Origin of the sequence: Streptomyces sp. NPDC058145 (assembly GCF_042884245.1) — a bacterium.
Taxonomy (GTDB): domain Bacteria; phylum Actinomycetota; class Actinomycetes; order Streptomycetales; family Streptomycetaceae; genus Streptomyces.
On sequence record NZ_JBHVUH010000006.1, the window covers coordinates 1 to 115,343 of the forward strand.

The window sequence follows — 115,343 nt, forward strand, 5'->3', positions numbered from 1 at the left end:
ACGCCCGGTTACATTTCGAACCCGGAAGCTAAGCCTCACAGCGCCGATGGTACTGCAGGGGGGACCCTGTGGGAGAGTAGGACGCCGCCGAACAATCTTTGGGAAACCCCCGCATCGAAAGATGCGGGGGTTTTCTGCGTTCAGGACAGTATTGGGCCCCCGAGGGGACCGAGAATGCCTGTGGTTCAGAGTCGGCCGGCTGCCTTCAGGGCCAGGTAGGCGTCCGCCAGTGCCGGGGCCAGATCATCTGGCGTCTCGTCCACGACGGTCACGCCATGCCGGCGCAACTGCTCAGCCGTGCGCTGCCGTTCGGTCCCTGCCTGCGCCCCAGCAGCGGCCTCGTACACGGCCTCCGCATTCCCTCGGGCCTGCGCCATTCGCGCGATGTGAGGATCGGCGACAGCGGCCACCAGGACGGTGTGGCGTTGGGTGAGCTGTGGCAGCACGGGCAGCAGGCCCTGCTCCACGGGGGCGGTGTCGAGAGTCGTGAGCAGCACGATCAGAGAGCGGCGCGGGGCCGTACGCAGAGCCGTCGCCGTCAGACCGCGCGCGTCCGTTTCCACGAGTTCCGGTTCCAGCGTGGCCAACGCGTTGACCAGGGATGGCAGGACGTCACCGGCGGCGCGGCCCTGGACCCGGGCGCGGACCCGGCGGTCAAAGGCCAGTAGTTCAACACGGTCGCCGGCTCGGGAGGCGAGCGCCGCCAGGAGCAGCGCCGCGTCCATGGAGGCGTCCAGGCGCGGGGCGTCACCCACGCGCCCGGCCGACGTACGGCCGGTGTCGAGGACCAGGAGGATGTGACGGTCCCGCTCGGGTCGCCAGGTACGCACCGCGACCGTGGACTGCCGGGCGGTGGCACGCCAGTCGATTGAGCGGGTGTCGTCACCGGGGACGTACTCCCGCAGGCTGTCGAACTCGGTGCCCTCGCCGCGGGTCAGCACGCTCGTGCGGCCGTCGAGCTCGCGCAGTCGGGCGAGTTTGGACGGAAGGTGCTTGCGGCTGGTGAACGGGGGCAGGACTCGCACCGCCCAGGGCACCTGGTGCGTGCCCTGTCGGGAGAAGAGGCCGAGGGGTCCGTAGGAGCGGATCGTGACGCGGTCGGCCTGGCGGTCGCCGCGCCGTGTGGGACGCAGCCGGGTCGTCACGCGTCGGCGTTCGCCGGCCGGGACGGTGACGTGATGCCGTGAGCCCGCGACCTCGGTGCCGGGCTGCCAGCTACTGGGTGGCCATGCGTCCCGCAGATGTGCGCGCAGGGGGCGGCTGGTCGGGTTGGTGACGGTGAGGGTGACGTCGGCGGTCTCGCCCAGGCGTGTGGAGGTGTCGCCGGAGCGGGACAGGCCGAGGCGTCGTACGGGAGCCGCGAGGGCGAAGTCGCAGGCGCAGGCCAGCGCGAGGGAGCCGTTGACTGCGAGGATGCCCGTCCAGCCCGGCTCCAGGATGCCGATGGGAATCGAGCCGAGGGCCGCCAGGAGGGCGGCGCGTCCGGTGAGTGCCATCAGCGGGGGACCGGGGCGTGGGCCAGGATGGCGTTGATGACGGAGTCGGCGGTCACGCCTTCCATCTCGGCCTCGGGCCGGAGCTGGATCCGGTGGCGCAGGGTGGGCAGGGCGAGAGCCTTGACGTCGTCGGGGATGACGTAGTCACGGCCGGTCAGCCAGGCCCAGGCGCGTGAGGTGGCCAGGAGAGCGGTCGCGCCGCGCGGGGAGACGCCGAGGGTGAGGGAGGGCGACTCACGGGTGGCGCGGCAGATGTCCACCACGTAGGCGGTGATCTCGGGGGAGATGCTCGTCTTGGCGACCGCTGCGCGAGCCGCCTCCAGGTCGGCGGGGCCGGCGACCGGGCGTACGCCGGCGGCGCGCAGGTCGCGGGGGTTGAAGCCGGAGGCGTGGCGGGTCAGGACGTCGATCTCGTCCTGGCGGGAGGGCAGAGGGATGGTCAGCTTGAGGAGGAAGCGGTCCAGCTGGGCCTCGGGGAGGGGGTAGGTGCCCTCGTACTCCACCGGGTTCTGGGTCGCGGCGACGAGGAACGGCTCGGGGAGCGGGCGCGGTGTGCCGTCGACCGTCACCTGGCGTTCCTCCATGGCTTCCAGCAGGGAGGACTGGGTCTTGGGCGGGGTGCGGTTGATCTCGTCCGCGAGCAGCAGGTTCGTGAAGACCGGGCCGGGCTGGAAGGAGAACTCGGCGGTCCGCGTGTCGTAGACGAGGGAGCCGGTGATGTCGCTCGGCATCAGGTCAGGGGTGAACTGGACTCGCTTCGTGTCGAGTTCGAGGGCGGATGCGAGTGTGCGGACGAGCAACGTTTTGGCGACCCCAGGGACTCCTTCTAGGAGAACGTGTCCGCGGCAGAGGAGGGCGACGACGAGGCCGGTCACGGCGGGGTCCTGGCCGACCACGGCTTTGGCGATCTCGGCGCGCAGGGCTTCCAGGGAGGCTCGGGCCGCGTCCGGGTTCCGGGTGGTCCCGGCGTTGTCAGTGGTCGGGTCCATCATGAACGGCGAACCTCTCTTTCGAGGGCGTCGAGTTGGTCGGTGAGCGCGATGAGGGTCGCGTCGTCGCCGGGCGGCGGTCCGAAGAGGAGGGGGTGCAGGTTCTGCCCGTCGCCGTGGAGATGGGCGGACAGGGCGGGGAGCAGGGCTTCGGGCGCGTGTGCCTGGGCGGCGGGGACGCCGACGAGCGGGGCGAGACGCGCCCGGGTGGTGGTGCGAAGAGCCGCGGCCGCGCGATCGCGGGCGTTGGCATTGCGGTAGAGGCGGGCGCGGCCTTCGGCGGTCTCGGAGGCACGGATCGCGACAGGGAGTTCCTCGGGCACGAGCCGGCCGAACCGGCGTGCCCTCCAGAAGGCGGCGAGCACCGCGGCGATGAACAGCTGCAGGGTGCCCCAGAGCCAGCCGGACGGAAGCAGGTCGAGGAAGGTCTTCTGGTCGCCGGAGTCGGCGGTCGGGCCGTCGGAGAGCGAGGGGAGGTACCAGACCAGATGGGGACGGGAGCCGAGGAGCTGGAGGGCGAGCGAGGCGTTGCCCTGCTCGTCGAGGCGCTTGTTGTAGAGGATGTCGGGCGCACCGAGCACTACGGTGTCGCCGTCTCCGGAGGCCGCCGGGACGCGGAGCAGGGTGGCGAGGCGTTCGCTGGGGTAGCAGGAGTCGGCGTCGAGGTGGGTGGTGGTGTAGCGGATGCCGCCGGTGTCGGCGCTGCCCGCGCGCCGGGCTTCGGGAAGGGCGCAGCCGGGGGCGAGCGTCGAGCCCATGCTGGTGGCGGGGTCCGCGGTGACCCCGGGTACGAGGCGTTCGACGGACCAGCTTCCGGCCGCGACGAGGACGGTGCGTCCGCCGGAGGCCGCGGTGGCGGAGTGCAGTCTGGTCTGTTGCCGGTGGGTCAGCAGGTCGGGTACGGCGACCAGGAGCGTGGTGTTCGGTCCGGCCGCGGCGCGTGCCGCGCCGAGCGTGGTGACGACGCGCGTGGAGACGCCCCGGTCGGCGAGGAGTTCTGCGACGGCTCGGCTGCCGTAGGGGTCGGCCGAGCGCGGGTCGAGTGCGCCGTGCCGGGCCTGGGAGCGGACGGCGGCGATCGCCACGGCCGCGACCAGGAGGAGCACCACGGCGAGTGCGATGCCTCGCGAGCGGGTCCACAACTGGCGGGCGGTGGGCGATGCCGAGGTGGCCGGCAGCGTGGCCTCGGTGGTCATTCGGCGGCCCCCTGGCTGGTGCTGTGGGCCGTGCTGGTGGCGCTGTTCGCGAGGTCGGGCCGGCTGCGTTCCAGGTCGCGGTCGAGTTCGGCGATGCGCTGGTACGCCTGCTCGTCGGATCGGCGCCCGCCGTATGTGACGTCATCGAACTCCCGGGCGGCGGAACGCAGCCGGTCCGTGTGCGCGGGGAGGGTGCGGCCTGCCTCGGCGGCGGCTTCGTCGGCGGTGCGGCCGGGGCGCACGTCGAGCAGGGCCCGTTCCTCCAGGGAGCGGACGATGGCCCGCATGCGCTCCTGGACGGCGTGGTTCCAGTGGCCCTGGGCGGCATGGGCCTCGCTGGCCGCTCGGTGTTCGGCGGCGCTGCGGGGGCGGTCGTCGAACAGGGTGGCGGTGGAGACGGGCGGGCGGCGTGGGGTGCCCAGGCGCCACCACAGGGCGGCCAGGACGGCCACGACGGCCAGGACGACGACGAGAAGGCCGAGCGCGCCACCAGGCGTCGCGGACGCCGCGGTGTCCAGCAGATGGCCGACCCAATCCCAGAACGCGTTCAGGGCTCGCTGGATCAGGCCGGGGTCGTTCTCGTGGTACATCCGCTTCGACAGCTCGCGGCGCGCGGCTTCCCGCGCCGGGTCGCGCGGAATGGTGACCGGCGGTTCGTCGCCCGAGCCGCCGGCCGCCAAAACGCCGGTGCGGGCGGTGACGCCCAGCAGGCCGCGTACGGCCGATCCGGCGGGGCCCGGCAGGGCCGGGGCCGCCGTGAGAACTCCCCCCGTCAGGTTCACCGCATCAGCTCCCCGGTACGGGGCCGGGGGCGGGGGCGCCGGGGCCGTCTCCCTGGACACCGGCGGCGCGGGCCAGTTCGAGATCGAGGGCCTCGCGGCGGATGCGCTGGTCGATGTACAGCAGCACGGTGACGCCCGCGGTGATCGGCAGCGTGACCATGGCGCCGATCACCGAGCCGATGCCGCTGATGATCAGGAAGGTCCAGCCGGCGTTCTGGCCGCCGGTGGTGAAGAAGGTCGCCATGCCGCCGCCGCTGGCGGCACCGGCGATGAGCGCGAAGGGGATCACGACGAGCGACGAGACGATGTTGGCGATGACCCCGGCGAGCATCTGGATGCCCAGGACGCGCCACCAGGAGCCGCGGACCAGCTTCGCGGAGCGGCTCATCGACTTCACGATGCTCTGCCGCTCCAGCATCAGCGCGGGCGAGGCGAGGGAGAAGCGGACGGTCAGCCAGATCGCGACGACGAGGGCGGCCAGCATGCCGAGGACGAGCAGGGCGATACCGGCTGCCTCGTTCCCGCCGAGGGCGAGGACGAGGATGCCGGGCAGCGCGCCGCCGAACACCACGCCCACGGAGATGAGGCCGAGCAGGAGGAGCAGACCGAACAGCTTGGGCACCTGCGGGCGGGCGTCCCGCCAGGCCTCGCCGGTGCTGACCGGCTTGCCGAGGACGGCACGGCTGGTGACGGTCGTCAGCAGGGCGGTCGCGACGATGGAGCCGATGACGGAGATCACGGCCACGACGGAGGTACCGGCCATGAGCGTGCCGAGGGCCCGGAGTATCTCGCTTCCGGAGGCGCTCGGGTCGCTGAGGGAGTCGGTGGTCTCGCTGTCGTTCAGCAGGAAGCCCTGCAGCAGGATCAACCCGAGCTGGGTGACCACCGCGACCGTCAGCGAGATGCCGAGGACCGTGCGCCAGTGGGTGCGCATGGTGGAGACGGCGCCGTCGAGGATCTCGCCGACGCCGAGCGGGCGCAGCGGGATCACGCCGGGCTTGGCCGCGGGCGGGGGTCCGCCCCAGCCGCCGCCCCAGGCCCCGCCGTAGCCGCCGGGAGGGCCGCCGTAGGGGCCCCCTCCGGGGCCGCCGGGCCGACCGCCGCCCCAGCCCGTGCCGGGCGGCGGCGGGGCCTGGCCGGGGCTCGGGGCGCCCGTGGGCGCGGACCACTGGCCGGGTGGGGGCTGCTCGTTGGACCACTTCGCGCCTGGTGCCTGCGCGTCCGGGCCCGGCTGCTCGGCGGGGCCAGGGCGGTCGGCGGGCTCGGCGGGGCCGGACGCGCCGGGTTCCCGCCCGTCGGACGACGGGGCGGATCCGGGCGAGGCCCAGCCCGGAGTGTCAGTCATCGAAGCTCCTTCACGGTGCCCGTCCGCGGACGCGGCGGCAGGTTGGCAGACATCGTGCCATGGGGTGGTCATCGGATGACCGGCTGCGGTAGGCGCTGGACTCCTTCAATTGTCCGCCGGTTCCGGGGCAGACTGACCGCATGGCTGATCAGTACGCGCAATCCGGCGAGGACAAGCGGCCGGCCGAGATACCTGCGATCCGATGGGAGGAACCGCCCGAAGGCCCCGTGCTGGTCCTTCTCGACCAGACGAGGCTGCCGGCCGATGAAGTCGAGCTGGTGTGCACGGATGCGCCGGCGCTGGTGGAGGCGATCCGCTCGCTCGCCGTGCGCGGGGCCCCGCTGCTCGGGATCGCCGGGGCGTACGGCGTCGCGCTCGCCGCCGCGCGGGGCTTCGACGTCGAGGAGGCCGCGGCGGCGCTCGAGAGCGCCCGGCCCACCGCCGTGAACCTTTCCCTCGGGGTGCACAGGGCGGCGTCCGCTCATCGTACGGCGCTCGCCAGTACCGGTGACCCGACGGCGGCGGCGACGGCGGCACTGGCCGCGGCGCGAACCGTGCATCAGGAGGACGCCGAGGCCAGCGGGCGGATGGCGGTCCACGGGCTGGCGCTGCTGGACGAGCTGCTGCCGGGCGGCGGGCACCGCATCCTGACCCACTGCAACACCGGGTCACTGGTCTCGGGCGGGGAGGGGACGGCGTTCGCGGTGGCCCTCGCCGCGCACCGGGTCGGGCGGCTGCGCAGGCTGTGGGTGGACGAGACGCGTCCGCTGCTGCAGGGCGCGCGCCTGACGGCGTACGAGGCGGCGCGGCGCGGTATGGCGTACACCCTGCTCACCGACAACGCGGCCGGGTCGCTGTTCGCGGCGGGTGAGGTGGACGCGGTGCTGATCGGCGCGGACCGGATCGCGGCCGACGGATCGGTGGCGAACAAGGTGGGGAGCTATCCGCTCGCGGTGCTCGCCCGGTACCACCATGTGCCCTTCATCGTGGTGGCGCCGGTGACGACGGTGGATCCCGGCACTCCTGACGGGGCGTCCATCGAGGTCGAGCAGCGCCCAGGGTACGAGGTGACCGATGTCCTGGCCCCTCAGATGCCGGTGACGGGAGTCGGTGGCGGAATCGCGGTGGCGCCCCTGGGGACCCAGGCGTACAACCCGGCGTTCGACGTGACGCCGCCCGAGCTGGTGACGGCGATCGTCACCGAGGAGGGGGCGGTCTCACCCGTGACGGCCGAGGGGCTCGCGGAACTGTGCGCCCGGTCCCGTCAGGTGACGCCCGGCTGAGGGACGAGGCGACCGACGGTGGCGGCCTCTCCGCCCTGCGGCGAGGCGTGGGCGAGGCGGCCGTGACAGGCCCGGATTCGAAGTGGCCGGGCCGCGTCGCCGCCGGGTGAGTGGGCTCAGCAGTCCACGCCGTCGCGCAGGATCTGCCGGGCGACCCGACGTCGTGCGTCGGCACTCGTTCGCCCCATGGCCACTCCCAAAGGCCACCTGTGCATGACACGTCGAAGTGGATCACGCCGGGGCGTTCCGGCAAAGATTTCGAGCGTGAGAAGGCAAGGGAGGGCCCGGCAGCGGTGTGATCGGCAAGCCCCGCGGAGCCGGGGGCAGACAGTGACGGCTCCGTACGACTATCGTCACAGGCCAGTGAGCTGTCTCACCTGCGCCTCTGTCGTCGTTACGAGAATGGGATGATGTCGTTTATGAAGGGACGAGTCCTTGTCGTCGACGACGACACCGCACTGGCCGAGATGCTCGGCATTGTGCTGCGTGGTGAAGGTTTTGAGCCGTCTTTCGTAGCCGACGGCGACAAGGCGCTGGCCGCTTTCCGGGAGTCCAAGCCCGACCTGGTGCTGCTCGACCTGATGCTGCCCGGCCGGGACGGCATCGAGGTGTGCCGGCTGATCCGGGCCGAGTCCGGGGTGCCGATCGTGATGCTCACCGCCAAGAGCGACACCGTCGATGTCGTCGTGGGCCTGGAGTCGGGCGCCGACGACTACATCGTGAAGCCGTTCAAGCCGAAGGAACTGGTGGCCCGTATCCGGGCGCGGCTGCGGAGGTCGGAGGAACCGACGCCGGAGCAGCTCACCATCGGTGACCTGGTGATCGACGTGGCCGGGCACTCGGTGAAGCGGGACGGGCAGTCGATCGCGCTGACCCCGCTCGAGTTCGATCTGCTGGTCGCGCTCGCCCGCAAGCCGTGGCAGGTGTTCACCCGTGAGGTGCTGCTCGAGCAGGTGTGGGGCTACCGGCACGCCGCGGACACGCGGCTCGTCAACGTGCATGTCCAGCGGCTGCGCTCCAAGGTCGAGAAGGACCCGGAGCGGCCGGAGATCGTGGTGACCGTCCGTGGTGTCGGATACAAGGCCGGACCGAGCTGACATGTCCGGGGACAGTGCCGCTTCGGCCCCCGGCCGGTCCGGGGCCCGTCCGGAGCGGCCTGTCGGCCGCAGGACGGCGGGTTCGCGCTGGGGACGCCTCTTCGAGGGCGGGCTGCTGCAGGGCGGGGTCCAGGGCAGCCCCGTCCTCCGTCTGTTCATGCGCTGGGTGCGACGTCCGCTGCTGCCCGTCATGCGGCTGTGGCGGCGCAACATCCAGCTCAGGGTCGTCGCCACGACCCTGCTGATGTCGCTGGGCGTCGTCCTGCTGCTGGGCTTCGTCGTCATCGGGCAGGTGCGCAACGGTCTGCTGGACGCAAAGGTCAAGGCGTCGCAGAGCCAGGCCACCGGCGGCTTCGCCGTGGCCAAGCAGAAGTCCGACGAGGCCGTCGGCGGCACGGGCACGGCCCCGGTGTCCGGTGACGACACCGCCGACGGACGGCAGTCGCAGAACGTCATCCAGTGGATGAGCGACCTCGTCGAGTCACTGTCCAGCGGCGGCGCCGGCGCGTTCGACGTCGTGACGCTGCCCGTGGGTGACGACAGCGGGGGCGGGCGCAGCCCGCGCGGCTCCGGGAACGTCAACCCGTCCTCCAGCGTGCCCGCCGACCTGCGCGACCGCGTCAACAGCAGTACGACGGCCGCCCAGAGCTACACCCGGATCGTCTACTCCAACGCCAAGGAGTCCCAGCCGGCGCTGGTCATCGGCAAGCAGGTCAACGATCCCAACGGCCACCCCTACGAGCTGTACTACCTCTTCCCGCTCACGCAGGAGGAGAAGTCCCTGAGCCTGGTCAAGGGCACGCTCGCGACCGCGGGACTCTTCGTCGTCGTACTCCTCGGGGCGATCGCCTGGCTGGTGGTGCGGCAGGTGGTCACGCCGGTGCGGATGGCGGCCGGGATCGCGGAACGGCTGTCCGCCGGGCGGCTGCAGGAGCGGATGAAGGTCACCGGCGAGGACGACATCGCCCGCCTGGGCGAGGCCTTCAACAAGATGGCGCAGAACCTGCAGATGAAGATCCAGCAGATGGAGGACCTGTCGCGGATGCAGCGGCGGTTCGTCTCCGACGTCTCGCACGAGCTGCGCACACCGCTGACCACCGTGCGGATGGCCGCCGACGTCATCCACGAGGCGCGGGAGGACTTCGATCCGGTGACCGCCCGGTCGGCCGAGCTGCTCGCCGACCAGCTCGACCGGTTCGAGTCGCTGCTCGCGGACCTGCTGGAGATCAGCCGCTTCGACGCGGGCGCGGCGGCGCTTGAGGCCGAGCCGATAGACCTGCGGGTCGTGGTGCGCCGGGTGGTCGGCGGGGCCGAGCCGCTCGCCGAGCGCAAGGGCACCCGCATCCGCGTGCTCGGCGACCAGCAGCCCGTCGTCGCCGAGGCCGACGCCCGGCGGGTGGAGCGCGTCCTGCGCAACCTCGTGGTCAACGCCGTCGAGCACGGCGAGGGCAAGGACGTCGTCGTCAGGCTCGCCGCCGCGGGCGGCGCGGTCGCCGTCGCGGTGCGCGACTACGGCGTGGGCCTCAAGCCGGGTGAGGCGACCCGGGTCTTCAGCCGTTTCTGGCGGGCCGACCCGGCACGCGCGCGTACCACCGGCGGTTCCGGCCTCGGCCTGTCGATCGCCCTGGAGGACGCCCGTCTGCACGGCGGCTGGCTGCAGGCCTGGGGCGAGCCGGGCGGCGGCTCCCAGTTCCGGCTGACCCTGCCGCGGACCGCGGACGAACCCCTGCGGGGCTCGCCGATACCGCTGGAGCCGAAGGACTCGCGGCGCAACCGCGGACTCGACGACGCGGGCCTGTCCCGCGGGAGCGAGGAGAAGCGGGCGACCGTTCCGGTGCAGCCGGGCGGCGGCCAGGTACCGCCGCTGCCCGCGCGTGCCTCGCGTCTTGCCACGGTGACGCCCGCCGTCGACCCGAGCGCGCTGCCCGGCAACGGCAACGGCGCGCGTGTGGTGCCCCGGCCGGCCGGCGGCGCACGGCGTCCCGAGGACAGGCGTGGCCCGCAGCAGGCGGCCGACACAGACGCGGGCCGTCCGGAACAGGCCGGACCCGAGGACGCGACCGAGCCAGGGGAGGCATTTCGTGGGCGATGACCGCGAGGGGGGCGCCCGGCACCGGCCGGGACGCGCGGTGGCCTACGCAGTCTGCGGGGCCGTTCTGCTGTCCGGATGCGCGTCGATGCCAGACAGCGGGGATCTGCGGGACGTCGAGTCCACGCCGCGGCAGGACACCGGCGTGCGCGTGTTCGCCATGCCGCCCGCCGAGGACGCCGAGCCCAGCGAGATCATGCAGGGCTTTCTCGAGGCGCTGACCAGCGACGATCCGGAGTACGACACCGCACGCAAGTATCTGACGGCCGACGCCGCGCGCACCTGGCGGCCGGAGCGGTCGGCCACGGTCCTGGCGAACGGGCCGAGCGTCGTGCCCGACCACCAGCCGGCCGGCCGGGAGGCGGCCGACACGCTCACCTACGTCCTCGCGGGCACCCGGGTCGCCACCGTCGACGCACAGCAGGCCTACGCGCCTGCCGACGGGTCCTACCGCAACCGGGTGCACCTCGCCAAGGACGCGAAGAGCGGGCAGTGGCGCATCGACTCGCTGCCCCAGGGCGTCGTCATGGGCAAGACGGACTTCCAGCGCAACTACACGTCGGTCAGCAAGTACTACTTCGCCTCCACCACGACGGTCAGGACGACCGGGCAGCCGGTCGCGGTCGCCGACCCGGTGTTCGTCCGGAGCAAGGTGGACCCGATGACCCAGATGGTCCGGTCCCTGCTGGCCGGGCCCACCAGCTGGCTCGGGCCGGTGGTCAGGTCCAGCTTCCCGACCGGTACGGCCCTGCGGAAGGGCGTGTCGGGGCTCGCGCCGGACGACCAGAACAGGTTGACGGTGCCGCTGAACGCCAAGGTCTCCCGGATCGGGTCCGCCCGGTGCACGGAGATGGCGACCCAGTTGCTCTTCACACTGCGGAACCTGACGCCGACGCTCGAGTCGGTCGAACTGCAGGGGCCCGACGGGCATCGGCTGTGCGACCTGGCCGAGGAGGAGGCCGAGTCGGCCGCCTGGCACGCCTCGACACAGCGCCCCGACAACCTGTACTTCCTCGACGGCAAGCACCGGCTGGTGCGGCTGCCGACCGGGAGCACCGGGACCGGCGGCGTCCCGGTGCCGGGCCCGCTGGGACAGGGTGAGCGGCAGATGCGGTCGGTGGCCGTCTCGCGGGACGAGCACACCGTCGCGGGGATCGGCGCCGACGGCAGGAACCTGTACGTGACCTCGCTGGAGCCGGACGGTTCGCTCGGGGACCCGGTGGTCAGCAGCCAGGGGGCGGGTGCGGACGATCGACTCACCACGCCGAGCTGGGACGCCGGCGGCGACCTGTGGGTGGCCGACCGCGACCCGCGCGATCCCAAGCTGTACGTCGTGGAGCAGGGCGTCGGAAAACCGGTCCGGGTCACCGTCCCCGAGCTGCCCGGACACATCAGGGAGGTGCGCGTGGCCGCCGACGGGGCGCGGGTCGCGCTGGTCGTGGAGAAGGACGGCAAGCAGTCGCTGCTCATCGGCCGGATCGCGCGCGACGAGGACTCCGGGGAACGTCCCGCGGTCGTCGAACTGCGTTCCGCCGCGCCCGATCTGGAGCAGATCACCGCCATGTCCTGGGCGGGGGAAAGCCGGCTGGTCGCCGTCGGCCTGGAACAGGGCGGTGTGCACCAGATGCGGTACGTGCAGGTCGACGGCTCCGCTCTGGACGGTCCGGCGCCGGCCGCCCTGTCCGGCGTGATGGCGATCGCCGCGTCCGAGGACGAGCGGGTGCCGCTGGTGGCCTACTCGGAGGACGACGGGGTCGTGCGGCTGCCGTCGGGGGCGCAGTGGCAGAAGGTGGACAAGGACGGGACGGCACCGGTCTACCCGGGCTGACCCGGGCCGACCCGGCTTGTCCACAGGGCGTTGTCCACAGGGGTGGCAGACCGTCCCGGACCTCGGCACAGTGGTGCGCATGCGGGGGTGGTGGCGGGACCTCACCGACCTGGTGCTGCCGACCGAGTGCGCGGGCTGCGGGGCACCTCGTACGGCGCTGTGCGCGCGCTGCCGAACCGTTCTGCGGGCAACGCCGCCACGCCGGGTGCGGCCGCTGCCGGAGCCGCCCGGGCTGCCGGTGGTGCACGCGGCGGCCCCCTATGGGGGAGCGGTACGGGAGTTGCTCCTCGCCCACAAGGAGCGGGGCGCGCTCGCGCTCGCGGGAGTCCTGGGCGCCGCCCTGGCGGGAGCCGTGCGCGCGGGTCTCGGACCGGTCGGCCCCGGTGCCGGGCCGCCGGTACGACGTGGGCCGGCGACCGTGCTGCTCGTGCCCGTGCCCTCCGCCCGATGGGCGGTACGGGCACGCGGGCACGATCCGGTGCGGCGGATGGCGCTCGCGGCGGCCGGGGAGCTGCGGCGCACCGGGACACCGGCCCGGGTCGCCGCCGTGCTGCGGCAGCGGCGGGTGGTGGCGGACCAGGCGGGACTCGACGCGCGCCGGCGCCTGGAGAACCTCGCGGGCGCACTGGAGGTGACGGCGGGCGGGGCGCGGCTGCTGGCCGGAGGCCTGGTGGTGCTCGTCGACGACCTGATCACGACCGGAGCGAGCCTCACCGAGGCGGCGCGGGCCCTGCGGGAGGTGGCCGTAATCCACCGCGATGGCGCAACCGCTGTGTACGCGGCCGCAACCCGGGAAGGTAGGGAGGAACGACGGATCGAAGCACGACCGGAGAAGGAGCAGTGGGTGCATGGTGCACCGGAAAATGCGGCACGGAACGCCGTCGGAGAGACGCTCCGCGCAGCCGTGATCGCCGCTCCTCGGGATTCTTTCGGAATAAGCAGGAACTGACCGCGAAGTTGCATCGTTGCAGGTAGTAACGGGGTTAATTCACCTGAACGGAGGTACGCCGCAGTAGAGGGTGACGACATCCGTCCGGGCGAGATATGTTCGGTTGTGAGGAAAGGCGCAGGCCACACCCCTTCAATCGGAATGCCGTGCAGCGGGTTTTCCGCATTGACCCGCGCCGGTGGGGTGGAGATCTTGCCCATGGGGGAGGAGGAGGTGGAAGTCACCGAGTCCGAGGTTCCGGTGCTCACCGGGACCTGGTGCAAAAGGGAGTTGCTCCGCCGATGGAGCGGAGCGATCCGGGAACGGAGTTCTGCGTGGACATCGTCGTCAAGGGCCGCAAGACCGAGGTGCCCGAGCGGTTCCGCAAGCACGTGGCCGAGAAGCTGAAGCTGGAGAAGATCCAGAAGCTCGATGGCAAGGTGATCAGCCTCGACGTCGAGGTGTCCAAGGAGCCCAACCCTCGTCAGGCCGACCGCTGCGACCGAGTGGAGATCACCCTCCGCTCCCGCGGCCCGGTGATCCGGGCGGAGGCAGCGGCCAGTGACCCGTATGCGGCACTCGATCTGGCGGCGGAGAAACTGGACGCGAGGCTGCGCAAGCAGCACGACAAGCGGTTCTCGCGCCGTGGCGCACGCCGGATCCCGGCGGCCGAGGTCGCCGACCACGTCCCCGGCGCGGCGACGCTCAACGGCAACGGTATGCCCGTCCATGAGGAAGACACGGACGCAGTGCCGACGAAGAAGATCGGCTCGCTCGAGGTCAAGGGCGAAGGCCCCCTCGTCGTCCGCGAGAAGACCCACGTCGCCTCCCCGATGAGCCTCGACCAGGCTCTCTACGAGATGGAACTGGTCGGCCACGACTTCTACTTGTTCGTCGACTCCGAGACGAAGGAGCCGAGCGTCGTCTACCGGCGACACGCCTACGACTACGGCGTCATCCACCTCAGCACGGACCCGATGGTGGCTGAGGCGCAGCCGCCCGCGGCGGGCGGCACGCTGGGTGGCTGATCCACCCGGCCCAAGCTGAGCCGGTGCCCCTGGAAGCGCGTGTGCGCCCCCAGGGGCACCGGTGTGCGCCCACTTGACGCCCCGCTCGTCACCTCGGTGACGTCCGGGCATGGAATCATGGCCGCACCGGCCCAACCGGTGGGCCGCTGCCTTGGGTTGGCGATGGCACAGGACCACAGGCCACAGCCTTCAGGGGGAGGAACGATGGCGGACACCTTCGGACCGATGCGAGACGCGGACGCCCACGACGGTGTCATCGGAACGGACCAGGACACGGACGCTCCACGCAAGGAACCGATCAGAGTCCTGGTGGTGGACGACCACGCCCTCTTCCGCCGTGGCCTGGAGATCGTGCTCGCGGCCGAGGAGGACATCCAGGTCGTCGGTGAGGCGGGCGACGGCGCCGAGGCCGTGGACAAGGCCGCGGATCTGCTGCCCGACATCGTGCTGATGGACGTGCGGATGCCCAAGCGCGGCGGGATCGAGGCCTGCACCTCCATCAAGGAGGTCGCTCCCAGCGCGAAGATCATCATGCTGACGATCAGCGACGAGGAGGCCGACCTCTACGAAGCGATCAAGGCGGGCGCGACCGGATATCTCCTCAAGGAGATCTCGACGGACGAGGTGGCCACCGCCATCCGCGCGGTGGCCGACGGGCAGTCGCAGATCAGCCCGTCCATGGCCTCCAAACTCCTCACCGAGTTCAAGTCGATGATCCAGCGCACCGACGAACGCCGGCTGGTGCCGGCGCCGCGGCTGACCGATCGTGAGCTGGAGGTCCTCAAGCTCGTCGCCACCGGGATGAACAACCGCGACATCGCCAAGGAGCTGTTCATCTCCGAGAACACCGTGAAGAACCACGTGCGCAACATCCTGGAGAAGCTGCAGTTGCACTCCCGGATGGAAGCGGTGGTCTACGCGATGCGGGAGAAGATCCTCGAGATCCGCTAGGCGGCCTCAGCCGAGCAGATGGGCGAGCTCCCTGGTGAGGGGCTCGCGCAGCTCGGGTGCGTCCACGCGCTCCACCCGGACGTCCGTGCAGTCCACCCAGCTCGCCGCCTCGACCAGCGCCTGGGCCACCGCCGGGACCGCCTTCGCCCCGTCCAGGGTGACCTGCCGGGCCACCAGGGCGCGGCCCTCGCGGGCCGGGTCGACGCGGCCGACCAGCCGGCCGCCCGCCAGCACCGGCATCGCGAAGTAGCCGTGAATCCGCTTCTGCTTGGGGACGTAGGCCTCGAGGCGGTGGGTGAAGCCGAAGATCCGCTCCGTGCGCGCACGCTCCCAGACCAGCGAGTCGAACGGGGAGAGCAGAGTGGTGCGGTGCCGGCCGCGCGGCGGCGCGGCGAGAGCGACCGGATCCGCCCAGGCAGGCTTGGACCAGCCCGCCACCTCGACCGGCACCAGACCCGAGTCGGCGATCACCGCGTCGACCTGCTCGCCCCTGAGACGGTGGTAGTCGGCGATGTCCGCACGCGTGCCGACGCCCAGGGCCTCGCCGGCCAGCCGGACCAGACGGCGCACGCACTCGGTGTCGTCCAGCTCGTCGTGCAACAGCGCGTCCGGGATCGCCCGTTCGGCCAGGTCGTACACCCGCTTCCAGCCGCGGCGCTCGACGCACACCACCTCGCCGTACATCAGGGCGCGCTCCACCGCGACCTTGGTGCCGGACCAGTCCCACCAGTCGCTGGTCCTCTTCGCGCCGCCCAGCTCCGTGGCGGTGAGCGGGCCTTCCGTGCGCAGCTGCTTGACGACCTGGTCGTAGACACCGTCGGGCAACTGGTGGTTCCAGTGCGGGCGGTTGCGGTAGGCGCGCCGGCGGAACGCGAAGTGGGGCCACTCCTCGACCGGGAGGATGCACGCGGCGTGCGACCAGTACTCGAAGGCGTGCGGGGCGGCGGACGCGCCCGCCGCCGGTGTCTTCCAGTAGGCGGCCTCGACGGTTTTGCGGCCGACCGCGCCCAGGCGCGCGTACGGGATCAGCTCGTGCGAACGGGCGAGCACCGAGATGGTGTCGAGCTGGACCGCGCCGAGGTGGCGGAGCACCCCGCGGACACCGGCCCGCCGGTCGGGCGCGCCGAGGAAGCCCTGGGCCCGCAGAGCGATACGGCGGGCGTCGTCCGCGGTGAGGGTGGTGGTGGGGCGCGGAAGGGTCGTCATGGATCGGACGATAGGGGCCGGCACTGACAACGGGGCATGAGCTGCGGTTTCGCCGGAGAGCGGTCAGATACGCGCGGGCAGGTACGGGGCCGTCGACGGCAGGCCCAGGTCGGAGGGGAGCAGGGAGCCCACCCAGCAGTCGCGGCGCACACCCTTGTTGTCGACGCCCGAGCGCAGGATGCCCTCGACGGTGAAACCGGCGCGTTCGGCCACCGCGCGCGAGGCCACGTTGCCGACCTCCGCGCGCCACTCCAGGCGGTCGACGGACAGGGCGGTGAAGGCCCAGCGGGCGGCGGCGAGCGTGGCCTCGGTGACGTATCCGCGGCCGCGGTGCTCCCTGACGGCCCAGAAGCCGACCTCGCCGACGCCCAGCGCCCGCATCGTGATGCCGAGCATGCCCGTCAGCTCTCCTCCGGGGAGGAAGAGGCCGAGGGTGTACATCGAGTCGCAGGCCCAGCCGTCGGGCACCATCTGCCCGGTGAAATCCTCGGCGTGCTCACGCAGATAGGGCGAGGGGAACTGGGAGATCCAGCGCTGTGTGTCCGGATCCTGTGCCGCCCGGTACACCGCCTCGGTGTCGTCGGGACCGACAGTGCGCAGCAGGAGACGGTCGGTGGTGAGCGTGACGGGTTCCATCGGCCGATTCTGGGCGGACGGCACCCGCTACGCCAGGGTTTTAGCCGTGTGTGAGCGGGTGGTCACATTTCGCGCAATTCCGTGCCGTGGTGCGGCACTATCCGCAGTGGCCGGCCGTTGTCCATGGTGAAGCAGCCGTCGCGCCGCCAGGCCTCCCGGCGCAGCCGGGTCCTCGCATACGATGGCCGTTGCTCAGTACGTCACAAGGAAAACCGACCGTCCCAGGCCCGACCGGCAAGGAGACCAGCCCCCGTGTCCGTCCTCTCGAAGATCATGCGTGCAGGCGAAGGTAAGATCCTGCGCAAACTGCACCGCATCGCGGACCAGGTCAACTCCATCGAAGAGGACTTCGTCGACCTCTCCGACGCCGAGCTGCGTGGCCTCACCGAGGAGTACAAGCAGCGGTACGCCGATGGTGAGAGCCTGGACGACCTCCTCCCGGAGGCGTTCGCCACCGTCCGCGAGGCGGCCAAGCGCGTCCTCGGCCAGCGGCACTACGACGTGCAGCTGATGGGCGGCGCCGCGCTCCACCTCGGCTATGTGGCGGAGATGAAGACCGGTGAGGGCAAGACCCTCGTCGGCACGCTGCCCGCCTACCTGAACGCCCTGTCCGGTGACGGTGTCCACCTCATCACGGTCAACGACTACCTGGCCGAGCGCGACTCCGAGATGATGGGGCGCGTCCACAAGCTCCTCGGTCTCGAGGTCGGCTGCATCCTGGCCAACATGGCGCCGGCCCAGCGCCGTGAGCAGTACGCGTGCGACATCACCTACGGCACGAACAACGAGTTCGGCTTCGACTACCTGCGCGACAACATGGCGTGGTCCCAGGACGAGCTCGTCCAGCGCGGCCACAACTTCGCCATCGTCGACGAGGTCGACTCCATCCTCGTCGACGAGGCCCGTACGCCGCTGATCATCTCCGGCCCGGCCGACCAGGCCACCAAGTGGTACGGCGACTTCGCCAAGCTCGTCCTCCGCCTCAAGCGCGGCGAGGCCGGCAACCCGCTCAAGGGCATGGAGGAGACCGGCGACTACGACGTCGACGAGAAGAAGCGCACGGTCGCCATCCACGAGTCCGGTGTCAGCAAGGTCGAGGACTGGCTGGGCATCGACAACCTCTACGAGTCGGTGAACACCCCGCTCGTGGGCTACCTGAACAACGCCATCAAGGCCAAGGAACTCTTCAAGAAGGACAAGGACTACGTCGTCATCGACGGCGAGGTCATGATCGTCGACGAGCACACCGGCCGTATCCTCGCCGGCCGCCGCTACAACGAGGGCATGCACCAGGCGATCGAGGCGAAGGAAGGGGTGGACATCAAGGACGAGAACCAGACGCTCGCCACGATCACCCTGCAGAACTTCTTCCGCCTCTACAACAAGCTCTCCGGCATGACCGGCACGGCGATGACCGAGGCCGCCGAGTTCCACCAGATCTACAAGCTCGGCGTCGTCCCGATCCCGACCAACCGGCCGATGGTCCGCAAGGACCAGTCGGACCTGATCTACCGCACCGAGGTGGCCAAGTTCGAGGCGGTCGTCGACGACATCGCCGAAAAGCACGAGAAGGGCCAGCCGATCCTCGTCGGCACGACGTCCGTCGAGAAGTCGGAGTACCTGTCCCAGCAGCTCAGCAAGCGCGGCATCCAGCACGAGGTGCTCAACGCCAAGCACCACGAGCGTGAGGCGTCGATCGTCGCGCAGGCCGGCCGCAGGGGCGCCGTGACCGTGGCCACCAACATGGCCGGCCGTGGTACGGACATCAAGCTCGGCGGCAACCCCGAGGACCTCGCCGAGGCGGAGCTGCGGCAGCGCGGCCTCGACCCCGAGGAGCACATCGAGGAGTGGGCGCACGCCCTGCCCGCCGCCCTGCAGAAGGCCGAGCAGGCGGTCAAGGCCGAGAAGGACGAGGTCGAGGAGCTCGGCGGGCTGTACGTGCTGGGCACCGAGCGGCACGAGTCGCGCCGTATCGACAACCAGCTGCGCGGTCGTTCCGGCCGTCAGGGCGACCCCGGCGAGTCCCGCTTCTACCTCTCCCTCGGTGACGACCTGATGCGCCTGTTCAAGGCCCAGATGGTCGAGCGCGTGATGTCGATGGCCAACGTGCCGGACGACGTGCCGATCGAGAACAAGATGGTCACGCGCGCGATCGCGTCCGCGCAGTCGCAGGTCGAGCAGCAGAACTTCGAGACCCGTAAGAACGTCCTGAAGTACGACGAGGTGCTCAACCGGCAGCGCGAGGTCATCTACGGCGAGCGCCGCCGCGTCCTGGAGGGCGAGGACCTGCAGGAGCAGATCCAGCACTTCATGGACGACACGATCGACGCCTACATCGCCGCGGAGACCGCCGAGGGCTTCCCCGAGGACTGGGACCTGGACCGGCTGTGGGGGGCCTTCAAGCAGCTCTACCCGGTGAAGATCACCGTCGAGGAGCTGGAGGACGCGGCCGGTGACCGGGCCGGTCTGACCGCCGAGTTCATCTCCGAGTCCATCAAGGACGACATCCACGAGCAGTACGCGTCCCGTGAGACGCAGCTCGGCTCCGAGATCATGCGTGAGCTGGAGCGGCGGGTCGTGCTGTCGGTCCTGGACCGCAAGTGGCGTGAGCACCTCTACGAGATGGACTACCTCCAGGAGGGCATCGGCCTGCGCGCGATGGCGCAGAAGGACCCGCTGGTCGAGTACCAGCGCGAGGGCTTCGACATGTTCACCGCCATGATGGAGGGCATCAAGGAGGAGTCCGTCGGCTACCTGTTCAACCTGGAGGTCCAGGTCGAGCAGCAGGTCGAGGAGGTGCCGGTCGAGGAGGCCGAGCCGGTCGTCGAGGGTGTCCAGGACCATGTGCCGGCGCAGGCCGGCGCGCGTCCGGAGATCCGGGCCAAGGGGCTGGATGTTCCGCAGCGGCGGGATCTGCACTTCTCCGCGCCGACCGTGGACGGTGAGGGCGGCATCCTGGAGCGGGACCTCGAGGACGACGAGCCCGTTCGTTCCGAGTCCGACGGGCTGACGCGGGCGGAGCGGCGTCGGCAGGCCAAGGGTGGGCGGCGTCGCAAGAAGTAGCTCTGCGGGGCTTTCAGCTGGTGACTTGGGGCCAGGTTCCTTCGGGAGCCTGGCCCCTTGGTCTGTGTGTCTGCGTGCTCGGGGCTGGGCGGGGTCTCTGGGTGCCCGGTGTTGGGGCTGGGCGGAGGCTGTTTCGCTTGCCCGCGCTGGCGGGGTCTCTCGGCTTCGCTCGAGCGGGGGAACCCCCACCCGCCCACCCGCGCCGCCCTGAGGGCCCCACAGGCCCTTGAGGCACTGGGGGGAGGCACTCATGCCCGCGGCTGGGGCGGCGCGCATGCCGGCGGCTGCGTGGGCACGTCTGCCCGCGGCCAGGCGCAGGTGTGGGTCAGTCCTCGGGTGTGTGGCGGGGCCTGGGGCCGAGTTCTACCGCTGTGCAGCGCCAGCGGTGGTCCGGGCCCTGTTCCAGGCGGAAGGCCATGGCGCGCAGGTGGTTGCCGGCGGCGATGCGGGCGAAGACCTCGAGGGCGCCGGCGCGAGGGACGTAGTAGCCGATGTCGCGGACGACGGGGCGGGTGCCGCGGGTGCGCAGCGGTCCCCGTTCGGCCAGGCGGGCGAGCTCGTCGTAGGCGCGTCCCGCGGTGTGCCGGAGCATCCAGTGGACGGGCCGCTGGCCGCTCAGGACGGCCAGCAGGCGGTCGGCGAAGAGGTCGGTGGGGCGGGGCTGCGCCACGGCCGTCACGGGCGCCGTGGCGGCCCGGCCACGGACCGGGTTGCGGGGCGGCGCGCCGCCCGGGCGACGGCTGTCGTGGCGGGTCGGAGGGCGGTGGCGCGGGCGGGGCTGAGCGGTGCCGCGGCTCATGACCTTGTTCATGGGTGTCCCCGTTCTGCGGGCCCGGAGCGTACCGGGCGGTAACTCGCTGGTGGGGATCTTGTACGGGGGCGGGGGCCGGACCCGCAAGGAAGGTGGGGTGCGTGGCGAGGGGCCCCGCAAGTTCACTTATCCGAGTGGTGCGGCCCCCCGGAAGTCCCGTGAACAGGCGGTGCGACCGGGTGAGGTGCGAGGCGCCGGGTGGACGCCGCCGGGGGTGTGGGCGGGGACTCGAAAGGGGACGGGCGCACGTATCCTGAAGGCCCGTCGACGACCAGGAAAGTGCGGCCCGCCATGCGCGTCTACGTCCCCCTGACCCTCCCCGGTCTCGCCGAGGCGCACAAGACGGGTGAACTGGGGAGCGGCCCCCTCGTCGCGTACGGTGTCACGCCCGCGCTGCGCGAGTGGTGCGTCTCCGACGACATCGAGGAGCTGGAGTACGCGGCGCTCAGCCGGGCCGCGCTGGCCTCGCTGCGGCTGCTGGCGGACGACTCCGGTGCCGGGCGGCGCCGGGTCGTGGTCGCCGTCGACGTGGCCGACGGCGCCGTCACGGCGGACCCCGGGCTCGATCCTGCCGCGCTCGGCGAGGTGACGGTGACCGGCGCGGTGCCGCTGGCCAAGGCGGCCGCGGTGCACGTCGACGCCGGTGACGCGGAGGAGGACGTGGCGGCGGCCGCGGCGGCGCTGGAGGCGGCCGACGGCGGGGACGACGACGCGCAGTTCGTCGTGGACGGGGCCGAGGACCACGAGCTGCTCTGGTACGCCACCCAGGAGATTCCCAATCTGGTGGACCGGGCCTAGGCCCGCTGTCCGGGGCCGGCCCGCCTTGACTGTCAGTGGGTGCGGGTACGGTCTTTGACATGGGGATGCACGCAAGCGCGCACATCGTCTGGGACTGGAACGGAACCCTCTTCCACGACAATGACGCGATCATCGGGGCGACGAACGCGGCCTTCGCCGAGCTGGGGCTGGCGCCGATCACGCTGGAGCAGTACCGGGCGCTGTATTGCGTGCCGGTGCCGAAGTTCTACGAGCGGCTGCTCGGGCGGCTGCCCACGGACGCCGAGTGGGAGCTGATGGACGGCGTCTTCCACCGGTACTACTTGGAGCACCGGGTGCGGTGCGGCCTGACCGAGGGGGCTGCCGAGCTCCTCGCCGGCTGGCGGTCCGAGGGGAACAGCCAGTCCCTGCTGAGCATGTACGGCCACGAGGAGCTGGTACCGCTGGTGCGGGGCCTCGGGATCGAGGCGCACTTCCTGCGGGTGGACGGACGCACGGGGCCGTCCGGCGGCAGCAAGGCCGAGCACATGGTGCGTCATCTGGAGGCGCTGACCGGGGTGCGGGCCACGCGGACCGTGGTGATCGGTGACGCGGCGGACGACGCGGTGGCCGCGCGGCACGTGGGGGCGCGGGCCGTGCTGTACACCGGCGGGTCGCACAGCAGGGCCAGCCTGGAGGAAGTCGGAGTCCCGGTGGTGGACACGCTGGCCGAGGCGGTCGCGGAGGCGCAGCGAATAGCGGCGTGAGCGGAGCCGGGAGTGCCGGCGCGCCGCGCTACGGCCGGGCGGTCGTCACGTCACCGGGGCCTTGGCCCTCAGCACCCTGAGGAACTCCCGCATCCAGGTCGGGTGGTCCGGCCAGGCGCGGGCCGAGACCAGGGTGCCGTCGACCACCGTCTCGGTGTCCTCGAAGTGGGCTCCGGCGGCCTGCATGTCGAGTTCCAGGGCGGGATAGGCGGTGACCCTCCGGCCGCTGAGGCTGTCGACGGCGGCGGTGAGCAGCGGGCCGTGGCAGATCTGGGCGACCGGCTTGTCCGCGTCGAAGAAAGCCTTGAGGATCTTGCGCAGCTCGGGGTCGTTGCGCAGGTACTCGGGGGCGCGGCCGCCGGGGATGACGAGGGCCGCGTACTGACCGGGGTCGACCTCGGAGAAAGCGAGGTCGGCGGGCCAGGTGTAGCCGGGTTTCTCGGTGTAGGTGTCGTAGCCGGGCTCGAAGTCGTGGACGACGAAGCGGAGTGTCTTGCGGGTGGGGGCCGCGATGTGGACGTCGTAGCCTTCCTCGCGCAGGCGCTGGTACGGGTAGAGGACTTCCAGGGACTCCGCTGCGTCGCCGGTGATGATGAGGATCTTCGCGGGCATGTCGGCTCCTCCTGGGCGGGCACGGCCCCCCTGCACGGGGACGGGCGCTGTCCTGGCAAGGTGCCCGCACCCGGCGCGCTTACCAAGAGGGCCCGTCGCTTTCAGGGTGCGGCCCACCGCACCGTGACGCGACCCGGTCCCCGGCCCGGTGCCCGCCCGGCCCCGGGTCCGCACTCCGTCCCACCGCCGGATACGCCACCCGTCCCCACCCCACCCCTGTGCAGAACGTCAAACTTCACCCCCCGGTTTTGTACACATACGGCTCATGACGACTCCCGGGTGAGGAGCGATAGCCTTGTGGCGTGATCAGCGCGATAGTTCGCGGGGGCAATGCCGCCCCTGCCCTGCGCCCGGGTTGCACGGAGCATCTCCGTGACCGGGCGGCGGTCGCTGGTCTTCGCGGGCGGGCCGGGGGCGCCGAAGCCCCCGGGATGCCGAGGACGGCCCAAGAACCGGCGGCGCCGAGAGCGGCGTCACATCCGGCGGGCGTATCGAAAATGGCCGAATACCCCCCGCTCTTCTCACCTCGCGGCATAGCGTCGGATCGGACCGGACACCCCGGGCCGTGGCGTCGAGCCGGAGGGAAAGAGACCGTATTTCCTTCTACGTCACGCAACGGCGCGCGACAGGAGCCAGAGGACAATGCAGACCAAGCTGGACGAAGCCAAGGCCGAGCTGCTCGAACGGGCGGCCCGGGTAGCTGAGAACAGCCCGGTCGGGGGGCACCTACCGACCGGGACGACGGCGACGGGCGAGGGCACGGCCGGCACCCCCGACAGCGAAGCCGTGCACGCGTTCCTCCAGCGCTACTACCTGCACACCGCCCCGGAAGACCTCTCCGACCGCGACCCGGTCGACGTCTTCGGCGCCGCGGTCTCGCACTACCGGCTCGCCGAGAACCGGCCGCAGGGCACCGCCAACGTCCGGGTGCACACCCCGACCGTGGAGGAGAACGGCTGGACCTGCAGCCACACCGTCGTGGAGGTCGTCACCGACGACATGCCCTTCCTCGTCGACTCGGTCACCAACGAGCTGACCCGTCAGGGCCGCGGCATCCACGTCGTCATCCATCCGCAGTTCGTCGTCCGGCGCGACGTCACCGGCAAGCTGATCGACGTTCTGCCGACCCCGCCCACCGGCGACCTCCCGCACGACGCGCACATCGAGTCCTGGATCCACGTCGAGATCGACCGGGAGACCGACCGCGCTGACCTGAAGCAGATCACCGCCGATCTGCTGCGCGTCCTGTCCGACGCCCGGGAGGCCGTCGAGGACTGGGAGAAGATGCGCGACGCGGCCGGCCGGATCGCCGACGGACTGGAGAGCGAGCCGCTGCCGGGCGACCTGCCGGCCGCCGAGGCCGAAGAGGCCCGCGAGCTGCTGCGCTGGCTCTCCGCCGACCACTTCACCTTCCTCGGCTTCCGCGAGTACGAGCTGCGCGGCGACGACTGCCTGGCCGCCGTGCCCGGCACCGGTCTCGGCATACTGCGCGCGGACCCGCACCACTCCGAGGACGACCAGCACCCGGTCAGCCCCTCCTTCGAGCGGCTGCCCGCCGACGCCCGCGCCAAGGCCCGTGAGCACAAGCTGCTCGTGCTGACCAAGGCCAACAGCCGCTCCACCGTGCACCGGCCGTCGTACCTGGACTACATCGGCGTCAAGAAGTTCGACGCGGACGGCAACGTCGTCGGCGAGCGCCGCTTCCTCGGCCTGTTCTCCTCCGCCGCCTACACCGAGTCGGTCCGCCGGGTCCCGGTCATCCGGCGCAAGGTCGACGAGGTCCTGCAGCGGGCCGGCTTCTCCCCGGAGAGCCACGACGGCCGTGACCTGCTCCAGATCCTGGAGACCTACCCGCGCGACGAGCTGTTCCAGACCCCGGTCGCCGAGCTGCAGTCCATCGCGACGAGCGTCCTGTACCTGCAGGAGCGCCGCCGGCTGCGGCTGTACCTGCGGCAGGACGAGTACGGCCGCTACTACTCGGCGCTCGTCTACCTCCCGCGCGACCGGTACACCACCGGCGTCCGGCTGCGGATCATCGACATCCTGAAGGAGGAGCTCGGCGGCATCAGCGTCGACTTCACCGCCTGGAACACCGAGTCGATCCTGTCCCGGCTGCACTTCGTCGTCCGGGTCCCGGCGGGCACCGAGCTGCCCCAGCTCTCGGACGCGGACAAGGAGCGCATCGAGGCCCGACTGGTCGAGGCCGCCCGCTCCTGGGCCGACGCGTTCGCCGAGGCGCTCAACGCCGAGCTGGGCGAGGAGCGCGCCGCCGAGCTGCTGCGCCGCTACAACAACGCCTTCACCGAGGGCTACAAGGCGGACCACAGCCCGCGCGCGGCGGTCGCCGACCTGGTCCACCTGGAGCGGCTCAGCGAGGTGAAGGGCCACAACTTCTCCCTCAGCCTGTACGAGCCGGTCGGCGCCGCCCCCGACGAGCGCCGCTTCAAGATCTACCGCAAGGGCGCCTCGGTCTCCCTGTCCGCGGTCCTGCCGGTGCTCCAGCGGCTCGGGGTGGAGGTCGTGGACGAGCGGCCGTACGAGCTGCGCTGCGCGGACCGCACCACCGCCTGGATCTACGACTTCGGCCTGCGCATGCCCAAGTCGCCGGCCGGCACCGACCACTTCGGCGACGACGCCCGCGAGCGCGTCCAGGAGGCCTTCGCCGCCACCTGGACCGGCAAGGCGGAGAACGACGGTTTCAACGCCCTCGTGCTGAGCGCCGGGCTGACCTGGCGGCAGGCCATGGTGCTGCGCGCGTACGCGAAGTACCTGCGGCAGGCCGGTTCCACCTTCAGCCAGGACTACATGGAGGACACCCTCCGCGACAACGTCCACACCACCCGGCTGCTCGTCTCCCTGTTCGAGGCGAGGATGTCCCCGGACCGGCAGAAGGCCGGATCGGAGATCACCGACGCCCTGCTGGAGGAGCTGGACGCGGCCCTGGACCAGGTGGCGAGCCTCGACGAGGACCGCATCCTGCGTTCCTTCCTGACCGTCATCAAGGCCACCCTGCGCACGAACTTCTTCCAGGAGGCGCAGAGCGGCGAGCCGCACGGCTACGTCTCCATGAAGTTCGACCCGCAGGCCATCCCGGACCTGCCCGCGCCGCGCCCCGCGTACGAGATCTGGGTGTACTCGCCGCGGGTGGAGGGCGTGCACCTGCGCTTCGGCAAGGTCGCCCGAGGCGGCCTGCGCTGGTCCGACCGCCGTGAGGACTTCCGTACCGAGATCCTCGGCCTGGTCAAGGCGCAGATGGTGAAGAACACCGTCATCGTGCCGGTCGGCGCCAAGGGCGGCTTCGTCGCCAAGCAGCTCCCGGACCCGAGCGTGGACCGGGACGCGTGGCTGGCCGAGGGCATCGCCAGCTACAAGACGTTCATCTCGGCGCTGCTCGACATCACCGACAACATGGTGGCCGGCGAGGTCGTCCCGCCGCAGGACGTCGTACGGCACGACGGCGACGACACCTACCTGGTGGTCGCGGCCGACAAGGGCACGGCGACCTTCTCGGACATCGCCAACGAGGTCGCCGAGAAGTACCACTTCTGGCTCGGCGACGCCTTCGCCTCCGGCGGCTCGGCCGGTTACGACCACAAGGGCATGGGCATCACCGCGCGCGGCGCCTGGGAGTCGGTGAAGCGGCACTTCCGCGAGCTGGGCGTGGACACGCAGAGCGAGGACTTCACGGTCGTCGGCGTCGGCGACATGTCCGGTGACGTGTTCGGCAACGGCATGCTGCTCTCCGAGCACATCCGCCTGATCGCCGCCTTCGACCACCGGCACATCTTCATCGACCCGAACCCGGACACGGCCACCTCCTACGCCGAGCGCCGCCGTCTGTTCGAGCTGCCCCGCTCGAGCTGGGCCGACTACAACACCGAGCTGCTGTCGACGGGCGGCGGGATCTTCCCGCGCACCGCGAAGGCGATCCCGCTCAACGCGCACATCCGCCAGGCCCTGGGCATCGAGGAGAAGGTCTCCAAGATGACCCCGGCCGACCTGATGAAGGCGATCCTGCACAGCCCGGTGGACCTGCTGTGGAACGGCGGCATCGGCACGTACGTGAAGTCGTCGGCGGAGTCGAACGCCGACGTCGGCGACAAGGCCAACGACGCCATCCGTGTCGACGGCAGCGACCTGCGCGTGAAGGTCGTCGGCGAGGGCGGCAACCTGGGCCTCACCCAGCTCGGCCGCATCGAGTTCGCGCTGCACGGCGGCCGGATCAACACCGACGCGATCGACAACAGCGCCGGCGTGGACACCTCCGACCACGAGGTGAACATCAAGATCCTGACCAACGGGCTGGTCACGGACGGCGACATGACCGTCAAGCAGCGGAACAAGCTGCTCGCCGAGATGACCGACGAGGTCGGCGGCCTGGTGCTGCGCAACAACTACGCGCAGAACACGGCGATCGCCAACGCCCTCGCCCAGTCCAAGGACATGCTGCACGCGCAGCAGCGGTTCATCCGCCACATGGTCCGCGAGGGCCACCTCGACCGGGCGCTGGAGTTCCTGCCCACCGACCGTCAGATCCGCGAACGCCTCACCCAGGGCCAGGGCCTGACCGGCCCGGAGACGGCCGTGCTGCTGGCGTACACGAAGATCACGGTCGCCGAGGAGCTGCTGCACACCACGCTTCCGGACGATCCGTACCTGCGCACCCTGCTGCACGCCTACTTCCCGACGGCGCTGCGCGAGCGGTTCCCGGACGGCATCGACAGCCACCCGCTGCACCGCGAGATCACTACGACCGTGCTGGTCAACGACACGGTCAACACGGGCGGTACGACGTATCTGCACCGGCTGCGCGAGGAGACCGGGGCCTCGCTGGAGGAGATCGTCCGCGCCCAGACCGCGGCCCGCGCGATCTTCTGCTCGGCGCCCGTGTGGGACGCGGTGGAGGAGCTGGACAACAAGGTCGAGGCGGCCGTCCAGACCCGCATCCGGCTGCACTCGCGCCGCCTGGTCGAGCGCGGCACCCGCTGGCTGCTGAACAACCGGCCGCAGCCGCTGCAGCTCGCCGAGACGGTGGACTTCTTCGCCGAGCGGGTCGAGCAGGTCTGGCAGCAACTCCCGAAGCTGCTGCGCGGCGCGGACCAGGAGTGGTACCAGCACGTGTTCGACGAGCTGTCCGCCGCCGGTGTCCCGGACGAGCTGGCCACCCGCGTGGCCGGGTTCTCCTCCGCCTTCCCGGCGCTCGACATCGTCTCGGTGGCCGACCGCATGGGCAAGGAGCCGCTGGACGTCGCCGAGGTGTACTACGACCTCGGCGACCGGCTCGGCATCACCCAGCTCATGGACCGCATCATCGAGCTGCCGCGCAACGACCGCTGGCAGTCCATGGCCCGCGCGGCGATCCGCGAGGACCTGTACGCGGCCCACGCCGCGCTGACCGCCGACGTCCTCGCCGTCGGCAACGGCACCTCCACGCCGGAGCAGCGCTTCGACCTGTGGGACCAGAAGAACGCCGCGCTGCTCTCCCGCGCGCGCACCACCCTGGTGGAGATCCGCGGTTCCGACGAGTTCGACCTCGCCAACCTGTCGGTGGCGATGCGGACGATGCGGACGCTGCTGCGCTCGCACTCGTAGCCGCGGCGGTAGCCGTACGGCTGTAGAAGGCGCCCCGGGCCGGTCCAGGCCCGGGGCGTCTTCTTTCCTGCTTCCTTGGCCCAATATTCCGCTTTCGGGCGATCGGGGCATTTCCGATAGGGTCTGGGCTGTGACAGCGACCTCACCGAGAACCGCCCGGCAGCGGTCGCGCGGGATGCGCGCCGCGCCGCCCGGCGCCGCACGTGCCGGGCGGGCGCTGCCCTCGGTCGTCGCGGCGCTCGTGCTGGTCCTGATGCTCCTGGTGATCGTCCGTCTGCCCTGGGCGGGCGATCTCGGCATGCACGCGGCGACCGTGCAGCGGCTGCGGCACAGCCTGCTGCGCCCGGGGAACCCCCTGGTCGACGCCGACACGCCAAGCCCGTACTACTCGCCCTGGACGCTGCTGCTGGGCTGTCTCGCCCGGGTGACCGGTCTGTCGGTGTTCAACGTGCTGCGGGTCGGCGCGCTCGCCGGGCTGGGGCTGCTGGCCACCGGTGTCTGGCGCTACGTCCGCACCCTCAGCGGCCATCGCGCGGCGCCCGCCCTGGCGTTCCTGAGCCTGGTCTTCCTTTGGGGCCCGCTCCTGTTCAACTGGAGCGGTTTCCTCGGCCTCAACTCCCTCGCGTTGACGGTGTCGTACCCCAGCGCCCTCGCCCTCGGACTGTCCTTCCACTTCTGGGCGTGGCTCACCCGGGCGCTGCGCGCCGGGGCCGGCTGGGGCGGGTGGCTCGGTCTGGGCGCGCTCTGGGCGCTGATCCTGCTGTGCCACCAGTTCACCGGGGTCGTGGCATGCCTCGGGGCGCTGGCCACGGTGATCGCCGCACGGCCGGGCCGGCCCGAGCTGCCGCGGCTCGGCGCGGCGGCCGCCCTCGGCCTGGTGCTGCTGTGGGCGTGGCCGTACTACGACTTCTTCGCGCTGTTCTCCGCGGGCGCCGATCTCGAGGCGATCCACCGGTCGCTGTACGGGCATCTGGCCGGGCGGTTCGGGCTGGTCCTGCTCGGGGTGGCGGCCCTGGGGGCGCGCTGGCGGCGGGACCGCCGGGATCCCCTGGTGCTGTTCTTCCTGCTCGGCGCGCTGGTGTTCGTCGCGGGCGGGCTGACCGGGCACTACTCGTGGGGCCGAGCGCTGCCCGCCGCGCTGATCCCGGCCCAGCTCGCGGCCGCGCTGGAGGCCGTTTCGGCGGGGAGGCGGGCGGTGCGGACCGGGTGGGCGTGTGCGCTGGGCGCCGCGCTGCTGGTGGGGGCGTGGACGCAGGTGGGGACGCTCGGGTATGTGGCGGGCCGGGGCCCGCTGCCGGGCGCGGTCGCGGCGAAGTACCGGGCGCCGTGGGCCGGGTATCACTGGGTCACGCCGTGGGTGAGGTACGGGGACGTGGTGATGGCACGCACGATGGCCTCGCGGCAGATTCCGGCGTACGGGGCGTACACCGTGGCTCCTGGGTATCCGGATGTGTTTCTGCGGGACGCGGGGGCGCGGGAGGCCGCGGAGCGGCGGTATTTCGCGCCGGGGCCGGGGCCGGGGGCTTCGGTGCGGCGGGCTGTGTTGCGGGAGTACGGGGTGCGGTGGTTGGTCGGGGTCAGGGGGGACGCGGAGCCGTGGCTGCGGAGGGTGGCTGTGGGGCCTGGGGGACAGGTGTTGTACAAGGTGCTGCGCTGAGCGATGTGGTCCGGTGCGCGGTGCTTGTAGCTCGGCGGGGTGTTGTGCCTGCCCGCGCTTGCGGGGTGCCTCCCCCACTCTCGGCTTCGCTCAAGCGGGGGACCCCCACCGCCCAGCCGTGCCGCCTTGAGGGTCCTCCAGGCCCTTTGAGGCACTGAGGGAGGCGCGCGTGCCCGCGGCTACGACGGGCCCGCGTGCCCGCGGCTGCACGGGCACGCCTGCCGGCGGCTGCGTGGGAGCGGCGGCCGCTGCTGGATCGGCGCCGCCCCAGCGGTACGCATGCCCGCGGATGGGCGGGCCCGGGTGCCCGCAGCCAGGCGGCCCGGTGCCCACGCAGCCGCGGGCACCGGGGCCCGCGGCTGCGTGGGCGCGTCGGTTGCTGCTGACAGTTACCTCAGGACGCTGGCTGCCAGCCGGGCTGCGTTGCGTAGTTTGGGGTGGGAGAGTCTGCGGGTCAGGGGGCGGATCACGTGGGCCGTCAGGGACAGGGGGCGCCAGCGGATCTGCAGGCGGCCGGGGTTGCGGCCTTCGGGTTCGATGGTGAGTTCGTGGGCCGTGAGGCCGGAGCGGTGATCGACCCGGGCCCGCGCCGAGGGGAAGTCCAGGGGGGCCAGGAGCAGGCCCGAGTTGGCCAGTCCCTGTTGTGACAGGCGGAGCAGCGGGTGGCGTAGGCCGTCGAAGCCCTGTACAGGCAGCGGCGCCGCCGCCAGGTCCAGCCGGGCCCGGCCCTCGAAGACACCCGGTCGCACCGGGTCCAGCCGGAACGGGACCGTCAGGCGCCGCCGGCCGGGGCTCAGCACCAGGCTCGCGCGCTGCGGTCCCACCGGGAGCCGCAGGCCGGGGTCGAACGTGCGGATGGTGAGGTCGAGGCAGGCGCCGGGACCCTGGGTCAGCTCGGTGATCTCGTGGCGGAACTGGGCGCTGGTGAACGGCCGGGTGTCCAGCTCCAGGTCGGAGACGTCCAGTTCACGGCGGGCCCGGTCGGTCGTGGGGAGCGCGTCGCCCCAGTAGGTGGCGCCGGAGGCGTCGGCGGTGACGTGCCGCGGGGCCACGTTGTGGGCGAGGGCGCGCGCCGCCGGCCGGACGTCGGACAGGCGTCCGTCGCGCAGCAGCTCGAGCACCACCCGTTCCGGGCGGGGCAGGCGGACGAAGGCGCCGTCCGCGAGCGTGTCCAGATACGGGTTCATGATCTGCGCGAAGTCCTCCAGCCACGCGTCGTCCCGGTACGGCAGGTCGCCCGCGTACATCCGGAAGTCGTGCTTGAGGAACTTGTAGTCCTTGTCCTCCCGGAGCACCGCGTGCCCGCTCTCGACCAGGAAGTCGTCGATCAGGCGCTGGACGTGCACCCGGTCGCGGACGTTGGAGATCTTGTGCCGCTGGTTGGAGATGGACGCCGCCGCCTGCGCGGCGAACGGCTCGATGTACCAGACGTACACCGGGTCCGGGATGATCGTGAACGCCTTCGCCAGGCAGTAGGCCTGCGCCGAGAACAGCTGGTCCTCGTAGTGGATGCCCTCGGGGAAGCGGAGTTCGTGGCGGTCCAGGAACGCCCGGGAGTACATCTTGCTCGTCGACAGGTGCTCGAACAGCAGCCGCGGGTCGGCCTCGATGCCGTCCAGCGTGCGGCGTTCGGCGACCAGGTGCGGCATCCAGGTCGAGTGGCGCCCGTTGTCCACCCGTACCCGCCGCACCGCGCCCATGACGAAGTCCACCTCGCGCTCGCGGTGCGCGGCGAGCAGCGACTCGACGGCACGGGGCGGAAGTTCGTCGTCGCTGTCCAGGAACATCAGGTACGGCGCCCGGGCGATCTCGATGGCCCGGTTGCGCGGTGCGCTGCAACCCCCGCTGTTCTGCGGCAGGCGGAGGTAGCGGATGCGGTGGTCCCGCGCGGCCAGCTCCCGTGCCACGGCGGGCGTGTCGTCGGTGGAGTGGTCGTCGCTGATGACGATCTCGATGTTGGCGTGGGTCTGGGCGCGCAGGGAGGCGACCGCGCGGGGGAGCCGGGCCGCGTCGTTGAAGACGATGACGGTGACCGTGACGTCGGGGAGCGTCATGCGGTGGCCTCCTCGGGGGTCGGGGCGGGCGTGCGGCGCTCCAGCGGGATCACCGGGGGCAGCGCCTCCTCGGGTTCGCCGAGGAAGACCCGTCGTACGACCCGCTCGGCGGCGCGTCCGTCGTCGTACTCGCAGAACCGGCGCCGGAACGCGGCCCGCGCCTTCGCCGCGCTCTCGTCGCGCCAGGCGCCCGAGGTGAGGATCTCGGTCAGCTCCTCCTGGGTGCGGGCGACCTGGCCCGGGTGGTCGGCCATCAGGTCGAAGTAGACGCCCCGGGTGGTGCGGTACGTGTCCCAGTCGTCGGCGTGGATCACGATCGGCCGGTCCAGGTTGGCGTAGTCGAACATGATCGACGAGTAGTCCGTGACCAGTGCGTCGGCGGCCAGGCACAGTTCCTCGACCGGGTCGTAGGAGGAGACGTCGATGATCCGGCCGGACCGGCGCAGCCCGGTGAGCGGGGAGGCGGTGCCGCCGTAGAAGTAGTGGGCGCGGACCAGCAGGACCGTGTTGTCGCCGAGCCGGTCGGCCAGGGCGGCGAGGTCGAGCCGGGGGGTGAAGCCGGCCTCGTAGTCACGGTGGGTGGGAGCGTAGAGGACGGCGGTCGCGCCGGGGGCGATGCCGAGCCGCTCGCGGGCGGCGCGGACCTCGGCGGCGCCACTCGTGTAGAAGACGTCGTTGCGCGGATAGCCGTGGTCCAGGGAGGTGTAGCGGGCCGGGTACGCGCGCTCCCACATACGAGTGGAATGGCTGTTGGCGCTGACGCTGTAGTCCCACTTGTCGACGCGGGCCAGCAGGGCGGCGAAGTCCAGGCCCTTGGCGGCGGCCGGATGGTCCCGCTGGTCCAGGCCCATGCGCTTGAGCGGGGTGCCGTGGTGGGTCTGGAGGTGGATCGTCCCGGGGCGCTTGACGACCGCGTTGGGGAAGTTGACGTTGTTCGTCAGGTACTTGGCGGTGGCCAGCGTCTCCCAGTAGCGGCGGGTGCCGGGGATCACGTGGTCGGTGCCGGGCGGCAGCAGGGCCGCGTTCTCCTTGTTCACCACCCACACCCGGCGGATGTGCGGGGCGAGTTCGGCCAGCCGGGCGGCGATCGCGGCCGGGTTGCAGGCGACCCCGCGCTCCCAGTAGGCGGCGAACACGGCCAGTTCGGGGTCGACCGGGCGGCTCAGCGCCCTGCGGTACTGCTGGTCGCGGACCTTCGTGCCCAGTTGCCGCTTGCGGTCGCGTACCGCCTTCCGGGCCGCGCGCCGGGTGCGGTTGGCGGCCTGGAAGGCGCGGTACTTGGTGTACGCGCCGTCCTCGAGCAGCGTGTGCCGGACGCCCTCCAGGCCGGCCGGGCGGCGGTGGTCCTCGGGGCGCCAGCGGACCGCGGCCAGCGAGGCCCGGCGGAAGAACTCGCGGGCCACCGGGTCGGGCAGGTTCTCGCGGGCGAAGGTGCGCAGGAGGTCGCGGACCATCAGGTCGTACAGCACCGCGCGGGCCGCGCGGCGGCCCCTGGTGAGCGGGAGCAGGGACTCGTAGCGGTCGATGAGCGCGTACCGGTCCTCGGGGGCGACGGGCGGCAGGCTCTCGGGGCGCAGCCGGCGGTCGTCGTACGCCACCTGGTTGAGGCAGGCGACGCGGCCGGCGTGCAGCAGGGCCGCGTAGGCCGTGTACGGCTCGTCGTCGGTGGTGAGTGAACCCTCGTGTGCCCGCCAGAACCCGGCGCGCAGGGCGCGGGTGCCGAGCAGCGGGGCGAGGCGCAGCAGGTCGGCCGCGTCGTCCAGGGGCAGGTCGGCGCGGCCGACGGCGGCGAGGTGGCGGCCGCCGGGGGACGGGGCCGCCGCGGTGCTCCAGGTGGTGGTGACATGGTCGAAGAGGAGTACGTCGACCGTGTCGTCCAGCTCCGCGGCGCGCTCGGCGACCATCCGGGACGCCCCGGCGGGCAGACCGTCCTTGGCGTGCACGAAGTGCAGCCAGCGGCCGGACGCCCGGGCCGCCCCCGCCGCCCGGGCCGCCCCGTCACCGGTGCCCTCCGGCAACGGCACCACGATCGTCTCCGGGGCGTGCTCCTCGGCCGTCTCCAGGGCCCAGTCGCCGACCGCGGCGACGATCACCTCGATGTCCGGGAGCGGACGGGTCTCCAGCGCGGCCAGCAGCTCGGTCAGATGTCCCTGGGTGTTCGGCCCGTGGACGATGACGCTGAGGTGAGGCATCGCGAAGGCTCCTTGGGCTCGCCGTCTCTGGTGGGCACCTTTCATAACATACTGTCACCAGCAGTATGAAAAGGATAACCACGCCCGAGGTAAGGGCGTCCGTGGAGCGCGGGCCCACTGAGAGAACGAGACTCCGGGGGCTGGGTTTCGGCGTTACGGCGTGGCAGCGGGGGCCTTGGCCGCCGCCTTCCTGGCCGGCTTGTCGCTCTTGTCGCCGGTGAAGGCCTCGTACTCCTTCAGGACGTCCTCCGTGGCCCCGTCCATCCGCAGCTCACCGCGCTCCAGCCACAGCACCCGCTCGCAGGTGTCCCGGATCGACTTGTTGTTGTGGCTGACGAGGAAGACCGTGCCCGCGTGCTTGCGCAGCTCGCGGATGCGGGCCTCGGAGCGCTTCTGGAAGGAGCGGTCGCCGGTCGCCAGGGCCTCGTCGATCAGCAGGACGTCGTGGTCCTTGGCGGCGGCGATGGAGAAGCGCAGCCGGGCCGCCATGCCGGAGGAGTAGGTCCGCATCGGCAGGGTGATGAAGTCGCCCTTCTCGTTGATCCCGGAGAATTCGACGATCTCCTGGTAGCGCTGCTTGACCTCCTCCCGGGACATGCCCATGGCCAGTCCGCCGAGGTGGATGTTGCGCTCGCCGGTCAGGTCGTTCATCAGCGCCGCGTTGACGCCCAGGAGCGAGGGCTGGCCGTCGGTGTAGATGTGCCCGTTCTCCACGGGCAGCAGGCCGGCGACCGCCTTCAGCAGCGTCGACTTGCCGGAGCCGTTGGTGCCGATGAGGCCGATCGCCTCACCCTTGTAGGCGACGAACGACACCTTCTTGACCGCGTGCACCTTGCGCACGCCCGCCGCCTTCTCGGCCTGCTGGCGCCGCAGGATGCGGTTGAGGGCGGCGGTGGCGGTGCCGCGCCCGGCGCCGGTGCCGTTGACCCGGTAGACGATGTCGACCCGGTCGGCGACGACGGTGGGGATCTCGCTGGTGGTCCCGGTCTGCTCAGCCACGGCCGTAGGTCTCCTCAGCCTTCCAGAAGTAGATGAAGCCGCCGACCCCGGCGAGCAGGGCCCAGCCCGTCGCGACCGCCCACACGTGCGGGGGCAGGGTGTGGAAGCTGTCGATCAGCGCGAACCGCATCAGGTCGATGTAGACGGCGGCCGGGTTCAGCTCCAGCAGGAGCCTGACGATGTGCGGCAGGTGATCGTTCTTGTCGATCTTGTCGATGCTCCACATCACGCCGGACACGTACATCCAGGTCCGCAGCACGAACGGCATGAGCTGCGCGATGTCGGGGGTCTTCGCGCCCATCCGGGCCACGACCATCGACACGCCGGCGTTGAACGTGAACTGGAGCACCAGGGCCGGGATCGCCAGCACCCAGGAGGCGGCGACCGGAACGCCGAAGCAGAGCAGGATGACGACCAGGGCGGCCATCGAGAACAGCAGCTGCTGGAGCTGCTGCAGCGCGAAGGAGATCGGCAGCGCGGCGCGCGGGAAGTGCAGGGCGCGGACCAGGCCGAGGTTGCCGGCGATGGCCCGGGTGCCCGCCATGATCGAGCTCTGCGTGAACGTCCAGATGAACACGCCCGTGACCAGGAACGGCACGTAGTCGGGGACGTGCTGTTTGGTGCCGAGCAGCACGCCGAAGATGAAGTAGTAGACCGCCGCGTTCAGCAGCGGGGTCATGACCTGCCAGACCTGGCCGAGCTTCGCCTGGCTGTACTGGGCGGTGAGCTTGGCGGTGGCGAAGGCGGTGATGAAGTGGCGGCGTGCCCACAGCTGGCGGACGTACGCCGGCAGGGAGGGGCGGGCGCCGCTGACCGACAGGCCGTGCCGGGCGGCCAGCGCCGCGAGGTCGTCCTCGGCCGGGACCTGGGTCGGGGGCGGTGTGTGGAGGACCTGACTCACATCCGCTGCTTTCGCTCGGGGGAGGGGGGTGCGTCCGGCGGTCGCCGGGCCTGGGTGGTCCCCGTCCGCCATCCGGCGTTTCCTTACGCTTCTCTTCACGTTCTCTTACGTCGGGACGGGACCGTATCGTCGCAACGTGAGAGTAGAACCAACGAACGTCGGAACGCAACCGTTTCGTCGTAACGCCCTATGCTGGTCCGTATGACGACGAACGCCGACGAGACCGCGAAGCGTCCGCGCCGCCGGGCTCCCGCAGGGGCCGCCGTGCTCCGGGAGGACGTGACCGAGGCCATCCGGGCGGCCGTCTTCGAGGAGCTGGCGGCCGTCGGGTACGCCAGGATGTCCATCGAGGGGATCGCGCGGCGGGCGGGCGTCGGCAAGACGGCGGTGTACCGCCGGTGGCGTTCCAAGCTGCACCTGGTGCTGGACGTGGTCTCGGCGATGGCCGTGCTGGGACTCCCGGTCCCGGACACCGGCTCGCTGGAGGGCGACCTCCGCCTGCTCTACGGCGTCACGTCCCGCGCCCTGCGCCACCCCGTCGCCTCGCAGATCATCCCCGACCTCCAGGCGGAGGCGGCCCGCAGCCCCGAGATCGCCGAGGCGTTGCAGAAGGCGGTACGGGACGGCCAGGACTCGGTGGCCAGCAAGATCGTGGCCGCGGCGGAGCGGCGCGGAGAGGTGAGGTCCGGGGTGGACGCCGACCTCGCCCTGGACCTGATCTCCGGACCCCTCTACTGGCGTTCGGTGGTGATCCGTTCGCCCAAACTTCCGAAGCACTACCTGGACACCCTGGCCCGAGCCACCGCGGCGGCCCTCATCGCACTGTGACGGGGCCGCCGGGCGATGGAGAAGCCGGCCGGGCCCAGGAGCGTCCTAGGAGCGCGCCGCCTCCGGGTGCAGGTGCGTCCAGCCCTCCCAGGCCGAGGCGATCATGTCCTGGACGTCCCGCTTGGCCCGCCAGCCCAGTTCGGTGGCGACGCGGTCGGCGGAGCCCACCACGCGGGCCGGGTCGCCGGGGCGGCGGGCGGTGACGGTCGGGGGGCGGTCGTAGCCGGTGACCGCGTTGACCCGGTCGATCATCTCGCGGACCGACACGCCCTCCCCGCGGCCGATGTTGAGGGTCAGGTCGCGGCCCGGGTCGGAGCGCAGCGCGCGGGCGACCGTCACATGGGCCTCGGCGAGGTCGGCCACGTGGATGTAGTCGCGGACGCACGTGCCGTCGGGGGTCGGGTAGTCGTCGCCGAAGATCCGCGGGGGCACGCCCTCGGTGAGCTTCTCGAAGATCATGGGGACGAGATTGGAGACGCTCGCGTCGGCCAGTGCGGGGGTGGCCGCGCCCGCCACGTTGAAGTAGCGCAGGGACGCGGTCGCGAGTCCGGTCGCGCGGCCCGTCGCGCGGACCAGCCACTCACCGGCGAGCTTGGTCTCGCCGTAGGGGGAGAGCGGGACGCAGGGGGTCTCCTCCGTGACCAGGTCCACGTCCGGCATGCCGTACACCGCGGCGGACGAGGAGAACACGAAGGACGTGACCTCGGCCGCCACCGCCGCCTCCAGCAGGACGCGCAGGCCCTCCACGTTCTCCCGGTAGTACCGCAGCGGGTGCTCCACCGACTCGCCCACCTGCTTCTTCGCCGCCAGGTGGACGACGCCGGTGACCTCGTGCGCGGCGAGCGTACGTGCCACGGTCCCGGCGTCCAGGATCGAGCCCCGCACCAGGGGCACCTCGTCCGGCACGCGCTCGGTCACGCCGGTGGACAGGTCGTCGTAGACCACGGTCCGCTCGCCCGCCTCGGCCATCGCGCGGACGACGTGCGCCCCGATGTAACCGGCGCCGCCGGTGATCAGCCAGGTCATTGCGGCCGTCCCCTCGTCGTGGCGGGCCGGTGCGGCCCGCCGCTCTTGGTCCCGTACTGGTGCTGCGACCGGAAGGGTTCACCGGCTCGCGACGCCCGGCACGGCACCTCGCGCGTTGTCGCATCACCCGAGTACATCCGGTACGCGGGCGATGCTCCGCCTTGCGAGGCACCGCACCGGACCCCGCGAGCCTCCCGGCAGACCTTTCCGGCCACAGCACTAGTCAGTGAAGCAGGCGGCGCAGCCGGTTGCGGGCCACTGTCATGACTCCGTGTGCGCCGGTCGCCACGCGCAGCGCCAGAGCGCCGGAGTGGGTGGCGTACGGCTGGACCAGCAGCACGCCGTGCCGGGCGCTCGGGACGGCGCGCCGGCGCAGCCGGCCGGCGCCGGCGAGGGCGTGCGCGGTGAGGTCGCGGGCCGCGCCGTCCGCGAACCGCACGGTCAGACGCAGGTCCCAGGTGCCCGCCCCGAGCGCGGCCAGGTCGACGGGCACCTCGGCCGACCAGCTCTCCGCTCCCGCGGGCGCGAAGGCCGTCGTGACACGCTGGGCCGGGCGCCCGTCCTGCCGGGACCGCCACTCCACGTCCAGCTCCCGCGGCCCGGCCGCGGCCAGCCGTCCGTACAGCTCGTGCAGCCGCAGACGCAGCCGGGTGGCCCGCGCGCGCGGGCGCAGTTCCGCGTCCAGCGCGAGGGGAAGGACGCCGGTCGGCTGGGTGAGCAGGGGTGCGAGGGTGACCTGGGGCAACTCGGGGGACCAGACGGGCGTGCCGTCGGCGGTGCGGGCGTAGGGCGGGAGCAACCGGGCCGGCCGGGCGGCGAGTTCCCTGAGGCGGGGCAGGTCGCGCGGCTCGGGCGACTCCAGGACGACCCGGCCGAGCAGCCGTCCGGGGGCCGCCGGGTTCAGCTCCCAGTCGGAGGCGTCGTAGCGCGCGAGGTACTCGCGGGTGTGCGCCCACCACGCGCGCTGGTAGTGCGCGTCGCGCAACCCCAGCTCGCGCGCGTACATACGCAGCTCGTGGTCGAGGAACTTGGCCCGCGCGGCCCGCGCCAGCACCTTCTGCCCGGCGCTCAGCAGGATGTCGTACGCCAGCGCGCACGCCTCCGTGCGCGCCCGCCAGTTGCCGATGTCCTCGCGGTCCAGGGAGAGCGAGAGCCGTTCGGCCGACCGGCGCACGTGCCACACGTACACGCGGTCCGGTACGAGCGCGACGCGCGGCGCGGCGGCCAGCACGCGCGCGGTGAAGACGAAGTCCTCGTAGAGGAAGCGGCCTTCGGGGAAGCGGATGCCGTGCTCGCGCAGGAAGCCGGTCCGGTACAGCTTGTTGACGCACAGGGTGTCGTGGACGAGACGGGGGCGCTGGGAGGGGCGCGCGAGGACGGTGGGCGCCATGTAGAGCGCCGCCTGCCACGGCTGTTCGCGCCCCGAGGGCAGCTCCCGGCGTACGCACAGCCCGCCCGCGACCTCGGCGCGCGCCTCGGTGGCGTTCGTCAGCAGCGCGTCCACCGCGCCGGGCGGCAGTACGTCGTCGCTGTCGAGGAACATCACGTACGGCATCGTCACAGCGTCGATCCCGGTGTTGCGCGGGCTGCCGCAGCCGCCGCTGTTCACGCCCCGGCGTACCACCCGCAGCCGGGGCTCCGCGGCGGCCAGCCGGTCCAGCAGCTCGCCGCTGCCGTCCGTCGAGCGGTCGTCCACGGCGACCACCTCGCCGACGGCCGGCCCCTGGCCGAGCGCCGAGCGTACGGCGTCGGCGACGTGGGCGGCGTCGTTGTAGCCGATGACGACGACACCGACCTGGGGTGCCGGGTGCGGGTCTCGCGGGTCTGTACTCATGGGGTCCACGGGCCGGGAACGTAGGAAAGTCTGTATTACCCCGTTACAAGCCGCTCAGTGCTCGATCCCGGAGACGGCCGGAGTCCGGGCGGAGGCGCGGCGGAGGAGCGTGCTCTCCGGCCGGCGGCCGGGCCGAGCGCCACAGCCGGACGAAGGACAGCACGGCGGCCGCCGCCAGCAGCGCGTTGCGGGCCAGCATCAGCAGGCAGCCGGTCCAGGTGCCGCCCACCACTTCGCGGTAGAGCATCGGGTAGGCCAGCGAGCTGACCGCGCTCGCCGCGAGCAGCAGCACGGCCACCGGGCGCTGGCTGGTGTGCCGGGAGGTCAGGCACACGGCGGCCAGGCCCAGCAGCCAGATCAGGTACTGCGGGCTGATGACCCGGCTGGTGACGGTGAACAGCAGCACCGCGGCGAGCGCGGCGTCGTACGGCGTGGCCGGGCTCCAGTGCCGCGCCCGCAGCCGCCACAGCACCAGCAGCCCGAACGCGGCCGCCGTGAGGATGAGGGAGAACGTGGCCACGGCGTGCACATACGGGCCGACCAGCTCGATCGCGCCGTACTGGTAGCGGGTCCGGCCGGGCCAGCCGGCATGGCGCGCCAGGTTGAGCGCGGTGCCGCCGAGCGACTCGATCTGCACGCCCCGCCCGCCCTGCTCCCGCAGGAACGCCAGCGGATCGCTGAACGAGACGGCGAGAAGGGCGAGCCCCAGCCCACCGCCGGCCGCCGCCCAGCTCCACGCCCTGCGGGTCGCGTGTCCCCGGGGCGTGCCGAGCAGCACCAGCGCCGGCCACACCTTCACCAGCGCGCCCAGCGCCCCGAGGACACCGCCCGTGCGCGGGGAGCGCCCCGACGACAGCAGGGCGGCCACGGCGAGCGCGGTCACCTGCACGTCGTACCGGGCGAGCGGGATGTGCAGCAGCAGCGGCAGACCGCAGGTCCACAGGGCCGCGCCGAGCAGGCTCCCGCCGGGCCGCGGCCCGGCCCGGACCAGGGCGACCGCGATCAGCGCGTCCGCGGCCAGCGCCAGCGCCACGAAGGACTGGAAGTACGTCAGCCACGGCAGCACACCCGGTGCCAGCAGCACGACGCCCGCGCCCGGCGGGTACTGCCAGGTGCTGTCGTGGGCCGGGAAGGCGCCGTGCGACAGCACGCCGTACCAGTGGAAGTACAGGCGCCACACCTCGCGCGGCACCGCGCCCCCGCCCAGCAGGGGCGAACTGTCGTGCGTGAGCAGCCACGACATCAGTGCGCGGGTGACGAGCCAGACGGCGGTGAGAGCGAGGACCGGGCCGGGGGTGACACGGAGACGGTTCATCACGCGGGAGCCTAATCCGGGCGGATGGTGTATTCCCGCCGATACGCCGTCATTACCCGGCAAAGGTTGGCTAATAGCAAAAGATCGGGCTGTGGTGAACCTCGGGTCTCCTCTGAAACCGCAGCCGTACGGGGAAACGACAGCGGCAGCCGCCGGGCCGGCCGCCGCCCCGACGGGCGGGCCGGGCCGGATGCCGGCCCGCGTCCGGCGGGCCGCCGTCGTGTGCGTGCCCGCGCTGGTGATGCTCGCGCTCGGCTGCTGGGGGCTCGACCGGGGCGGGATGTGGCGGGACGAGGCCGTCACCTTCCAGGTGGCCCGCCGCACGGTGCCGCAGATCTGGCGGCTGCTGCACGACGTGGACGCGGTGCACGGCCTGTACTACCTCCTCATGCACGCCGTCCTGGCCGTCCACCCCGGCGAGGTCGTCCTCAGGCTGCCGTCCGTGTGCGCGGCGGCGGTGACCGCCGGCCTGGTCGCCGCGCTCGGCGCCCGGCTGGCGCGCCCGCGCGTCGGACTCTGGGCCGGGCTGCTGTACGCCGTCTCGCCGATGGCCGGTCACTACGCCCAGGAGGGCCGCTCGTACGCGCTGGTCGCGGCCGGCGCCACGGCGGCGACGCTGCTGTTCGTGCGGGCCCTGCGCGGCGGCTCCTGGTGGGCGTACGGCACGGTCGTCGCCCTCACCTGCTGGCTGCACGAGTTGGCGGTGCTGCTGCTGCCCGCGCACGCGCTGTCGCTTGCGCTGACCCGGGTGGGGCCGCGGGTGTGGCGGGGCTGGGGCTGTGCGGCGGCCGTGACCGGGCTCGGGCTGCTGCCGCTGGTGCTCGCGTCCCGGGCCCAGTCGGCGCAGGTGGCATGGCTGCGACCGCCGACGCGGGCGACGGCGCAGGGGCTGCTGCGCACGTTCCTCGGACCGACGGACGGCGTGTTCTGGGTGTGCCTGGGCCTGGCCCTGGTGGGACTCCTGGGGCTCGCCGGGCGGTGCGGGGAGCCGACGTGCGCGGGGGTCGCCGCGCCGCTGGCCGTGGTGCCGCCGGTCGCGTTGATGCTGGTGTCGCAGCTGTCGCCGCTCTACGTCGACCGGTATGTGCTCTACGCCCTGTCGGGGGCGCCGCTGCTGGTGGCGGCCGGGGCCGACCGGCTGCCGGCACTGCGCACGCGCGCCCCCCTCGCCGCCCTGGCCGGTGCCGTCGCCGTCCTCCTGGCCCTCACCCACCAGTTCCCCCTCCTTCGCGCCGACCGCGACCCGGCCCACCGCCCCGACGACCTCGCCGCCGTCGCCCGGGCCGCCGACCGGAAGCTGCGCCCGGGAGACCCCGTGCTGTTCCTGCCGGCGCGGACGCGGAACGCGGCCCTCACCTACCCCGCTGCCTTCCGCGGCGTACGTGACCTGGCGCTGGCGGAGTCGGCCGCCGAGTCCGGGACCCTCTACGGGCGGGAGGCGGGACCGCTGAGTCTGCGTCACCGGATGGCCCGGCTGGAGCGCGTCTGGGTGGTCGCCGACCGGGATCTGCTGGCCGGGCGGTGGACGCCGGGCAGCCTCGTCGAGCGGACGAAATCCGCCGTGCTGGCAGGGGAGTTCACACCGGCCGAGGAGTCCGTACAGGGTGAGGTGGCCGTGCGGCTCTACGTCCGCCGAGCCCTCCCCGGCCTCAGTGGTGCCCCGGAGCCTCCGTCAGCGCCGCCGCGTCCAGCGCGCTGGTGAGCCGGTCCAGACGCTCGCGCAACTCGCCGATCTCCGCCAGTTCGGAGCCCGTGGCCGCCGCGATGCGGCGCGGCACCTCGAGGGCCCGCTCGCGCAGTGCCGCACCCTGCCCGGTCAGCCGCACCTGCACCGAGCGCTCGTCGTGCGCGCTGCGCTCACGCGTGACCAGGCCGGCCGCCTCGAGCCGCTTGACCAGCGGGGACAGCGTCCCGGAGTCGAGCCGCAGATGCTCCCCGAGCTTCTTCACCGGCAGATCGCCGTGCTCCCACAGCACGAGCAGCACCAGGTACTGGGGGTAGGTGAGCCCGAGGTCCTTGAGGATCACGCGGTACACGCCGTTGAAGGCGCGGGACGCCGCGTGCAGGGAGAAGCAGATCTGACGGTCCAGCCGCAGCCACTCGGAGTCCGGGGCGGCTTCGGTGGCCGACGGGGTCGGCGGGGTCGGCGAGGCGCTCATGGCTCCAGGGTAGCTCTTTCAAGCCATTCAGTTGTGCACAATTTAATTGTGTGCTCTACTTATGCCCGTGAGGCGGCCCCGACCGGAGCCGCCGGGACGCAACCGACTTCCAGAGGGATGGTCTTCATGGACGCGCTCTACACCGCTGTCGCCACCGCCACCCACGGCCGCGACGGTCGTGCCGTCTCCTCCGACGGCAAGATCGACCTCAAGCTGGCCCCGCCGGTGGAGCTGGGCGGCGACGGCCAGGGCACCAACCCGGAGCAGCTCTTCGCCGCCGGTTACGCGGCCTGCTTCGGCAGCGCCCTCGGCCTCGTCGGCCGTCAGGCGAAGGTCGACGTCAGCGACGCCGCGGTGACCGCCGAGGTCGGCATCGGCAAGCAGGGCGAGGGCTTCGGCCTGAAGGTGACGCTGCGCGTGGAGCTGCCCGAGACCGTGGACGAGGCGACCGGCCGCAAGCTGGTCGAGACCGCCCACCAGGTCTGCCCCTACTCCAACGCCACCCGCGGCAACATCGAGGTCGACCTCGTCATCGAGTAGCCGAGCCCGTCACCGGCGACCGGCCTGCCTCGCCTCCGGGGCCGGCAGCTCGCCGCCGACCGCCTGGCCGGGGATCCGCACGGACCCCGGCCCGGCCGGCATGGACTCGCCGAGCAGCAGCGTCCGTACGACCCGCTCGGCGGCCCGCCCGTCGTCGAACTCGCAGAACCGGGCCCGGAAGTCCGTCCGCAGCCGCTCCGACTCCTCGTCCCGCCACGACCCGGACGTGAACAGCCGGACCAGCTCACGGTAGGAGCGGGACACATGGCCCGGCGCCTCCGCGGTGATGTCGAGATAGGCACCCCGGCTCGCGGTGTACGCGGCCCAGTCGTCGGCGTGCACCACGATCGGCCGGTCCAGGTTGGCGTAGTCGAACATCAGGGCCGAGTAGTCCGTGACCAGCACGTCCGAGGCGAGCATCACCTCCTCGACGTGCTGTTCGTCCGTCGCGTCGACCACGACCCCGCGCCGGGCCAGCTCGGTCAGGCCCATGCCGCGCGCCGGACCGGCCGCCAGCGTCGGGTGCAGCCGGACCACGAGGGTGCTGCCCGCGCCGAGGTCGGCCGCGAACCGGGCCAGATCGATCCGGTCCACGTGTCCGCCGCGCCGGTAGTCCCGGCGGGTCGGCGCGTACAGCACCACCGTGTGGTCCGCCGGGATGCCGTGCCGCAGCCGGAAACCGGCGCCCGCCCCGTCGGCCGCGCCGACCAGCACGTCGTTGCGCGGGCTGCCGGTGCGCACCGAGGCGAAGTGGCAGGGGTAGGCCCGCTCCCAGACCAGCTCCGAATGACGGTTGGCGACCAGGCTGTAGTCCCAGCGGTCGGCCCGGCGCAGCATCTGCGGCACGTCGAAGCCCAGCCGGGCGCCGGGCTTGTCCAGCAGGTCGGCGCCCATGTACTTCAGCGGGGTGCCCTGATGGGTGTGGATGTGCACACTGCCGGGCCGTTTGGCCAGCGCGCCGGGCCAGTTGACGTCGTTGACGAAGAACTTGGCCCGGGCGGTGATCTCCAGACAGCGCCGTGAGTCCACGAGCACGTGCTCGACGCCGTCCGGCAGCCGCTCGGCGGCCTCCTCGTCACGCACCACCCACACCCCGCGCAACTGCGGGGCGATCTCCAGCGCCTTGCGGTGGACGGCGGCCGGATCGCCCAGCACACCCCGGTGCGAGGACGCCGAATACACCACCAGGTGCTCGTCCAGCGGCCGGTGCGCGTGCAGCCGGGCCCAGCCGCGCCGGGCCCGGGCGCCGGCGGCCCGCCGGGCCGGCCCCGCCCGCCGCACGGCCTCGCGGCCGGCCCGCTCCGCCTGCCGCTTCAGCAGGTACCGCGCGTAGCCGCCCTCCAGGACGGCGACCTCACCGTCCACCAGGGCGCCCTCGGGCCGGTACCGGCGGAACATCTCCGCCGTGCGCCGGAAGAACTCGGCCCGGTCCGACGGCGGCAGCCGGTCCGGCTTGGCGAGGATGTCCAGACAGTGCTCGCCCATCTTGCGGTGCAGGTACGGCCGTCGGCCCGCGAGCTCCGGGCGCCCGTCCACGAAGGCGAAGACCCGCTCGTACTGCTCGTGGATGTCGAAGTGCTTGCGGCTGGTGGTGGACAGGATGTTGCCCTGCCGGCGCTGCCGGTAGTTCAGGCAGATCCGGTCCAGCGCGGCGATCCGCCGGGCGCTGAGCATGACCGGGAAGGTCCAGGGGGTGTCCTCGTAGTACCCGGGCGGGAACTCGAAGCCGTTCTCCTCGACGAAGTCGCGCCGGTAGACCTTGTTCCACACCACCATCAGCAGGTCGAGGATCTCCGGCCGGCCGGCGGCCGTGAAGGTCTCCACGCCGGCGTCGGCGAGCACGTGCGCCAGGGCGTTGCGCCGGGTGCCGCCCCACCAGTAGGTGCGCGCGTAGTCGAAGACCAGCACGTCCGGGTCGTCGGCCTCCGCCAGCCGGTCGGCCATGGCACGCAGCGCGCCCGGGGTGAGCGTGTCGTCGCTGTCCAGGAAGAACAGGTAGTCGCCGGTGGCGTGCGGCAGCCCGGCGTTGCGGGCCCGGCCGAGCCCCGCGTTCTCCGGCAGGTGCAGCACCTTCACCCGCGGGTCACGGGCCGCGTACTCGTCCAGGATCGCGCCGCAGCCGTCCGGGGAGCGGTCGTCCACCGCGATCAGCTCGAAGTCGCCGAAGGACTGCCGCAGCACCGAGTCCAGGCACTCGCGCAGGAAGCCCTGCACCTTGAAACAGGGGACGATGAGACTGAAACGGGGCACGGGTCAGCTCCTCACGAGGGTCGCGGCGGCGGGGGCGGGGACGCGCTCCGCGAGCGGGATCACCGGCGGGATCGCCTCCGGCGGCTCGCCGAGCAGCACCCGCCGTACGACGCGTTCGGCGGCCCGCCCGTCGTCGAACTGGCAGAACCGCTCCCGGAACGCGGCCCGCAGCGCCGTCGACTCCGGCCCCGCCCAGGAGCCGTCACGGAAGACCCGGGCCAGCTCGCCGGGGGTCTGGGCGACCGGCCCCGGTGGCTCGGCCGGCAGGTCGAAGTAGACGCCCCGCGTCTCCCGGTAGACCTCCCAGTCGTCGGCGTACACCACGATCGGCCGGTCCAGGTTGGCGTAGTCGAACATGATCGAGGAGTAGTCGGTGACCAGCGCGTCCGCCGCCAGGCACACGTCCTCGGAGGAGCGGTGCGCGGTGACGTCGATGACCCGGCCGGAGCCCGCCGGGCGCCCCAGGTCGTAGAAGTAGTGGGCGCGCAGCAGGACGACGACGTCTTCGCCGGCCGCCTCGCAGAACGCCTCCAGGTCCAGGCCGGGTTCGAAGCCGGTGTGGTGGTCGCGGTGGGTCGGCGCGTACAGCACGGCCGTCGCCCCCTCGGGCACGCCCAGCTCCCGGCGGACGCGGGCCACGTCGTCGGCGGTCGCGGTGCAGTAGACGTCGTTGCGCGGATAGCCGTATTCCAGGTGCTCGTACGAGCCGGGGAAGGCGCGCTCCCACATCTGCGTGGAGTGGCCGTTGGAGGACAGGTTGAAGTCCCAGCGGTCCACCCGGCCCAGCAGCTTCGCGAAGCTGCCCGACCGCGCCGCCACCACCGGGTACGTCGACTGGTCCACCCCCATCGTCTTCAGTGGGGTGCCGTGCTGGGTCTGCAGATGCACGCTGCCCGGCCGCTTCACCACGCCCTCGGCGAAGTTGGCGTTGTTGACCAGGTACGTGGCGCGGGCCAGCACCTCCCAGTAGCGGCGGGAGCCGATCACCGCGTAGTCGACGCCCTCCGGCATCGCATGGGCCTGGTCCGCCTCGACCAGGAACACCGAGCGGAGGTGCGGGGCGAGTTCCCGGGCCTTGGCGTGGATCGCGGCCGGGTTGCAGGCGTATCCCCGGCCCCAGTACGCGCAGAACACCGCGAGCCGGGGATCCAGGGGCCGGCGCAGGTCACGGGCGTAGCGCAGCCGGGTGCGCAGCATGTGCGGGTGCGGCAGCCGCTCGGCGGACCGGGACGCCACCCGGTTGGCGCCCCGCAGCGCCCGGAACGCGGTGTACGCGCCCGTCGCCAGCAGCCGGTGCTGCACCCCCAGGCTGCCGGGGGGCGCGTGATGGCCGGCCGGCCGGTGCGTCCGGTAGAGCCGACCGGCCCGGCTGAAGAACGCGCGGTGCGCGGAGGGCAGCCGCTCCGGGCGGGACGCCGTCCTCAGCACGTGCGCGAAGAGCTGGTCGAACAGGGCCCGCGCCCGCTCGGCGGACAGCCCCGCCACGGCCGCCCGGGTCAGCACCAGCTCCACCTGGTCCAGCAGGGTGTGCTGGTGCTGCCCGGGCAGATTGAGCCGGCTGCCCTGGCGGCGCGACCTGTGCCGTACGACGACCCGGCGCAGCACCGCGATCCGCTCGGCGGCGATGCCGGTCAGCCCGCCCCAGCCGAGGTCGGTGAAGTGGCCCTCGGGGAAGAGGAGTCCGTGCTCGGAGAGGAAGGTCCGGCGGTAGGCGGTGCCCCACACCGGCAGCCGCACGCCGGTCAGCTCCGCGAACCGGTCCGGAGCGAAGGCCCCCTTCGGTGCCTTCGCCAGCAGCGGCGCGGCCGGGTTGGCCGGCTCGCCCTCCCACCACGGGGTCCGCTCGTGCTCGGCGTACAGCACGTCGACGCCCGCGGTCTCGGTCAGCCGCGCGTCCAGGGCCGCCAGCGCACCCGGCAGCAGCAGGTCGTCGCCGTCGAGGAACAGCACGTACGCGCCGCCCGCCGCCCGCATCCCGGCGTTGCGCGCTCCGCTCAGACCGGCGGACGACGGCGAGTGGACCGGGGTCACCCGGGACTCCCGCTCGGCGTGCGCTGCGACCACCGCGGCGGCCGGGGAGTCCGGTGTGTCGCAGACCGGGATCAGCTCGAGGTCGCCGAAGGACTGACCGAGGACCGAGTCCAGCGCCTGGGACAGCCGTCCGGCGACCCCGTGGGACGGGACGATGATGCTGAAGCGGGGCATTCTGCTCTTTCCGTTGTCTTGCCGACGCGACGTGGCCGTCCGGCGGGACGCCAGGTGGACGGCCGGACCGGAGTGGGCCGCGTCGAACTGAGGGGCATGGGGACTCCCGGAAGGACCAACGCTGTTCAGCGACTCTCGGTGACGGTGTGCGGGCCGGAAGGTTGCGGCACGGTGGCGAGCGGGGAACGTGCGAGCGCCGCCGCGGCCGACGGCACCGGCCTGCGCTCGGCGAGCGGGACGAACGCCGGCAGCCTCTCCGTCTCGCCCCGTACGACCCGCCGTACGACCCGCTCGGCGGCGTGTCCGTCGTCGAACGGGCAGAACCGCTCCCGGAAGGCCGCCCGCAGCCGGCCGGAGCCGGCGTCGCGCCACCGGCCGGTGGCGAAGACGTCGATCAGCTCGTCCTCGCCGGTGGCGACCGCGCCCGGCGGGAAGGCGCGCAGGTCGAAGTAGACGCCGCGGGTCGCGGCGTAGGTGTCCCAGTCCCCGGTGTGCACGATGATCGGCCGGTCCAGGCACGCGTAGTCGAACATCAGGGACGCGTAGTCGGTGAGCAGCGCGTCCGAGGCCAGGCACAGGGACGCCACGTCCGGGTGCCCGGAGACGTCGATGATCCGGCCGTCCTCCCCGGGGGAGCCGCCCTGCGGGGCGGGGGAGCGGTCGAGGACGACGAAGCGCGGGCCGAGCCGGCGCTGGATCCGCTCCAGGTCGAGCAGCGGGCGCTGGGTGCGGCGGTGGTCGCGGTGCGCGGGCGCGTACAGGACGGCGACCGCGCCCTCCGGGACGCCCAGCGACTCGCGCAGCCGGGTCACGTCCGCCGAAGTGGCCCGCTGGAGGACGTCGTTGCGCGGTGAGCCGTACTCGAGCGTGGTGTAGCGGCCCGGGTGCACCCGCTCCCAGGTCAGGGTGGAGTGCCGGTTGCCGGACAGCACGTAGTCCCACTGGTCGACGGCCCGCAGCAGTTCCTCGAAGTCGGCGCCCCGGGCGGCCGCCGGACGCTCCTGCAGGTCCAGGCCCGTGTGCCCGAGCGGGGTGCCCTGCTCGGTCTGGACGAAGACCTGGCCCGGGCGCTTCCGCAGCCCGGCACCGAAGTGGCCGTCGTGCACCAGGTACTTGGAGCGGGCCAGCGCCGTCCAGCAGGCGGCCGTGCCCGGGCGGAGCTTGCGCGGACCCGGCGGAACCGCGTGCTGGTGTTCCGGGCGGACGAGCCAGGCGGTGCGGATGTGCGGGGTGTGCGTGCGGAACGCCTCCTCCAGCGCGCCCGGCCCGCCGCCGGGCCCCTCCTGGGCGGCGAACACCGCGCGGTCGGCGCGCAGCGGCAGGCGGAGCTGGATCCGGTAGTGCAGTTGCAGGGCCGCTGCCCTGAGGGCGCGGGTGAGCCTCCGCGCGTGCTTCAGCGAGCGACGCCGGAGGGCCGCGGCCATTCGCAGGGCGCGGAAGGTGCGGTGCAGGCCGAAGCGGACCAGGGTGTGTCGCGGCCGGGAGCGGGCCGGCACCGTGGCACCGGGGACGCGGTAGCGGCGGTAGTGGGCCCGGGCCCGGCGCAGGAACTCGGCGCGGCTGCCGCGTGGCAGCCGGTCCCGGCGGGTGAGGACCGTGACGTAGTGGTCGATCATCCGGCCGAACAACTCCGCGCGCCAGCGATCGAGTTCGGGATGCCGCTCGACGTAGGCGAACACCCGCTCGTACTGCTCGAAGACGTCGAAGTGCTTGCGGCTGGTGGTGCCCAGGATGTTGCCCTGCCGGCGCTGCCGGTAGTGCACGCACACCCGGTCCAGGGTGGCGATCGACTCCGCCGCCATCAGGGCCGGGAAGGTCCAGGGAGTGTCCTCGTAGTAGCCGGGCGGGAACGCGAAGCCCCGCTCCTCCACGAACTCCCGCCGGTACGCCTTGTTCCAGGCGACCATCAGCACCCGCAGCAGCCCCGGGCGGTCCTCCAGGCGGAACGGCGCCGGGCCCCGCTGGGTCAGGTGGGCGGCCACCTGGTTGCGGACCACCTCGCCGTTCCAGAAAGTGCGCGCGTAGTCGAAGACCAGGAGGTCCGGCTCGTCGGTCTCCTTGATCCGGTCGGCGATCGCGCGCAGCGCGTCCTGGGTGAGCGTGTCGTCGCTGTCCAGGAAGAGCAGGTAGTCGCCCGTCGCCCGGGCCATGCCCGTGTTGCGGGCGCGGCCCAGGCCCTGGTTCTCCTGGAGGTGCACCACCCTCACACGGGCGTCGCGGGCCGCGTACTCGTCGGCGATCGCGCCGCAGGCGTCCGGGGAGCAGTCGTCCACGACGATCAGTTCGAGATCGGGATACGACTGGGAGAGCACCGAGTCCAGACATTCGGACAGGTACGCCTGGACCTGGTACGCGGGGACAATCACAGTGAACCTGGGCACGGGACATCCATGGGTCGGTCGGCTCGGGCGTCTGGCCCGGGAACGGCCGATGGAGGGAATTGGTTACGGTTCGTACGGCGTTCGGGGGACACCACGAACGCGCCATCTACGCGCCGAGGGGCGGACCCCGGCGGGCCCGCCCCTCGAAGTCAACTCGCTCCGCGCCTACTTGACCGCGCCCGCCATCACTCCGGTCACGAACTGCCGCTGGAACGCGAAGAACACGGCCAGCGGGATCACCATCGAGATGAACGCACCGGGTGCCAGCACGTCGATGTTGTTGCCGAACTGCCGTACCTGCGTCTGCAGGGCGACCGTGATCGGCTGCGAGCCGGACTTGGTGAACACCAGCGCGACCAGCATGTCGTTCCACACCCACAGGAACTGGAAGATGCCGAGGCTCGCGATCGCGGGCCCGCCGAGCGGCATCACCACCCGTGTGAACAGCCGCAGTTCACCGGCGCCGTCCAGACGGGCCGCCTCGAGGAGCTCCCTGGGGATCTCCGCGAAGAAGTTGCGCAGCAGGAACACCGCGAACGGCAGGCCGAAGCCGACGTGGAACAGGATCACCCCGAGGATGGTCCCGAACAGGCCGATTTTGCCGAACAGTTCGGCGATCGGGATCAGCGCCACCTGCACCGGCACCACCAGCAGGCTGACCACGCCGAGGAACCACCAGTCCCGGCCCGGGAACTCCATCCACGCGAACGCGTAGCCCGCGAGCGAGCCGATCACCACGACCAGGATCGTCGCCGGGACCGTGATCAGCACGGTGTTCACCAGGGAGCTGGTGATGTCGCCGTTCTCCAGCAGCTTCTGGTAGCTGTCGAAGGTCAGCTGGGACGGCTTGGCGAACACCTGCCACCAGCCGCTCACGCTCATGTCCTCCGGCGCGCGCAGCGAGGAGATGAGCAGGCCGATGGTCGGCACCAGCCAGAACAGGCCCACGAGGAGGAGAAAGAATCGGACCAGCCCGCCGCTGAGCCGCCCGGTGATCCGCGCGGCCCAGGACTGCCGGGCCCGCACGGCCGTGTCGGTGGGTGTCACCTTCCCGATCCTTCCGGCAGTCGCCGTCATCGCCGCACCTCCCGCCGCAGCCGACGGATGTTGCTGTGTCTTCCCGGGGGGCGTCCCCCGGGCCCCCGGCCGTACCGAGGCGCACGCGTGCTCATCGCCGCACCTCCCGCCGCAGCCGACGGATGTTGAACAGCATCACCGGGATCACCAGCAGCAGCAGGAACACGGCGATCGCGCTGGCGATGCCCGGCTGGCCCTCCGCGAAGCCCTTGCGGTACAGCTCCAGGGCCAGCACATTGGCGTCGTCCTGGGAGGAGCCGGGGGCGATGATGTAGACGAGGTCGAAGACCTTCAGCACGTTGATCATCAGCGTGACCACGACCACCGCGAGGACCGGGGCGAGCAGCGGCACGGTGACCTTGCGGAACACCTGCCACTCGTTGGCGCCGTCCACGCGTGCCGCCTCCAGCAGCTCCCTGGGCACGCCCGCGAGCCCCGCCGCGATCAGCACCATCGCGAAGCCCGCCCACATCCACACGTACGACCCGATGACGGCCGGGGTGACCAGCGCCGGACCGAGCCAGTCGACGCCGTTGTACGGCTCCTTGAAGTTGCTCGCCGGCAGCCGGAGCAGCGCCCCGTCGGCCGACGCGGGCAGCGTGAAGGTGCCGTCTCCGGCGGCCTCGGCGGAGGCCACCACCTTGCCGTCCTTCACCGCCTCGATCCGCATCCCGGCGTAGCCCGGTTCGGACGGGTCGGGCGAGCCCAGCTTGCCGACGCCCTTGCCGCGCGTGAAGTCCTGCCAGGTGGTGCCGGTGACCTTCCCCGGCTCGGCCCCGGCGGCCACGGCCTTCTTCGCGCCGTCCGGCATCTGGTCCGGGGCCACCCCGACAAGCGGCAGTGTGACCGGCTGCCCGGCGTGCACGGGGGCCGAGGTGATGAACCCGCCCGCGTCCGCCTTCAGCGGCGAGTCACGGCCCGGATGCGCCTTCGGGAACGCCGACGACTGGGCGAAGGTGTCGTGGACCCCCACCCATACCGCGTTGGCGACGCCCTTGTCCGGGTCCTGGTCGTACACCAGCCGGAAGATGATCCCGGCCGCCAGCATCGAGATCGCCATCGGCATGAAGACGACCAGCTTGAACGCCGTGCCCCAGCGCACCCGTTCGGTCAGCACCGCGAAGATCAGGCCGAGCGCGGTGGAGACCGTGGGCGCGAACACCACCCAGATGATGTTGTTCTTCAGCGCCGTGCGGATGCCGTCGTCCGTGAACAGCGCCTTGTAGTTGTCGAGCCCGGCGAAGCCGTCGCCGGAGGCGTTGTAGAAGCTGCGGACGACCGAGTACCCGATCGGGTAGACCACGAGCGCGCCGAGCAGTACCAGGGCGGGCAGCAGGAACAGGGCTGCCACGGTCCGGCGGGTGCCGGTCACGCTCTTGCGGCTCTTGGGCGCGGCCGGGCCCGGTGGGGCCCCGGCCGCCGCTGCCGACGCCATGGCCGGATCAGCTCCCGTTCCCGTACGCGGCCGCCGCGTCCTTCTCGAGCTGTGCCTGGGTGCCGGCGACGTCCTTCGGGTTCTTCAGGAAGTCCTGCAGGTCCTTCCACTCGCCCTTGCCCGGGGTGCCGCCGAACGCCTGCGGGGCCTGGTCGGACATGTCGAAGCGGAAGTCGTCGCCGGAGGCGATCAGCGCCTTGGCGATGGTGCGCTGCACCTCGTTCGGGTACGCCGACTCCGCCACGTTCTTGTTCGGCGAGAGGTAGCCGCCGAGCTTGGCCTGGATGGTCGCCGCGTCCGGGGAGGCCAGGAAGGTGGCCAGGGCCTGGGCCGCCTTGGAGTCCTTCAGCACGACGGCCGCGTCACCGCCGGAGACCACCGGTGCGTCGGAACCCACGGCGGGGAACGGGAACACCTTCGCGTCCGTGCCCACCTTCGCCTTGGTGTCGCCGATGTTGACCTGAGCGAAGTCGCCCTCGTAGACCATGGCGGCCTTCGGCTGGTCGCCGCCGGTGAAGGTCTGGGTGACGGACGCCGGGAACTCGGTCTGCAGCGCGCCGTCCGCGCCGCCCGCCACATAGTCCTTCTTGCCCCAGACCTGGGCGAGCGTGGTGAGTGCCTGTTTCACCGACGGATCGGTCCACTTGATCTTGTGCTGGGCGAGCTGGTCGTACTTCTCCGGACCGGCCTGGGACAGGTAGACGTTCTCGAACCAGTCAGTCAGCGTCCAGCCGTCGGCGCCGCCGACCGAGAACGGGGTGACCCCGGAGTCGTACACCGCCTGCGCGGCGGTCAGCAGGTCCTGCCAGCTCTTGGGCTCCTTGGCGCCCGCGTTCTCGAAGGCCTTGGCGTTGTACCAGATCAGCGACTTGTTGGCGGCCTTGTAGTAGACGCCGTACTGCTTGCCGTCGACCTTGCCGATGTCCTGCCAGCCCTGTGAGTAGTTCTTCCGCAGCTCCTTCAGCGCGTCCGCGCCGAGCGGCTTCGCCCAGCCCTTCTGCACGGCCTGCTTGATCGCGCCCGGCTGCGGCAGCAGCGCCACGTCCGGCGGCTGACCGCCCGCGATCTTGGAGCCCAGGAAGTTGATGATCGGGTCCTGGGCGGGCACGAACGTCACCTTCGCGCCGGTGCGCTTCTCGAACTCCGCGAGGACCTTCTTGAAGTTCGCCTGTTCGGTGCCGGTCCAGACGGCGGCGACCTCCAGCTTCGCGCCGTTCAGCTTCGGCAGGTCGAGGGTGGAGCCGGTGGCCCCGCCGCTCGTGTCGCCGTCGCCCTTCTTGTCGCTGTCGCCGCCGGAGCAGGCGGTCAGCGCGAGGGCTCCCGCCAGCAGTGCGGCGAGCGTGGTGACGGCCCTGTGTGTCCGGATGGTGTCGCTGTTGCTGCGCATCACTTCCCCGTTCGTCGTTCTCCGTTGAACGTCAGAACTCTGTCCCGTCCGGTCCGGTCTACGCCGGGCCGGACGGAGGCGGCAAGAGCGCCTGCGCCGTCCAGCGGTCCATCGTGACCGGCTCGTGATCAGACGGGTATGCGTGGCGTTCCGGGGCGGGCCGTCAGAGCAGCGAAGGCACCTCCGCCGCGGCGACCTCGCGGGCCGCCCGCTGCACCGCGCTCGCCAGCAGGGCCAGGTCGGTCGGGCCGTTGCCCAGCTCCCGCACCGGCCGGCGGGTCGGCGGATCGCCCATGCGCTGCCACTCCAGCGGTACCACCGTGGGCCGCTGGGTCGCGGTGCGCGGGATACGGCCGGTGACCCGGCCGCCCTGGAAGCCGACCGCCCGTCCGTCCGGGTACGTCAGCCGGCCCCGCCCCGGCGCCGGTTCCCCGCCGGGCTCCTGGGTCCGCTCGGCCGGAGCGGCGCCCGTGCGCCCGGCGGACGGCGCGTCCAGCGCGATGCGCAGGGTGGCCCGCCTGGCCGGTTCCGTCTCCGCCGTACGGCCGCCCGTGCCGGCCGTGGCCACCAGGTGCACCCCGAGCCGCTCGCCCTCCCGGGCCACCGCCTCCAGCGCCCGCAGCACCGACCCGGCGGCGGGCCGGCCCGGCGAGCCGAGCGCGGGGGAGACCAGCGCGTCCAGGTCGTCGACGACCACCACGAGCCGGGGCAGCGGCGGCGCGGCCTCGGCGCGCTGCCGTGCGGCGGCGCCGGGCCGCAGCCGCAGCGTGGAACTGGGCGGCGCCTCTATGTCCCCCGTCGCGTCCGCCGCGCCGGCACCGGACCCGGCGGGGCGGCCGTTCGGGGTGCGCTGCGCGACGATCCGGCCCGGCATCTCACGCCCGGTGTGCCACTGGGCGAAGTCCGCCAGGCCCAGCAGCTCCGCGCGCCGCTTCAGCTCCGCGGTCAGCGACTGCGCGAACTCCCGCATGCGCACGGGGTCGTTGGCGATGAGATGGGTCGTCACATGGGGTATGTCCGTACAGACGCGCAGCCCTTCGCCGCGCCCCGCGCCGGTGCCGACGCCCTCCCGGCCGTCGATCAGCACCATGCCCAGCCGGTCGGGCCGCTCGGCGGCGGCGAGCGAGGCGGCCACCGTCCGCAGCAGCTCGGTACGGCCGCTGCCGGCCGGCCCCTCGATCAGCAGATGCGGCCCGTCGGCCACCAGGTCGACGGTGAGCGGTCCGTGCGGCCCGGCTCCCAGCACCGCCCTGGCCCGGCCGGCCGGGCACGCCGTGTCGTCGGCCGCGTCCGCCCAACGGGCCATCAGCGAGGCCGGGGTGGCCCGGGCCAGCCCCAGCTCGTCCAGCAGCCGCGCGGACGCCGGCAGCGGTACGGCCACGCGCGCGTGCGGCTCGGCGAGCGGGCCGTCCGGCCGCAGTGGCGCCAGCGCCCGCGCGAACCGCTCGGCCCAGGCGGGGGAGACGGCGTCGACGGTGGCGAGGGTGCCCGGGCCGACCGGGCCGGTGGGCGCGACCCGCATCAGATGGAGCGCGCCGGCGACGTCACCACCGAGCAGGGCGACGGCCCCGCAGTGCCGGAAGGTGGGCGTCGCCTCGCAGGCGGCCTCGTAGGTGCGGGTCACGGGCGAGGCGGGGGAGGCGGGCTCGGTCTCGGCGAGGCACACCACGTGGATCCCGGCCCGCGGCCCGGCCACGGCCAGCCGTGCCAGGGACTCCCGCAGGGCCGAGCCTCCCGGGTCCCCGTCCACGACGACGACCGTGTACGGCCCCGGGAAGCCGCCGGCCCCGGCCGGCCCGGCGCCGTCCCTGGCCCACGAGGGGCGGTGCGCGGCCGCCCGGGACTGGGCGTCAGCGGGACCGGAAGCGGTCAGCGGGGCCGGTCCGGCGTCGCGTGCCGCACCCGGTCCGGCATGGCTGCCCGCACGTGCGGTGAAAGAGGCCGCCGTGCCGAACGCCGTGCCGGTGGCGGAGGCCGGTCCGGCGGGGAAGTCCGGGTCCGCGTAGGCGTCGTGGGGCGCCGGGCCCGTCGCGGCGTCGCGGGCCGGGTCCGGGTGGGCGTCGTGGCCCGGGTCGCCGTGAGCGTCGTGCTGCCGCGGACCCGGTACGGAGGCGGTGGCGGTGCGCGCGGTGCCGCCGGTCCCGGGGGCGCCGTGCTCCGCCCCGGCCGGTGCCGGAGCCGTCCGGGGCCGGGCCGGCTGGGCCGTGCCCCGGCCCGTCGCCGCGTACTCCTCGACCCGGCGCAGCAGTTCCTCCGTGCGGGCCGCCGCCTGCTCGCGGTCGTGGGCGAGCAGCAGGCGGCAGTCCTGGCCGTGGCCGGGGCGGACGTGCGGCAGCCAGCCGAGCCAGGACCACTCGGCCGCGCGCTCCGCCACCGGGCGGGCGCGGTCCGCGCTGATCAGCACGATCTCCAGCAGGTCGGGGGAGTGCAGCGCGGCGAGCTGGGCCAGCACCGCGCGGGCCAGCCCGGACAGCCGGGGGCGCGGCCCTGCCAGGCCCAGCGCGCCCGCCTCGCGCAGCGCGGCGGTCACCGGCACGGCGGGCAGCACACCCGAGCCGTCCGGCGCGCCGCGGTCGGCCGTGCCGAGCCGCACGGTCAGCGCCTCCGGGTGCCCGGGCCCCCGCTCCCACAGCCGGGGCCCCGGACCCAGCGCGGTCAGCAGCAGCGCGGCCGGGTCCGGCCAGGTCTCGGGCCGCTGGGAGGCGCCGGTGTTCTCGGCTGCGGTCCCGCCGGGCACCGAGCCGTACTCCTCGGGCCCGGCGGCCGGCTGATCCCCGCGTCCGCCCGCCAGCCGGCGCGCCCACGCGCCGAGCCCACCGCGCCGCCGCACCCCCGGCGGGACGTCGGTGCCCCGCAGCGGCGTGCCCTTGCGGGTGCCGCGGCCGGTGTCCTCGGGGAATGCCGTACGGGCGTGGGCGTCGACGCCGTGCCGTCCGGCGTGCGTGTCCCCGCTGCCCGCGCCGTCGGCGCCGGACGGAGCGCCCGGGCTCTCCGCGTTCGGCGTCCCCGCCTGCCCGGGCACCACGAGGGGCTCCGCGCGGTCGTGGTCAAGGTCGTGGCCTGCGCCGTGGTCCGCCGTGCCGTACGTGTGCCGGGTGGGCCCGGCCGGGTCCATGCCGCTCCCGGCGGCCGGCGGTGCCACGCGCGCGTGCCCTTCCGGATCCTCCGGGAGCACCCGCAGGCATCCCTCCCCGTCCGGCACCGTCGCCGTGCGCGCCCCTGGCCCCCCGGACGGCGTAACCCGCAGGGCGGACTCGCCGATCCGCAGCAGCGCGCCCGCGGGGAACCGCACCGGGCGCTCGCCCACACGCGTGCCGTCCAGGGCGGTGCCGTTCGTGGAGCCGAGGTCGGTGACCGAGACCCGGCCGTCTGCGCCGACCGTGACCGCGCAGTGCAGACGGGAGACGTCCGGGTCGTCCAGCGGGACGTCGGCGTCGGCGGAACGGCCGACGGTGATCCGGCCGCCGTGCAGCAGATGGACCCCGCCCGCGTCCGGCCCGGCGACCACGTGCAGCTGGGCCGGGGCGTCGTCCAGTTCGGGATGCGGCTCGGGGGCCGCGGGGGAGCCCAGGGACAGCACGGCGCCGTCCACCAGCGGGGGCTCGCCCAGGACGCGGCGGCGCGCGTCCAGCCGCTCCGCGCCCGCGTACAGCACCACCGGGGCGCCGCCGCCGGTGTCCCGGCCCGCGCCGCCCTCTCCGGCGACCGCCGCGGACAGTGCCGACGCCACCGCGGCCAGATCCGTGCCCGCGGGCGCGGTCACCAGCACGTCGCGGCTCACGGCACGGCCCCGCTGCGGGGACGGGCCCAGCGGATCTACGACGGTCAGCCGGATCTGCATCGCCGTCAGCGGTCCCTTCTGCCCGGGCGCGGACTACCCCACCCCCCGCACGAGCACGTCGGCCAGTACTGCACGCATCCTCGCACCTGTCACTGACAACGTGCCCACGACCCGGTGCCAAGTGATCTTGATTGGTCAGCTCTGCCCCCAAAAGTGCCTGACCAGTAGTGCGCCGATGATCAGTTGAGATCGGTCACGTACGGCACCTGGCAACCAGGAGACCGGGGCGGGCGTCTTCCCTTCGAACCAGGACCCCTGGAGCCACGGCCCCGACGGGCGGGGTCCGGGCGGACCGGCGAACATCGTCGGGAACGCTTACGTAGTGCCCTGTGGACCGGCACTACAGTGGGTCGGAACACCAGAACACCGGCAAGCAAGCAGCAGGGAGCGCGTGACGTGCGGCCAGTCGGCAGCAAGTACCTGCTCGAGGAGCCGCTCGGACGCGGCGCCACGGGCACCGTCTGGCGTGCCCGCCAGCGCGAGACGGCGGGTGCCGAGGCGGCCGTGCCCGGCCAGCCGGGCGAGACGGTCGCGATCAAGGTCCTCAAGGAGGAGCTGGCGAGCGACCCGGACATCGTGATGCGCTTCCTGCGCGAGCGCTCCGTCCTGCTCAGGCTCACCCACCCGAACATCGTGCGGGTCCGCGACCTGGTCGTCGAGGGCGATCTGCTGGCTCTCGTCATGGACCTCGTCGACGGCCCCGACCTGCACCGCTATCTGCGCGAGAACGGCCCCTTCACGCCCGTCGCCGCCGCGCTGATGACCGCGCAGATCGCCGACGCCCTCGCCGCGAGCCATGCCGACGGCGTCGTCCACCGTGACCTGAAGCCCGCCAACGTGCTGCTCCAGCAGTACGAGGGCCGGATGCACCCGATGCTGACCGACTTCGGCATCGCCCGCCTCGCCGACTCCCCGGGCCTGACCCGCACCCACGAGTTCGTCGGCACGCCCGCGTACGTCGCGCCGGAGTCCGCCGAGGGCCGCCCGCAGACCTCCGCCGTCGACGTGTACGGCGCCGGCATCCTGCTGTACGAGCTGGTCACCGGCCGTCCGCCGTTCTCCGGCGGCAGCGCCCTCGAAGTGCTGCACCAGCACCTGAGCGCCGAGCCGCGCCGGCCCTCCACCGTCCCGGGGCCGCTGTGGACGGTCATGGAGCGCTGCCTGCGCAAGAACCCCGACGAGCGGCCCAGCGCCGAGAACCTCGCGCGCGGGCTGCGGGTCGTCGCCGAGGGCGTCGGCGTGCACGCGAACTCCGCGCAGATCGCCGCCGCCGAGGGTGTGGGCGCCCTGCTCGCCCCCGACCCGGCCCCGGCCGCCGTACCGGGGGCGCCCGGCGCCGCCGACCCCACCCAGGTGCTGCCGACCAACGCGCCCCAGGGGGCGTACGACCCCAACGCCGCGACCAGCGTGCTGCCGCACACCGGCGGCCCGGCCGGCGCCGCCGACCCCACCGCCGTACTGCCGCACACCGGCGCCGCGGACCCGACGGCGGTGCTGCCGAACACCGGCCCGCAGGGACAGCAGCCCGACCAGCCGCACCCCTGGCAGAACCAGCTTCGCGCCGCCCGGGACCGCAACGAGCAGACACAGGTCCAGTACCTCGACCCGGACGAGGACCCGCTGCGCCGCCGTCCCCAGCGCCAGGTCGCCCGGCCGCAGCAGCAGCCGCGCCAGGCCCCGCAGGGGCGCCCGCAGCAGCCGCAGCCGCGCGGCAGGCAGCAGCCGCACGCCGGATACGGCTACCCGGACCAGCAGCCCCAGCAGTACGCCCCGCAACGGCAGCCGCAACGGCAGCCGCAGCGGTACGCGCCTCCCGCCCCGGAGCCGCAGCGTCCCGCGCGCGAGCCCCGGGCACCGCGGCAGCGCAGCGCCAACCCGATGAAGATCCCCGGACTCGGCTGCCTCAAGGGCTGCCTGTTCACGATCGTCATCCTGGTCGTCGCGAGCTGGCTGGTCTGGGAGCTGACCCCGCTGCACACCTGGGTCGGCCAGGGCAGGGGCTACTGGGCCCAGCTCAGCGACTGGGCCGGCCAGGTGGGCGACTGGATCAAGCAGCTGGACAGCTCCTCCGGCAATGGCAACTGAATGCCAGTTTGGAAATTTGTCGACATCTGGCGGGTGATTTCCGCCTCGACGGTGAAGGTTGGCTCTTCCGGCGCGTAGTTTTGACGACAACACGCGTCGGTAGGAGCAGTCTTGGCACGGAAGATCGGCAGCCGGTACACCGCGAACCAGATCCTGGGGCGGGGCAGCGCCGGCACGGTGTGGCTGGGCGAGGGACCGGAGGGGCCCGTCGCGATCAAGCTGCTGCGTGAGGACCTCGCGTCCGACCAGGAGCTGGTCGGGCGCTTCGTGCAGGAGCGCACCGCGCTGCTCGGCCTGGAGCACCCGCACATCGTCTCCGTGCGCGACCTGGTGGTCGACGGCAACGACCTGGCCCTGGTCATGGACCTGGTGCGCGGCACCGACCTGCGCACCCGCCTGGAACGCGAGCGGCGGCTCGCACCGGAGTCGGCCGTGGCGATCGTCGCGGACGTCGCCGACGGGCTCGCCGCCGCCCACGCGGCCGGGATCGTCCACCGGGACGTGAAGCCCGAGAACATCCTGCTGGACATGCAGGGCCCGCTCGGCCCCGGCGGGTCCCACCCGGCGCTGCTCACCGACTTCGGCGTGGCCAAGCTGATCGACTCCCCGAAGCGGACCCGGGCCACGAAGATCATCGGTACTCCGGACTACCTGGCCCCGGAGATCGTCGAGGGCCTGCCGCCGCGCGCCGCCGTGGACATCTACGCGCTGGCCACGGTCCTCTACGAACTCCTCGCGGGCTTCACGCCGTTCGGTGGCGGCCACTCCGGCGCGGTGCTGCGCCGGCACGTCACAGAGACCGTCGTACCGCTGCCCGGCATTCCCGAGGAGCTGTGGGCGCTGCTCGTGCAGTGCCTGGCCAAGGCGCCCGCCTCCCGGCTGCGCGCCTCGGAGCTGGCGGCACGGCTGAGGGAGCAGTTGCCCCTGCTGGCCGGCATGCCCCCGCTGGACGTGGACGAGCCGGACGCGGAGTCCGCCGAGGAGGCGGAGGACCCGGTGGCGCAGGACCCGGCCGGGGGCGAGCCGGTACGGAGGCGGGGCGCGGTGTCCCTGGTGCCCGGCGCCAGGCCCGACTCCAACCGGGACACGCACACGTCGATGCGGGTGCCGGCACCGGACGAGCTGGCGGGCGGTGCCCACGGCACGGCACGGGCGCCGCGCGCGACGGGAGCGCCCCGGCCGGGCTCGGCCCGGCACCGGGCCGCGATGCGGCGGCGCCGGATCACGCTGGGCGTGGCCGGGGTGGTGCTGGCCGCGGCCATCGGCGTGGGGGCATGGGCGGCGACGTCGGGCGACGACGAGCCCCCGGCGGACACCCACAGCACGTCGACACCGTGATCTCCGAGCGCCGGTCCCCGTGAATCGGTCCGTCCGGCGCTCGAGGCCCAGGCCGTCCGGGCCGAAGCGGGGGTGCGGCCCCCGGCAGGGCACGGGCAGCACCGGTGCCCACGGACTCGGCCGAGCCACCCTGCTCTGGCCGCTCGGCGGAGCCGTTACGCTGGATGCGTGGCAGTCGTCGATGTATCCGAAGAGCTGAAGTCCCTCTCCTCGACCATGGAGTCGATCGAGGCCGTCCTGGACCTCGACCGGCTGAGGGCAGACATCGCCGTGCTCGAGGAGCAGGCGGCCGCGCCGTCCCTGTGGGACAACCCGGACGAGGCGCAGAAGATCACCAGCAAGCTCTCCCACCTCCAGGCCGAGGTCAGGAAGGCGGAAGGGCTGCGCGGCCGGATCGACGATCTCGCCGTCCTCTTCGAGATGGCCGAGGAGGAGGACGACCCGGACACCCGGGCCGAGGCCGAGTCCGAGCTGACTCTCGTCCGCAAGGCGCTGGACGAGATGGAGGTCCGGACGCTGCTCAGCGGTGAGTACGACTCCCGTGAGGCGCTCGTCAACATCCGCGCCGAGGCCGGTGGCGTCGACGCCGCAGACTTCGCCGAGAAGCTCCAGCGCATGTACCTGCGCTGGGCCGAGCAGCGCGGCTACAAGACCGAGATCTACGAGACGTCGTACGCGGAGGAGGCGGGCATCAAGTCCACCACCTTCGCCGTGCAGGCGCCGTACGCCTACGGCACCCTCTCCGTCGAGCAGGGCACCCACCGCCTGGTGCGCATCTCGCCCTACGACAACCAGGGGCGCCGCCAGACCTCCTTCGCGGGCGTGGAGATCCTCCCCGTGGTCGAGCAGACCGACCACGTCGAGATCGACGAGTCCGAGCTGCGGGTGGACGTCTACCGGTCGTCCGGGCCCGGCGGCCAGGGCGTGAACACCACCGACTCCGCGGTGCGTCTCACCCACCTCCCCACCGGCATCGTCGTCTCCTGTCAGAACGAGCGGTCGCAGATCCAGAACAAGGCGACCGCGATGAACGTCCTCCAGGCCAAGCTGCTGGAGCGGCGCCGCCAGGAGGAGCAGGCCAAGATGGACGCCCTCAAGGGCGACGGCGGCAACTCCTGGGGCAACCAGATGCGTTCCTACGTGCTGCACCCGTACCAGATGGTCAAGGACCTGCGCACCGAGCACGAGGTGGGTAACCCCGAGGCCGTGTTCAACGGCGAGATCGACGGGTTCCTGGAGGCCGGCATTCGCTGGCGCAAGCAGCAGGAGAAGTAATTTTGTCGACATGACAACTGCCGCCCTCGAGGCGGCAGTTGTCATTTGCCTGGGTTTTACATCACACTCACAGGTTCCAAGTCGCAGCAAACGCCACCCCGTCGGACATTGCGCCCGCAACGGCCTTGACGATGCTTTGAAAAGTCGGAAGGGTGAAGCGTGGCATGCGTATCTCTGGGGCGCATGTGAACCGGGGGAATTGACGCAGATCTCGTCACGGCTGCCTCCGTCGATCACGGCAAGCCCCAAGCGCCGCCTCATTGACGACAGCTACTGGGGGTAGCAACCACATGACGAAGAAGACGCGGATCCGGGTCGCGCGGATAGCCGCCGGCGCCGTGATCGCAGCGGGCGCCTCGCTGACCGCTGCGGGCGCCGCCTCGGCCCTGGACCTCGGTGTCCAGGCCGGGCCGATCACCCTTGGTGTGAGCACTGAGGGTGGGGAGGACGAGGGGACGACCGGCGACTGCCCGATCAGCGTGTGCACCGACGGTGGTACGACGACCGACGGTGGCACCACCACCACCGGCGGTACCACCACGACCGGTGGCACCGCCATCGGTGGCACCGTCACCATCGGTGGCACCACATCGAGCGGCGGCACCACGTCGAGCGGTGGCACCACCACGACAGGCGGCACCACGTCGAGCGGTGGCACCACCACCGGCGGCACCACCACCGGCGGCACCACTACGACCGGTGGTACCACGACGGGTGGAACCACGACGGGTGGAACCACCACGACCGGCGGCAACGGCAACTCGGGCGGCAACGGCAACTCCGGCGGCAACGGCGGCGGCCACGGCAACTCCGGTGGGAACGGCAACGGTGGCGGCGACAGCTCCACCGGCGGCACCGACGGCGGCTCCAGCGCCACCGGCGGCAACAACGACACCCCTCAGGGTGGCGGCAACGACAACACGTCCCAGGAGGAGGGCTCCTCCGCCCTCACCGACACGGGCTCGGACACCACGGCCCAGGGCGGCGACAAGCAGCTCGCCGAGACCGGTGCCGGACAGACCGCGTTCCTGCTGGTCGGCGCCGCGACGATGATCGCCGGCGGCATCGGCTTCCGCTTCCTGCCGCGGCTGGTGAACGGCCGGGGCGGCGCGGCCGCCTGAACGTAGCCGCACGGCGACGTTCCGCACACAGCGCGTAACACGAAGGGCCCGGAGCTGCACGCTCCGGGCCCTTCGGCCGTCTTGTCCGGTCTTCCTACGCGGCCTGGTGGGCCAGCAGCGCCACCGCGGCTATCAGCACCGCCAGCAGCGCGATCAGCGCCATGGGGTTCAGCCCCGCGAAGAAGCCCTCCTGCTGCAGTCGCTCGCGGTTGGCACGGCACACCGGGCACCGGCCCTCACTCACGGGCGACGCGCAGTTCGCGCACACCAACCGGTCGTAAGTCATGCGCTCGCCCTCCTCGCACCGGCCATCACACATACAACGCACACGGGAACCCGAACGTTCCCCCTCCACTGTGCCAGGTTCCCCCGCAAAGAGCGCGAGCTCTCGAAGAAGCCCGAATCCGGCCTGCACAAAAACACACAAGCCGCAACCAACCGCGACCGGGCCCTGCGCTCGCACTCCCGGTTCGCGTATGGTCACGCTCATCTACCCCCGGCGACCCGTGGTGCATCCGTGATCCGATTCGACAACGTCTCCAAGGTCTACCCCAAGCAGACCCGCCCAGCCCTCAGGGATGTCTCCCTGGAGCTCGAGAGGGGCGAGTTCGTCTTCCTGGTGGGGTCCTCCGGCTCCGGCAAGTCGACCTTCCTGCGGCTCGTGCTGCGCGAGGAGCGGTGCAGCCACGGCCAGGTGCACGTCCTCGGCAAGGACCTCGCACGCCTCTCGAACTGGAAGGTGCCGCAGATGCGCCGCCAGTTGGGGACGGTGTTCCAGGACTTCCGCCTGCTGCCCAACAAGACCGTCGCCGAGAACGTGGCCTTCGCGCAGGAGGTCATCGGCAAGTCGCGCGGCGAGATCCGCAAGTCCGTGCCGCAGGTGCTCGACCTCGTCGGGCTCGGCGGCAAGGAGGACCGCATGCCGGGTGAGTTGTCCGGTGGTGAGCAGCAGCGCGTGGCCATCGCGCGGGCCTTCGTCAACCGGCCCAAGCTGCTGATCGCGGACGAGCCCACCGGCAACCTCGACCCGCAGACCTCCGTCGGCATCATGAAGCTGCTCGACCGCATCAACCGGACGGGCACCACCGTCATCATGGCGACGCACGACCAGAACATCGTGGACCAGATGCGCAAGCGCGTCATCGAGCTGGAGAAGGGCCGCCTCGTCCGCGACCAGGCCCGCGGCGTCTACGGCTACCAGCACTGACCTGCCGCACCAGTCACGTCCACGGAAAGGCTTGATCCGACGCCATGCGCGCCCAGTTCGTCCTGTCGGAGATCGGTGTCGGTCTCCGCCGCAACCTGACGATGACCTTCGCCGTCATCGTCTCCGTCGCCCTGTCCCTGGCCCTGTTCGGCGGCTCCCTGCTGATGAGCGACCAGGTGAGCACCATGAAGGGCTACTGGTACGACAAGGTCAACGTCTCGATCTTCCTGTGCAACAAGAGCGACGCGCAGTCGGACGTCAACTGCGCCAAGGGCGCGGTCACCGAGGACCAGAAGAAGCAGATCCGCACCGACCTCGCCAAGATGACCATCGTCGACCGGGTGACCTACGAGTCGCAGGACGAGGCGTACAAGCACTACAAGGAGCAGTTCGGCAACTCCCCCCTGGCCGGCTCGCTGACCCCGGACCAGATGCAGGAGTCGTACCGCATCAAGCTCAAGGACCCGCAGAAGTACCAGGTCATCGCGACCGCGTTCAACGGGCGTGACGGCGTGCAGTCGGTGCAGGACCAGAAGGGCATCCTGGACAACCTCTTCCAGTTGCTGAACCTGATGAACCGGGCGGCGCTCGGTGTGATGGCGCTGATGCTGCTCGTCGCGCTGCTGCTGATCGTCAACACCGTGCGTGTGTCCGCGTTCAGCCGTCGGCGTGAGACCGGGATCATGCGCCTCGTCGGCGCCTCGGGCTTCTACATCCAGGCGCCGTTCATCATGGAGGCCGCGGTCGCCGGACTCATCGGCGGTGGCCTCGCCTGCGTCTTCCTGGTCGTCGGGCGGTACTTCACGATCGACCACGGCATGGCCCTGTCCAACAAGCTCACGCTGATCAACTTCGTCGGCTGGGACGCGGTGTTGACCAAGCTGCCGCTGATCCTCGCCACCAGTGTGCTGATGCCCGCTCTGGCGGCGTTCTTCGCGTTGCGCAAGTACCTGAAGGTGTGACGCATCCCAAGAGGGCCGTACGGGCGTCCGTCCGTACGGCCCTTCGCCGTTGTCCTAGACTCACCGCCATGTCAGGCCGTGACCCGTTCTGTCAGCCCCGCCGCACCGGCCGTGGGGCCGCCCTGACATTGGTCTTCGCCTGCGTCCTGGTCGCCGGCGCCGCCACCGGCTCCTTCCCGGACACCGGCCAGGACGCCCGGTCCGGCCCCAAGTCCGCCTCGGCACCCGTGCCTTCGGCCACCCGTCACGAGGCCGTGCGGCGGGCCGCCGCCAAGGCGATGGCCGACGGCAAGTCGCCCATGGAGGCCGCCGAGCGGGCCGTCAGCCGCAGCGGGGACCGCTGGGGAGCCGTCTACTCCGAGGACGAGTACCAGGAGTTCCAGGAGGCCCTGGACGGCCAGTACACCGGCACCGGGCTGTGGGCGCGGGCCGAGCCGGACGGCCGGATCGAGGTGACCCGGGTACAGCCCGGATCGCCCGCGGCCGCCGCCGGGATCCGCAAGGGCGACCGGCTGCGCAGCGTCGACGGCACGGACGTGGCCGGGCGGCCGGTCACCGACGTGGTGTCGTTACTCCGCGGCGACGCCGAGGACGCGGCCGCCGGGACGACCGTGACGCTCGGCCTCCAGCGCGGCACGCGCGCGTGGACCGAGACCCTGCGCCGGGCCAGGCTGTCCACGGACCCGGTGACCGTCCACAAGCTGCCCGGCAGGATCACCGTCATCAAGGTCGCCGCCTTCACCAAGGGCTCCGGCGACTCCGTGCGCGCCGCGGTGCACCGGGCTCCGGCCGGCGCCGGCATCGTCCTCGACCTGCGGGGGAACTCCGGCGGCCTGGTCACCGAGTCCGTGGAGACCGCCTCCGCCTTCCTCGACGGCGGCCTGGTCGCCACCTACGACGTCGACGGCGCCCAGCGCGCCCTGCACGCCGACACCGGCGGCGACACCGACCGGCCCCTGGTCGCCCTGGTCGACGGCGGCACGATGAGCGCGGCCGAGATGCTCACCGGCGCCCTGCAGGACCGGGGCCGCGCGGTCGTGATCGGCACCCGCACCTTCGGCAAGGGCTCCGTCCAGATGCCCACCGAGCTCCCCGACGGCTCGGTGGCCGAGCTGACCGTGGGCCACTACCGCACCCCCTCCGGTCGCGCGGTCGACGGCCGGGGCCTCACCCCCGACCTGGAGGCGGGGCCGCAGGCGCTGCGGCGGGCCGAGACGGTCCTGGGCGGCCTGGGCGACCCCTCGTAGCACCGCGCCCTCGTGGCACTCCTTAACGCACTTTCCCCGCACCCCCTCCATGGTGCGAAAATGGTGGGCACTATGGCTAAGGAAAAAGGGCGCAAGCTGATCGCGCAGAACAAGAAGGCGCGGCACGACTACCTCATCCTCGACACGTACGAGGCCGGTCTCGTGCTCATGGGCACCGAGGTGAAGTCACTGCGCCAGGGGCGGGCCTCGCTGGTCGACGGCTTCGTGCAACTGGACGGTCACGAAGCGTGGCTGCACAACGTGCACGTGCCCGAGTACAGCCAGGGCACCTGGACCAACCACAGCGCCCGGCGCAAGCGGAAGCTGCTGCTGCACCGCGACGAGATCGACAAGCTCGAGGCGAAGTCCCAGGAGACGGGCCACACGATCGTGCCCCTCGCCCTGTACTTCAAGGACGGCCGCGCCAAGGTCGAGATCGCGCTGGCGAGGGGCAAGAAGGAGTACGACAAGCGCCAGACCCTGCGCGAGAAGCAGGACCGGCGCGAGACGGACCGCGCGATGTCGGCCGTGCGGCGCAAGCAGCGGGGCTAGTCGCCGGACCGGCGGGACCGGCGCGGTCGGCCCGACCGGCGGGCCCGGCGGGAATAGGCTGGCACCGACCTGCGTTGGTCACGTACGATGGCAACGCACCCCACCGAGGGTGCGAGCCCCCTCTCCGGAGGGGATTGAAAAATCAACATGGGGATGATCGGTTTCGACAGCGGCTGTCGAAGCAGGGGAAGCGTGTCGAGGAAGCGGCCATGATCTCGTAAACCACAGGCCGAAAAAAATAATCGCCAATACCAAGCGCGATTCCTCCCACTTCGCCCTCGCTGCCTAATAAGCAGTAAGCGAAGCTCTCACGGGAGTGTCAGCCCGGGCTAGTTCCCGTCCCGGATCCTGGCATCGACTAGGGGACTAAACCTTGATCCCGGTCACGGGGTGAAGAGGGAAACCAAACAGTGACTGAGCCCGTCGGCGACTTGTTCGCGTGATCGCCGGGGCCGAGAAAAGCGAAGCGAACTGCACACGGAGAAGCCCTGGTTCCGCACCGTTGGACGCGGGTTCGATTCCCGCCATCTCCACTCATCCCATGTAGGCAAGGCCCTGTCGCTTCCGAGCGGCGGGGCCTTTGTCGTCGTCGTTCCCGTACGTCTCCGGCCGTACGTCTCAGGGACTCACGCGTCGTCCTGCCGGGCGAGCCGGGTCAGCGTGGCCGTGACCAGGGCCCGCACGCCCGTGTCCAGGGTCGGCTGAAGGACCGGCGCGAACCGGGAGCTGTGGTTGACCGGGATGTCCTGTGCCACCGTGCCACGCCGCCGGGCGGCCTCGTAGGTGTCCGGGTCGACGCAGCCGAGGGCCCAGTAGGTGTACGGGACGCCGAACGCGTCCGGGACGCGACTGAAGTCCTCACTCGCGCTCTGCAGTTCGACCGTGCCCGCTTGGTCCCCGAAGACCTCGCCGAAGGCGGCGGCCACCTCGCGGGTCACCGCCGCGTCGTTGACGGTCGGCGGGAAGCGGGTGCCCTCCTCGATCTCCGGCTCGCGGGTCGCTCCGGAGGCGGCGCACTCGGCCGTCACGATCCGCCGCACCGCGGCCAGGACGGCCCCCCGGGTCCCCTCGTCGTAGGTGCGCGCGTTCAGCAGCAGTTCCGCCGACTCCGGGATCACGTTGCCGCTGGTGCCCGCCTGCAGGGAGCCCACCGTGAGCACCGCGGGCCGGGTGGCGGCCAGCTCGCGCGAGACGACCGTCTGGAGCCGGACGACGATCATCGACGCCATCACCACCGGGTCGATCGCGGCCTGCGGCGCCGAGCCGTGCGCGCCCCTGCCGTGGACGGTGACGCGGATGTTGTCCGCCGCGGACAGGAAGGAACCGGCGCGGGTGCCGACCCGCCCCGCCGGATAGGGCAGCACATGCTGGGCGAACGCGACGTCCGGCCGCGGAACGAGGCCGGTGAGCCCGTCGGCGAGCATCCGGTCGGCGCCGTCACCGGGCTCCTCGGCCGGCTGGAACAGGGCCACCAGCGTTCCCCGCCACGACCCCTGGGCGGACGCCAGCAGCCTGGCCGCGCCCAGCAGACAGGTGACGTGCATGTCATGGCCGCAGGCGTGCGCCACCGGCACCTCCCGGCCGGCCGCGTCCTTGCCGACGGCCGTGCTGGCGTACGGCAGACCGGTCTCCTCGCGCACCGGCAGCGCGTCCATGTCGGCGCGCAGCAGCACCGTCGGCCCGTCCCCGTTGGCCAGCACGCCGACCACGCCGGTGCCGCCGATCCCGTCGTGCACCTGGTAGCCGCAGTTCCCCAGGCGTTCCGCCACCCGGGTCGCCGTCCGGTGCTCCTGGTGGCCGAGCTCCGGGTGGGCGTGCAGGTCCTCGTAGAAGCCCTCCAGCTCGGGCCGGATGTCACCGAGCCCGGCTACGACCTCGTCCACGCGATCCTTGAGGCTCATGGCTGTGTGGTGCTCCTCGTTTCCCGGTGAGTGGTGCCCCCGCCCGTCCCCTCCGTCCGTCCCCCTCCGTCCGTCCCCCGGCCCGTCCGGGTCACGGGCCGCGGCCGCGTGACGTCCTGGGCCGCCAGTCACGGCTGCCCGGCAGCCGCCAGCCCCGGGTCAGCGCGGCCAGCCGCAGTGAGACGCCCACCAGGATCCCGGCCAGAATGCCGAGGGTGGGCACGCCGAGCCGGCTGCAGAGGACCATCACCCCGCTCACCAGCACGGCGACGGTCGCGTACAGGGGGGTGCCGCCGAAGATGGCGGGGGTACGGGCCAGCAGCAGGTCCCGGATGGCGCCGCCACCGACCGCCGTGATCGTGCCCAGCAGCACGGCGGGCAGCCAGCCGAGACCGACGGACAGGGTCTTCTGCGCCCCGGCGATCGCCCAGACGCTGAGCGCCAGCGCGTCGAGCAGGTTGAAGGTCCAGCCGGAGGTGTGACGGCTCAGGTCGGCGACGAAGGCCAGCAGGGTCCCCGCGGTGGCGACGGTGAGATAGGTGTAGTCCGTCAGGGCGACGGGCGTCCCGTGCTGCAGCAGGGTGTCGCGGAGGATTCCGCCGCCGAGACCGGAGACGATGCCGATGACCAGGAAGCCGAAGAGATCCAGCCGGCGGCTCCGCGCCAGCACCCCGCCGAGTGTCCCGTTGGCGAACACTCCGCTCAGGTCCAGCACCCGGGTCACCTCGGTCACGTTCTCCGGGGACAACCAGCCGGCCACGCATCAGCACCTCCCTCCCTCACCCTCACCGTCGACCCGACCATCGAACCAGCCGGGGCGCTCACCCGCCCGGTGAGCGCCCGCCTGGTGCTGTGGCCGGAAAGGTTTGCCGGGAAGCTCGCGGCGTCCGGTGCGGTGCGTCGCGAGGCGGAGCATCGCTCGCGTACTGGATGTACTCGGGTGATGCGACAACGCGGCGAGGTGCCGTGCCGGGCGTCGCGAGCCGGTGAACCTTTCCGGTCGCAGCACTAGGGGGTCACCGCCGCCTGCCCGGCCGCCCCCGTCCGCCGCTGCGACGAGCCGATCACCAGGGCCACGGCGGCCGCGATCGCCGGTACCGCGAAGCCCGTGGCCGGCGAGCCGTGCTCGGCCGCCCAGCCGCCGGCCGCCGAGCCGCAGGCGATGCCGGTGAGCAGGCCGGTGACGACGAGGCTCATGCCCTCGTTGAGCCGGTCGGCCGGGGTGCGGGCCTGCACCAGGGTCATCGCGGTCACCATCGTCGGCGCCGTCGCCATGCCCGCCACCAGCAGCGCACCCGCCAGGGCCGCGAGGGAACCCGTGGCGGCGGCGGCCAGCCAGGGCAGGGTCATCAGGGCGGCCATCGCGAGCAGGCACCGGGGCAGGCCGAGGCCGGCCGGTTTCAGGGCCCCGTACAGCAGACCGGCCGCGCACGAGCCCGCCGCCTGCAACGCGAGCACCAGACCGGCCGCCGCCCGGTGCCCCTGGGCGTCGGCGTACGCGATCGTGACGACCTCCATCGAGCCGAACACCGTGCCGGTCGCCACGAAGCAGGCCAGCAGCGCCGGAATCCCCGGGCTGCGCAACGGCGACCGGGCCTTCGAACGGGCCAGGAGGGGCGGCTCGGTAGCCCGCTGCGCGGTGAACAGCAGCATGCCGGCCAGCAGCAGCACGGACCCGGCGAGCGTGCCCGCCTCCGGGAAGAACGTGCCGGCCAGGAAGGAGGCCAGCACCGGGCCCAGCATGAAGCACAGCTCGTCGGCGGCCTGCTCGAAGGAGTTGGCGGTGTGCAGGGCGGCGGGGTCGTCGCGCAGCAGGTGGGCCCAGCGGGCGCGGGACAGGCCGCCGATGTTGGGGGTGGCGGCGGTGGCGGCGTAGGCGGCGAACAGGGCCCAGTCCGGGGCGCCGAAGCGCACGCACAGCAGCAGGGCGAGGCTGCCCAGGACGGCCGTCAGGGTGGCAGGTACGGCGACCCGGGCCTGCCCGTACCGGTCGACGAGCCGCGCGATCCACGGCCCTGCCACCCCGGTCGCCGCCAGACCGACGGCGGTGACGGCGCCGGCGAGCGCGTACGAGCCCCGGGCCCCGGCGATCATCACGACCGCGCTCACGCTGAACATGCCCATCGGCAGCCGTGCGACGAGATTGCCCGCGGTGAAGGCGAGCGTGCCGGGGCGGGAGAAGAGCGCCCGGTACCCACGGAGCCTCCCCGATTCTTTGTCTTCGCACTGCTCGTTCGGTATTCGGCTGTCTTCGGTGGTCTGTCGCGGCATGGCTCAACGGTGGCCCGCAGTGGATCACCCGGTCCAACACCTTCTCGGTGCCGACTCACGCGCCCGCGTTGTGAATCCGGGTTGTAGATTCGCCGCCATGCCCGCTCCCGCCGCCATAGAACCGCGCCTGCTGCGTGCCTTCGTCGCCGTCGCCGAGGAGCTGCACTTCACCCGGGCCGCGGCCCGTCTGTACGTGGCGCAGCAGGCACTGAGCCGGGACGTACGGCGGCTGGAGCGCGAGCTGGGCGCCGAGCTGTTCGTACGGACCACCCGGCAGGTGACGCTCACCGCGGACGGCGAGCGGCTGCTGCCGCACGCCCGGCGGGTCCTGGCCGCCCAGGACGACCTGCTCGCCGCCTTCGGGCAGGCCCGGCCGCTGCTGGTCGACCTCAACTCCGCCGGTCTGCTCACCGGCCGCCGGGTGCTGCACCGGGCCCGGGAACTCGCCCCCGACTGCGAGCTGATGGCCCGCTACGAGAGCGGTCTTACGGGAGCGGCGGTCGAGGTGCTCGCCGGCCGGCTGGACGTCTCCTTCGGGCGCTTCGCAGGCCTGGACCCGGCCCTGCGGTCCGGGCTCGAACAGCAGCCGGTGCGCTACGAGCCGATGGCCGTCGTCCTGCCCGACGACCACCCGCTGGCCGCCCTGCCGGAGGTCCCGCTGGCGGCGCTGGCCGGGGAGACGGTGTACGCCGGCGCGGGGAACCCGCGCACCCGGGAGTGGACCGACCTCGCACTTCACCTCTTCGAGGGACGCGGCATCCGACTCGCTTCACCCCTTCCGCTACCGGTCGGCGACGAGGAGTTCGAGCGGATCATGGCCAAGACCCGGAACGTGATCCTGGCCGTGGTGGACTTTCCGGCCATGCCTCGTTCGGTGCTGCGGCCGCTCGTCGATCCGGTCCCGCTCTCGTCCGTGTCGTTGGTCTGGCGCAAGGGGCTCGTACATCCCGGGCTGACGGCGCTCCGCAGGGCCGCGAGCGACATCGCGCGGGCCGAAGGATGGCTACGGCGGCCCACCGACCGATGGATTCCAGCCGTGGATGATGATGTGATGAGCGTCCAGTAGGTGGCACGTGGCAAACACGGAACCTCCGCATGCGCTACATTCATGGCCCGAGCACGGTGTGGTAAAGGGGGCGCTCGGGCTGGGTGGGGGCCTGGTTCGAACGACGGGTGCTCGGTGTCGATGCGCACCCGGAACTGTCCCGTGGGGGGATGTGCGCACGTGAAAGAGTGGCGAGAAGACGCCCAACCGGAGTGGCACGAAGTCGCATCCGCGTCCTGGGAGCGCCCGGTGACGGGTGGTCACACCCAGGCGTTTCCGGAGACCGGCGCCCTCCCGGGCGGCGGCCACGCCGGTGCCGGCGACATCGGTGGCGGTTACCCGGGTGGCACGGCGTTCCCTGGCACGGCGTTCCCGGAGTCCGGTGACGTCCCCGGTACCGGAGCCTTCCCGGCGACCGGGATACTCCGGGGCGGTCGAGCCGCCCGGACCGAGGCCGACGGGACGGCCGTACTCCCGCGGGCCCGCAACGACCGCAGAGCCGCGGACTTCCGCCGCGCTCCGCTCCGCGGCGGAACCCCCGCCCCGGACCCCGAGCAGACCACCGTGCTGCGCCGGGTGAGGGCCGGCGGCTACGCCGGACCCGGCACCGCGGAGCCCCTCCGCGACCCCTGGGACGAGCCCCTTCCCACCATTCCCACCCAGCCCACCGCCGGTGACCCGACGCACGACCCGCACGAGGTGACGGTCCAGATGGACGCCGTCCAGCTCGGCGACGGCCGGCTGACCCCGGCCCCGGGCACCGCGCACGGCACCGGCCGTGAGACCGCCGACGGCCCCGTCTTCGTCGACGAGTCCGGCCGCCGCAGCCGCACCTTCCGCCGCCTCGGCATGATCGTCGGCCTGGCCTGCGCCGTGTACGCCGTGATCATCGTGGCGACGCTGTTCTCGGGCAGCTCGGACGCGCCGTGGGTTCCGGTGCCGCAGAACAAGGACAAACCCGCCGGACAGGTGGACAGCTCGCCGGTCCCGGCCGAGTCCGCCGAGCCGTCCGCCACCGGCAGCGCCTCGCCGGACGCCGGCACGAGCCAGAACACGACTCCCGCCCCGGGCGCCTCCGCCGAGGCACCCGGCGCCGGCTCTGCCACCGGTGCCGGCCGCGTGGACAGCTCGGCCGGCGCGCGGCCGACGACCACCGGGCCCACCTCCGGCACCTCCGGCACCGGCGGCGGCACGTCGTCCGACGCCCAACCCTCCACCTCGGCCGGTGGTACGGAGACCGTGCCGAGCAGCCCGGCCGGTGCCCCCGAGTCCCCGGTCGAGGGCACCGCCGGCGCCGGTTCGGCGGCCGCTCAGCCCGCCCCGCAGTCCCTCTCACTGGCCGAGCAGCCGGTCCCCGGCGCCTCCCGCCTCAACCCGTTCCCGGAGCACAACCTCTGATGGCATCACGCAACCGCCGTCACGGTGCCGCACGCGGAGCCCGTGGCGGCTCCCAGCGACGACGCCTGCCCATGCGCCTGCTGCTGCCGCTGCTCGTCCTCGTCGCGCTCGTCGCGATGCTGATGCTGCGCGGCTACGTCCACAGCGAGATCCTCGCCGACCACCGCATCCAGCCCGAGGCCGCCACCGACAAGGTGCCGGAGAAGATCCTCGAGGGCGGCCCCGTCATCGATACCCGCAGCGGCCGTGCCACCAGCATGCGCGTCCCCGACCACCGCCTCGTCCTCACCTTCGACGACGGTCCCGACCCCGCCTGGACCCCGAAGGTGCTCGACGTGCTGAAGGAGCACCACGCGCACGCCGTCTTCTTCGTCACCGGCACCATGACCTCCCGCTACCCGGAGCTGGTCAAGCGCATGGTGGACGAGGGCCACGAGGTCGGCCTGCACACCTTCAACCACCCCGACCTCTCCTACCAGAGCAAGAAGCGCATCGACTGGGAGCTGTCCACCAACCAGCTCGCCATCACCGGCGCCGCCGGCATCCGCACCTCTCTCTTCCGGCCGCCGTACTCCTCGTTCGCCGACGCCATGGACGACAAGTCCTGGCCGGTGACGGAGTACATCGGCACCCGCGGCTACATCACGGTCGTCAACAACACCGACAGCGAGGACTGGAAGAAGCCGGGCGTCGACGAGATCATCCGCCGCGCCACCCCGCACGGCGGCAAGGGCGCCATCGTCCTGATGCACGACTCCGGCGGCGACCGCCACCAGACCGTGCAGGCGCTCGACGAGTTCCTGCCGATGCTTCAGGAGCGGGGCTACACCTTCGACAACCTCACCGAGGCGCTGGACGCGCCCAGCGCGTCCACCAAGGTGACCGGGCTCGACCTGTGGAAGGGCAAGGCGTGGATCTTCATGGTCTCCGCCGCCGACGGTGTCACGGGCGTACTGGTCGTCGGCCTCGCGGTGATCGGCGCGCTCGTCATCTCCCGCTTCGTCCTCATGCTCCTGCTCTCCGGTGCCCACGCCCGGCGGGTGCGCGACCGGAGGTTCCGCTGGGGCCCGCCGGTGACCGAACCGGTCTCGGTGCTGGTCCCGGCCTACAACGAGGCCAAGTGCATCGAGAACACGGTCCGTTCGCTGATGGCGGGCGAGCACCCCATCGAGGTCATCGTCATCGACGACGGCTCGAGCGACGGCACGGCGCGGATCGTGGAGGCGATGGGCCTGCCGAACGTCCGGGTCGTCCGCCAGTTGAACGCCGGCAAGCCGGCCGCGCTCAACCGCGGTCTGGCGAACGCCCGTCACGGCATCGTCGTGATGATGGACGGCGACACGGTCTTCGAACCGGCCACCGTCCGCGAGCTCGTCCAGCCCTTCGGCGACCCGCGCGTCGGCGCCGTCGCCGGCAACGCCAAGGTCGGCAACCGCGACTCGCTCATCGGTGCCTGGCAGCACATCGAGTACGTGATGGGCTTCAACCTCGACCGGCGCATGTACGACCTGCTGCGCTGCATGCCGACGATCCCGGGCGCGGTCGGAGCCTTCCGCCGCTCGGCCCTGGAACGGGTCGGCGGCATGAGCGACGACACCCTCGCCGAGGACACGGACATCACCATGGCGATGCACCGTGACGGCTGGCGCGTGGTGTACGCCGAGAAGGCCCGGGCCTGGACCGAGGCCCCGGAGTCGGTCCAGCAGCTGTGGTCCCAGCGCTACCGCTGGTCGTACGGCACCATGCAGGCGATCTGGAAGCACCGGCGCGCCGTACTGGAGCGGGGCTCCTCGGGCCGCTTCGGCCGCGTGGGCCTGCCCCTGGTCTCCCTGTTCATGGTGGTGGCCCCGCTGCTGGCCCCGCTGATCGACGTGTTCCTGCTCTACGGCGTGGTGTTCGGCCAGACGCAGAAGACGATCGTGGCCTGGCTCGGCGTCCTCGCCCTCCAGGCGGTCTGCGCGGCCTACGCCTTCCGCCTGGACAAGGAACGCATGACCCATCTGATCTCGCTGCCCCTGCAGCAGATCCTCTACCGCCAACTCATGTACGTAGTGCTGCTCCAGTCCTGGATCACGGCGCTCACCGGCGGCCGCCTGCGCTGGCAGAAGCTCCGGCGCACGGGTGTCGTCGAGGCGCCCGGTGGTCCCGTGCCGACCCAGCGCAGCCGCCGGAGCAGCAGTGATCGGAGGCCCGTGGCATGACCCACGGATACACGACCGGTACCCCGGACCCGACGCCGTCGTACGGCTTCCCGCAGCAGCGGGTCGCCGAGCCGGGTCCGGTTCCCACGCCCGCCCCGGCCCCGGTGCCGGAACCCGCCGAGGCCCCGGCCCCGGCCGCGAAGAAGCCGGGCCGCGACCGCTACCTGGACCTGCTGCGCTCCCTGGCCCTGGTCCGTGTGGTGGTCTACCACCTCTTCGGCTGGGCCTGGCTGACGGTGCTGTTCCCCTCCATGGGCGTGATGTTCGCGCTGGCGGGTTCGCTGATGGCTCGCTCCCTGAAGCGCCCGGCGGTCAGCGTGATCAAGAGCCGGGTCCGCCGGCTGCTGCCCCCTCTCTGGGCGTTCAGCGTGGTGGCGCTGGCGCTGATGCTCGCGGGCGGCTGGAACCCGGTGAAGGACCCGGACAACGGCGGCACCTGGGGTCTGGTCAAGCTTCTCGACTACATCGTCCCGGTCGGCGCCCCGCCGTTCCCCTGGCACATCGGCTCCAAGTCCGGCCTGCTGGAGGACACCTGGGCCGTGCAGGCCGCGGGCCCGCTCTGGTACCTGCGCGCCTACCTGTGGTTCGTGATCGCCTCCCCGCTGCTGCTGTGGGCCTTCCGCCGCTTCCCCTGGCCGACGCTGCTGGCGCCCCTCGGCCTGACGGTGATCGTAGGCACCGGCTTCGTCACCATCCCCGGCGAGACGGGCAACGCGGTGACGGACTTCGCGGTGTACGGCGGCTGCTGGGTGCTGGGCTTCGCCCACCACGACGGCCTGCTGGCGAAGATCCCCCGCTACGTCGCGATCTCCGTGGCGACCCTGATCATGGCCTTCGGCCTGTGGTGGGCCTCGGGCCATCTCGGCCCCGACGGCTGGGACCTCAACGACATCCCGCTGGCCCAGGCCTGCTGGTCCTTCGGGTTCGTCGTCATCCTGCTCCAGTACTCCCCGTCCTGGCAGGAACTGCCCGGCCGGCTGGCCCGCTGGGACAAGCTGATCACGCTGTCCAACAACCGCGCCGTCACGATCTACCTGTGGCACAACATGCTGATCATGGCCACGGTGCCGATCATCGACCAGGCGTACAACCTGCCCTTCATGCAGAGCGACCGCGCGGTGGCCGCGCTCGACTCCAGCTACATGCTGTGGATGTTCTTCCTGGTCTGGCCCCTGATCGGGCTGACCATCATGGCCTTCGGCTGGATCGAGGACATCGCGGCCAAGCGGAGCCCGCGGCTCTGGCCGAACGGGGTCAAGCGGGGCGGTGGCCGGCGGAAGGCGGCGTGAGGGCGTCTCCCCTCACCGGCCTTCCCCGCGGTGAGTGAGAGCAAAGTTCCCTACCGGTCACCCACAGCCACAGCCAGGAAACGCGTCCTCCCTACCTTCGGGACTCATCACCGCGAACCACCGAGTCCCGGAGCACCGTGGAGGCGTCATGACAGGTCCCGCCCCAATCCGTCACAGCGGTCGCTGGATCGAGCGCTGGGATCCCGAGGACGAGGGGTTCTGGAGGGCGACCGGGGAGAAGGTCGCCCGGCGGAACCTGTGGTTCTCCGTGCTCTCCGAGCACATCGGGTTCTCGGTCTGGACGCTGTGGTCCGTACTCGTGCTCTTCATGGGGCCCGAGTACGGCCTCACCCCCGCCGACAAGTTCCTGCTGACCTCCGTCGTCACGCTGGTCGGCGCGATCGTGCGGGTGCCGTACACGTTCGCCGTCGCCGTCTTCGGCGGGCGGAACTGGACGATCATCTCCGCGAGCCTCCTGCTCATCCCGACGATCGCCGCGTTCGCGGTGATGGAGCCGGGAACCTCCTTCTCCACCTTCCTGCTGGTCGGGCTGCTGGCCGGCATCGGCGGCGGCAACTTCGCCTCCTCCATGACCAACATCAACGCCTTCTTCCCGCTGCGGAAGAAGGGGTGGGCGCTCGGGCTGAACGCCGGGGGCGGGAACATCGGCGTGCCGGTCATCCAGCTGATCGCCCTCGCGATCATCGGGGCGAGCGGCGGGCCGCGGGTGCTGCTCGGGATCTACATCCCGCTGATCGTGGTCGCCGCCGTCCTCGCCGCGCTGTTCATGGACAACCTCGCCTCGGTGAAGAACGACACCGGCGCCGCCAGGGACGCGGCGAAGGACGGCCACACCTGGATCATGGCCTTCCTCTACATCGGCACCTTCGGCTCGTTCATCGGCTACAGCTTCGCCTTCGGGCAGGTGCTGACCAACCAGTTCGGGCGCACCCCGCTGCAGGCCGCGTACCTCACCTTCATCGGCCCGCTGCTCGGCTCCCTGATCAGGCCCGTCGGGGGCCGGCTCGCCGACCGGTACGGCGGGGCGCGGATCACCCTGTGGAACTACGTCGGCATGGCCGCCGCCACCGCCGTCCTGATCGTGGCGAGCATGGAGAAGTCGCTGGCGCTGTTCGTGCCGGTCTTCGTGGTGCTGTTCGTGCTCAGCGGGCTCGGCAACGGGTCGACGTACAAGATGATCCCCGGGATCTTCCAGGCCAAGGCCCTCGCCAGGGGACTCACGGGCGAGGCGGCGGCCGCTCACGGACGGCGGCTGTCCGGGGCCTCCATGGGGCTCATCGGGGCCGTCGGCGCGCTCGGCGGCGTCGGCATCAACCTCGCCTTCCGCCAGTCCTTCCTGTCCTACGGCTCCGGCACCGGCGCCTTCGTCGCCTTCCTCGTCTTCTACGGCGCCTGCTTCGCGCTGACCTGGGCCGTATACCTTCGCCGTTCGGCCACCCGGGCCGCATCCACCACCGCTGCCGAGGCAAAGCCGCAGCTCAGCTACGCCAAGGTGTGACGTAACACCGCGGACATCGAGCCGAACCGAGCCTGTCACGCACCGTTGACAGGCTCGTTCGGCATGCGGGTCAGCTAGGAGAGCCATGGACGATGAACAGCAGCACCCCGAACACGGACCCCTCGCCGGGTTCACCGTGGGCATCACCGCCGCGCGCCGCGCCGAGGAACTGGGCGCGCTGCTCCAGCGGCGCGGTGCCGTCGTGCTGCACGCGCCCGCCCTGCGCATCGTGCCGCTCGCCGACGACGGCGAACTGCTCGCCTCCACCAAGGAGCTCATCGACCAGGTGCCGGACGTCGTGGTGGCCACCACCGCCATCGGCTTCCGGGGCTGGATCGAGGCCGCCGACGGATGGGGGCTCGGTCAACCGCTGCTCGAACGCCTGCGGGGCGTCGAGCTGCTGGCCCGCGGGCCCAAGGTGAAGGGCGCCGTACGGGCCGCGGGGCTGACCGAGTCGTGGTCGCCGTCCAGCGAGTCCATGGCCGAGGTGCTCGACCGGCTGCTGGAGGAGGGCGTCGACGGGCGCCGGATCGCCGTACAGCTGCACGGCGAGCCGCTGCCGGGGTTCGTGGAGGCGCTGCGGGTCGGGGGAGCGGAGGTCGTCCCGGTGCCGGTGTACCGGTGGATGCCGCCGGAGGACATCGGGCCCGTCGACCGGCTGCTGGACGCCGTCGTCGCGCGCGCGGTGGACGCGCTCACCTTCACCAGCGCGCCCGCCGCCGCGTCGACGCTGTCGCGGGCCGAGGAGCGCGGGCTGCTCGGCGAGGTGCTGGCCGCGCTCGGCCATGACGTGCTGCCCGCCTGCGTGGGCCCGGTGACCGCGCTGCCGTTGCAGGCGCGGGGCGTGGACACGGTGCAGCCGGAGCGGTTCCGGCTCGGGCCGCTCGTACAGCTGCTGTGCCAGGAACTGCCCGCGCGGGCACGGGCGTTGCCCGTCGCCGGGTACCGGGTGGAGATCCGGGGGCACGCGGTGCTGGTGGACGGGGAGCTGAAGCCCGTGCCGCCGGCCGGCATGTCGCTGCTGCGGGCGCTGACGCGACGGCCGGGCTGGGTGGTGGCCCGCGCCGAGCTGCTGCGGGCGCTGCCGGGCGCCGGGCGCGACGAGCACGCGGTGGAGACGGCGATGGCCCGGCTGCGCACGGCCCTCGGTACGCCGAAGCTGATCCAGACGGTGGTCAAGCGGGGCTACCGGCTGGCGCTGGACCCGGCCGCGGACACGAAGTACGCGGACGACTGAGCCGGGGCCGGGCACGGATCCGCAGGGAAGCCGCCGCGAAGACCGTCCGAAGGGTTCCGCCCGCCGGGCGGCACGGGCACTGTGAAGGGGAGCGACGCAACGGTTCCCCTGTCCTAGGCGGTGGCAGGCACATGACGCTGAGTACGGCCCCGGCCCCGAACGAGCCGCGGTTCGACGCCGGGCGGATCTGCCTGGACCTCCTCGCGACCACTCATCCGGCCGAACGGCTGGGCGCGGTGGAGTCGTTGCGGGCCTGGATCGCCGGGGCCGGACTGGTGCCGCCCGGCACCCCGCTGGAGCACGCCGACGCCTCCTGGCCGGCGCGGTTCCGGGAACTGCGCGCGGACGTCGGGCAGTTGCTGCGCGGCGCCGGCGCGGCGGACCCGCGGCCGTACGACGGCGCCCTCGGCCGGCTCAACGAGGCCGCCCGGGCCGCGCTCCCGGCCCCGTGCGCGGTGCGCCGCGCGGACGGCGCCCTGGTGCGTGAGCTGGCCCGGGCGCCCGAGTGCGCGGAACTGCTGGCGCTCGTCGCGCGGGACGCCGTGGAACTGCTCACCGACCCCGTGGCGCGGGCCGCGGTCCGCGAGTGCGAGGGCGACCACTGCCCCCTGGTGTACCTGGACACCTCCCGGGGGCGCCGGCGGCGCTGGTGCTCCAGTGAGGTCTGCGGGAACCGGGAGCGGGTGGCCCGGCACCGGCGCCGGGCGGCCCTCGCACGGGCCTGACCGTCCGGTACGGCCCTTCTGTCGGAAAGCAGACGGAAACTCCCTTCTTGCGGACGGAGTGATTTCCGCAACAGCCGGTTTGCGGGTCCGTGTGCCCGGGCAGCGGGGGCCGCCCCGGCGATGTGTCGGAAATGTAAACATCACGCGGTCGGAATGTGCGCGCATGTCCCGCTCGTCACATCACTCCCAGGAAAACTGTCACCTCCTTTTGAACAGTGGGCCGCTCCTGTCCGTACCGGTGGGCGAGCGACCGACTGGGGGAACCCCCGGACACCGGAGGTGGGCGTGCGCAAGGATGCGGCCGTGGCCAATGAACGTGGATCGAGGGCCCGACATCGCATGTCCTCACAGCCCTCGGAACCCGATGAGGAGCTGATGCGTGCCCTGTACCGCGAGCACGCCGGACCTTTGCTCGCGTACGTCCTCAGGCTGGTCGCCGGAGACCGGCAGCGCGCCGAGGACGTCGTGCAGGAGACGCTCATCCGTGCCTGGAAGAACGCCGGTCAGCTCAATCGGGCGACCGGTTCGGTACGCCCCTGGCTGGTGACGGTCGCGCGCCGCATCGTCATCGACGGCCACCGCAGCCGGCAGGCCCGGCCGCAGGAGGTCGATCCGTCGCCGCTGGAGGTCATCCCCGCGGAGGACGAGATCGACAAGGCGCTGTGGCTGATGACGCTGTCGGACGCGCTCGACGACCTGACCCCGGCGCACCGGGAGGTCCTCGTCGAGACGTACTTCAAGGGACGTACGGTCAACGAGGCGGCCCAGACGCTGGGCATCCCGAGCGGCACGGTGCGCTCCCGGGTGTTCTACGCCCTGCGGTCGATGAAGCTGGCACTGGAGGAGCGGGGGGTGACGGCGTGATGAGCAGTGGATACGGGGGAATGCAAGGATTCGGCCCGGGTGGTCCGGGTATTTCTGGACCCATGAGCCCCAGTCAGGGATCTTCGGTGCCGAGCGAGCACGAGACCGTGGGCGCCTACGCCCTCGGGTTGCTCGACGACGCCGAGGCAACCGCTTTCGAGGCGCATCTCGCCACCTGCGAATGGTGCGCCCAGCAACTGGACGAGCTGGCCGGGATGGAGCCGATGCTGGCCGCGCTGGCGGATCTGCCGGGCTCCGGCAGCACCCCGGCGATCGGCGAGTCGCTCTCCGCCCGGCCGAGCCCACGGCTGGTGGAGAAGCTGGTCGACGAGGTCTCCGAGCGCCGTGCGCGGAAGCGGCGCAAGGGCTTCTACCTGGTCGCGGCCGCTGCCGCGCTGATCATCGGCGGCCCGGTGGCCGTCACGGCGGTGAACGGCGGCGGCGACTCGGGGCAGACGGCCACGCCTCTCGCGGCCACCGCCCGGACGACCTTCGACCAGCTTCCGGACAAGGTCAGCGGAAGCGACAGCGCGACGGGCGCCAGCGCGACCGTCGCCATGGGCGAGAAGGACTGGGGCACCTCGGCCGTCCTCGAACTCAAGGGCGTCAAGGGGCCGCTCAAGTGCTCGTTGGTTGCCGTCGGCAACAACGGCGACCGCCAGACCCTGGGTTCCTGGTCCGTCCCGAAGTGGGGCTACGGCATCCCGGACGCCAAGACCCCGGAGTCCCGTAAGCCGCTGTACATCGGCGGTGGCACGGCCCTGAAGCCCAACGAGATCGACCACTTCGAGGTGACCACCTTCGACGGCAAGAAGCTCGTGCAGGTGGACGCGTAGTCTCATGCGGGTGGATGCGTAGTCACGTAGCTTTGCCGGGTCCCCTTCGCGTACGGTTGACGGCTGCCCAGCACGTCAGAAGGGGGCCCGGTGGCCGCTCAGGTTCAGCAGTCCGCGGTCGACTCGGTACACGACGCACAGGACTCCGTGCGTGACCGAGAGATCAGCGTCGAGCAGGAACATCTGGACCGGGTGTACCGGCGCCTCGAGGAGAAGATCCACGAGGCCGAGTTCCTGATGAACGACGCGGCCAAGCGCGGCCAGGTCGGCACGCCGGGCGCACTGGCCGAGCGGGACGCCCAGGTCTTCCGGGCCGGCATCCATCTGAACCGGCTCAACAACGAGTTCGAGGACTTCCTCTTCGGGCGGATCGACCTGCTGCCCGGCAAGGACGGCAAGAAGGGCCCCGACGGCGCCTACACCGCGGTCGAACCCGCCGAGGGCGCGGTCCGGCCCGACAACACCGCCGACATCGCCGAGACCCTGCACATCGGGCGGATCGGCGTGCTCGACGCGGACTACGCCCCGCTGGTCATCGACTGGCGGGCCCCGGCAGCCGCCCCCTTCTACCGGTCCACCCCCAGGGACCCCGGCCGGGTCGTGCGCCGCCGGGTCGTCCGCTCCAAGGGCCGCCGGGTCCTCGGGGTCGAGGACGACCTGATGCGCCCCGAACTGCGGGCGTTCCTCGACGGGCAGGCGCTGCCCGTCATCGGCGACGGTGCCCTGATGGCCGCGCTCGGCCAGGCCCGCAGCCACACCATGCGGGACATCGTCTCGTCCATCCAGGCCGAGCAGGACCTGGTCATCCGCGCCCCCGCCGCCTCCGTCACCTACGTCGAGGGCGGCCCGGGCACCGGCAAGACCGCGGTCGCCCTGCACCGCGCGGCCTATCTGCTCTACCAGGACCGCAGACGCTACGCGGGCGGCATCCTGATCGTCTCGCCGACCCCGCTGCTGGTGGCCTACACCGAGGGCGTGCTGCCCTCGCTCGGCGAGGAGGGCCAGGTCGCGATCCGCGCCATCGGCTCGCTCGTCGACGGCGTCGAGGCCACGCTGTACGACTCCCCGTCCGTGGCCCGCGCCAAGGGCTCGTACCGGATGCTGAAGGTGCTGCGGAAGGCGGCCCGCGGCGCCCTGGAGCTGGACGATTCCACGGAACGGCTCCGGGTCGTCGCCTTCGGGCGCCGCCTCGAACTGGAAGCCGGGGAACTGGCGCACATCCGCCGTACCGCCCTCGGCGGCACCGCCCCCGTCAACCTGCTGCGCCCGCGCGCCCGCAAGCTGCTCCTGGACGCCCTGTGGGCCAAGTCCGGCGCGGCCGGCCGGCACACCGACGCGGAGCTGGCCGCCGAGCTGCGCTCCTCCTTCGACGAGGACGTGGCGGGCGAGGACCCGTTCATCGCGTTCCTCGACGCCTGGTGGCCCGAGCTGACCCCGAAGGGGGTCCTCGCCGCCATGGCGGACGAGAAGCGGCTCGGCCGCTGGGCCCGCCGGATCCTCAACCCCGGCGAGGTCCGCAAGGTCGCCCGCTCACTGCGCCGGGAGGGCTGCTCGGTGCACGACACCGCCATGCTGGACGAGCTTCAGGCGATCCTCGGCGCCCCGGCCCGGCCGCGCAGGAAGCGCGACCTGGACCCGCTGGACCAGCTCACCGGCCTCGACGAGCTGATGCCGGTGCGCGAGGAGACCCAGTGGGAGCGGGCCGAGCGCCTCGCCCAGGAGCGCACCGAGTACGCGCACGTCATCGTGGACGAGGCCCAGGACCTCACGCCGATGCAGTGGCGCATGGTCGGCCGCCGCGGCCGGCACGCCACCTGGACGGTCGTCGGCGACCCCGCCCAGTCCTCCTGGTCCGATCCGGACGAGGCGGCCCAGGCGCGCGACGAGGCCCTCGGCGCCCGCCCCCGGCGGCGCTTCCAGCTCACCGTCAACTACCGCAACCCCGCCGAGATCGCCGAGCTGGCCGCCAAGGTGCTCGCCCTCGCCATGCCGGGCTCCGAGGCGCCCTCCGCCGTACGGTCCACCGGGGTCGAGCCGCGCTTCGTGACGGCGGGCGACGGATCCGGCACTGTCGCGCGGGACTCCCTGGAGAAGACCGTCCGCGCGGAGTCCGAGCGGTTGCTCGGCCTGGTCGACGGCACGGTCGGGGTGGTCGTCGCCATGAACCGGCGCGGGGAGGCCCGCCGCTGGCTGGCCGGGCTCGGCGACCGGGTGGTGGCGCTCGGCAGCCTGGAGGCCAAGGGCCTGGAGTACGACGCCACGGTCGTCGTCTCACCGGCGGAGATCGCCGACGAGTCGCCGGCCGGCCTGCGCGTGCTGTACGTCGCGCTGACCCGGGCGACCCAGCAGCTCACGGTGGTCTCCGGCGAGCGGGACGAGCCGGACCGGGCGGGGGTGCCGGACCTGCTCAGGGACTGAATTTCGAGGAAGTCCCCGCGCCAGGAATGGCCCCCGGCATCCGTTTGTTAGCCTTGACGTGGCACCGGCCCGATCCAAGCCCCCGGGCCCAACCTTCGTCCCTCAGAGGGACCACTTGCCGCGAGGCGAGCATGGCGGGTCGGTGTCATGAACGTGAGAGAGGCCCACGTCCGATGTGACGTGGGCCTCTTTATTTGCCCGATCAACTCTCGTATGGTGGAAGTTACTTTCCGAAAAGGCGTGCCGCCGTGAACACAACGTCCGCAATCCGAGGCGAGTACCACGTACTCGGGGGTAGGTGCGACGATCGGACGGCACAACACGCGACACGGTGAAAGCAGAGGAAGTCGGCCATGGCAACGGCGCCCAGCGTCTCCTACTCGATGACCATCCGGCTGGAGGTGCCCGCGAGCGGAACCGCCGTCTCGCAGCTCACCAATGCCGTGGAGTCCTCCGGAGGCTCGGTCACCGGCCTCGACGTCACGGCGTCCGGCCACGAGAAGCTCCGCATCGACGTGACCATCGCGGCCACCTCCACGGCCCACGCCGACGAGATCGTGGGCAAGCTCCGGGGCATCGAGGGCGTCACCCTCGGCAAGGTCTCCGACCGTACGTTCCTGATGCACCTCGGCGGCAAGATCGAGATGGCGTCCAAGCACCCCATCCGCAACCGCGACGACCTCTCCATGATCTACACGCCGGGCGTGGCCCGCGTCTGCATGGCGATCGCCGAGAACCCCGAGGACGCCCGCCGGCTCACCATCAAGCGCAACTCCGTTGCGGTCGTGACGGACGGCTCCGCCGTGCTGGGCCTGGGCAACATCGGCCCGAAGGCCGCGCTGCCGGTCATGGAGGGCAAGGCGGCCCTGTTCAAGCGGTTCGCCGGCATCGACGCCTGGCCGCTCTGCCTGGACACCCAGGACACCGACGCGATCGTCGAGATCGTCAAGGCGATCGCCCCCGGGTTCGCCGGCATCAACCTCGAGGACATCTCCGCCCCCCGCTGCTTCGAGATCGAGGCCCGGCTGCGCGAGGCCCTCGACATCCCCGTCTTCCACGACGACCAGCACGGCACCGCGATCGTCGTCCTCGCCGCCCTGACCAACGCGCTGCGCTGCACCGGGAAGGCGATCGAGAACATCCGGGTCGTGATGTCCGGGGCCGGCGCGGCCGGTACGGCCATCCTCAAGCTGCTGATCGCCGCCGGTCTGAAGAACGCCGTGGTGGCCGACATCCGCGGTGTCGTCCACTCGGACCGCGAGGACCTGGTGGACGCCCCTGCCGACTCCCCGCTGCGCTGGATCGCCGACAACACCAACCCTGAGAACCTCACCGGCACCCTGAAGGAGGCCGTGCGCGGCGCCGACGTCTTCATCGGCGTCTCGGCCCCGAACGTCCTCGACGGCGGCGACGTGGCCGCCATGGCCGAGGGTGCCATCGTGTTCGCGCTCGCGAATCCCGACCCCGAGGTCGACCCCGCGATCGCCCGGCAGACGGCCGCGGTCGTGGCCACCGGCCGCTCGGACTTCCCGAACCAGATCAACAACGTCCTGGTCTTCCCGGGTGTCTTCCGCGGCCTGCTGGACGCGCAGTCCCGTACCGTCAACACCGAGATGATGCTCGCCGCCGCGAAGGCACTCGCCGACGTGGTGACCGAGGACGAGCTGAACCCCAACTACATCGTTCCGAGCGTCTTCAACGACAAGGTCGCGGGCGCTGTGGCGGGCGCGGTGCGCGAGGCCGCGAAGGCAGTGGGCACGGCGTCGTAGGCGCCGTACCGTATGGTGCAGGGGCTGTGAGGATGGACACGGCAGCCCCCGTACCGGCGCGTCGTGGAACCCCCCACCGGTGGGCGCCCTCTAGGGTGACGGCCGAGCAGGCGCTTTTCGTGTGACTCCCTAGGGTGTTCTCACGACTCCTACGGGTGCCGGATTGGCATTACCGCCGCAGGTAGGGGCAGGATGCGTCTTTGGGCGCGAGCGCATCGGCATCGATCTCACCTCACGCCTCAACGGCACGAAGAACACGGGAGTAACAACATGAACCGCAGTGAGCTGGTGGCAGCGCTGGCCGACCGCGCCGAGGTGACCCGCAAGGACGCCGACGCCGTTCTGGCCGCGTTCGCCGAGGTCGTCGGCGACATCGTCTCCAAGGGCGACGAGAAGGTCACCATCCCCGGCTTCCTGACCTTCGAGCGCACCCACCGTGCCGCTCGTACCGCGCGCAACCCGCAGACCGGCGAGCCCATCAACATCCCGGCCGGCTACAGCGTCAAGGTCTCCGCGGGCTCCAAGCTCAAGGAAGCGGCCAAGGGTAAGTAAGCGTTCCGCTCGGTGGCGCCGGGTGACCGGAGCGCCGCTCTGACGCAGCGCCGCGGGTGACCGCGGTCCGCTGCGGCTGGTGGCGCCCACGCGGCGGAGCCGCACACGCAGGACAGCCCGGCGTCCCCTGGGGCGCCTGAGCCGAAAACGTCGAAAGGGCGGCCCCCCTCATACCGAGGGAGGCCGCCCTTTCGGCTGCTGTCTAGCCGAGCGCCTTGCCCGGCAGCTCGACCTTCGCGCCCAGTTCCACGAGCTTCTCCATGAAGTTCTCGTAGCCGCGGTTGATCAGCTCGATGCCGTGGACACGCGAGGTGCCCTCTGCGGCCAGGGCCGCGATGAGGTACGAGAAGCCGCCGCGCAGGTCGGGGATGACCAGGTCGGCGCCCTGGAGCCGGGTGGGTCCCGAGACGACCGCGGAGTGCAGGAAGTTGCGCTGGCCGAAGCGGCAGTCTGAGCCGCCCAGGCACTCGCGGTAGAGCTGGATGTGGGCGCCCATCTGGTTCAGCGCGGAGGTGAAGCCGAGCCGGGACTCGTACACCGTCTCGTGGATGATGGACAGGCCCGTCGCCTGGGTCAGGGCGACCACCAGAGGCTGCTGCCAGTCGGTCTGGAAGCCCGGGTGCACGTCCGTCTCCAGTGCGATGGACTTCAGCTGGCCGCCGGGGTGCCAGAAGCGGATGCCCTCGTCGTCGATCTCGAAGGCACCGCCCACCTTCCGGTAGGTGTTCAGGAACGTCATCATCGAGCGCTGCTGGGCACCGCGGACGTAGATGTTGCCGTTGGTCGCCAGCGCCGCCGAAGCCCACGAGGCGGCCTCCAGGCGGTCCGACAGGGCGCGGTGGGTGTAGCCGCCGAGCTTGTCCACACCGGTGATGCGGATCGTGCGGTCGGTGTCCATCGCGATGATCGCGCCCATCTTCTGCAGTACGCAGATGAGGTCCTCGATCTCCGGCTCCACGGCCGCGTTGGACAGCTCCGTGACGCCCTCGGCCAGCACCGCGGTCAGCAGCACCTGCTCGGTCGCGCCGACGGACGGGTACGGCAGCCGGATCTTCGTGCCGCGCAGCCGCTGCGGCGCCTCCAGGTACTGCCCGTCGGCCCGCTTCTCGATGGTCGCGCCGAACTGCCGCAGCACCTCGAAGTGGAAGTCGATCGGCCGGCCGCCGATGTCGCAGCCGCCGAGGCCCGGGATGAACGCGTGCCCCAGACGGTGCAGGAGCGGGCCGCAGAACAGGATCGGGATACGGCTGGAACCCGCGTGGGCATCGATGTCAGCGACGTTGGCGCTCTCCACGTGCGACGGGTCGAGCACCAGCTCACCGGGTTCCTCACCCGGACGGACGGTGACTCCGTGCAGCTGCAGCAGGCCGCGCACGACACGCACGTCACGGATGTCCGGAACGTTGCGCAGTCGACTCGGCGCACTGCCCAGCAGGGCGGCGACCATGGCCTTCGGTACGAGGTTCTTCGCACCGCGGACACGGATCTCGCCCTCCAGCGGGGTTCCGCCGTGGACAAGCAGGACATCGTCGTTGACGGTCATGAATCTCGCGTTCCGATGAGTCGGGCAGGGGCCGGCCGATCACTTTGCGCAGGGGCCGGAGAGACAGGGTAATCGCCTATTACCCCTGTCCTGTAAGCCCAAGTACCACCCAGTCACGTCATGGCTGTGTCACAACACGAACCGTTCACCGCCGGGCACATGGGGTCACCGGCGCGGGCGCGCCCCCTGTGCGCCCTGAGCTGCGTTCACTCGCGCACCCCGATTGGCTCCCCACGGTGGGCGAAGATGCGGGATCATGTCTGGCATGACCGAGGTGTCCTCGCTCACAGGGCGGCTGCTCGTGGCAACCCCCGCCCTGGCGGACCCGAACTTCGACCGTGCGGTGGTGCTCCTTCTCGACCACGACGAGGAGGGCTCCCTCGGTGTCGTCCTCAACCGTCCCACCCCGGTGGGCGTGGGCGACATCCTGGAGGGCTGGGCCGATCTGGCCGGTGAGCCCGGAGTGGTCTTCCAGGGCGGTCCGGTCTCGCTGGACTCGGCGCTCGGCGTCGCGGTCATACCGGGCGGAGCGAACGGGGACAGCGCCCCGCTCGGCTGGCGCCGGGTGCACGGCGCGATCGGTCTTGTCGACCTGGAGGCCCCGCCGGAGCTGCTCGCCTCGGCCGTCGGCTCGTTGCGGATCTTCGCCGGTTACGCCGGCTGGGGCCCCGGCCAGCTGGAGGACGAGCTGGCGGAGGGCGCCTGGTACGTCGTGGAGTCCGAGCCGGGTGACGTGTCCTGCCCGGAGCCGGAGACCCTCTGGCGCGAGGTGCTGCGCCGCCAGCGCAACGAGCTGGCGATGGTCGCCACGTATCCCGACGACCCGTCGCTCAACTGATGCCTCTGCGCTTCAGTACCCTTGGCGATATGAGCACTCTCGAGCCCGAGCGCGGGACTGGTACGGGGACCCTCGTAGAGCCGACGCCACAGGTGTCCCACGGCGACGGCGACCACGAGCGCTTCGCCCACTACGTCCAGAAGGACAAGATCATGGCGAGCGCCCTCGACGGCACCCCCGTCGTGGCGCTGTGCGGCAAGGTGTGGGTGCCGGGCCGCGACCCGAAGAAGTACCCCGTGTGTCCCATGTGCAAGGAGATCTACGAGTCCATGGGCAGCGGCGGCGACGACAAGGGCGGCGACAAGTAGGCGCCCGCCCGTTGTCCGCCTGAAGACCCTCGGGCCCCCGGGACGCGCCACAGACGCGGACCCGGGGGCCTTTGTGCTTTCCGGCCACCAACTGGTCCAGACCTCTTGTCGGCATGCTCACGCCGGCAATAGCCTCCTCGAGGTCGCGCACGGCGAAGAACGCGCCGCGCCGCGACGCAGTTCCCCCGTAGGAACGCTTTCCTTCATCAAGGACTGATGTGACTGACAAGGCGGATCTGATCCCGGCTCCGGCGCGCTGTTCGCGGAACACCGCCGGGCACACGAGCATCGGCGCCGGTACGGCGCTGGAGGCGCGGCCCGGCACCGAGGGCGTCGCACGGTGGCTGCGGGCCACCGTCGGCGCGGCGACCGGCCTGCAGCTGCCGGAGGCGGACGGCGGGGACGACCGCGTCGTACTGAGCATCGAGCCCGACCTGCCCCCCGAGGGCTACCGCCTCGTCACCGACGGCCGTCCGGCGCGCATCGAGGGCGGCAGCGCCGCCGGCGTCTTCTGGGGAGCGCAGACCTTCCGGCAACTGCTCGGACCCGACGCGTTCCGCCGCGCGCCGCTGCGGCCGGACCGGGACTGGGACCTGCCCCGGGTCACCGTCGAGGACGCCCCCCGGTTCGGCTGGCGCGGCCTCATGCTGGACGTCGCCCGGCATTTCATGCCCAAGGAAGGCGTGCTGCGGTACCTGGACCTGATGGCCGCGCACAAACTCAACGTCTTCCACTTCCATCTGACGGACGACCAGGGCTGGCGGATCGAGATAGGGCGGTACCCGAGGCTGACCGAGGTCGCCTCCTGGCGGGCGCGGACGAAAATCGGCCACCGTGCCTCACCGTTGTGGGAGGAGAAGCCGCACGGGGGTCACTACACCCAGGACGACATCCGGGAGATCGTGGCCTACGCCGCCGAGCGGCATATCACCGTCGTCCCGGAAATCGACGTACCGGGCCACTCGCAGGCCGCCATCGCCGCGTATCCGGAACTCGGCAACACCGACGTCGTCGACACCTCCGCCCTCACCGTCTGGGACAACTGGGGAATCTCCGCCAACGTGCTGGCCCCCACCGACACCACCCTCCGTTTCTACGAGGGGGTGTTCGAGGAAGTGCTGGCACTGTTCCCCTCGGAATTCGTGCACATCGGCGGCGACGAATGCCGCAAGGACCAGTGGCGCCGGTCGCCGGCCGCGAAGAGCCGGATCGCGGACCTCGGGCTCGCCGGCGAGGACGAGTTGCAGTCCTGGTTCATCGGCCACTTCGACACCTGGCTCGCCGCGCGCGGGCGCCGCCTCATCGGCTGGGACGAGATCCTGGAGGGCGGGCTCGCGCCGGGCGCCGCGGTGTCCTCCTGGCGCGGATACGGGGGCGGCGTCGCCGCCGCGCGGGCCGGGCACGACGTCGTCATGTGCCCGGAGCAGTACGTCTATCTGGACCACCGGCAGGCGCCCGGGGACGACGAACCCGTGCCGATCGGCTTCGTGCGCACCCTGGAGGACGTCTACCGGTTCGAGCCGGTACCGGCCGAACTCACCGCAGAGGAGGCCCGGCACGTGCTGGGCACCCAGGCCAACGTGTGGACGGAGGTGATGGAGGACGCCGCGCGCGTCGACTACCAGGCCTTTCCCCGGCTCGCCGCCCTCGCAGAGGTCGCCTGGAGCCGGCTGCCCGCCCCGGCGGAGCGGGACTTCGCGGACTTCGAACACCGTATGGCCGTCCATTACCGGCGACTTGACGCCCTCGGTGTCGGCTACCGGCCGCCCAGCGGGCCACGCCCCTGGCAGCGACGCCCCGGCGTCCTCGGCCGCCCGATCGACGGCGCGCCCCCGAACCGCTAGGAGGCGCCCGGTACCTGTGGCCGCCCGGCGGAACGGGTGCCCGTAGAACGAATGACGGAAAACGCCGTTAAGTCACTGAAGAGTGGCGATCGGCGCGCACCGGTGATGCCGTGCGAAAACGGAACATGTCGCCGATGAGGTGGGCGAATGCCTCCTGGCGGACCCCCGCGTCCGGCCCTTGCGAAGATGTGCCAGAGTTGCCACGTCCGCCCTGTGAGCACGTACCGTACGGCCACACAGGTGGGACCAGGTGGGGCAGCGGGAAGGGGCAGCCGGTTTGACCACGCACGCACCGCAGGCGGCGCAGGCCGTCACGCTGCCCACGACACTGGACGAGGCCGTGGCGGCCCTCACCGCCATGCCCGCCGCCGTCCCCGTGGCGGGCGGCACCGACCTCATGGCCGCCGTCAACTCCGGCCAGCTCAGGCCCGCCGCCCTGGTGGGCCTCGGACGGATCAGCGAGATCCGCGGCTGGCAGTACCTGGACGGCCACGCGCTGCTCGGCGCGGGCCTCACGCACGCCCGCATGGGCCGTCCCGACTTCGCGGCCCTGATCCCGGCGCTCGCCGCCGCCGCGCGTGCCGCCGGCCCGCCGCACATCCGCAACGCGGGCACCCTGGGCGGCAACATCGCCTCGGCCGCCCCCACCGGCGACGCGCTGCCGGTGCTGGCCGCCCTCGAGGCGACGCTGATCATCGCGGGCCCGAACAGAGCCCGCCGGGAGATCCCGGTCTCGCACCTGCTGGCCGGCGTGGAGATGCTGCGCGGCGGCGAACTCATCGGCTACGTGCGCGTGCCGCTGCTGCACGCCCCCCAGGTCTTCCTGAAGGCGACCGGGCGCACCGGCCCCGGCCGCGCGCTGGCCTCGGTGGCGGTGGTGCTCGACCCGGCCCGGCGCGGGGTGCGCTGTGCCGTCGGTGCCATAGCGCCGATGCCGCTGCGCCCCCTGGACGCCGAGCAGTGGGTCGCCCAGCTCATCGACTGGGACAACGACCGCGCGCTCGTACCGGAGGCCCTGCACGCCTTCGGGGAGTACGTCTCCGCGGCCTGCATCCCCGACCCGGCCCCCGAGCCGGACGGCTCCGTGGTCCCGCTGCCGCCCGCCGTACTGCACCTGCGGCGCACCGTCGCCGCGCTGGCCCGACGAGCACTGGGGAGGGCGCTGTCGTGACCGACGACCAGCACGGAGAGGGCACCCCCCAGGGCGGCGGCCGCTGGGACCCGCTGCCCCAGGGCGACTACGACGACGGCGCCACCGCCTTCGTCAAGCTGCCCGAGGGCGGCATCGAGGCCCTGCTGTCCGGCGACAGCCCCCTGGCCGCCCCCGGACACGGCTACGTCCCGCCGCGGATAACGGCGGCGCCCCCCGACGGTCCCGCGGACCAGTGGCCCGCGCCCGACGGCGGCGGCCGGTGGCCCGACCCGAACGCCGTGCCCCAGGAACCGGGCACGGGCGACCGGTTCACGTACCAGCCCGCCGCGACCCAGCAGTGGACCTTCGAGGAGCCCGCGGCCCGGCCCGCCCCCGGACACGACGTCACCGGACAGTGGTCCATCCCGGTCGTCGGCGGCGACCTCCCGGACGAGTCGGGCGAGTTCACGACGTCCTCGCTGGTCGAGCAGTGGGGCGGCACCCCGCCGGCCACCCTTCCCGGCGGCGCGTCCGCGCCCTGGGCGACGGAGACCGCCGGACAGCCGTGGGGAGAGCCGGAGCAGGACGCCGCGCCCCACACCGCCGGCGCGGCCCCGGCGACGGAGTTCGCGCCCCCCACCGCCGAAGCCTCCACGGCACCGGAGTTCGCGCCCGCGTCGCCCTACGACCCGGCCCCGCCCGCACAGGCCCTTGAGGGCCTCGCCGACGGCCCGCAGCGGCACGACGGGCCCGCCGGTCACCGGGCGGCCCCCGAGGCCCTGGAAACGCCGGACACGGCCGCGGCGCCGGACCCCGCGATCCCGTCCGGCGTGCCGGACACCCCCGCGGCACCGGCGGACGAGACCGGCGCGCCCGAGGACACCGGCACCGGATCCGCCGCGGACGCGCGGCAGGACGGGGCACCCGCAGCGGCGCCCGAGGACGCGACGGCCGACGAGGACCCGTCGGCCCGGACCCCGGACCAGGACGACGCGCCCGGCGACGACCCCGCCGTCCTCCCGCCCCACGACGACCACCCCCTCGCCTCCTACGTCCTGCGGGTCAACGGCACCGACCGGCCCGTCACCGACGCCTGGATCGGCGAGTCCCTGCTGTACGTCCTGCGTGAGCGGCTCGGCCTCGCCGGGGCCAAGGACGGCTGCTCGCAGGGCGAGTGCGGCGCCTGCAACCTGCAGGTCGACGGCCGCCTGGTGGCCTCCTGCCTGGTCCCGGCCGTCACCGCGGCCGGCAGCGAGGTGCGCACCGTCGAGGGCCTGGCCGCCGACGGGCAGCCCTCCGACGTGCAGCGGGCGCTCGCCCGGTGCGGCGCCGTGCAGTGCGGCTTCTGCGTCCCGGGCATGGCGATGACCCTGCACGACCTCCTCGAGGGCAACCCCGCGCCGTCCGAGCTGGAGACCCGGCAGGCCCTGTGCGGCAACCTCTGCCGCTGCTCCGGCTACCGGGGCGTCCTGGACGCCGTCAAGGAGGTCGTCGCCGAGCGCGAGGCCCACACCACCGCCGACCAGGGGCCGGACACCGAGGAGGCGCGCATCCCGCACCAGGCGGGCCCGGGCGCCGGCGGCGTCAACCCGGCGGCCTTCGAGTCACCGGGGCTCTTCGACAGCCCCGGCACCTTCGGGACACCGGGTCCGCACGACCAGCAGTACGGCCAGGACGGAGGCCAGGCATGAGCAACGAAGCCGCCACCGCGACCACCACCGCGGCGCCACCCGCCGCCGACCCCGAGCCGCTGCCGCACGGCCTCGGCGCCTCGCTGCCGCACGCCGACGCCCGCGCCAAGACCGAGGGCACCTTCCCCTACGCGGCCGACCTGTGGGCCGAGGGGCTGCTGTGGGCCGCCGTGCTGCGCTCCCCGCACGCGCACGCGCGCATCCTCTCCATCGACACCACCCACGCGCGCGAGATGGCCGGCGTACGCGCCGTCGTCACCCACGAGGACATCCCCGGCACCCCCCGCCACGGCCGGGGCACGCCGGACCGCCCGGTGTTCGCCTCCGAGGTCGTACGGCACCACGGCGAGCCCATCGCCGCCGTCGCCGCCGACCACCCCGACACCGCGCGGATGGCCGCCGCGGCCGTCATCGTCGAGTACGAGGTGCTCGACCCGGTCACCGACCCCGAGCACGCCTTCGAGGCCGAACCGCTGCACCCGGACGGCAACCTGATCCGGCACATCCCGCTGCACCACGGCGACCCGGAGGCGGCCGGCGAGATCGTCGTCGAGGGCCAGTACCGCATCGGCCGCGCGGACCCCGCCCCCATCGGCGCCGAGGCCGGCCTCGCGGTGCCGCGGCCCGACGGCGGTGTGGAGCTGTACCTCGCCTCCACCGACCCGCACACCGACCGCGAGACGGCCGCGGCCTGCTACGGCCTGTCCCCGGATCGGGTGAAGATCGTCGTCACCGGGGTGCCCGGCGCCACCGCCGACCGCGAGGACCAGGGCTTCCAGCTCCCGCTCGGCCTGCTCGCCCTGAAGACCGGCTGCCCGGTGAAGCTCACGGCCACCCGCGAGGAGTCCTTCCTCGGCCACGCCCACCGTCACCCCACCCTGCTGCGCTACCGCCACCACGCGGACGCCGACGGCAGGCTGGTGAAGGTCGAGGCGCAGATCCTGCTCGACGCGGGCGCCTACGCGGACACCTCCGCCGAAGCCCTCGCCGCCGCCGTCTCCTTCGCGTGCGGCCCGTACGTCGTCCCGAACGCCTTCATCGAGGGCTGGGCCGTACGCACCAACAACCCGCCCTCCGGCCATGTGCGCGGCGAGGGCGCGATGCAGGTGTGCGCCGCCTACGAGGCGCAGATGGACAAGCTGGCGAAGAGACTGGGCCTGGACCCGGCCGAGCTGCGCCTGCGCAACGCGCTCGCGACCGGCGACGTCCTGCCCATCGGCCAGACCGTGACCTGCCCGGCCCCGGTGGCCGAACTCCTGCAGGCGGTCCGTGACTTCCCGCTGCCCGAGCTGCCCATGGACACCCCGGAGGAGGAGTGGCTGCTGCCCGGCGGCCCCGAGGGCGCGGGCGAGCCGGGCGCGGTGCGCCGGGGTGTCGGCTACGGCCTGGGCATGGTGCACATGCTCGGTGGCGAGGGCGCCGACGAGGTCTCCACGGCGACGGTGAAGGTGCACGACGGCGTGGCCACCGTGCTCTGCGGGGCCGTGGAGACGGGCCAGGGCTTCACCACCCTCGCCCGCCAGATCGTCCAGGAGACGCTCGGCATCGACGAGGTGCACGTGGCACCCGTCGACACCGACCAGCCCCCGGCCGGCGCGGGCTGCCGCGGCCGCCACACCTGGGTGTCGGGCGGCGCGGTGGAGCGGGCGGCGAAGATGGTCCGCACCCAGCTCCTGCAGCCCCTGGCCCACAAGTTCGGCATGTCCACCGAGCTGCTGCAGATCACGGACGGCAAGATCACCTCCTACGACGGCGTGCTGTCGACCACCGTCACCGAGGCGCTGGACGGCAAGGAACTGTGGGCCACCGCCCAGTGCCGTCCGCACCCCACCGAGCCGCTGGACGCCGCCGGTCAGGGCGACGCCTTCGTGGGCCTCGCCTTCTGCGCGATCCGCGCGGTGGTGGACGTCGACATCGAGATCGGCTCGGTCCGGGTGGTGGAGCTGGCGGTCGCCCAGGACGTCGGCCGGGTCCTCAACCCCGCCCAGCTCGCGGCCCGTATCGAGGCGGGCGTCACCCAGGGCGTGGGCATCGCCCTCACCGAGAACCTGCGCACCCCGCGCGGCCTGATCCGCCACCCCGACCTGACCGGATACGCGCTGCCGACCACCCTGGACGCGCCGGACATCCGGATCGTGAAGCTGGTCGAGGAACGCGACGTGGTCGCGCCCTTCGGCGCCAAGTCGGTCAGCGCGGTCCCGGTGGTGACGTCTCCGGCGGCGATCGCCTCCGCCGTCCGCGCGGCGACGGGCCGCCCGGTCAACCGCCTCCCGATCCGCCCGCAGGCGGCCGTGGTGACGTCCCAGTGACCACGCCCGCGTGCACGGCGACGGCCGTGCACGGGCAGGGCGGGCAACGGACCCGGCCCGTCTGACGTCCTTCCTGGTGAGGGCCGTTGTCAGTGGTGCGGCGTAGTGTGCTGAGCAGTCGGGGGGCACCTCCCCGGGCACCGCGCACGACGACGCACGCACACAGGCACGCACGGGGACGATCGCGGGGGAGCGATGAGCACGACCGATGCCGGGATCCCGGCGATCACACTGACCGAGGCGGAACTGGGCCGTCACATCACCCACGCCCCGACCCGCGGACTGCTCACGGGCCCCGGACTGCCCGCGGACACCGCCCTGTTGACCTTCTCCCCGCTGCGCGCGCACGGCCTGCGCACCCTCGGCGACGCCACCGACGGCCCCTTCCACCTGGCGGAGGAACTCCGCGACCGCCTGGTGATCGGCGAACTGCTGAACCCGGCCGGCATGGAGCGCGAGTCGATCCTGCTCGACGGCGACACCGGCGAGCTGACGACGGCCTACCTCGTCGGCCCCTCCGACCCGCGCCCCTTCGCGCCCTCGCTGGCCACCCTGCTGCGCTTCGCCGCGGTCACGGAGGAACTGGCGGGTCTGCGCGGCCGTTTCGCGTCCCTGGCGGGCAAGTACGGTCCGAGGACGGCGACCGAGGCATCGCGCCGCCTGCTCGCCCTCTTCGCGGAGGGCACCGACGGCCGGGTCCCGCCCTACTGGAAGGCCGCGGCCCTGATCCGCCCGCTGGCGCTCGTCGCGGGGCCGGGCACCATGTCCGGCCTCACCCTGGACGTCCCGGCCCGCCTGCTGGAGCAGGAGTTCGGCCACGGCCGGGTGGCCCGGTTCGAGGAGGTCGACTTCCCCGCCACGCTCACCCACGAGCCGACCCGCCGCTTCCTGCGCGAGACGGGCCTGCCGGAGGAGACGGTCGTCTTCCACGCCGACACCGACGTCCCGCTGCCGACGCTCACCGAGTACTTCACCACCGAGCGCTGCGACGACTACCCCCTGGACGCCCTCCCCGCCCACGCCGGCCACCTGATCCGCCTCGGCCACCTGATCGATGACAACAGCCTGGTGGTCGACGGCAGAACGGGCGCGGTGCTCACCTTCAGCGAGCCCGAGGCGACGCTCCACCCCCTGAACACCGACGTCTCCACCCTGGCCTTCACCCTCTGGCTCCTGCACCACGAGCGCACCATCGACGAACACCTGTCGAACGAGCTGAGCACAGAGGCCTACGACCACCTGGCCGCGACGATGATCCACACCCTCACCGCGGTGGACCCCACGGCCACCCTGCCGGACACCGCCTGGCACTACTGGACACAACTGTTCCAGGACGAGGCGGGCGGGGTGCTCTAGCTGGAGACCGTGGCGGGAATCGAACCCGCGTAAGTCGCTTTGCAGGCGACTCCCTGAACCACTCGGGCACACGGTCGTGTCTTGCTGAGAAGAACGTAGGGCGGGCCAGGACCGCCGCTCAAGGGAACGCGCGGCCCCGCAACGGGACTGCCATACGCCGTTCATGAAGCGCGAGTCGGGGGTCTACGACCAAGGTCGGAGTCCGGGCGGGACCACCGACAGGGGTCAAACCCGGCCGTGGACCTTACTCTGGCGACCATGAGTGCCCTCGAGTCCCGTGACACCGGTGTGGTGAGTGATGCCGTCGAGAAGGACGGCGGCGGTGTGCTGAGCCGGGAACACCGGGCGCTCAGCGTCGGGATCGTCTCCGTCGTGCTGCTCATCGCCTTCGAGGCGACCGCCGTCGGCACCGCGATGCCCGTGGCCGCGCGCGAGCTGGACGGGCTGGCGCTGTACGCGTTCGCGTTCTCCGGATACTTCACGACCAGCCTGTTCGGCATGGTGTTCGCCGGCCAGTGGTCCGACCGGCGCGGGCCGCTCGGCGCGCTGACCACGGGGATCGCCGCCTTCGCCGCCGGGCTCGTCGTCGCCGGGACCGCCGGGGTCATGTGGGTGTTCATCCTCGGGCGGGCCGTACAGGGCCTCGGCGGCGGGCTGGTCATCGTGGCGCTGTACGTGGTCGTCGGGCGCGCCTACCCCGAGCGGCTGCGGCCCGCGATCATGGCGGCCTTCGCCGCCGGGTGGGTCGTACCGTCCATCGTCGGCCCGCTCGCCTCGGGCGCCGTGACCGAGCACCTCGGCTGGCGCTGGGTCTTCCTCGGCATCCCCGCCCTGGTCGTCTTCCCGCTCGCCCTCGCGCTGCCGCAGATACGGCGCCGGGCGGCGGGACCGGTGGACGGCACCGACGGCGCCGCCTCCTTCGACCGGCGCCGCATCCGGCTCGCCCTCGCCATCTCCCTCGGCGCGGGACTCCTGCAGTACGCCGCCCAGGACCTGCGATGGCTCTCGCTGGTCCCCGGTCTCGCCGGTGCGGCCCTGCTCGTGCCCGCCGTCCTCGGGCTGCTTCCGCGCGGCACCTACCGCGCCGCGCGCGGCCTGCCCTCCGTCGTGCTGCTGCGCGGTGTGTCCGCCGGGTCCTTCATCGCCGCCGAGTCCTTCGTCCCGCTGATGCTGGTCACCCAGCGGGGACTGTCGCCGACGCTCGCCGGGTTCTCGCTGGCGGCCGGCGGGGTCACCTGGGCGCTGGGCTCGTGGGTGCAGTCGCGGCCCCGCGTGGAGCCGTACCGGGAGCGGCTGATGACGGCGGGCATGGTGCTGGTCGCCGCCGCGATCGTCACCGCGCCGAGCGTGCTGCTGCACTCCGTGCCCGTCTGGACCGTCGCCGTCGCCTGGGGCTTCGGCTGCTTCGGCATGGGGCTGGTGATCTCCTCAACCAGCGTGCTGCTGCTCCAGCTGTCCGCGCCCAGGGAGGCCGGCGCCAACTCCGCCGCGCTCCAGATCTCCGACGCCCTCTCCAACGTCGTCCTCCTCGCGGCGACCGGCGCGGCCTTCGCGACCCTGGGCGGCGGCAGCGCGGCGGCCACGTCGACCTCGGCGGCCGGCGGATCCCACCCCGCCGCCTTCGCCGCCGTATTCCTGCCGATGGCGGCGGTGGCGCTGGCGGGGGCATGGGTGACGCGACGGCTCCGCGAGGTGTGAACCCGGGAGTTCGGCCTCGCCGGTAAACCGGTCGCCGGGCACATCGCCGATCCCCAGTGCTGTGGCCGGAAAGGTTCACCGGCTCGCGACGCCCTGCACGGCACCTCGCCGCGTTGTCGCATCACCCGAGTACATCCAGTACGCGGGTGATGCTCCGCCTTGCGAGGCACCGCACCGGACGCCGCGAGCTTCCCGGCAAACCTTTCCGGCCACAGCACTGGCCTTGCCGCATGCACGAGCTGACCCTTTTCATCGACCCCGCCACCCGGCAGGCGCTGGACGACCTCGCGGACGCGTCCGGCCGCCCCGGCGAGGAGGTGGCGCTGGACGCCGTACGCCGGTATCTGCGGGAGGAAGGAGCGGCCGTCCGCGCGTGCGCCGAGCGTCTCGCGCTCAGCCACGCCGACCTGCTGAGGAGGCTCGGCGAATGACCCGTCACCTCACCGTCGCCGAGGTCACCGCCATCGCGGAGGTCGCCTTCGGCGGCCGCCCGCCCGAGGCCCGGGAGCCCGGGCTGCTGGCCTCCGCCGTGCACCGGCCCCGCGCCCGGATGTTCGGCACGGCCGCCTACCAGGACCTGCACGAGCAGGCCGCCGCCCTGCTGCACGCCCTCGCCGCCAACCATCCCCTCGTCGACGGGAACAAGCGCACCGCCTGGCTGGCCACGGCCACCTTCCTCGCGCTCAACGGCGTCGATCTCGCCGGCGCCGACCAGGACACCGCGTACGACCTGGTCATCGACGTGGCATCCGGCCGGGTGAGCGATGTGGGGCAGATCGCGGGACGGCTGCGCCGACTGTGACGTGAGTCCCACCCGCGGGCGGCCCGGCCCTGTTCGCGCGTCGGGCGCCCCGGGGCGCCGGTAGGGTGGCCCGGTTGTCATACGTAGCCGAGCCGCCCTACCCCCTGATCCACGGAGACCGTGACTACCGCCCGCCCGTCACCCGCCGCCACCCTCAACGGAGGGCCCTCCGGGCCCGCACCCATGACTGCTTCCTCCGCACACTCCCACCACCTCTCGCCGGCCTTCCCCGGCCGGGCTCCCTGGGGCACCGCCAGCAAGCTGCGTGCCTGGCAGCAGGGGGCGATGGAGAAGTACATCCAGGAGCAGCCGCGTGACTTCCTCGCGGTGGCCACGCCCGGCGCCGGCAAGACGACCTTCGCGCTGACCCTCGCCTCCTGGCTGCTGCACCACCACGTCGTGCAGCAGGTGACCGTGGTCGCGCCGACCGAGCATCTGAAGAAGCAGTGGGCGGAGGCCGCGGCCCGGATAGGGATCAAGCTCGACCCCGAGTACAGCGCGGGCCCGCTCGGCAGGGACTACGACGGCGTCGCCGTCACCTACGCGGGCATCGGCGTCCGCCCGATGCTGCACCGCAACCGCGTCGAGCAGCGCAAGACCCTGGTGATCCTCGACGAGATCCACCACGCCGGTGACTCCAAGTCCTGGGGCGAGGCGTGCCTGGAGGCGTTCGAGCCCGCGACCCGGCGGCTCGCGCTGACCGGTACGCCGTTCCGGTCCGACACCAACCCGATCCCCTTCGTCACGTACGAGGAGGGGCAGGACGGGATCCGCCGGTCCGCCGCCGACTACACCTACGGCTACGGCAACGCCCTCGCCGACCACGTCGTCCGGCCCGTCATCTTCCTCTCCTACAGCGGCAGCATGCGCTGGCGCACGAAGGCCGGTGACGAGATCGCCGCCCGGCTCGGCGAGCCGATGACCAAGGACGCGGTCAGCCAGGCCTGGCGTACCGCCCTCGACCCGCGCGGCGACTGGATGCCCAGCGTGCTGCGCGCCGCCGACCAGCGGCTGACCGAGGTCAGGAAGGGCATCCCGGACGCCGGTGCCCTGGTCATCGCCTCCGACCAGGACTCCGCCCGCGCCTACGCCAAGCTCATCCGGGAGATCACCGGCACGAAGGCGACCCTCGTGCTGTCCGACGACGCCGGCGCCTCGAAGCGGATCGACGACTTCAGCGGCAGCGACGACCGCTGGATGGTCGCGGTGCGCATGGTGTCCGAGGGCGTCGACGTGCCCCGGCTCGCGGTCGGGGTGTACGCCACCACCATCTCGACCCCGCTGTTCTTCGCGCAGGCCGTCGGCCGTTTCGTGCGGTCCCGGCGGCGCGGCGAGACCGCGTCCGTGTTCCTGCCGACCGTCCCGGACCTGCTCACCTTCGCCAACCAGATGGAGAAGGAACGCGACCACGCCCTCGACAAGCCGAAGAAGGAGGGCGAGGAGGACCCGTACGCCGAATCCGAGAAGGAGATGGAGGAGGCGAACAAGGAGCAGGACGAGGACACCGGCGAGCAGGAGCAGTTCGCCTTCGAGGCGCTGGAGTCCGAGGCCGTCTTCGACCGGGTCCTCTACGACGGCGCCGAGTTCGGCATGCAGGCCCACCCGGGCAGCGAGGAGGAGCAGGACTACCTCGGCATCCCGGGCCTCCTCGAACCCGACCAGGTGCAGATGCTGCTGCAGAAGCGGCAGGCCCGGCAGATCGCGCACAGCCGCAAGAAGCCGGACACCGAGGCCGACCTGCTGGAACTGCCCGCCGAACGCCGGCCGGTGGTCAGCCACAAGGAGATGATGGAGCTGCGCAAGCGGCTCAACACCCTGGTCGGCGCATACGTCCACCAAAGCGGCAAGCCGCACGGTGTCATCCACACCGAGCTGCGCCGGGTGTGCGGGGGACCGGCCAGCGCGGAGGCGACGGCGGGGCAGCTGCGACAGCGGATCGCCAAGGTGCAGGAGTGGGCGACACGCATGCGGTAAAAGCCTGTGGCATGTGCGTATGGGGACGAATGCAGGCAGTCCGGATCCGTCCCTGACCGGATTCTGGACGGAGGCTTCCGCTCAGCGAACCGGCTTCGCTACTGTCCGGCTACGCACACGCCCCGTGGCAGCGCCGCCGCGGAGCGCAGCCGTGAAGCGACATGGCCCGGAGCCGCCGGGCGTCCTGCCGATCGGCGGCCTCTGAAGCGCGTCGCCGCCGGGACTCGGTGTCGCATCCGTCGCTCCGGGGTCCGCCGACCTCACCGCCGAAGGAGTGGGCGTCGTGACCGCGGAGACCTCCCAGACGCTCGACCGGGGACTGCGTGTCCTCAAGTTGCTGGCCGACACCGACCACGGGCTGACCGTCACCGAGCTTTCCAACAAACTGGGCGTCAACCGGACCGTGGTGTACCGGTTGCTCGCCACGCTGGAGCAGCACGCCCTCGTACGGCGTGACCTGGGCGGACGTGCCAGGGTCGGGCTCGGGGTGCTGCGGCTCGGCCGGCAGGTGCATCCGCTGGTACGGGAGGCGGCGCTGCCCGCGCTGCGGTCGCTCGCCGAGGACATCGGGGCGACTGCGCATCTGACCCTGGTGGACGGGACCGAGGCGCTGGCCGTCGCGGTGGTCGAGCCGACCTGGACGGACTACCACGTGGCCTACCGGGCCGGTTTCCGGCATCCGCTGGACCGGGGGGCCGCGGGCCGGGCGATTCTCTCCGCCCGGCAGTCGCCGCGGGCCGACCCCGGGTACACCCTGACCCACGGGGAGCTGGAGGCCGGTGCCTGCGGGGCGGCGGCGCCCCTCGTCGGGGTGACGGGGGTCGAGGGCAGCGTGGGTGTGGTGATGCTGGCGGAGTCCGTGCCGGAACGGGTGGGGCCGCGGGTGATGGACGCGGCCCGGGAGGTCGCGGAGGCGCTGCGCTGAGCTGTGGTGGGCCGCCACCGAGGGGTCCCGTAGATTGATGGCGTGCTCTCACGTCTCACGCGCTCCCAGGCCGTCGCCGTCTGCGCCCTGCCCGTCGTGGCCCTGCTCGCCACGGCGGTGTTCGCGCCGCTGCCGTTCTCGGTGGCGCAGCCCGGGATGACGGCGGACGTGCTCGGCAAGAACCGGAGCACCCAGGTGATCACCGTCTCGGGCGCGCCGGCCCGGGAGACCAGCGGGCAGTTGCGGATGACGACCATCGAGGCGACCGGCCCGGACACCCGGGTGTCGCTCGCGGAGGTGCTCGGCAACTGGTTCCGCACCGACCGGGCCGTGATGCCCCGGGACGCGGTCTACCCGAGCGGGAACAGCGTCAAGGAGATCGAGAAGTACAACGCCAAGCAGATGCGCCAGTCCCAGGACGCGGCGACCCAGGCGGCGCTGAAGTACCTGGACCTGAGTCCCGGCAAGGTCAAGGTCCGGCTGAAGCTCGCCGACGTGGGCGGCCCCAGCGCGGGGCTGCTGTTCACCCTGGGGATCATCGACACGCTGGACGGCGACGGCCGCGGCGGTGACCTCACGGGCGGCCGCACCATCGCCGGTACGGGCACGATCGACGCCGCCGGCAAGGTCGGCGCGGTGGGCGGGGTGGCCCTGAAGACCCAGGCCGCCCGGCGGGACGGGGCCACCGTCTTCCTGGTGCCGAAGGCCGAGTGCGCCGACGCCAGGTCGGAGCTGCCGAAGGGCCTGCGGCTGATCCCGGTCACCACGCTCAAGGGCGCGGTGAACTCCCTGGTGGCCCTGGAGAAGGGCAAGGGCAAGGTCCCGAGCTGCTAGTGCTGCGACCGGAAGGGTTCACCGGCTCGCGAGGCCCGGCACGGCACCTCGCCGCGTTGTCGCATCACCCGAGTACATCCAGTACGCGGGTGACGCTCCGCCTTGCGAGGCACCGCACCGGACGCCGCGAGCTTCCCGGCAATCTTTCCGGCCACAGCACGAGGGCCTTTCCGGTCCGGCAGGCGGCCGGGACCGGTCCGGGGGCGGCGGCGAGCCGGACGGTGAGCCGCGTGGCGGGGCCACTCGGTTCGTCCCGGTCCTCGCGGGCGCCCGGGCCGGCGAGTCCGGCCGGGTGACCGGCTGCCACCTGCTCCGAGGCGACCGGGCGGGGAGAACCCCTACTTCACGAACCCCTCCGCCTTCATCCAGTCCAGCGCCACCTGGTGCGGGTCCTCCCCGTTGACGTCGACCCGGGCGTTCAGCGTCTGCGCCACCGAGTTGTCCAGCTTGGCGCTGACCGGTTCGATGACCTTCGCGATGGCCGGCCACTTCTTCAGCACCCCGCTGTTGATTACCGGCGTCGCGTTGTAGTTGGGGAAGAACTTCTTGTCGTCCGCCATCACCACCAGGTTCATCGACTTGATGCGCCCGTCGGTGGTGAACACCTCCCCGTAGGTGCACGCCCCCTTCGCCACCTGGGTGTAGATGATCCCGGTGTCCATCTGCGTGACGTTCTTCGTCGGCACGCTCATCCCGTACGCCTTCTCCATGCCGGGCAGCCCGTCCGCCCGGTTGGCGAACTCGCTCTCCACGCACAGGGTGACGGCTCCCGGGTCCCGCTTGGACAGGGCGGCCACCTCGGACAGCGTTCTCGTGCCGTACTTCTTGAAGTTGGCCTGGTTCATGGCGAGCGCGTAGGTGTTGTCGAGCTTCGACGGCTCCAGCCAGGTCAGCCCGTTCTTCAGGTCCGCCGCCCGTACCGCCTCCCACTGCTTGCGCGGGTCGGGGATCGGCCGGCTGTTGCCCAGGTAGGTGATCCAGCCCGTGCCCGTGTACTCGTACTGCGCGTCCGCGTCCCCGTTCTTGACCGCCTCCCGCGATCCGATGGAGCCCTGGATGCCGGTCCGGTCCAGGACGTCCGCGCCGGCGGCCTGGAAGGCGATCCCCATGATCGCGCCGAGGATCAGCTGCTCGGTGAACTCCTTGGAGGTGACGGTGAGATGGGCGCCCTTCAGGGGCTCGCCCGCCCCGATGGAACCCGGCCGGACATCGTCGACCATCGGGGAGCCGCTGGTCAGACCGCAGCCGGACGGTACGACGAGCAGCGCGGCCAGCAGCAGCGACACCCGGCGCCTCATGCTCCCGCCTCGAGACCGCGCGGCCGGAGCATGACCTCCGCCAGCGACGCCAGCCAGTCGACCAGCAGGGCGAGGGCGATGGTGAGGAGGGCGCCGAGCACCAGCACCGGCATGCGCTGGGTGGTGATGCCGGTGGTGATCAGCACACCCAGGCCGCCGCCCCCGCCGAAGGTCGCCAGGGTCGCCGTACCGACGTTGAGGACCAGCGCCGTACGGACGCCGGCGAGGATGAGCGGGACGGCGAGGGGCAGTTCGACACGGGTGAGGACGCCGAGCGGGGACATGCCGATGCCGCGGGCCGCCTCCAGCAGGGTCGGGTCGTTGGCCTTCAGACCGGCGATGGTGTTGGCCAGCACGGGCAGCACGGCGTAGACGATGATGCCGATCAGGGCCGCCTTCGTGCCCGTCCCCAGCCAGATCACCAGCAGCGCCAGCAGGCCGATCGCCGGGGTCGCCTGGCCCATGTTGGCGATCGTCATCGCCAGCGGGGTCGCCTTCTTCATGGCCCCGCGGGTGAGCAGGATGCCCAGTGGGATCGCGATGATCAGCACGAAGAACGTCGAGATCACCGTCAACTGCACGTGCTGCCACAGCGCCTTGGAGACCTGCCCGCCCGAGAGCGCGTTCCGCGAGATCGTGTCCAGGTCCGCCTGGCGGAACCACAGCCAGGTCACCAGCAGCAGCAGGACCAGGAACGAGGGCAGGACGGTCAGCCGCTGCCAGGTCAGCCGGCGCGCGGGCGGGCGCTGCCGGGGCGGCGGGGCCTCCTGTTCCGCCTCGCCCTCGTCACGCAGGGGCAGCCCCTCGACCTCGTGCTCGCCCCCGGGCGGCTGCTCGGTGCTCACGCCTTCGTCTCCCCTCCGTGCCCCTCCTGCTCGGAATGGGTCTGCTGGCTGCGGGCCTCCTCCAGCCCGGCCTGTGCCTCCATGGCCTCCAGCCGGTCGGCCTCCAGCAGTTCGTGCACGGAGTTCATCAGCGTCTCCATGTCCACGACGCCGATGTACGCCCCGCGCCGTCCGGTCACGGCCACCCGTCCGGCGTTGTCCGTGAGCACCGCCTCCAGCGCGTCCCGCAGGGTCGCGTCCCGGGTCACCGTGTCGTGCACCAGCGTGCCCGCGCGGGCCAGCGAGCCGCGGGCCCGCATCAGGTCGCCGCGCCGCAGCCACTTGTAGGGGCGGCGCCGCTTGTCGAGCAGCAGGATCTCGTTGGTGCCGCCGCCGCGCAGCAACCCGAAGATCTGCTGCAGCGGGGTGTCCACGGTCACCGTCGGGTAGTCCCGCATCTCCACGTCCCGGACCCGGGTCAGGTTGAGCCGCTTCAGGGCCGCGCCCGCACCGACGAAACCGGAGACGAAGTCGTCGGCCGGGTTGGTCAGGATGGCCTCCGGGGTGTCGAACTGGGCGATGTGCGAGTGCTCGCGCAGGACGGCGATCCGGTCGCCCAGCTTGATCGCCTCGTCGAAGTCGTGGGTGACGAAGACGATCGTCTTGTGCAGCTCGCGCTGGAGCCGGATCAGCTCGTCCTGGAGGTGGTCGCGGGTGATCGGGTCGACCGCGCCGAACGGCTCGTCCATCAGCAGCACCGGGGGATCGGCGGCCAGGGCCCGGGCCACGCCGACGCGCTGCTGCTGGCCGCCGGAGAGCTGGCGCGGATAGCGGTCGCGGAACTCGCCCGGGTCGAGCCCGACGAGGTCCAGCATCTCCTCGACCCGCTCGCGCACGCGCCCCTTCGACCAGCCGACCATCTTCGGCACCAGGGCGATGTTCTGCGCGACCGTCATGTGCGGGAACAGGCCCGAGGACTGGATGGCGTACCCGACCTTGCGGCGCAGCCGCACCGGGTCGATGCGGGTGACGTCCTCGCCCTCGATGCGGATGCGCCCGCCGGTCGGCTCGATCAGCCGGTTGATCATCTTCAGTGTCGTGGACTTGCCGCAGCCCGACGGCCCGACGAAGATCACCGTCTCGCCGGCCCTGATCTCCATGCTGACGTTGTCCACGGCCGGCTGCGGATTGCCCGGGTAGAGCTTGGTCAGGTTCTCCAGCTCGATCGTGGCGCCGTGCGAGGGGGTCGTCTCAGCCACGGATCCCCCTGGGAATGGTCAGCCGGCCGAGCAGCACGTACGCGGCGTCGAACAGCAGGGCGAGGATGACGATGCCGATCGTGCCGGCGAGCACCTGGTTCAGGGCGTTCTTGCTGCCCAGCGAGGCCAGCCCGCGGAAGATCTCGTTGCCCAGGCCGGGGCCGGAGGCGTAGGCGGCGATGGCCGCGATGCCCATCAGCATCTGCGTGGCGACCCGGATGCCGGTGAGGATGGGCGGCCAGGCCAGTGGCAGCTCGACACGCAGCAGCCGCGCCGGCCGGGACATGCCGATGCCGCGGGCCGCGTCCACCAGCGCCGGATCGACCCCGCGCAGGCCCACGATGCAGTTCCGCACGATCGGCAGCAGCCCGTACAGGGTCAGCGCGATCACGGTGGGCGCCACTCCGAGGCCCACGATCGGGATGAGCAGGCCGATCATCGCGAGCGAGGGGATGGTCAGGAAGGTCGCCGTGGTCGTGGTGGCCAGGTTGCCCGCCCACTCGGTGTGGTAGGTGGCGACCCCGAGCAGCACACCCAGGACGGTCGCCACGACCATGCACTGGAAGACCGCGCTGGCGTGTTGGTAGCCGTCCGCGAGCAACTGCTGGTGCCGGCTGCCCAGGTACTCCCAGAAGCTCACGCGCCCTCACCCCAGCTCGTCGGACCCTTCCCGGCCGTCCGAGCCGCACGCGCTCGCCCGCCCCCGGCTCACTCGCCGACGGCGGCCTGCTCCACCAGCGGGATGATCCGCAGCGGAACGGGGTTCTCCATGACGATCGCCGTGGAGGCCCGGACGATGCCATCAAAACCGACGACCCGGTCGATCACCCGCTGGAGATCGGCGTTGGACCGGGCCACGAGCCGGCACAGCATGTCCCCGCTGCCGGTGGTGGTCAGCAGCTCCAGCACCTCCGGCACGGTCGCCAAGTGCGCCCGTACGTCAGCCCCTTGACCCTGCCGGATCTGCAGCGTGGCGAACGCGGTGACCGGGTAGCCGAGGGCCGCCGGATCCACCTGGGGCCCAAAGCCGCGGATGACTCCATTCGACTGAAGCCGGTCCAGACGCGCCTGCACCGTCCCCCGGGCGACCCCGAGCCGCCGGGACATCTCCAGCACCCCGATCCGCGGCTCCCGCGCCAGCAGCACGATGATCCGGCCGTCCAGACGATCGATCGCCACAGCACCTCCCGGGGGATGGTCATCCTGTACAGAAAGCCCGTCGTCACTGCGATCGTGCTGAACACATTGCGCAGTGATTACGCGAACTATTGCGCACCTTGCAGGCCCGGTCCACCCTTCCGCTATGACGCAGACCACAGACCACACTCCCGACACCGCACGGCAGGCCGACCCCTTCCCGGTCAAGGGAATGGACGCGGTCGTCTTCGCCGTGGGCAACGCCAAGCAGGCCGCGCACTACTACTCCAGCGCCTTCGGCATGAAGCTGGTCGCCTACTCCGGACCGGAGAACGGCAGCCGGGAGACCGCCAGTTACGTGCTGGAGAACGGCTCGGCACGGTTCGTCCTCACCTCGGTGATCAAGCCGAGCAGCCCCTGGGGCCACTTCATCGCCCAGCACGTGGCCGAGCACGGCGACGGCGTCGTCGACCTGGCCATCGAGGTCCCCGACGCGCGCGCCGCCCACGCCTACGCCGTCGAGCACGGCGCCCGCTCGGTCACCGAGCCGTACGAGGTGAAGGACGAGCACGGCACCGTCGTCCTCGCCGCCATCGCCACCTACGGCGAGACCCGCCACACCCTGGTCGAGCGCACCGGCTACGACGGCCCGTACCTGCCCGGCTACGTGGCGGCCGCGCCGATCGTCGAGCAGCCCGCCCAGCGCACCTTCCAGGCCGTCGACCACTGCGTAGGCAACGTCGAACTCGGCCGGATGAACGAGTGGGTCGGGTTCTACAACAAGGTCATGGGCTTCACGAACATGAAGGAGTTCGTGGGCGACGACATCGCCACCGAGTACAGCGCGCTGATGTCGAAGGTCGTCGCGGACGGCACCCTCAAGGTGAAGTTCCCGATCAACGAGCCCGCGGTCGCCAAGAAGAAGTCCCAGATCGACGAGTACCTGGAGTTCTACGGCGGCGCCGGTGTCCAGCACATCGCGCTGAACACCAACGACATCGTGCAGACGGTACGGACGATGCGCGCGGCCGGCGTCCAGTTCCTCGACACCCCGGACTCCTACTACGAGACCCTCGGCGAGTGGGTCGGCGACACCCGCGTCCCGGTCGACACCCTGCGCGAGCTGAAGATCCTCGCCGACCGCGACGAGGACGGCTACCTGCTGCAGATCTTCACCAAGCCGGTCCAGGACAAGCCGACCGTGTTCTTCGAACTGATCGAGCGGCACGGCTCGATGGGCTTCGGCAAGGGCAACTTCAAGGCCCTGTTCGAGGCGATCGAGCGAGAGCAGGAGAAGCGGGGCAACCTGTAGCCGCGGCCTGGTCCGGACAAGGGGTCTAGGACATGTCGTCCGGCGGGGGCTCGTCGGGAACCTCCCCGAGCCCCCGCAGGGCCTCTCTCGCCGCCGCGGCCCCGAGCGGCGAGAAGTACGGGTTGATCCGCAGCGCCTCCTCGAGGTGCCGCCGGGCCGGCCCGTCCAGCTCCAGCTCGCGTTCGATCATGCCCCGGTGGAACGCGTACAGGGCACTGATCACGCCGCCGCCCTTCGCCTTGTCCGTCGCGACCGAGGCGTAGGTCAGCGCCTCCGTGTCCTCGCCGGCCCGGTGCAGCGCCCAGCCGAGGGCGTCGGCCACCTCGATCCCGGGCTGGCGCCGCCACTCCTCCCGCAACCGCTCCACCGCGTCCTCGGCGTCGGCGTGGTCCGCCTCGAACTGCCCGATCAGCAGCTCCTCGTCGACCCCGCCCGCCACCGACCGCCGGACCCGCTCGCGCAGCAGGCCGTAACTCTGCCCGGCGTCCTCGTACCGGCCCAGCGACTCGTACAGCTCGCCCAGCTCCAGCGCGTCCCGCGCGTCCGGCTGCCGGGCCAGGGCCGCTCGGTACGCGGCCACCGCCTCGTCGGTGCGGCCCAGCGCGGCCAGCGTCCGCCCCTTACCGGACAGCGCCGCCCGCCGGCCGGGGTCCAGCCGTACGGCCGCCTCGAAGTGCCGCAGCGCCTCCTCCCGGTCGCCCCGCTCCCAGGCCAGCTGCCCCACCCCGGTCAGATACGCGGCCTGCTCGGCCGGGGTGCGCGCGGCCGCCGCCGCGTCCGTCAGCTGGGCCACGGAGTCCTCGCGCCAGCCCCGGTCCCGGTAGACGGCCGAGGCGCCCGCCATCACCGCCGGCCGGTCGGCCCCCCTGGTGCGCAGCGCCAGCAGCTTGTCCAGGGCGCCCCGGGCCGCCTTGTAGTCGCCGAGCCCGGTGTAGGCGTCGATCAGCGGCGGATACGCCGACCAGCGCTTCGGGGTCAGCTTCAGCGCCTGCTCGCCGTACCGTTTCGCCGCCGGGAAGTCCCGCCGCGCGTTCGCCAACGCGGCCAGCCCGCCCAGCGCCGCCGCGCGCTCCGCCGGCCCGGTGCCGGCCACCGCCAGTGAGGTCCGCAGCGCCCGCTCCGCCTTCGGGAAGTCCGCCGCGTCGGCGGCGCTCCGCCCCTGCTGCACATACGCGGCCCCCAGCACCGCCCAGGCCCGCGCGTCCCGGGGCCGGGCCCGCACCGCGCTCTCCTGCCGCCCGATGAGCGCCGCCAGGTCCGGCAGCGCGGCCGGGACCCCGGAGGTGACCGCGGAGGTGACCGCGGCCGCCGTCAGCGCCGGCGACTGCGCCCGCGGGCCCGCGGCGGGCGGTGCCGCCCGGCGGTGCGCCGGCTCCGGCGGCAGCAGCATCAGCACCCCGCCCGCCGCGGCCGATCCCGCCAGCACGGTGACCAGCAGGCGCCGCAGCAGACGCCGGGAGCGGCGCGGCGGGGGCGGCTCGGCCACCAGGGACGTAGCGGGGGCGGAGCTGCCGTACGGTCGGATCTCCATACCGCTCACTGTGCGCCAGTACGCCGGGCACATCCGGGTGGCCCAAGGACGGCACGGACGGGGTTCACACCGATGGCCCCCGAGTGTCACGCTGTGATCGTGAGCCGTATCGAAGCGCCCCGCGACGAAGTGACGAGCAACCTCACCGACCGGCTCCTGGCCGGCCTGCCGCCCGAGGCCGTCCTCACCGATCCCGACGTCACGGCCTCCTACGCCAACGACATGGCGAGCTTCTGCCCGTCCGGTGCCCCGGCCGTGGTCGTGCTGCCGCGCACCGTCGAACAGGTGCAGCACGTCATGCGGACCGCGACCGAGCTACGCGTACCCGTGGTCCCGCAGGGCGCCCGCACGGGCCTGTCCGGCGGCGCCAACGCCACCGACGGCTCCATCGTGCTGTCCCTGACCCGGATGGACCGCATCCTGGAGGTCAGCCCGGTCGACCGGATCGCCGTCGTCGAACCGGGCGTCGTCAACGCGGCGTTCTCCCGCGAGGTGGAGAAGTACGGCCTGTACTACCCGCCGGACCCCTCGAGCTGGGAGACGTGCACCATCGGGGGCAACATCGGCACGGCGTCCGGCGGCCTGTGCTGCGTGAAGTACGGGGTGACGGCCGAGTACGTGCTCGGCCTGGACGTCGTCCTCGCCGACGGCCGTCTGATGTCCACCGGCCGGCGCACCGCCAAGGGCGTGGCGGGCTACGACCTGACCCGCCTCTTCGTCGGCTCCGAGGGTTCCCTCGGCATCGTCGTACGGGCCGTGCTGGCGCTGAGGCCGAAGCCGCCCCAGCAGCTCGTGCTGGCCGCCGAGTTCGCCTCGTCGGCCGCCGCCTGCGACGCCGTCTGCCGGATCATGGAGGGCGGGCATGTGCCGTCCCTCCTCGAACTGATGGACCGTACGACCGTCAAGGCGGTCAACGACCTCGCCCACATGGGTCTTCCGGAGGCCACCGAGGCGCTGCTGCTGGCCGCCTTCGACACCCCGGACCCCGCCGCCGACCTCGCCGCCCTCGGCGCGCTGTGCGAGGCCGCCGGCGCCACCCAGGTGGTGCCCGCCGACGACGCCGCCGAGTCCGAACTCCTGCTGCAGGCACGGCGGCTCTCGCTGACCGCGCTGGAGGCGGTCAAGGGCACGACGATGATCGACGACGTGTGCGTGCCCCGCTCGAAGCTCGGCGCGATGCTCGAGGGCGTCGAGCGGATCGCCGCTAAGTACGGCCTCACCATCGGCGTCTGCGCCCACGCCGGCGACGGCAACACCCACCCCACCGTCTGCTTCGACGCCCAGGACGTCGACGAGTCCCGGCGGGCCCGCGAGTCCTTCGACGAGATCATGGCGCTCGGCCTGGAGCTCGGCGGCACCATCACCGGCGAGCACGGTGTGGGCGTGCTCAAGAAGGAGTGGCTGGCGCGGGAGATCGGGCCGGTCGGCGTGGAGATGCAGCGCGCGGTGAAGGGGGTCTTCGACCCGCTCGGCATCCTCAACCCGGGCAAGCTCTTCTGAGCCGCCGGGCCTCACCGGGCGAGCAACTCGTCGAGCGCGTCGTCGATGCCGAGCCGCCCGTCCTCGGTACCCGGCGGCACCGCCCGCAGCGTCCGCTCCAGCCAGGCGGACACCGGCGTGGCCGGCAGCTCCAGCAGGGCGTCGCCGTCCGGCGAGCTCAGCGCGATCAGGACGATGCCGCGGCCCTCGGCCTTCGTCGGCCACACCCGCACGTCCCCGTGCCCGCACGGCCGGAACACCCCCTCCACCAGAAGCTCCCGGGCGAACGTCCACTCGACGGGTTGCTCGGAGTGGGTGTGGAAGGTGAGGTGCACGGCGTAGGGGTCGCCGGACCGGTAACCCAGCCGGGCCGGTACCGGGACGCTCCGCTCGGGCGACAGGACGAGCTGGATCTCCAGCTCCCGTTCCACCACGGTCTGCTGCATGACCTGCGTTTCCTCTCATCCGGGGCCGCCCTGAGCGGGCCCGCACCGGGGGAGAGGGGACAGGGGCGGGACCATTACGCGGGTTCGGGGAAGTTTCTCCGTCGGGGTGCGGGATCCGTGGACGGCGTTGCCCGGAAAGGGGTGGGTACGGCGGGACTGGAGGTACGGCATGCCCCGGTCTGATAGATGTGGAGCCCCTTACCACCCCCGAGCAGATACGGGACGACGGACATGAGCGCCCCAACCCCGGCCCCCGGTGACGACAGGCCCCGCGAGGGCTACTACCCGGACCCGTCCATCCCCGGCTACGTCCGGTACTGGAACGGCGCCTCCTGGGTGCCGGGCACCAGCCGGCCGGCGCCGCGGGACGGCGAACCGCTCAACCCGCCGCCCGGGTTCCACCCGGCGGTCCCGGCCGTGGAGGAGACGGGCCCGCACTTCTTCGACGAGGACCC

The 115,343-nt window shown here is 72.3% G+C and carries 87 protein-coding genes, 1 tRNA gene, 1 rRNA gene and 1 other RNA gene (1 of these 90 running past the window's edge); 53 read left to right on the forward strand and 37 right to left on the reverse strand.

Annotation, left to right across the window (positions count from 1 at the left end):
- Positions 1–93 (forward strand): 5S ribosomal RNA (rrf, locus tag ACFVVO_RS14785); the annotation flags it as partial.
- 92 nt (positions 94–185) lie between these two features.
- Here the strand turns inward: rrf and ACFVVO_RS14790 are convergent.
- The 5 genes from ACFVVO_RS14790 to ACFVVO_RS14810 are packed head-to-tail and all read right to left on the reverse strand — an operon-like array spanning position 186 to position 5,808.
- Positions 186–1,496 (reverse strand): DUF58 domain-containing protein, encoded by a 1,311-nt coding sequence (locus ACFVVO_RS14790; protein WP_390054924.1) that lies wholly within the window; start codon positions 1,494–1,496, stop codon positions 186–188.
- Positions 1,496–2,485, reverse strand: a complete 990-nt coding sequence (locus ACFVVO_RS14795) for an AAA family ATPase (protein WP_390055576.1) — start codon at positions 2,483–2,485, stop codon at positions 1,496–1,498. The genes ACFVVO_RS14790 and ACFVVO_RS14795 overlap by 1 nt, the downstream gene beginning before the upstream one ends.
- A complete protein-coding gene (locus ACFVVO_RS14800; protein ID WP_390054926.1) occupies positions 2,485–3,681 on the reverse strand; it encodes a DUF4350 domain-containing protein in 1,197 nt (398 codons plus the stop codon). Before ACFVVO_RS14800 ends, ACFVVO_RS14795 begins: the two co-directional genes overlap by 1 nt.
- Complete coding sequence (locus tag ACFVVO_RS14805) at positions 3,678–4,463, reverse strand: DUF4129 domain-containing protein (protein WP_390054928.1); 786 nt, start codon at positions 4,461–4,463, stop codon at positions 3,678–3,680. The genes ACFVVO_RS14800 and ACFVVO_RS14805 overlap by 4 nt, the downstream gene beginning before the upstream one ends.
- Positions 4,464–4,467: 4 nt before the next feature.
- Positions 4,468–5,808, reverse strand: a complete 1,341-nt coding sequence (locus ACFVVO_RS14810; RefSeq protein WP_390054930.1) for a hypothetical protein — start codon at positions 5,806–5,808, stop codon at positions 4,468–4,470.
- A gap of 140 nt (positions 5,809–5,948) precedes the next feature.
- On the opposite strand from ACFVVO_RS14810, the gene mtnA reads away from it, so the two are divergent.
- The 7 genes from mtnA (at position 5,949) to ACFVVO_RS14845 (ending at position 15,012) form a co-directional block, all read left to right on the forward strand.
- On the forward strand, positions 5,949–7,091 hold the full coding sequence (gene mtnA / locus ACFVVO_RS14815) for an S-methyl-5-thioribose-1-phosphate isomerase (protein ID WP_390054932.1): 1,143 nt from the start codon (positions 5,949–5,951) through the stop codon (positions 7,089–7,091).
- A gap of 407 nt (positions 7,092–7,498) precedes the next feature.
- Entirely contained in the window at positions 7,499–8,188 is a 690-nt protein-coding gene (gene mtrA / locus ACFVVO_RS14820) for a two-component system response regulator MtrA (RefSeq protein WP_390054934.1), read from the forward strand.
- 1 nt (position 8,189) lies between these two features.
- Positions 8,190–10,280 (forward strand): MtrAB system histidine kinase MtrB, encoded by a 2,091-nt coding sequence (mtrB, locus tag ACFVVO_RS14825; RefSeq protein WP_390054936.1) that lies wholly within the window; start codon positions 8,190–8,192, stop codon positions 10,278–10,280.
- Positions 10,270–12,105, forward strand: a complete 1,836-nt coding sequence (locus ACFVVO_RS14830) for an LpqB family beta-propeller domain-containing protein (protein WP_390054938.1) — start codon at positions 10,270–10,272, stop codon at positions 12,103–12,105. The genes mtrB and ACFVVO_RS14830 overlap by 11 nt, the downstream gene beginning before the upstream one ends.
- 79 nt (positions 12,106–12,184) lie before the next feature.
- Positions 12,185–13,054, forward strand: coding sequence for a ComF family protein (locus ACFVVO_RS14835; protein ID WP_390054940.1), 870 nt, complete (start codon positions 12,185–12,187; stop codon positions 13,052–13,054).
- A 314-nt stretch (positions 13,055–13,368) separates the two neighbouring features.
- Positions 13,369–14,061 (forward strand): ribosome hibernation-promoting factor, HPF/YfiA family, encoded by a 693-nt coding sequence (gene hpf / locus ACFVVO_RS14840; RefSeq protein ID WP_390055578.1) that lies wholly within the window; start codon positions 13,369–13,371, stop codon positions 14,059–14,061.
- 204 nt (positions 14,062–14,265) lie between these two features.
- On the forward strand, positions 14,266–15,012 hold the full coding sequence (locus ACFVVO_RS14845) for a response regulator (protein WP_390054941.1): 747 nt from the start codon (positions 14,266–14,268) through the stop codon (positions 15,010–15,012).
- 6 nt (positions 15,013–15,018) lie between these two features.
- Here the strand turns inward: ACFVVO_RS14845 and ACFVVO_RS14850 are convergent, their stop codons facing one another.
- Together ACFVVO_RS14850 and ACFVVO_RS14855 are read right to left on the reverse strand one after the other, a co-directional pair.
- The gene (locus ACFVVO_RS14850) at positions 15,019–16,218 is read right to left on the reverse strand and encodes a winged helix-turn-helix domain-containing protein (RefSeq protein ID WP_390054943.1); all 1,200 of its coding nucleotides are present in this window, start codon (positions 16,216–16,218) and stop codon (positions 15,019–15,021) included.
- Between the two features lie 63 nt (positions 16,219–16,281).
- Entirely contained in the window at positions 16,282–16,854 is a 573-nt protein-coding gene (locus tag ACFVVO_RS14855) for a GNAT family N-acetyltransferase (RefSeq protein ID WP_390054945.1), read from the reverse strand.
- A 252-nt stretch (positions 16,855–17,106) separates the two neighbouring features.
- Between ACFVVO_RS14855 and secA the strand changes: the two genes are divergently transcribed.
- On the forward strand, positions 17,107–19,917 hold the full coding sequence (gene secA, locus ACFVVO_RS14860) for a preprotein translocase subunit SecA (protein WP_390054946.1): 2,811 nt from the start codon (positions 17,107–17,109) through the stop codon (positions 19,915–19,917).
- Between the two features lie 325 nt (positions 19,918–20,242).
- On the opposite strand, the gene ACFVVO_RS14865 is transcribed toward secA, so the two are convergent.
- Positions 20,243–20,728, reverse strand: a complete 486-nt coding sequence (locus ACFVVO_RS14865; protein WP_390054948.1) for an Rv3235 family protein — start codon at positions 20,726–20,728, stop codon at positions 20,243–20,245.
- A gap of 291 nt (positions 20,729–21,019) precedes the next feature.
- Between ACFVVO_RS14865 and ACFVVO_RS14870 the strand changes: the two genes are divergently transcribed.
- Both ACFVVO_RS14870 and ACFVVO_RS14875 read left to right on the forward strand, forming a co-directional pair.
- A complete protein-coding gene (locus ACFVVO_RS14870; protein ID WP_390054949.1) occupies positions 21,020–21,526 on the forward strand; it encodes a DUF6912 family protein in 507 nt (168 codons plus the stop codon).
- A gap of 59 nt (positions 21,527–21,585) precedes the next feature.
- On the forward strand, positions 21,586–22,251 hold the full coding sequence (locus ACFVVO_RS14875) for an HAD family hydrolase (protein ID WP_390054951.1): 666 nt from the start codon (positions 21,586–21,588) through the stop codon (positions 22,249–22,251).
- A gap of 45 nt (positions 22,252–22,296) precedes the next feature.
- Here ACFVVO_RS14875 and ACFVVO_RS14880 read toward each other — a convergent pair whose 3' ends face one another.
- On the reverse strand, positions 22,297–22,863 hold the full coding sequence (locus ACFVVO_RS14880) for a DJ-1/PfpI family protein (protein ID WP_390054952.1): 567 nt from the start codon (positions 22,861–22,863) through the stop codon (positions 22,297–22,299).
- A gap of 642 nt (positions 22,864–23,505) precedes the next feature.
- On the opposite strand from ACFVVO_RS14880, the gene ACFVVO_RS14885 reads away from it, so the two are divergent.
- Together ACFVVO_RS14885 and ACFVVO_RS14890 are read left to right on the forward strand one after the other, a co-directional pair.
- The gene (locus tag ACFVVO_RS14885; protein ID WP_390054953.1) at positions 23,506–28,455 is read left to right on the forward strand and encodes an NAD-glutamate dehydrogenase; all 4,950 of its coding nucleotides are present in this window, start codon (positions 23,506–23,508) and stop codon (positions 28,453–28,455) included.
- Positions 28,456–28,630: 175 nt separating this feature from the next.
- Positions 28,631–30,112 carry a hypothetical protein gene (locus ACFVVO_RS14890; RefSeq protein WP_390055580.1) on the forward strand — a complete coding sequence of 494 codons (1,482 nt, stop codon included), beginning with the start codon at positions 28,631–28,633 and terminating at the stop codon, positions 30,110–30,112.
- A gap of 389 nt (positions 30,113–30,501) precedes the next feature.
- Here the strand turns inward: ACFVVO_RS14890 and ACFVVO_RS14895 are convergent, their stop codons facing one another.
- The 4 genes from ACFVVO_RS14895 to ACFVVO_RS14910 all read right to left on the reverse strand — a co-directional run bounded on the left by ACFVVO_RS14895 (position 30,502) and on the right by ACFVVO_RS14910 (position 36,258).
- Positions 30,502–32,166, reverse strand: coding sequence for a glycosyltransferase family 2 protein (locus ACFVVO_RS14895; protein ID WP_390054955.1), 1,665 nt, complete (start codon positions 32,164–32,166; stop codon positions 30,502–30,504).
- Positions 32,163–34,358, reverse strand: coding sequence for a CDP-glycerol glycerophosphotransferase family protein (locus tag ACFVVO_RS14900; RefSeq protein ID WP_390054957.1), 2,196 nt, complete (start codon positions 34,356–34,358; stop codon positions 32,163–32,165). The genes ACFVVO_RS14895 and ACFVVO_RS14900 overlap by 4 nt, the downstream gene beginning before the upstream one ends.
- A 153-nt stretch (positions 34,359–34,511) precedes the next feature.
- Positions 34,512–35,357, reverse strand: a complete 846-nt coding sequence (locus ACFVVO_RS14905) for an ABC transporter ATP-binding protein (RefSeq protein ID WP_390054959.1) — start codon at positions 35,355–35,357, stop codon at positions 34,512–34,514.
- On the reverse strand, positions 35,350–36,258 hold the full coding sequence (locus tag ACFVVO_RS14910; protein ID WP_390054961.1) for an ABC transporter permease: 909 nt from the start codon (positions 36,256–36,258) through the stop codon (positions 35,350–35,352). Before ACFVVO_RS14910 ends, ACFVVO_RS14905 begins: the two co-directional genes overlap by 8 nt.
- Before the next feature lie 201 nt (positions 36,259–36,459).
- On the opposite strand from ACFVVO_RS14910, the gene ACFVVO_RS14915 reads away from it, so the two are divergent.
- Positions 36,460–37,086: a TetR/AcrR family transcriptional regulator gene (locus ACFVVO_RS14915; RefSeq protein ID WP_390054963.1), complete on the forward strand. Its 627-nt coding sequence runs from the start codon at positions 36,460–36,462 to the stop codon at positions 37,084–37,086.
- Positions 37,087–37,131: 45 nt separating this feature from the next.
- Here the strand turns inward: ACFVVO_RS14915 and galE are convergent, their stop codons facing one another.
- From galE to ACFVVO_RS14930, 3 genes are all read right to left on the reverse strand, one after another.
- The gene (galE, locus tag ACFVVO_RS14920) at positions 37,132–38,112 is read right to left on the reverse strand and encodes a UDP-glucose 4-epimerase GalE (protein WP_390054965.1); all 981 of its coding nucleotides are present in this window, start codon (positions 38,110–38,112) and stop codon (positions 37,132–37,134) included.
- A gap of 223 nt (positions 38,113–38,335) precedes the next feature.
- Positions 38,336–39,946, reverse strand: coding sequence for a glycosyltransferase family 2 protein (locus tag ACFVVO_RS14925; RefSeq protein WP_390054967.1), 1,611 nt, complete (start codon positions 39,944–39,946; stop codon positions 38,336–38,338).
- 43 nt (positions 39,947–39,989) lie between these two features.
- Positions 39,990–41,261, reverse strand: coding sequence for a glycosyltransferase 87 family protein (locus ACFVVO_RS14930; protein WP_390054968.1), 1,272 nt, complete (start codon positions 41,259–41,261; stop codon positions 39,990–39,992).
- A 190-nt stretch (positions 41,262–41,451) separates the two neighbouring features.
- Here ACFVVO_RS14930 and ACFVVO_RS14935 point away from each other — a divergent pair, with 190 nt between their 5' ends.
- Positions 41,452–42,963: a glycosyltransferase family 39 protein gene (locus tag ACFVVO_RS14935; RefSeq protein ID WP_390054970.1), complete on the forward strand. Its 1,512-nt coding sequence runs from the start codon at positions 41,452–41,454 to the stop codon at positions 42,961–42,963.
- Here ACFVVO_RS14935 and ACFVVO_RS14940 read toward each other — a convergent pair.
- Positions 42,911–43,420 (reverse strand): MarR family winged helix-turn-helix transcriptional regulator, encoded by a 510-nt coding sequence (locus ACFVVO_RS14940; protein ID WP_390054972.1) that lies wholly within the window; start codon positions 43,418–43,420, stop codon positions 42,911–42,913. The genes ACFVVO_RS14935 and ACFVVO_RS14940 overlap by 53 nt on opposite strands.
- Positions 43,421–43,546: 126 nt before the next feature.
- On the opposite strand from ACFVVO_RS14940, the gene ACFVVO_RS14945 reads away from it, so the two are divergent.
- On the forward strand, positions 43,547–43,960 hold the full coding sequence (locus ACFVVO_RS14945) for an organic hydroperoxide resistance protein (protein ID WP_390054974.1): 414 nt from the start codon (positions 43,547–43,549) through the stop codon (positions 43,958–43,960).
- Between the two features lie 9 nt (positions 43,961–43,969).
- Here the strand turns inward: ACFVVO_RS14945 and ACFVVO_RS14950 are convergent, their stop codons facing one another.
- The 7 genes from ACFVVO_RS14950 to ACFVVO_RS14980 all read right to left on the reverse strand — a co-directional run bounded on the left by ACFVVO_RS14950 (position 43,970) and on the right by ACFVVO_RS14980 (position 58,536).
- Positions 43,970–46,210 carry a CDP-glycerol glycerophosphotransferase family protein gene (locus ACFVVO_RS14950; protein WP_390054976.1) on the reverse strand — a complete coding sequence of 747 codons (2,241 nt, stop codon included), beginning with the start codon at positions 46,208–46,210 and terminating at the stop codon, positions 43,970–43,972.
- 3 nt (positions 46,211–46,213) lie between these two features.
- Positions 46,214–48,415, reverse strand: coding sequence for a CDP-glycerol glycerophosphotransferase family protein (locus ACFVVO_RS14955; protein WP_390054978.1), 2,202 nt, complete (start codon positions 48,413–48,415; stop codon positions 46,214–46,216).
- A gap of 125 nt (positions 48,416–48,540) precedes the next feature.
- Positions 48,541–50,796 carry a CDP-glycerol glycerophosphotransferase family protein gene (locus ACFVVO_RS14960; protein WP_390054980.1) on the reverse strand — a complete coding sequence of 752 codons (2,256 nt, stop codon included), beginning with the start codon at positions 50,794–50,796 and terminating at the stop codon, positions 48,541–48,543.
- Positions 50,797–50,961: 165 nt separating this feature from the next.
- Entirely contained in the window at positions 50,962–51,873 is a 912-nt protein-coding gene (locus tag ACFVVO_RS14965) for a carbohydrate ABC transporter permease (RefSeq protein WP_390054981.1), read from the reverse strand.
- Positions 51,874–51,964: 91 nt separating this feature from the next.
- Positions 51,965–53,308, reverse strand: coding sequence for a carbohydrate ABC transporter permease (locus ACFVVO_RS14970; RefSeq protein WP_390054983.1), 1,344 nt, complete (start codon positions 53,306–53,308; stop codon positions 51,965–51,967).
- 7 nt (positions 53,309–53,315) lie between these two features.
- Positions 53,316–54,695 carry an ABC transporter substrate-binding protein gene (locus ACFVVO_RS14975; protein ID WP_390054985.1) on the reverse strand — a complete coding sequence of 460 codons (1,380 nt, stop codon included), beginning with the start codon at positions 54,693–54,695 and terminating at the stop codon, positions 53,316–53,318.
- A gap of 163 nt (positions 54,696–54,858) precedes the next feature.
- Entirely contained in the window at positions 54,859–58,536 is a 3,678-nt protein-coding gene (locus tag ACFVVO_RS14980; protein WP_390054987.1) for an FHA domain-containing protein, read from the reverse strand.
- Between the two features lie 396 nt (positions 58,537–58,932).
- Between ACFVVO_RS14980 and ACFVVO_RS14985 the strand changes: the two genes are divergently transcribed.
- The 4 genes from ACFVVO_RS14985 (at position 58,933) to ACFVVO_RS15000 (ending at position 64,355) form a co-directional block, all read left to right on the forward strand.
- Positions 58,933–60,621, forward strand: coding sequence for a serine/threonine-protein kinase (locus tag ACFVVO_RS14985; RefSeq protein ID WP_390054989.1), 1,689 nt, complete (start codon positions 58,933–58,935; stop codon positions 60,619–60,621).
- A gap of 111 nt (positions 60,622–60,732) precedes the next feature.
- Positions 60,733–61,959: a serine/threonine-protein kinase gene (locus ACFVVO_RS14990; protein WP_390054991.1), complete on the forward strand. Its 1,227-nt coding sequence runs from the start codon at positions 60,733–60,735 to the stop codon at positions 61,957–61,959.
- Positions 61,960–62,127: 168 nt separating this feature from the next.
- Entirely contained in the window at positions 62,128–63,234 is a 1,107-nt protein-coding gene (gene prfB / locus ACFVVO_RS14995) for a peptide chain release factor 2 (RefSeq protein ID WP_390054993.1), read from the forward strand.
- A gap of 290 nt (positions 63,235–63,524) precedes the next feature.
- Positions 63,525–64,355: a hypothetical protein gene (locus ACFVVO_RS15000; protein WP_390054994.1), complete on the forward strand. Its 831-nt coding sequence runs from the start codon at positions 63,525–63,527 to the stop codon at positions 64,353–64,355.
- Between the two features lie 94 nt (positions 64,356–64,449).
- Here ACFVVO_RS15000 and ACFVVO_RS15005 read toward each other — a convergent pair whose 3' ends face one another.
- The gene (locus ACFVVO_RS15005) at positions 64,450–64,641 is read right to left on the reverse strand and encodes a hypothetical protein (RefSeq protein WP_143638368.1); all 192 of its coding nucleotides are present in this window, start codon (positions 64,639–64,641) and stop codon (positions 64,450–64,452) included.
- Between the two features lie 231 nt (positions 64,642–64,872).
- Between ACFVVO_RS15005 and ftsE the strand changes: the two genes are divergently transcribed.
- The 5 genes from ftsE (at position 64,873) to ssrA (ending at position 68,859) form a co-directional block, all read left to right on the forward strand.
- Positions 64,873–65,562: a cell division ATP-binding protein FtsE gene (gene ftsE / locus ACFVVO_RS15010; protein WP_390054996.1), complete on the forward strand. Its 690-nt coding sequence runs from the start codon at positions 64,873–64,875 to the stop codon at positions 65,560–65,562.
- Between the two features lie 44 nt (positions 65,563–65,606).
- Positions 65,607–66,524 carry a permease-like cell division protein FtsX gene (gene ftsX / locus ACFVVO_RS15015; protein WP_390054998.1) on the forward strand — a complete coding sequence of 306 codons (918 nt, stop codon included), beginning with the start codon at positions 65,607–65,609 and terminating at the stop codon, positions 66,522–66,524.
- Positions 66,525–66,592: 68 nt separating this feature from the next.
- Positions 66,593–67,771: a S41 family peptidase gene (locus ACFVVO_RS15020; protein WP_390055000.1), complete on the forward strand. Its 1,179-nt coding sequence runs from the start codon at positions 66,593–66,595 to the stop codon at positions 67,769–67,771.
- Positions 67,772–67,843: 72 nt separating this feature from the next.
- Positions 67,844–68,323, forward strand: coding sequence for an SsrA-binding protein SmpB (smpB, locus tag ACFVVO_RS15025; RefSeq protein WP_390055002.1), 480 nt, complete (start codon positions 67,844–67,846; stop codon positions 68,321–68,323).
- A gap of 149 nt (positions 68,324–68,472) precedes the next feature.
- Positions 68,473–68,859, forward strand: a transfer-messenger RNA (tmRNA) gene (ssrA, locus tag ACFVVO_RS15030).
- A 90-nt stretch (positions 68,860–68,949) separates the two neighbouring features.
- Here ssrA and ACFVVO_RS15035 read toward each other — a convergent pair.
- From ACFVVO_RS15035 to ACFVVO_RS15045, 3 genes are all read right to left on the reverse strand, one after another.
- The gene (locus tag ACFVVO_RS15035) at positions 68,950–70,224 is read right to left on the reverse strand and encodes an amidohydrolase (RefSeq protein WP_390055004.1); all 1,275 of its coding nucleotides are present in this window, start codon (positions 70,222–70,224) and stop codon (positions 68,950–68,952) included.
- A gap of 91 nt (positions 70,225–70,315) precedes the next feature.
- Positions 70,316–70,984 (reverse strand): trimeric intracellular cation channel family protein, encoded by a 669-nt coding sequence (locus ACFVVO_RS15040; protein WP_390055006.1) that lies wholly within the window; start codon positions 70,982–70,984, stop codon positions 70,316–70,318.
- A gap of 248 nt (positions 70,985–71,232) precedes the next feature.
- Positions 71,233–72,495: an MFS transporter gene (locus tag ACFVVO_RS15045; RefSeq protein WP_390055007.1), complete on the reverse strand. Its 1,263-nt coding sequence runs from the start codon at positions 72,493–72,495 to the stop codon at positions 71,233–71,235.
- 97 nt (positions 72,496–72,592) lie between these two features.
- Between ACFVVO_RS15045 and ACFVVO_RS15050 the strand changes: the two genes are divergently transcribed.
- The 12 genes from ACFVVO_RS15050 to ACFVVO_RS15105 all read left to right on the forward strand — a co-directional run bounded on the left by ACFVVO_RS15050 (position 72,593) and on the right by ACFVVO_RS15105 (position 88,348).
- Entirely contained in the window at positions 72,593–73,561 is a 969-nt protein-coding gene (locus ACFVVO_RS15050; protein WP_390055009.1) for a LysR family transcriptional regulator, read from the forward strand.
- A 228-nt stretch (positions 73,562–73,789) separates the two neighbouring features.
- Positions 73,790–74,938 carry a hypothetical protein gene (locus ACFVVO_RS15055; protein WP_390055011.1) on the forward strand — a complete coding sequence of 383 codons (1,149 nt, stop codon included), beginning with the start codon at positions 73,790–73,792 and terminating at the stop codon, positions 74,936–74,938.
- Entirely contained in the window at positions 74,938–77,139 is a 2,202-nt protein-coding gene (locus ACFVVO_RS15060; RefSeq protein ID WP_390055013.1) for a glycosyltransferase, read from the forward strand. The genes ACFVVO_RS15055 and ACFVVO_RS15060 overlap by 1 nt, the downstream gene beginning before the upstream one ends.
- Positions 77,136–78,428 carry an acyltransferase gene (locus ACFVVO_RS15065; protein ID WP_390055014.1) on the forward strand — a complete coding sequence of 431 codons (1,293 nt, stop codon included), beginning with the start codon at positions 77,136–77,138 and terminating at the stop codon, positions 78,426–78,428. The genes ACFVVO_RS15060 and ACFVVO_RS15065 overlap by 4 nt, the downstream gene beginning before the upstream one ends.
- Positions 78,429–78,576: 148 nt before the next feature.
- Positions 78,577–79,947 (forward strand): nitrate/nitrite transporter, encoded by a 1,371-nt coding sequence (locus tag ACFVVO_RS15070; protein ID WP_390055016.1) that lies wholly within the window; start codon positions 78,577–78,579, stop codon positions 79,945–79,947.
- Between the two features lie 85 nt (positions 79,948–80,032).
- A complete protein-coding gene (locus tag ACFVVO_RS15075) occupies positions 80,033–81,184 on the forward strand; it encodes a uroporphyrinogen-III synthase (RefSeq protein ID WP_390055018.1) in 1,152 nt (383 codons plus the stop codon).
- Between the two features lie 131 nt (positions 81,185–81,315).
- Complete coding sequence (locus ACFVVO_RS15080; RefSeq protein WP_390055020.1) at positions 81,316–81,909, forward strand: CGNR zinc finger domain-containing protein; 594 nt, start codon at positions 81,316–81,318, stop codon at positions 81,907–81,909.
- A gap of 279 nt (positions 81,910–82,188) precedes the next feature.
- Positions 82,189–82,773 carry a sigma-70 family RNA polymerase sigma factor gene (locus ACFVVO_RS15085; RefSeq protein WP_037932079.1) on the forward strand — a complete coding sequence of 195 codons (585 nt, stop codon included), beginning with the start codon at positions 82,189–82,191 and terminating at the stop codon, positions 82,771–82,773.
- 62 nt (positions 82,774–82,835) lie between these two features.
- The gene (locus ACFVVO_RS15090; RefSeq protein WP_390055022.1) at positions 82,836–83,609 is read left to right on the forward strand and encodes an anti-sigma factor family protein; all 774 of its coding nucleotides are present in this window, start codon (positions 82,836–82,838) and stop codon (positions 83,607–83,609) included.
- A gap of 90 nt (positions 83,610–83,699) precedes the next feature.
- Entirely contained in the window at positions 83,700–86,027 is a 2,328-nt protein-coding gene (locus ACFVVO_RS15095; protein WP_390055023.1) for a HelD family protein, read from the forward strand.
- Between the two features lie 353 nt (positions 86,028–86,380).
- Complete coding sequence (locus ACFVVO_RS15100; protein ID WP_390055025.1) at positions 86,381–87,796, forward strand: NAD-dependent malic enzyme; 1,416 nt, start codon at positions 86,381–86,383, stop codon at positions 87,794–87,796.
- A 270-nt stretch (positions 87,797–88,066) separates the two neighbouring features.
- Positions 88,067–88,348, forward strand: a complete 282-nt coding sequence (locus tag ACFVVO_RS15105) for an HU family DNA-binding protein (protein WP_067001509.1) — start codon at positions 88,067–88,069, stop codon at positions 88,346–88,348.
- Positions 88,349–88,550: 202 nt separating this feature from the next.
- On the opposite strand, the gene murA is transcribed toward ACFVVO_RS15105, so the two are convergent.
- Positions 88,551–89,891 carry a UDP-N-acetylglucosamine 1-carboxyvinyltransferase gene (gene murA / locus ACFVVO_RS15110; protein ID WP_358930371.1) on the reverse strand — a complete coding sequence of 447 codons (1,341 nt, stop codon included), beginning with the start codon at positions 89,889–89,891 and terminating at the stop codon, positions 88,551–88,553.
- Between the two features lie 265 nt (positions 89,892–90,156).
- On the opposite strand from murA, the gene ACFVVO_RS15115 reads away from it, so the two are divergent.
- From ACFVVO_RS15115 to ACFVVO_RS15145, 7 genes are all read left to right on the forward strand, one after another.
- Positions 90,157–90,729, forward strand: a complete 573-nt coding sequence (locus ACFVVO_RS15115; protein ID WP_390055026.1) for a YqgE/AlgH family protein — start codon at positions 90,157–90,159, stop codon at positions 90,727–90,729.
- A 29-nt stretch (positions 90,730–90,758) separates the two neighbouring features.
- The gene (locus ACFVVO_RS15120) at positions 90,759–91,037 is read left to right on the forward strand and encodes a DUF3039 domain-containing protein (RefSeq protein ID WP_143638399.1); all 279 of its coding nucleotides are present in this window, start codon (positions 90,759–90,761) and stop codon (positions 91,035–91,037) included.
- Between the two features lie 218 nt (positions 91,038–91,255).
- Positions 91,256–92,881 (forward strand): beta-N-acetylhexosaminidase, encoded by a 1,626-nt coding sequence (locus ACFVVO_RS15125; protein ID WP_390055028.1) that lies wholly within the window; start codon positions 91,256–91,258, stop codon positions 92,879–92,881.
- Positions 92,882–93,158: 277 nt separating this feature from the next.
- Positions 93,159–94,052, forward strand: coding sequence for an FAD binding domain-containing protein (locus ACFVVO_RS15130; RefSeq protein ID WP_390055030.1), 894 nt, complete (start codon positions 93,159–93,161; stop codon positions 94,050–94,052).
- Positions 94,049–95,704 carry a 2Fe-2S iron-sulfur cluster-binding protein gene (locus ACFVVO_RS15135; protein ID WP_390055032.1) on the forward strand — a complete coding sequence of 552 codons (1,656 nt, stop codon included), beginning with the start codon at positions 94,049–94,051 and terminating at the stop codon, positions 95,702–95,704. The genes ACFVVO_RS15130 and ACFVVO_RS15135 overlap by 4 nt, the downstream gene beginning before the upstream one ends.
- On the forward strand, positions 95,701–98,013 hold the full coding sequence (locus ACFVVO_RS15140) for a xanthine dehydrogenase family protein molybdopterin-binding subunit (RefSeq protein WP_390055034.1): 2,313 nt from the start codon (positions 95,701–95,703) through the stop codon (positions 98,011–98,013). Before ACFVVO_RS15135 ends, ACFVVO_RS15140 begins: the two co-directional genes overlap by 4 nt.
- Before the next feature lie 195 nt (positions 98,014–98,208).
- Positions 98,209–99,369 carry an SUKH-4 family immunity protein gene (locus ACFVVO_RS15145; RefSeq protein ID WP_390055036.1) on the forward strand — a complete coding sequence of 387 codons (1,161 nt, stop codon included), beginning with the start codon at positions 98,209–98,211 and terminating at the stop codon, positions 99,367–99,369.
- Position 99,370: 1 nt separating this feature from the next.
- On the opposite strand, the gene ACFVVO_RS15150 is transcribed toward ACFVVO_RS15145, so the two are convergent.
- Positions 99,371–99,445, reverse strand: a tRNA-Cys gene (locus ACFVVO_RS15150).
- A gap of 182 nt (positions 99,446–99,627) precedes the next feature.
- Between ACFVVO_RS15150 and ACFVVO_RS15155 the strand changes: the two genes are divergently transcribed.
- From ACFVVO_RS15155 to ACFVVO_RS15180, 6 genes are all read left to right on the forward strand, one after another.
- Positions 99,628–101,067 (forward strand): MFS transporter, encoded by a 1,440-nt coding sequence (locus tag ACFVVO_RS15155; protein WP_390055038.1) that lies wholly within the window; start codon positions 99,628–99,630, stop codon positions 101,065–101,067.
- A gap of 230 nt (positions 101,068–101,297) precedes the next feature.
- Positions 101,298–101,498, forward strand: coding sequence for a hypothetical protein (locus ACFVVO_RS15160; protein ID WP_390055040.1), 201 nt, complete (start codon positions 101,298–101,300; stop codon positions 101,496–101,498).
- Positions 101,495–101,869, forward strand: a complete 375-nt coding sequence (locus ACFVVO_RS15165; protein WP_390055042.1) for a type II toxin-antitoxin system death-on-curing family toxin — start codon at positions 101,495–101,497, stop codon at positions 101,867–101,869. Before ACFVVO_RS15160 ends, ACFVVO_RS15165 begins: the two co-directional genes overlap by 4 nt.
- 183 nt (positions 101,870–102,052) lie before the next feature.
- Complete coding sequence (locus tag ACFVVO_RS15170) at positions 102,053–103,843, forward strand: DEAD/DEAH box helicase (RefSeq protein WP_390055044.1); 1,791 nt, start codon at positions 102,053–102,055, stop codon at positions 103,841–103,843.
- A 283-nt stretch (positions 103,844–104,126) separates the two neighbouring features.
- Entirely contained in the window at positions 104,127–104,768 is a 642-nt protein-coding gene (locus tag ACFVVO_RS15175; protein WP_358930389.1) for a helix-turn-helix domain-containing protein, read from the forward strand.
- Positions 104,769–104,810: 42 nt separating this feature from the next.
- Positions 104,811–105,602, forward strand: a complete 792-nt coding sequence (locus ACFVVO_RS15180) for a S16 family serine protease (protein WP_390055046.1) — start codon at positions 104,811–104,813, stop codon at positions 105,600–105,602.
- 338 nt (positions 105,603–105,940) lie between these two features.
- Here ACFVVO_RS15180 and ACFVVO_RS15185 read toward each other — a convergent pair whose 3' ends face one another.
- The 5 genes from ACFVVO_RS15185 to ACFVVO_RS15205 form a co-directional block, all read right to left on the reverse strand.
- The gene (locus ACFVVO_RS15185) at positions 105,941–106,900 is read right to left on the reverse strand and encodes a glycine betaine ABC transporter substrate-binding protein (RefSeq protein ID WP_390055047.1); all 960 of its coding nucleotides are present in this window, start codon (positions 106,898–106,900) and stop codon (positions 105,941–105,943) included.
- Positions 106,897–107,745 (reverse strand): ABC transporter permease, encoded by an 849-nt coding sequence (locus ACFVVO_RS15190; protein ID WP_390055049.1) that lies wholly within the window; start codon positions 107,743–107,745, stop codon positions 106,897–106,899. Before ACFVVO_RS15190 ends, ACFVVO_RS15185 begins: the two co-directional genes overlap by 4 nt.
- The gene (locus tag ACFVVO_RS15195) at positions 107,742–108,983 is read right to left on the reverse strand and encodes a betaine/proline/choline family ABC transporter ATP-binding protein (protein ID WP_390055051.1); all 1,242 of its coding nucleotides are present in this window, start codon (positions 108,981–108,983) and stop codon (positions 107,742–107,744) included. Before ACFVVO_RS15195 ends, ACFVVO_RS15190 begins: the two co-directional genes overlap by 4 nt.
- On the reverse strand, positions 108,976–109,623 hold the full coding sequence (locus ACFVVO_RS15200; protein ID WP_390055053.1) for an ABC transporter permease: 648 nt from the start codon (positions 109,621–109,623) through the stop codon (positions 108,976–108,978). Before ACFVVO_RS15200 ends, ACFVVO_RS15195 begins: the two co-directional genes overlap by 8 nt.
- Before the next feature lie 68 nt (positions 109,624–109,691).
- Positions 109,692–110,162, reverse strand: a complete 471-nt coding sequence (locus tag ACFVVO_RS15205; protein ID WP_250400689.1) for an Lrp/AsnC family transcriptional regulator — start codon at positions 110,160–110,162, stop codon at positions 109,692–109,694.
- 124 nt (positions 110,163–110,286) lie between these two features.
- Here ACFVVO_RS15205 and hppD point away from each other — a divergent pair, with 124 nt between their 5' ends.
- Positions 110,287–111,432 (forward strand): 4-hydroxyphenylpyruvate dioxygenase, encoded by a 1,146-nt coding sequence (gene hppD / locus ACFVVO_RS15210; RefSeq protein ID WP_390055055.1) that lies wholly within the window; start codon positions 110,287–110,289, stop codon positions 111,430–111,432.
- 25 nt (positions 111,433–111,457) lie between these two features.
- Here the strand turns inward: hppD and ACFVVO_RS15215 are convergent, their stop codons facing one another.
- Positions 111,458–112,963, reverse strand: coding sequence for a tetratricopeptide repeat protein (locus ACFVVO_RS15215; RefSeq protein ID WP_390055057.1), 1,506 nt, complete (start codon positions 112,961–112,963; stop codon positions 111,458–111,460).
- A gap of 93 nt (positions 112,964–113,056) precedes the next feature.
- Between ACFVVO_RS15215 and ACFVVO_RS15220 the strand changes: the two genes are divergently transcribed.
- A complete protein-coding gene (locus tag ACFVVO_RS15220; RefSeq protein WP_390055058.1) occupies positions 113,057–114,463 on the forward strand; it encodes an FAD-binding oxidoreductase in 1,407 nt (468 codons plus the stop codon).
- 11 nt (positions 114,464–114,474) lie between these two features.
- Here ACFVVO_RS15220 and ACFVVO_RS15225 read toward each other — a convergent pair whose 3' ends face one another.
- Complete coding sequence (locus ACFVVO_RS15225; RefSeq protein ID WP_390055060.1) at positions 114,475–114,888, reverse strand: SsgA family sporulation/cell division regulator; 414 nt, start codon at positions 114,886–114,888, stop codon at positions 114,475–114,477.
- 231 nt (positions 114,889–115,119) lie between these two features.
- Between ACFVVO_RS15225 and ACFVVO_RS15230 the strand changes: the two genes are divergently transcribed.
- Positions 115,120–115,343: the 5' portion of an RDD family protein gene (locus ACFVVO_RS15230; protein ID WP_390055061.1), read on the forward strand. It continues 1,381 nt past the right edge of the window; 224 of the gene's 1,605 nt are visible here — the first part of the coding sequence; its start codon is at positions 115,120–115,122; the stop codon falls past the right edge of the window.

Bases quoted from the DNA above. Each gene is read 5' to 3' on its own strand.
- ACFVVO_RS15090 (WP_390055022.1), top strand. From the start codon at position 82,836: ATGAGCCCCAGTCAGGGATCTTCGGTGCCGAGCGAGCACGAGACCGTG.
- ACFVVO_RS14915 (WP_390054963.1), top strand. From the start codon at position 36,460: ATGACGACGAACGCCGACGAGACCGCGAAGCGTCCGCGCCGCCGGGCT.
- ACFVVO_RS15155 (WP_390055038.1), top strand. From the start codon at position 99,628: ATGAGTGCCCTCGAGTCCCGTGACACCGGTGTGGTGAGTGATGCCGTC.
- ACFVVO_RS14855 (WP_390054945.1), bottom strand. From the start codon at position 16,854: ATGGAACCCGTCACGCTCACCACCGACCGTCTCCTGCTGCGCACTGTC.
- ACFVVO_RS15080 (WP_390055020.1), top strand. From the start codon at position 81,316: ATGACGCTGAGTACGGCCCCGGCCCCGAACGAGCCGCGGTTCGACGCC.
- ACFVVO_RS14900 (WP_390054957.1), bottom strand. From the start codon at position 34,358: ATGCCTCACCTCAGCGTCATCGTCCACGGGCCGAACACCCAGGGACAT.
- ACFVVO_RS14930 (WP_390054968.1), bottom strand. From the start codon at position 41,261: ATGAACCGTCTCCGTGTCACCCCCGGCCCGGTCCTCGCTCTCACCGCC.
- ACFVVO_RS15105 (WP_067001509.1), top strand. From the start codon at position 88,067: ATGAACCGCAGTGAGCTGGTGGCAGCGCTGGCCGACCGCGCCGAGGTG.
- ACFVVO_RS15060 (WP_390055013.1), top strand. From the start codon at position 74,938: ATGGCATCACGCAACCGCCGTCACGGTGCCGCACGCGGAGCCCGTGGC.
- ACFVVO_RS15145 (WP_390055036.1), top strand. From the start codon at position 98,209: ATGAGCACGACCGATGCCGGGATCCCGGCGATCACACTGACCGAGGCG.
- ftsX (WP_390054998.1), top strand. From the start codon at position 65,607: ATGCGCGCCCAGTTCGTCCTGTCGGAGATCGGTGTCGGTCTCCGCCGC.
- ACFVVO_RS14810 (WP_390054930.1), bottom strand. From the start codon at position 5,808: ATGACTGACACTCCGGGCTGGGCCTCGCCCGGATCCGCCCCGTCGTCC.
- ACFVVO_RS15120 (WP_143638399.1), top strand. From the start codon at position 90,759: ATGAGCACTCTCGAGCCCGAGCGCGGGACTGGTACGGGGACCCTCGTA.
- ACFVVO_RS15020 (WP_390055000.1), top strand. From the start codon at position 66,593: ATGTCAGGCCGTGACCCGTTCTGTCAGCCCCGCCGCACCGGCCGTGGG.
- ACFVVO_RS15140 (WP_390055034.1), top strand. From the start codon at position 95,701: ATGAGCAACGAAGCCGCCACCGCGACCACCACCGCGGCGCCACCCGCC.
- ACFVVO_RS15160 (WP_390055040.1), top strand. From the start codon at position 101,298: ATGCACGAGCTGACCCTTTTCATCGACCCCGCCACCCGGCAGGCGCTG.
- ACFVVO_RS14935 (WP_390054970.1), top strand. From the start codon at position 41,452: ATGCCGGCCCGCGTCCGGCGGGCCGCCGTCGTGTGCGTGCCCGCGCTG.
- ACFVVO_RS14970 (WP_390054983.1), bottom strand. From the start codon at position 53,308: ATGGCGTCGGCAGCGGCGGCCGGGGCCCCACCGGGCCCGGCCGCGCCC.
- galE (WP_390054965.1), bottom strand. From the start codon at position 38,112: ATGACCTGGCTGATCACCGGCGGCGCCGGTTACATCGGGGCGCACGTC.
- mtnA (WP_390054932.1), top strand. From the start codon at position 5,949: ATGGCTGATCAGTACGCGCAATCCGGCGAGGACAAGCGGCCGGCCGAG.
- ACFVVO_RS14980 (WP_390054987.1), bottom strand. From the start codon at position 58,536: ATGCAGATCCGGCTGACCGTCGTAGATCCGCTGGGCCCGTCCCCGCAG.
- ACFVVO_RS15115 (WP_390055026.1), top strand. From the start codon at position 90,157: ATGACCGAGGTGTCCTCGCTCACAGGGCGGCTGCTCGTGGCAACCCCC.
- ACFVVO_RS14845 (WP_390054941.1), top strand. From the start codon at position 14,266: ATGGCGGACACCTTCGGACCGATGCGAGACGCGGACGCCCACGACGGT.
- ACFVVO_RS14940 (WP_390054972.1), bottom strand. From the start codon at position 43,420: ATGAGCGCCTCGCCGACCCCGCCGACCCCGTCGGCCACCGAAGCCGCC.
- ACFVVO_RS14895 (WP_390054955.1), bottom strand. From the start codon at position 32,166: ATGACGCTCCCCGACGTCACGGTCACCGTCATCGTCTTCAACGACGCG.
- hppD (WP_390055055.1), top strand. From the start codon at position 110,287: ATGACGCAGACCACAGACCACACTCCCGACACCGCACGGCAGGCCGAC.
- ACFVVO_RS14945 (WP_390054974.1), top strand. From the start codon at position 43,547: ATGGACGCGCTCTACACCGCTGTCGCCACCGCCACCCACGGCCGCGAC.
- ACFVVO_RS14880 (WP_390054952.1), bottom strand. From the start codon at position 22,863: ATGCCCGCGAAGATCCTCATCATCACCGGCGACGCAGCGGAGTCCCTG.
- ACFVVO_RS14800 (WP_390054926.1), bottom strand. From the start codon at position 3,681: ATGACCACCGAGGCCACGCTGCCGGCCACCTCGGCATCGCCCACCGCC.
- ACFVVO_RS15050 (WP_390055009.1), top strand. From the start codon at position 72,593: ATGCCCGCTCCCGCCGCCATAGAACCGCGCCTGCTGCGTGCCTTCGTC.
- ACFVVO_RS14875 (WP_390054951.1), top strand. From the start codon at position 21,586: ATGGGGATGCACGCAAGCGCGCACATCGTCTGGGACTGGAACGGAACC.
- ACFVVO_RS15070 (WP_390055016.1), top strand. From the start codon at position 78,577: ATGACAGGTCCCGCCCCAATCCGTCACAGCGGTCGCTGGATCGAGCGC.
- ACFVVO_RS14885 (WP_390054953.1), top strand. From the start codon at position 23,506: ATGCAGACCAAGCTGGACGAAGCCAAGGCCGAGCTGCTCGAACGGGCG.
- ACFVVO_RS14865 (WP_390054948.1), bottom strand. From the start codon at position 20,728: ATGAACAAGGTCATGAGCCGCGGCACCGCTCAGCCCCGCCCGCGCCAC.
- ACFVVO_RS14925 (WP_390054967.1), bottom strand. From the start codon at position 39,946: ATGAGTACAGACCCGCGAGACCCGCACCCGGCACCCCAGGTCGGTGTC.
- ACFVVO_RS15075 (WP_390055018.1), top strand. From the start codon at position 80,033: ATGGACGATGAACAGCAGCACCCCGAACACGGACCCCTCGCCGGGTTC.
- smpB (WP_390055002.1), top strand. From the start codon at position 67,844: ATGGCTAAGGAAAAAGGGCGCAAGCTGATCGCGCAGAACAAGAAGGCG.
- ACFVVO_RS14955 (WP_390054978.1), bottom strand. From the start codon at position 48,415: ATGCCCCGCTTCAGCATCATCGTCCCGTCCCACGGGGTCGCCGGACGG.
- ACFVVO_RS15035 (WP_390055004.1), bottom strand. From the start codon at position 70,224: ATGAGCCTCAAGGATCGCGTGGACGAGGTCGTAGCCGGGCTCGGTGAC.
- ACFVVO_RS14795 (WP_390055576.1), bottom strand. From the start codon at position 2,485: ATGGACCCGACCACTGACAACGCCGGGACCACCCGGAACCCGGACGCG.
- murA (WP_358930371.1), bottom strand. From the start codon at position 89,891: ATGACCGTCAACGACGATGTCCTGCTTGTCCACGGCGGAACCCCGCTG.
- ACFVVO_RS14890 (WP_390055580.1), top strand. From the start codon at position 28,631: ATGCGCGCCGCGCCGCCCGGCGCCGCACGTGCCGGGCGGGCGCTGCCC.
- ACFVVO_RS15000 (WP_390054994.1), top strand. From the start codon at position 63,525: ATGACGAAGAAGACGCGGATCCGGGTCGCGCGGATAGCCGCCGGCGCC.
- ACFVVO_RS15005 (WP_143638368.1), bottom strand. From the start codon at position 64,641: ATGACTTACGACCGGTTGGTGTGCGCGAACTGCGCGTCGCCCGTGAGT.
- ACFVVO_RS14790 (WP_390054924.1), bottom strand. From the start codon at position 1,496: ATGGCACTCACCGGACGCGCCGCCCTCCTGGCGGCCCTCGGCTCGATT.
- ACFVVO_RS14850 (WP_390054943.1), bottom strand. From the start codon at position 16,218: ATGACGACCCTTCCGCGCCCCACCACCACCCTCACCGCGGACGACGCC.
- ACFVVO_RS14835 (WP_390054940.1), top strand. From the start codon at position 12,185: ATGCGGGGGTGGTGGCGGGACCTCACCGACCTGGTGCTGCCGACCGAG.
- ACFVVO_RS14870 (WP_390054949.1), top strand. From the start codon at position 21,020: ATGCGCGTCTACGTCCCCCTGACCCTCCCCGGTCTCGCCGAGGCGCAC.
- ACFVVO_RS15045 (WP_390055007.1), bottom strand. From the start codon at position 72,495: ATGCCGCGACAGACCACCGAAGACAGCCGAATACCGAACGAGCAGTGC.
- ACFVVO_RS14975 (WP_390054985.1), bottom strand. From the start codon at position 54,695: ATGCGCAGCAACAGCGACACCATCCGGACACACAGGGCCGTCACCACG.
- mtrB (WP_390054936.1), top strand. From the start codon at position 8,190: ATGTCCGGGGACAGTGCCGCTTCGGCCCCCGGCCGGTCCGGGGCCCGT.
- ACFVVO_RS15225 (WP_390055060.1), bottom strand. From the start codon at position 114,888: ATGCAGCAGACCGTGGTGGAACGGGAGCTGGAGATCCAGCTCGTCCTG.
- mtrA (WP_390054934.1), top strand. From the start codon at position 7,499: ATGATGTCGTTTATGAAGGGACGAGTCCTTGTCGTCGACGACGACACC.
- ACFVVO_RS14965 (WP_390054981.1), bottom strand. From the start codon at position 51,873: ATGACGGCGACTGCCGGAAGGATCGGGAAGGTGACACCCACCGACACG.
- ACFVVO_RS15165 (WP_390055042.1), top strand. From the start codon at position 101,495: ATGACCCGTCACCTCACCGTCGCCGAGGTCACCGCCATCGCGGAGGTC.
- ACFVVO_RS15185 (WP_390055047.1), bottom strand. From the start codon at position 106,900: ATGAGGCGCCGGGTGTCGCTGCTGCTGGCCGCGCTGCTCGTCGTACCG.
- ACFVVO_RS15100 (WP_390055025.1), top strand. From the start codon at position 86,381: ATGGCAACGGCGCCCAGCGTCTCCTACTCGATGACCATCCGGCTGGAG.
- ACFVVO_RS15065 (WP_390055014.1), top strand. From the start codon at position 77,136: ATGACCCACGGATACACGACCGGTACCCCGGACCCGACGCCGTCGTAC.
- ACFVVO_RS15170 (WP_390055044.1), top strand. From the start codon at position 102,053: ATGACTGCTTCCTCCGCACACTCCCACCACCTCTCGCCGGCCTTCCCC.
- ACFVVO_RS15215 (WP_390055057.1), bottom strand. From the start codon at position 112,963: ATGGAGATCCGACCGTACGGCAGCTCCGCCCCCGCTACGTCCCTGGTG.